Below are 115343 nucleotides of genomic sequence, written 5' to 3'. Positions count from 1 at the left end.
GGCGATCAAGATTCTGAGTGGTCCATGCCGCCATTGATCGACGCTCACATTTGTCAAAATCAATTAACCAGACTTTCCCTGTGCCATCCAGCAGGATGTTCCGGCAGTTTAGATCAGAGTGATACACCCCCAATTGATGCATCTGGGCTATTGCAGCACCCACCGCCTGCCACTCAGACCCGCTTAAAGCCCGCTGTTGCAAAATCGCAGCAAGATCCTTGCTGTCAGGGATCAGTTCAATCAGTAAGTCTGCCCGATAAATCAGGCCACTGCGCTGATAAGAAGCCGCTACTGGCCTGGGTACAGCCAACCCTTGTTGCCGCATCCAACTTAGCAGTTGATATTCCTGCATGGCACGACTGGTCTGTACCGGCTGCATCAGGAACTGATCATGCAGTACTTTTCCCACCAAGCCACCACGATAATAGTGCCGCAGAACCAAGTTGTGCTGCTGATGCCGGACAAAATAGGCGGTATTACGACCAGCGGAGCTGCCAATCACAGCCTGCTGCTGTTGCCACCAATGGCTTTGAAAGTGTTCTGCGGATATATCCTGGAAAAAGGCCGGCTCAAACCAGTAGATGGCATTGCCCTGTTGCTTGACCTGATAGTCCTGCTCCTGTTGCATGGATGATTGCATCATAGTTCCCATCACCAGTGTGTCTATTGCCCGCACGGTGCGACTCATCGCCCCCTGCTGTTGCAAGAAAAAAGTATGGCCACGCTTTCCTTGCGCCTGCCGTCCGGCTGTATCCGTAAGCAACCGGCGGGTACTCTCTGCCAGTTCATTGCTGTCGGCTACCAGGGTCACCGCCTGCTGCTGCTGCAGCTGCCGGTACACATCGTTAAAATTAAAAAACCAGGGGCCACTCTGCACCGCCTTGCCAAAGCAAATGGCTTCCAACGGGTTATGACCACCGCGTTTAATCAAACTTCCGCCAATAAAAACTAAGTCTGCCAGTTGATACCAGGCCAACAATTCCCCCATCGAATCACCCAGGACAATATCACTTTTTAAAACCGGCACGGGGGTCGAGGTATCAGACAAGGCAATGCTGCTGCGCCGCCATAAACTAAGGCCTGCTTGTGCTACCAAGCCCGCCACCTGCTCAAAGCGCTCTGGATGGCGCGGTACCAGCAGCAGTAAAAGTTCAGGGAATTGTTGCTTTAACCGGGGATACATTGCCAGCAGTTGCTCATCTTCGCCAGCATGGGTGCTGGCTGCGACCCAAACTATCCGGCCGGCAAAAGCCGGTTTAAAGCGAGCAAGCAGGTCACCGGTAGTAGCAGGCACTGCCAGCTCAAACTTCAGATTACCTGTAACCTGTAAATCTCCCTGATACCCTAAAGCCCGAAACCGTCTGGCACTGGCACGATCCTGAGCCAGCAGCAGCTTGATATGCTGCAATAAAGGCCGTGTAAATGCAGCGAAACGGCGATAGCCTCTGGCAGAGCGTGCCGATAAACGGGCATTTACCACCACCACAGGAATAGCCCGCCTGGCACAGCTCTGCAACAAATTAGGCCATAACTCCGTCTCCAGAATAACCAGCAGTTCAGGTTGCAGTGCCTTTAAGAAGCGCCGGACAGCACCAGGGTAATCTAACGGCAAATAACAATGCTGCACACCTGAGCCTAGGCGGCTTTGAATTGTGGCAGAGCCGGTGGGCGTAGTGCAGGTAACCGTAATAGGTTTATCAGGATACTGCTGCTGCAACTGGTGAATCATGGGGATGGCGGCTATCACCTCGCCCACCGATACTGCATGCACCACGATGCCACCAGAGCGTTGCAGCTGCCGGGCCAGCCCAAAGCCAAAGCGCTCCGCCAATCGCTGCCGATATGCCGGGTCCTTGCGTGACCGCCACCAGAAATAGAGCAGCAACAGTGGTAGCAATACATAGAGTGACAGTGAGTAAAGGTGCCTTAACAACAAGAGTCCCTTTTCATTCGCCGATGCTGCCTTACCTGCAGCACCCGGGCTTTAGCCAAATTGATCATGAGTATACCATGCCCTGATAAGCCCATTGGACGCCTGCGTGCAAGCCCCAGCCGCACAAGGTAAAGCCCAACAACCCTGACTACCGCTTATTTGGACAAATGAGTACGGCCAGTAGGATTCGGCCACTTGCGGGCAGTAAAAGCCTTAACTACCCCATACAGCTTGATATTATTCCAGACATTGCACAACAGAAAGCGTAGCCGTTGCCAATAGAAAATCCGGCGATTAACCACTTCCGTGCTTTTAGTATTGATATTGCTTTCAAAAGACAAATCAGGTTTAAAAATCAATGGCCACATCGCTTCAGCCCGGATCCCAAGCTCCCAGGTATGTTGCAAAGCAACATCCACCGGCCGGTAAAAAGGCACTGCAGCGGCCAACAATTGCCTGGCACCATCTGCACTTACCAACTGAGCAACCGTCGATACCGGGTTTTTGGCAAAAAATACCCGCTTAAATTGCCCAGCAGACTCAGCGGCTATAATTTTTTGCTGCTTATTCGGCATCGCCAGCTTCAACAACTGCCAACCGGCTGGCAGCTTAGCCACATCCTGCAATAAGGCGGCTAGATCACCATTGACAAGGAAATCATCTTCTAAGATCAGTGCAAAATCCAGTTGTTGCTCGACAATCCGCTGCCAACAGCGGATATGGCTGATAAAGCAGCCTTTTTCACCAGCTTTCAGTAGTTTATGGTAGCGCTGCTGATTAAGGCTTAACGAATAATAGTGATCGATCTCAGCCTCAGTCATCACACGCCCATCGGCAGCACTCACCCGCTCAATTGGTAAATCTGGCCACTTTGCCAATTGAGCAAGCGCACTCTGGTACCGCTCGACCGAGCGGTCCAGATTAATAATAAAGATTTTAAAGGTCATAGCCGCCTTACTGCCACATATCCTTCACCCAGGTTACGGGCAATACCCGGCGATACCATTTACCACTGATACCGGCAATAGCATCCGGTGGATTGGGCTTGCCATGAAAAGCGACTATTTTAGCACCGGCAGGAATAGTCGCTGGTTTAAACCAGTTCATAATACCTTTGGGCAGGCAGTGCCGTTTAAAGCTAACACACCAGCCTTCCGGCCAGTACTGCAACTTGCCTTGGGCTGACAGGTTTTGGGTAACGAACTCCTGTTCATTACGTACCTTGGCCAACTCACGCTCTTTATGATTTTTCAGTAATTCAATCAAATCACTGTGGGCCCCAATCTGGTAGCGATACACGGACGTATTGCCAGTGTCGTCCGATTTATCCCATTCTTTGATCACGAAGAACTCACCTGCCGGCTCAAAGAAACAGTCGATATTATCGACAATAACCACGTCCAGATCGATAAACAGAGTCGGGCCAGTCAAATCATACAAGGGATCGGCAAAGCTGGTCACTTTCAACCAACCATGGCCGAACGACCAGGGGGCACGCTCATCAAAATCTTTAAAACCCACCGCAGGGATCGGCTTCACTTCAATATGGCTATCAATCCCAACAGTATCGTCTGTTAGACAAACAAAGCGAAAGGGCAAGGTCAAATTACGGCTGACCATTGAATGCAGCTTATTGACGTACTCGGGGCCGTATTTTTTGCCCCACTTGATACACAGAATATTGACCGTTTGCATAAGGTCCCCATCGTTAGAATAAATAAGCCGGCGGCAAGTATATCCCATCTGCTAAACATATGAAAAGCAAGCCCCCATTGCCGGCGCAATGCGGACGGGTGCTATCACTTTGTGTATTTAGCATGAAACAGTCAAGCTGCCGCGGTTCTAAGCACGTGAAACTGCATAGCTATTAACAGCCTATGTCGCTTTATTGATCAAAGCCAAATAGGCATTGGCACTGTGCACATGCGAAAACAACTCTGCATCTGGCCACTGAAAAGCTTGAGGCGGCTGCTGTAAAAGCTGTGCCAACTTGCGCGCCAAATCATCTGCACTTCCGGTCTCAGCCAACCATTCAGGCCGCCAGTGCCCTAATACCTCTTTGGCGCCATGCGGGTAATCGTTGGCGATAAATGGCGTCCCTATCAATAAAGACTCAACCATCACATTGCCAAGGCCTTCATAATCGGATGACAACACCACACAGCGGGCATGTTTCATAAATCGATACGGATTAGCCTGAAACCCAGCCACAATGACTCGATCCTCCAGGCCATACCGCTTGATCAACTTGGTGAGCTTGCTGCTCTGTTTGGTCAGCAAAACCAACACCTCAGGGCCTGTTAATTGAGCGAACGCTTCAAACAGCCGATCATGCCGTTTGGCCCGGCCAAAACGCCCTACGTGCAGCAGATAGGGACGATCCGGGTAAGGGTTGCCACCTTCTTGACTCCCGGCAATAATTTCTTCCGCATCAAACGGATTGTAAATCACCTGACAACTTTTCACCGGCAACCATGGCAGCGTGAACTCAGACGCAGAGCCTTTGGATACACAGATAACATCTTTGTTTTTTAAGGCTTTTAAACGTTGTTTCATTTTAAAGTACTTAAAAGGTCCCCGCTCTTTTGCGCATAACAACTCCTGTTGTATAGAGTTGTGATGCACATAGAAAACCGGGCAATGAAAGTTCGCTGCAGCAACAATGACGTTTGTTACCTCCAAGTGGGAGAAGATCACATCAAAAGCACCCTGCTCTTGCTCCAACCGGGCAACTTCCTGTTGCAGCAACTGAATCACTTTGCCGCGCTTAAAAAAACTATCCAAGGATTTGCTGTTGGCAATAGGCAGCATAGTTACCATCTCAGGATCTACATCCTGGTAGTCATTTTTCTGGCTTAATGAAATTAAGTGAGCAGAGGTATCTGGGACTGCATTGAAGGCTTTTAACATCCGCAGCACAGCCATTTCTGCCCCGCCACCATTGAGCGAAGTGATGACAAGTAGAATTCGTTTAGACATGGTTAACGCTTACCTGAGAAGTTGTTTTATTTAAATGTGTGGGCATGCGCATAATATGAACACGCATGCTCCATAGTGCTTTTACCAGACGATTGCGGCTCCAGCAGCCATTACTGGCTGGGAGCCTCCCTTGTGAACCAGTGCAGCAAGGCAGTATCAGAGCAAAGCTAAAATGGTTTCCGCTTTACTGACCTCAAATGACTTGGGTGGCTCTACATGAAGCAGGGTCACTTTGCCATCATCCACAACCATGGCATATCGCTGGGAACGCAGGCCGCCAAAATCGCCGGTATCCATCGTCAGGCCGGTAGCTTTATGAAAAGCTCCGCCGCCATCCGCCAGAAAGGTGATTTCTTCGGCATTTTGCGTCTCGGCCCAGGCTGCCATCACAAACGCATCATTCATCGAGGTACAAACAATACTGTCGACCCCTTTGGCTTTGATTTCATCAGCCAGCGCAATGTACCCTGGCAGGTGGGCTTCGGAGCAGGTTGGTGTAAAAGCGCCGGGGACGGCAAAAAGTACCACTTTCTTGCCTTTAAAAATATCCGAGGTACTTGGGTTCTTCATGCCATCGCTGGTGAGTTGCGAAAAACTGACTTCGGGTAAGGTATCGCCTGTTTTGATCATGGTTAATTCCTATAGAAGCTAATGAGGTTGAATGAGTGTAGCTGCAAAAACCGGCTTTGGCAGCAAAGCTTTAGAAGGCAGCTTTGACATAAACATCAAAACGGTTGTTCTTGCCTTTAACCTCGTGGCTGGCTTTAGCGCCAGCCAGAGTCGGTGCATAAGCCGGGCGCTTGACCACCACCCGCTTGCTTGCCAGTGCCAGTGCCGCGGGCAATAGAGCATCAGCATCCGGGTCTTCTCCTACCACCTGATGAAAAGCCCGCATTTCTTTTTTGACCAAGGCCGATTTTTGCCGTTCCGGAAACATCGGATCCAGATACACCACCTCGACCACACCCAACTCGCTAAGTGCCTGCTGCGCAGGTGCAAAATGCAGCTGCATCCGCTCTGGTAGCCAATCCGATAACTCCGGATGCTCACCAGCCCGGCGCAATCCATCGGCCAGTAAAGCAGCCACCATCGCATTGCGCTCAACCAAGGTCACTCTGGCGCCCAGGCTGGCCAGTACAAAAGCATCCCGACCAAGACCAGCCGTTGCATCCAGTACGCTCAGATCGCGCTTTTTATTCAGACCAACCGCCCTGGCAATGGCTTCGCCCATACCACCGCCATGCTGACGACGATAGCTGGCACTGCCACTGGCAAAATCCACCAGAATATCACTTTGCTTGGGTAAGTCAGTATGACGTAGCACCAACGCCTGTTGCTGCCAAGCCAAATGCCAATCGTTGGCTTGTTCCGTCAGGGGCAGGCCAAAGCGTTGGCTTAACGCCTCAAGGTGCGTTTGCTCAGCAGCTGTCAAAGCGCTGGTTGGCAACAAAATCATCTTAGCCCCTGCTCTACAAAAGCGCACAGTGTAACCCGCTGTAAGCCTTTGTACCAGAGACCTGCCACCTTACATAACGTCTTGCTTATCTGGGCCGGTTAATCTGCACTGGCCATCCACCAGGCTGACTGCTGGCTCAGGCACTATGGCACAATCCGACATCCGCCCCAACCGCATATTTTCAGCTTCAGCCGCCTTGTTGTAACTAGCGATCCTTTGCTGCAACACAGTCTCATTCACCCCTTTGGTGGAATAAGCAATGTACTCGGCCGGACCACCGCAAGGTTTATGGCCAAAGCCAATCACACGACACTGCTGTACATTATCGGCTTCCGCATTACCGATCATGGCAAAAATATCAGTTCGCATCTTCTGTAAATCAGGATATTCCTGCATTTGTCGCTCCCGCTCTTTCACAGCTGCTATAGGATTGGTTACCGGATCAATCGGCTCAATCAATGGCTCAGGAGCCAACCGCTCCCCCCCAGCCTGTCCCTGCTGACAAGCACCCAGCAAGGCCACAGCAACAGCCGCCATTAGCCAATGATGTGTTCGCATTCAAATCTCCTGTTGATTTCTTGCTCTTTCTACTAAAATTAAGGCCCCGTTAAGCTTAGCAGATTAAGCTTGCAGTTGTTGAGCTTAAGTTACTACAGGACACCACAATGAAACATGCTCTATGGCTGATCACCGTTATTGTCAGCTTGTCGCTGAGTGGCTGCGGCGCCATTCATACTTCGGTTGCCAAGCGCAATCTGGATGTGCAAACTCAGATGAGCTCTACCATCTTTCTCGATCCGGTCGAACCGGAGCAGCGCACCATTTTTGTGGATATCCGCAATACTTCCGACAAACCAGAATTTGATATTCGCCCCATGGTGATCCAATCGCTACAGCAGCGGGGTTATCGGGTCATTGATAGCCCATCACAGGCGACCTATTGGCTGCAGGCCAATGTACTGCAAGTTGGCCGTACCAATGCCAGGGCCGCCAACAGTGCAATGAATGCGGGGTATGGCGCTGCCGGCGGTGCTGTACTTGGCCATACCGTGCACAGAGCAACCGGTGGCTCCTCCGGCAGTGCTGCAACTGGTGCAGCCATTGCCGGTGCGGTAGCAGGTACGGTATTTGATGCACTGATTGAGGATGTTTATTACAGCGTGATTACCGACATTCAAATTATGGAGCGTTTTGATGGCACTGTGCGTGAGCGCTCAGAGCATGTGTTGGTGCAGGGCGATAGCGGCAGCACCACCTCCAGCTACCAGCGCCAAAGTGACCAACGCCGTTATCAAAGCAGAGTCATCAGCTATGCCAATCAATCCAATCTAAAATGGGAAGATGCGGCGCCTGATCTGCAAATGGGTCTGGTACGAGCGTTAGCAGGCTTGTTTTGATGCAGCAAGCGGGTATTCGTTTCTGCCTGTTGCTGCTGTTAGTTCAATTGGCAGGCTGCACAGCCATTCACCGCTCCATTGCTAAGGGCGAGCTGGATGTACAAACCCGGATGAGCCAAACCATCTATCTTGATCCGGTCGAGCCGGAGTTACGCACCGTCTTTCTGGATTTTCGCAGCACCGCCGCTGAATTCCAGCAACCACTGGATCGGGCCGTAATCGAATTTCTGCAGCAGCGTGGCTATCAGGTCACGAATAGCCCATCTTTGGCACAGTACTGGCTGCAGGTGAATGTGCGTACCGTACTTAAACAAGCACCTGAGAAAGTACTGGCTCAGGCTGAGTTTGGTATGAGCGAGGCCGAAATTGCTCAACTGATGAATCCGGCGCTGCTGGCTTTGCCGGTGTTATTACCGGAAGACGCTACTGAAGAGCCTGTCCATACCCGCGGCTCCAGCCGTTCATCTGGCGGTGGTGTTTATGTTGGGTATGCGGATGGAGTGGATGTGAGTAGTCGGGACCTGCGTAATGCAGCCATCGCACTGGCCATTATTGCCGGGACTGAATACGCTGGCCGTCAATTGGTCAAAGATGTCTACTACACCATGGTGACTGACTTGCAGGTGGCAGAGCGTATTGCCGCCGACAGCGATGAACTGGTGCTGGAGTACAGCCAGCATCTATTGTTGCAAGGCGATAGCGGCAGCACGGATACCCTGTGGGAGCGGGCAACGGATCGTCGCAAATACCAGGCCCGGGTGATCAGCTTCGCCAATCAGGCCAACTTGAAATGGGAAGATGCTGAACCAGGCCTGCAGTCAGGCCTGATCCGTTCTTTGGCCGGTATTTTCTAAACCGCCAGCCCTATTCCCTTAGCTTGCAATCCCCATATGCCGCAACAAAGCTTCATTGGATGGCTCCCGTCCGCGGAAGCCTTTAAACAACTCCATCGGCTCAGCGCTGCCACCACGCTCTAAAATCCATTGCAGGAAGTCACGCCCGGTTTGCGGATTAAAGACCCCTTCTTCTTCAAAGCGGCCAAAGGCATCGGAGGACAGCACCTCAGCCCACAGATAGCTGTAGTAACCAGCGGCATAGCCACCGGCAAAGATATGGCTAAAACCATGCTGAAAGCGATTAAAGCGTGGCGGAATAATTACCGACACCTGCTGCCGCACTTCATCGAGCAAGGCCTGTACCCGGCCACCCAGCTCTGGCTGGTACTCGGCGTGCAGCCTGAAATCGAACAGCGCAAATTCCAACTGACGCACCAAAAACATGGCCGACTGAAAGTTTTTCGCCGCCAGCATTTTATCCAGCAAGTCCTGCGGCAAGGCTTCGCCAGTTTGGTAATGGCCCGAGATCAGCTGCAAGGCTTCCGGCTGCCAGCACCAGTTTTCCAGAAACTGGCTCGGTAGCTCGACCGCATCCCAGGCCACGCCATTGATACCTGCCACCGCAGCCGCATCCACCTGCGTCAGCATATGATGCAAACCGTGGCCAAACTCATGGAACAAGGTCACCACTTCATCGTGGGTGAAGAGCGCTGGCTTGCCGCCAACCGGCTTGTTGAAGTTGCAGGTTAAATAGGCCACAGGGTTTTGCAACTCGCCAGTAGACAGGATACGCCGGCCGCGGCAGTCGTCCATCCAGGCTCCACCGCGCTTTTTCGATCGGGCGTATAAATCGAGGTAAAAGCTGCCACGCAGCGCACCTGAGCTGTCAAAAATATCGTAAAAGCGCACATCCGGATGCCAGACATCGACGCCCTCACGCTCGCGCACCGTCATGCCAAACAGCTTTTCAATCACGGCAAATAAACCCGGCACCACCTTGGTTTCCGGGAAATAAGGCCGCAGCTGCTCGTCGGAAATGGCATAACGGGCTTGCTTCAGTTTTTCCGCGTAATAAGCCACATCCCAGGCTTGCAAATCGCTGTGCTGGTACTCGCTTTGGGCAAAGGCTTTCAGCTCAGCCAGCTCTTTTTCGGCCTGCGGCTTAGCGCGGCGCGCTAGGTCCTGCAAGAAGTCCAGCACCTGGGCCGGGGACTCGGCCATCTTGGTGGCCAGCGACTCTTCGGCGGCATTGGCAAAATCCAGTAGCTGCGCCAATTCATGCTTTAACGCCAGGGTTTCTTCGATAATGGCGCTGTTGTCAAACTGGCCGGCATGTGGTCCCTGATCGGACGCCCGGGTGCAATAGGCCTGATAGACTTCTTCACGCAAACTGCGGTCATCGGCATAGGTCATCACCGGCAAATAACTTGGGAACTCCAGCGTCAGTACCCAGCCATCCAGCTCGCGGTTTTTGGCCTCCTCGGCTGCGGCTGCCTTGGCATCATCCGGCAAACCGGCCAATTGCGATTCATCGGTCAGGTGCTTGTGCCAGGCCTGGGTGGCGTCCAGGGTATGGTTAGAGAATGTGGACGACAACTCCGACAGACGGCTTTGGATCTCGCCATAACGCTGTTTTTTCTCGGACGGCAAACCAATGCCGGATAATTTGAAATCACGCAGCGCGTTTGCAATGACTTTTTGCTGCGCGGTACTTAAGCTGGCAAAATCCGCACTATCAGCCAGTTGACGATAGGCCTGATACAGACCTTCGTGCTGTCCCAGCCAGGTGCTGAACTCCGACAGCAGTGGCAAACAGCTTTCATAGGCCTCGCGCAGCTCTTGGCTATTGAGCACCGAGTTCAGATGCGAGACCGGTGACCACAGCTTGCCCAGCCGGTCACTGCCCTCTTCCAGCGCCACCACCAGATTCTCCCAGCTAAAACTGCTTTGCTGCAGCACCTGCTCCACGCTGTCACGGGCTTTGGCGATGGCCGTTTCCACGGCAGGCTTTACCTGCTCTGGCTTAATGGCAGAAAAAGGCGGTAAATCGGTAAATTCCAGCAAGGGGTTGTGCGCTGTGGTCATAAGGCATCCTGATCAACGGTACGTATCACTGTTATGTTGGGGCAAAGAGTGGACAAGTCAAGGCGTTGGTTTCAACGATCCTGATGCAAAGGCTCTTGTGATTCCAGCAGCTGTGCCCTATATAGAAGATAATTCGATGCAATCAATAGGACCTTGTATGACCCGACATTACGACTACCTCGCCATCGGTGCCGGCAGCGGCGGCATTGCCTCAGCCAACCGGGCCGCTATCCGGGGTGCCAAAGCTGCGGTGATTGAAGCCAAAGCCGTAGGCGGTACCTGCGTGAATGTCGGTTGTGTGCCGAAAAAAGTGATGTGGTACGGCGCTCATATAGCCGAAGCCATCAAGTACAGCCCGGCCTATGGCTTTGATTTGCAGCAGCAAGGCTTTGATTGGGCCACTTTAGTGCGCAACCGCGAGGCCTACATTGAGCGCATTCATGGTGCTTACCAGCGCGGCTTTGCCAGCAATGGCGTGGACTTAATTGAAGGCTTTGCTACTTTTGTTGATAAAAACACGGTGGAAGTGAATGGCGAGCGCATCACCGCCGATCACATCACCATCGCCGTTGGCGGCCGGCCCAGCCGGCCCGATATTCCCGGCGCAGAGCTTGGCATCGACTCGGATGGCTTTTTCGCTTTAACCGAGCAACCGAAAAAAGCCGTGGTGGTGGGTGCCGGCTACATCGCCGTCGAAATCGCCGGTGTGCTGCACGCCCTGGGTAGCGATACCCATCTGCTGGTGCGTAAAGACCGGCCGCTGCGCAACTTTGATGCCGATATCACCGATGCCCTGCTGCAGCGGATGAGGCAGGATGAACTGCAACTGCATCCCCATACCGAAGTGAGCAAAGTCGAAGCCGCCAGCGATGGCCGCCTGACGGTGTATTTAACCGATGGCGGCATGCTGCTGAACGTCGATTGCCTGATTTGGGCCATCGGCCGCGAACCTGCCACCGATACTATTAAGCTGGACGCTGCCGGTGTCAGCACCGATGCGCACGGCTTTATCCGTACCGATGCCTTTCAGAACACCAATGTGCCGGGTATTTATGCCGTCGGCGACATCACCGGCGAAGCCCAGCTCACGCCAGTGGCAGTGAAAGCCGGCCGCATGCTGGCCGAGCGGCTGTTTAACCCGGCCATGCCGGAGGCCAAAATGGACTACCGGCTGATCCCTACCGTGGTGTTCAGCCACCCCCCCATAGGTACCATCGGCCTGACCGAAGCCGAGGCCAAAGCCGAGTATGGCGACGCCAATATCAAAGTATACCGCTCCAGTTTTGCTGCCATGTATAACGCCATAACCCCACACCGGGCACTTAGCACCTTTAAACTGGTGTGTGCCGGCAAAGAGGAAAAAGTAGTCGGCCTGCATGGCATTGGCGAAGGCATGGACGAAGTGCTGCAAGGCTTTGCCGTCGCGATGAAAATGGGGGCTACCAAAGCCGATTTCGACGCCACTGTAGCGCTGCACCCTACCAGTGCGGAAGAGTTTGTGACGATGCGCTGAGTGCTAAAACCAATCAGCCAGTTGAAGCCCTGGAACTTTACAAAACTCACGTTGATTGTGGGTCACCAGAATGGCTTGATTGGCTCTAGCAGTTGCCGCTATCAGCAGATCGTATGGGCCTATCGGTTGGCCCTGCTGTTCCAGCGTAACCCGGATGTCAGCTGCCTGCCTGGCTGCATCGTCGTCAAAAGGCAGTATGCGTACAACCCGCAGCAGTTGATTCAGCTGCTGTTGCCTTTTTTGCGGGGCGCTGGATTTTAACACCCCAACTTCCAGCTCAAACTGCACGATAGCCGGAATTGCAATGTGCTGTGGTGGTTGTGCCAGCAAATGCCTGGCCACATCGCCCTGACCTTTGAAAAAATAGATCAGCGTATTGGTATCCAGCGCAAACATTACCAATCTTCTCTTGGCGTATCGGCCGTTTTATCCTGACGTAACTCTTGCTCACTGGGAAAATCTGGCCAGGCACCTGCCAGTTCACGCACTTCACCAGGCCAGTGCTCCGACAGCTCTTGCTGTATTAAGGCCGCGACCCACTTGCTGGTGGATACCTGACTGGCTTTGGCAGCAGCTTTCATCTTCGCTTCACTGTCATCATCCAGGTAAATAGTGACTTGGCCCATAGCTCACCTCAACAAACACTTATAATTGCAAGTATAGGTGGATAAATTTTGACCGTCAATGCAAGCTCAATTAAGCTAACTACATCTGAAACAAGGAATGGATGCAATGCGCACACTGCTAAGTTTAGCAAGCTACCTGCTAGCCGGTTATGGGCTTCTGTGCCTGCTGCTGTATCTGATGCAGCGCCAGCTGATTTATTTCCCGGTGCCGGCGGCCTTGCCGCCAGAGCAGTCGCTGGTGTTGCAGCAAGGTGGGGTTCAGGTGCTGGTAAGCCAGCAGCCTCGAGCCAGTGACAAGGCTTTGTTGTATTTTGGCGGCAATGCTGAGGATGTGAGTGTTAGCCTGGCGGAGTTTGCTGCAGCATTTTCGGAGCACGCTATCTATCTGATGCATTACCGTGGTTATGGCGGCAGTGAAGGCAGGCCATCGGAACCCGCCTTGATCAGCGATGCGCTGGCTTTGTTTGATCAGGTAAGTCAGCAGCACAGCGACATCACGGTGATTGGCCGCAGCCTGGGTTCGGGCGTGGCGGTGCAGCTGGCAGCGCAGCGATCGGTGCAGCAACTGGTGCTGATCACCCCCTTTGATAGCCTGACCAAACTGGCCCGACAACAGTTTACGGTGGTGCCGGTGCGCTGGTTATTAAAAGATCGCTACGAATCCGCCCACTACGCCAGCAGTATCAACACCCCTACCCTGTTGCTGGTGGCGGAGCAGGATGAAATCATTGGCCGGGCGCGCAGTGAGGCGCTGTATCAGGCTTTTGCCCCCGGTAGTGCCCGGATGCAGTTCTATCCTGGCGGGCACAACAGCTATTTGCCCGCCAGTCAGATTGCAGCCTGGCTTTAGCCAGCACCCGGGTAATCAAACACCCAGTTAATAAACAGATTGGTGCCTACCTTAAGCGCCCGCTCATCGGCGTAGAAAAATGGCGAATGGTTGGCTGGCATGCTGGCCGGATCTTTATCCGGCGGCGCTACACCCAGAAACACGAACATACCGGGTACTTCCAGCGCGTAATAGGAAAAGTCTTCCGCCCCAGTGACCAGCGGGCTTTCATGCACCATCTGCTCACCTGCCACATCTTTGGTCGTAGGTAGCATTTTTGCTACCAGTTCCGGGCTATTGATGGTGACCGGATAGCCTTCGATAATACTGACCTCAGCAGTTGCGCCAGTGACATGAGCAGAGGCCTCTGCCGCCTGAGTCAGTTGGCGGAAGATCTGCTGACGGATGTCCATATCGAAGTTACGAATGGTGCCTTCCAGATACACCTCATCCGGAATAATGTTGTTGCGTACTCCACCTTCCACAATGCCAAAGCTCACCACCGCTGGTGCCCGGGTAATATTGATTTGCCGGCTGACGATGGTTTGCACATTGTTGATAATTTGCGCTGCCGCAACAATGGGATCAACGCCGGCCCAGGGAGAAGAACCATGCGTCTGCTGCCCTTGAACCCGGATCTCAAAGCGATCCGACGATGCCATCAGGGGACCCTTGCGATAGCCAATCACCCCCACTGGGGCCTGACCCCAGACATGAATACCAAAAATCGCATCCGGTTTCAGCTCAGCAAACAGGCCTTCGCGCAGCATCAGCTCGGCGCCACCTTCTTCACCAGGTGGTGCTCCTTCTTCTGCTGGCTGGAAAATAAACATCACGGTACCGGCTACTTGTTGCTTGTGCTCTGCCAGATACTCGGCCGCCCCCATCAGCATGGCGACATGCAAATCATGGCCACAGGCATGCATCACTCCGACTTCATTGCCACGGTACTCACCAATGACGGTAGAACGAAAAGGCACATCGGTTTGCTCGGTGACCGGCAGAGCATCCATATCGGCCCGCAGGGCTATCACTGGCCCAGGCTTGCCTCCGCGCAATATTCCCACCACACCGGTATGGGCAATTTCGGTTTGCACCTCCATGCCCAAAGCCAACAAATGCTCTGCAACTAAGGCAGCCGTTCGAAACTCGCGGTTACTAAGCTCCGGATGCTGGTGAATATCGCGCCGCCAGGCAATCACTTTTTGTTCCAATTCAGGGCTGATAGCTGGCCGGGCGACCGGCTCAGCCTGCAGTGTGGCCGGCAGACACAGAACAATGGCCATCAATGAGATCCGAAGCATACTTTTCTCCTGTAGCAATAATGGCTTTGAGCTTAGCCGCAATCTTGAGCCTAAGCAATGCTCTTAGTCCTAATGCTCTTAGTCCTGCGGGTCCTGTTGTTTTTCCAGGCCTTCTTTGATCATGCTTTCGGAGGACTGGGTGGGTAACATCACCGTAGCACTGGCACGCCGCTGCCGCTGGCGGCGGTCAAAAAAGCGTAAGTACAGCGCCATGGTGCCCACAATGACCGGCAAACTGGCAATAAACCAGAAAAACACCTGGGTACCGACAAAGTGCATTAACAGGCCGGATATCAGCAAGCCACAGATCGCGCCCTGGCCATTGGCCCGTACCAGGGCACTGCTGGCTCCAACCATCTGCTCTTTACTGAGATAGTCATTGGTGTAAGCCACCACCATCGAGAAAATCGGCAGCATCACAGCACCAAACACAAAGTAGCTGACATAGAGCAGCAGAATTTGCGAACTCTCTAAGCTGGAAATCCATAATGCCATAGCGCAGGAGGCGAAAGCACAGCAGGCAATCACCAGCCGCCGGTCGAAACGATCAGATAGCTTGCCGAGTTGGAACTGGAAGCACAAAGAACCAAAAATAAGGCAAGCCACCAGATTGGCAATTTGCGTTAACTCCAAGCCGAGGCGGGAAAAATACACCGGCCCAAGACCGAATAAAGACGCATAAGCAAACTGCATTAAAAAACAGCCAATGATGCCCAATGGAGCGACCCGCATCAGCTCGCTGGCCCGCATTTTTTGCGGTGGCCCAAAAGAAGGTGTGGTGGTGGGTGTAATCAGCAGCGGGATCACGGCAGCACTGATTAAAATAGACACCAAAGTAAACTGAATAAAGTCGCGGGGGTCGCCGATGTAAAGCAAAAATTGTCCCAGACCGATGCCACCAAACAGCATCATCACGTACAGCGACATCAGTTTGCCACGATTTTGATTGGTCGCCCCAGCATTGATCCAGCTTTCTGCGATGACAAAAATAGCGGAAAAACAAAAGCCCGATACCATCCGCAGCACAAACCAAACCCCGGTATTGACCCAGATGGCATGCACCAGAATACTAATGGATGCCAATGCCGCCAGGGCGGCAAAGGCCCGGATATGGCCGACCCGGTGGATCATCTTGGGTGCCCGAATGGCTCCGAGCAAAAAACCAATAAAATAGCCAGCCAGAATCATGCCGGTACTGGCACTGCTAAAGCCTTCCATTTCTGCCCGAATGGACAGCAAGGTATTTTGCAAGCCGGTAGTCATGCCAACAATCAGCATACCCAGCAGCAATGGCCAGATGGTTCGAATCATCGAAAACAAAGCAAAGTCCTTGTAGTAAATGCCGGAACTTGAAATAAAGCACTGAAGTTCAATAAGATTAGCAAAGCCAGGTTACGCAGACCAGTGCTAGTGTTAACCGGAGCACTAAGCCAAACAGGGTACACCCAAAGCAAACTGGTGTTCTGTGCCAGTCTGTGGCAGGCTGCCAAAAAACCAGGGAGTAAAGCATAGCATGAATCACCTTATCCGCCTTTTGATCTTCGTCAGTATTGGCGTATTGGCAGCCGCCTGCTCTGAACCGGGCAGTGTGACCGAACCTGCCCAACCAGATCCATTGGCAGCCCTAACCGATAGCGAACGCGAACTGCTGCGCCAGGGCGAAGCCAGAGCCCGCAGCTGTGCAGCCTGCCATGGCCCGCAGGGTATTTCCCGTAACCGCATGTACCCCAGTATTGCCGGTATGAGCAGCCAGGATATGATCACCGCCTTGCACGCCTATCAAAGCGGTGAACGCAGCAACCCGTTAATGTCACCGCAGGCGCGGGGCTTATCGGAGCAAGATATTGAGTTGCTGGCGGCCTACTTTGCCATGTTACCAGCTGCCACACCCTCACCTTAAGCGGCATGGATTCGGTCGCCAACCTGCTCTGTCAGCTCAGTGGCTTTGACAGAGCCCATCAGCTTTGCCAAGATAACGGCACTTTCACCCACCCGCTCTACGGGAATCTGGATTATGTTGCATAAAATGACCCGACCTATCTTGCTGCTAGCACTTAGCCTGATGCTTAGCGCCTGCTCTCCCGAGCCCGTTGTTTCTGTTAGCCAGCTTGGGCAAGATCACGGTGATAGTTTTCAACAGGCACAGCAACAAGGACGAGCCAATCTGACGGTGCTTTATGTGCCTGCTGAAGGATTTGCCTACACCAATGCGGCCGGCGAACTGACCGGTGTCAGTGTTGAAATTATGCGGGATTTTGTCCGCTGGGCCGAGCGGCATCACCGTATCCGGCTTGAACTCGACTTTGTCGCCGAAACCAACTGGCAACACTTTTACCAGCGTGTGATGCAGGGCGAAGGTGGCGTATTTGGCCTTGGCAATGTCACTATCACAGACGCTCGTAAACAAGAACTGCAATTCTCTCCTCCTTACATGAATAATGTCGCTGCACTGATCACACATCAAGATATTGCTGAATTGCAGGATTGGGCTGACTTTGCTAACCAGTTTGCTGAGCTTGAGCCATTGGCGTTTTCCGGTACCTTGCATGAAGTACGGATCCGGCGCCTTCGGGACAGCTATCAACCAGACTTAGCCATTCAGCGTGTGACGTCCAACCCGGATTTACTGGAACTGGTCGCATCTGGCACCTTCTACAGTTATGTTGATGCCTACAATTACTGGCGCGCCCGTCAGGCTGGCATGCCACTGCGGGATCATCCTCTGGCGGCTGAAACCGATGAGACCTTTGGCTTTATTATGCCGCTCAACAGTGACTGGACACAGTTTATGCAAGCTTTTTTTGCCGCCGAAGGTGGCTACCGTAACAGTGCCAGCTACCGTCAGATCATGCAGCAATATCTGGGGCATGAATTGGCAGAGCTATTACTTGGCCATCCATAAGTACGACCGGAGTCAATCAGAATGATGTCGATGAAAACAGCTATTTATCAATGGCTTGGGCTACTTTTGTTATGCTGCTGGCTACCACTGGCACACGCTGAACTGGCCCACCCCCAAGCCCAATTGGCACACTTTAGCGCCGAAGATATTTTCGAGCTGGAGTTTGCCAGTGATGTGCAAATTTCGCCGGATGGCCAGTACATTGTGTATGTGCGTAACAGCAACAACATTCAGCAGGACAATACGCAGCAGCGTTTGTGGATCCTGGATACCAGCACCGGTCAACACTGGCCACTGCTGGATGATGAGTTTCAGTACAGCCAGCCACGCTGGGCTCCCGATAGCAACCGCATTGCCTTTATTTCCAATCGCAGTGGCAACCATCAAATTCATGTGCACTGGCTGGCACAACGCCGCACAGCGCGTATCAGTAATCTGACACAGCGCCCCGAGCACCTGAGCTGGTCGCCAGATGGCCAGCAACTGGCATTTTTGATGGAGGTTGCTGCGGAACCAACAGACTTTGCCCGCAGTGTTTACCGCCCCAAAGCACCGAAAGGCGCAGAATGGGCCGATACTCCCACCATCATTGAACGCACTTATTATCAGCAAGATGGTCAAGGCCTGCTGGTGTCGGGCTATCGGCAAGTCTTTGTGCTGCCAGCCTCGGGCGGAAGTGCCCGTCAGTTAACCGAAGGTCCTTATATGCACCAGGGGCCTTTGGCCTGGGCGCCTGATAGTCAGCACATTGTCTTTGCCGCAAATCGCAACAGCGATTGGGAATACCACCCACGCCAGAGCGACCTGTATCAGCTTCAGTTGAAAGATGGCAAGGTGCAACCCCTGCTGACTGGAGATGGACAACACCACCATCCGGTATTTTCACCGGATGGCTTGCAGCTGGCGTTCTTGCATGCATCGGCAGAGCCGGTGGCTTATCGCAACAGCAAGTTGCAACTGCTGGACATGCGTAGCAGACAAGTAGAGCCCTTGCTGAAAGAGCTGGATCGCTCGATCAGCAACCCAGTGTGGCAGGACAACCAGCAATTGGTGTTTCAGTACGAAGACCGCGGCCTGACCAAAGTAGCACGAGTGACACTGCGTAACCGCATGGCTGATCTGGTGAATGATGTATCCGGCGCCAACTCTGGCCGGCCCTATTTAAGCGGCATGTTCAGCGTATCAGATAAAGGTCAGCTGGCTTATACCCGGGGCTCATCACAACGACTGGCCGATGTCGCCATCTGGCAGCATGGTCAGGTGCGTAACCTAACCCGGCTGAATGAGGATCTGCTGGGCCAGCGCCAGCTCGGCAAGGTGCACGAATTTACTTACCGCTCCACACTGGATGATGAAGAAATTCATGCCTGGTACATCACTCCACCGGGTTTTGATCCCAGCCAGAAATACCCACTGATCCTGGAAATCCATGGTGGCCCACACCTGCCATATGGCCCGCACTTTTCCGCCGAGCTGCAGCGCTATGCCGCCGAAGGTTATGTAGTGCTGTACAACAATTACCGTGGCAGCACATCCTATGGTGAGCGCTTTGCGCTTTTACTGCAAAACAAATACGCTTCAACCGATGATTTTACCGATCATATGTCTGGCGTCGATGCGATGATTGCCAAAGGCTTTATTGATCAAAACAATTTATTTATTGCCGGCGGTTCAGCCGGTGGTATTGCCACTGCTTATGCGATTGGCCTGACCGATCGTTTTAATGCCGCCGCTGCCACCAACCCGGTGATCAACTGGGTCAGCAAGGTGCTGACAGCCGACAGCTATATGGCACAGATCCAGAATCAGTTCCCCGGCATGCCCTGGGAGCAGCATGAGCATTACTGGCAACGCTCGCCGCTATCGCTGGTGGGCAATGTGACAACCCCCACCCTGCTGTTTACCGGAGAACTGGATCGCCGCACCCCGATGGCCGAAACCGAGCAGTTTTATCAGGCCTTACGCTTGCGGCAAATCGATACCGCTATGGTGCGGGTACCTGGTGCTTATCATGGCGTTTCCAACCGCCCCAGCCGGATGATTGCCAAAGTCGAGCACACCCTGGCCTGGTTTGCCCGCTATCGGAAAGATTAATCAAGACAGCATCAGTCCCGGTTGGTCTAAGCCGGGACTTATCTCCCCTTACCTGAAAAGCCCTACCAAAACTTATTCCAGAACAATAAAATCATCGTCAGTCTGGTCTAGACTTAACGCCATCTATCCTATTGCATAAATCAGGGAGTCTTTATATGGCGTCGCACAACCCGCATCGCGTTTACATTCCAACCAATGCCCATTCCAACCAGTATCTGTTGGCCGAAATCAAACTGGACGATGGCTTTTACAGCCATTATGCCAGCGCGGATGACTGCTATCAGGGGTTGTCTCAGCAGCTGTTTCAGTTGGCCGATGCTTTGGAGCTGCGCAATGTGCACTTGATTGCCAACGATAAGCTGCCGGTGGTGCGCTTTCATACCGAGTCCTACACCTTTCAAACCGAGAAGCAAATTCTGTTTTTCTACAATCCCAAATACCATGAAGGCCAAAATCTCTTTGCCACCCCTGGCTACCAGGCACGGAAAATCCGCTTGCTGTTTCTTGCCACCGGTGAAGAACTGCGCAGCCAGGCCGCCAACTTCCACGGCAAGGTGGTACAACTGCTAAAGCAACTGAAAGAACAGCTGGCCGAGCCTTGTGCCATCAAGCTGCGCGATCATCAACACCTGTCGTACGATCTCTTTGCCAAAACCAAAGGCCATAAAGAAAGCTACGGTTACAAACTGCGTGGCTTATATCCACGCTATCAGGCCAGGCAGTGTGAGCTGCCGGCCGAGCACAGTGAAATTACTTATGTCACCGTCACGCTACCGCTAAGCCGGACGCTGAAACAACAGCTGCTGCATGAACGCAGCAACGACTTCAGCCCGCTGTATCAAAGCTTGCAGGATAAATTTCAGCAAGCCTGCGCTGGCAAAAAACTGGACCGACTGGCAATGGTCGCCAACGGCCTTACCCCGCTGGTGCGCAACAGCAAATGGGATCAGCACGATAAAAACCGTGAGCTGCAAAAAATCAGCTTTAACCCGGATTGTACCGAGCCGCAGTACCTGACCTTCTGGCAGGCCGATAATCTGGTAGAAAGCGCGCATTTTGTGCTGGTGGCAAGCAAGGAAGACCACACTGAAATGGGCTATGGCCGTTTTATGAACCAGGTGGAAGAAGCACTGCGCAGCTTCAGCAAAAGCATCGGCTTTGATGGCAACCACCAAAACCTGACGGTGCGGTTCTTCCAGCACATCAGTTACGTACTATAAAAAATAGCGTGACGGCTTCAACAAGAGGGCACAGACGATGGCCCTCTTTTTCGTTATACTAGCGCCGCCATGAATACTCCCAACAACAAAACACAAACTTACACCATCCTTGCCACCCCGGTTGAACACCGGCTATCGGAAAAAAACAGCGACTTCCTAACCTTTTTGCAGCCGGTGCAAAACCGCGATGAAGCCATGCTGTGGGTTGAGCAGTACCGTAGCCGTTACCGCGATGCCAGCCATGTCTGCTGGGCTTATAGCATCGGCAATACCCGCCAGCCCGAGGCGCAGGCCTGCAGCGACGATGGAGAGCCGAGCGGCACGGCTGGCCGGCCGATGCTGCATGTGTTGACCGAGCGTGAGCTCGGCAATTGCCTGGCGGTGGTGGTGCGTTATTTTGGCGGTGTGAAGCTGGGTGCCGGAGGTCTGGTACGGGCTTATTCGGCCGCGGTGTCGCAAGCGGCTAACCTGGCTGAGCTAGCCCCCGTCAGCCCACAAACCGAGCTTAGTATTCAACTTGGTTTTGCCGATGAAAGCAAAGTACGGCAGTTGCTGAGCCAACATCAGGGCGAGTTATTAAGCAGCGATTACAGCCACCAGGTCACCCTGACCATCCGGCTGCCACAAAGCGCTGAAGCCGTCTTTTGCCAGCAGTTAAGCAACCTGACTGCAGGCAGCGCCGTTATTGACAGCAACCGCTGATTTCCTCTTTGGCATTTACGGCCAATCTGTGGATAATAGCCGTTATGCCCAAGTATACAACACGACAAAAAATGACCCCATGGCAGCGAGCCGAAGCTGTCGACAGGATGCGCTATGTCTCAATTACTTCGTATTGTGCTGATCCACACCCACCTGCCCGGTGTGGTGGAGTTGCAGCTGGATCAACACACCAATATTTGCGGTACCAATGCCTCGGGCAAAACCACCCTGCAGCGGCTGGTACCGGTATTTTATGGCGAGCAGCCAAACCGGGTGGTACCCAAAACCCGCAAAAAGTTTGATGAGTTCTACCTGCCTTATTCCAACAGCTACCTGGTGTACGAATACCAGCGCGACAATGGCGAGATCTGCCAGGTGGTGCTGACCAAAAAAAGCGATGGCGGCGTCGAGTACCGCTTTGTCGGCGCGCCCTATCAGAGTGACTTCTACCTGCAGCAAAGCGATGACGGTGTCAAAGCTCTGAGCTACAACGACTGGGCCAGCGCCATGCGCGCCCGGCCCGATGTGCAGGTGTCCGCCAAAATAAGCGCCACCAGCGAGTACCGCAGCATTATCCAGAACGATGCCGCTGCGCTGCGTGGTAACAATGCCGACAGCGTCAAACTACGCCGGTTGGCCGCCAGTTTTAGCCTGGTCGCCAGTGGTCATAAGCTGCGTCATATCGAAAAACTGGTCAGCGCCGTCCATGCCAAAGAAGGCAAGATGGACACCTTAAAAGCGATGCTGGCAGCTATTTTTGAAGAAGATGGCGTCACCCTGCCGACCACCAAGGTAAAAAACACCAAGGCACGGGACTGGATCCAGCAAATGCGCCAATCGATGCGACTGGACCGCTTGCAGCAGGATTTCGAGCGGCTGCAGCAACTGGCACTGCAACTGGATGGGGCTGAAGCCCAGTTGGCGGCTTTGCTGCCCCTGTTGGAGCAGGATGAGCAGCAGTTAAAGCAACAACGCGCCGATGCCGAGCAGCAGGTGCAAAGCCTGCGCCAGCAGCTGCAAAGCGCCAAAGAGCAGTACCAGCAGCAACAGCTGGAGCAGAGCAGCCAGTTGGCCAAAGTCGAAGCCAGCCTGCATGAAACCTCGGCCCGGCTCGATCGCTTGCAGCAACAGTTTGATGATTTTGACAGCAAAGACATGCCGAAGCTGCAGCGCGATACCGATGCGCTGCCACTGTGGCGCGAGACCCTGCAGGAGCTGGCTGAACAGTACCAGTTGATGGTGGAGCAGCATGGCGATATGGAGCGGCAGCTGGAGCAGCGTAAAGCCAAGCTGGCCGAGTCCTTTAACCGCTTAAGCGAGCAGCACAGAGCCAAAGCCAAGCAACTGCAGCAGCAAAAAGATCAGACCCGCGAGCAGCAGGACACCAAACTGGCCACGCTGGAGCAGGCCTTTCAAAGCCGCTTGCAGCAGCAACAACAAACCTTCGCCACTCAGCTCAGCGACTGCCAAAGCGCCATCGCTGTGCTGCAAAGCCAGCTCAGCGCCTCGCCGCTGACCGAAGCAGAGCACGACGAGCTGCGCGCCGCCGAACTGCGGTTGGAGCAAGCCCAGCAGCAAGCGCAACAGCAAGCGCGGCAGCTGCAGCAATTGCAGAAGCTGCACCAGCAAGCGCAGCAGCAACGCGAGCAGGCCGACCAGCAACTGGAAGCGAGCCGCAAAGCACAGCACAGCGCCGAGCGGCAACTGCACCACCTGCAGCGCCAGTTAAGCCCCGAGCAAGGCAGTTTGCGCCATTTCCTGCGGCTGCATTACCACGGCTGGGAGCAGAAACTGGGCAAGGTACTGGACGAGCGTCTGCTGGAACGGCACGACTTGCAGCCGCATCTGCTCGATTTGACCGACAGCCTCTATGGCTTGCAGCTGGATTTAGCCGCCATCGACACACCGGATTACGCCCAGGACGAAGCGGCTATTCGCCACCGGCTGCACAGTGCCGAACAACAGCTGGAGCAGGCCAACGCCAGCAAAGCAGCGGCTGAAAAAGCGTTAAAAGACAAGTACGAACAGGCCGAGCTGGCCCGTGCTCAACTGGAGCAGGCCGAGTGGCAACTGACCCAGTACGAACAAAACATCGACTACGCCCGCGATGCCCGCAATCGCCTGGAAGCCCAGCAACGCGAGCTGGTGAAACAGCGCCAGGCCAATGTGCGCTCGGAGCTAAGCGCCCGTCAGCAGCAGTTGGACAAACTGCAACAGCAGCAGCAACAGGATCTGGCCGCGTTAAAGGACGATCACAACAGCCAGAAAATGGAGCTGAAAGCCGACTGGCAGGCCGAGCTGCAGGTGTTCGACGAACAGATGGACGAGCTGGAGCGCCAGCTGGAGCGTAAGCGCGAAGACAACAAAAGCCAGCTGCGCGAACTGCAACAGGCTTTTGCCGAAGAGCTCTCCGCCAAGGGCATTGATCCGCGCCGCCTGGCCGAGCTGCGGCAAAAGCAGGAGCAACTAAAAACCGAGATCCAGCGCGTGACCGAGCGGCAGAACGAGCTGAGTGCCTGGCAAAGCTTTATGCAACTGGACTGGCAACAACTGCGGCCGCAGTTGCTGGAGCAGGAAACCTCACTGAAGCAGCAACAGCGCAGCAGCCGTCAGGCGCTGGAGCAATTAAAAGCCGATTACAGCCAGCAGCAAAAGCAGCTGGATGCACAAAAGCAACAGCATCAGGAGCAGATGCAACACGCCGAGCAACGACTAGCGCAATTAAAGCCCTGCTTAAGCAAGCTGGCCGAGCTGCATCTGAGTACCGTCAAACCAGCCAGTCTGGCGGCCTGTGCCGATGTGATTGAGCGATTGTCCCGCAGCAACGAAGCACTGGAGCAGCGCAGTAAACTCGATAGCGCACTCAAGCAGGCGATGGAGCAGTTTGAAAGCATGCTGAGCAAAGATGCCGGCCCCGAGTTCCTGGACAGGCTGGAGCATGAAAAACGCAAACTGCCCGACTACGCCGGTAAGCGCGAGCAGTTGCCGATCCTGTCCGATTTGCTGCGTATTCTAAAAGATGCCCAGCAGCAGTTGCTGGAGATGGGCGAGAACATCGGCGGCGATCTGAAAAAGTTCTTTACCGTCTTTAGCGATATCAACCGCCGTATTGCGCTGCAAAGCCGCCGCTTAAGCGAAGCCGTGGCCGATGATCTGGTGCTGGAAGGCATCAGCCGCTCGGAAGTACGGATTTTATCCACCATCGACGAGCTGGGTTTCTGGCAGCCGCTAAAACACTTCGCCAAACTGTACGATGACTGGGGTTCCTCCGGCAAAGCCCTGCCGTCGGAGCAGTACCTGAATGCCCTGGCCGATGTGGTCGAGCTGCTGCGCGCCGACGAGCAGTACAGCATTGAGTCCTTGCTGCGACTGGAGCTGCATTTAAGCGAAGGCGGCTCTGAGCTGGTGATTAAGAACGACCGCCAGCTGCTGGAGTCCTCCAGCCATGGTATGGCCTACCTGATCCTGTGCAAATACCTGCTGGCCTTTACCCGTTTGCTGCGAGGCGATGCCAAGGTCAGCATTCACTGGCCAATTGATGAAATCGGTACCCTGGCCTACCACAACGTGGAAAAGCTGTTCCAGGCCTGCAGCAGCAACGACATCGTGATTGTTGGTGCCTTCCCGAATCCGGAGTCCGATGTATTGATGCTGTTCCAGCACCGCTATCTGATTGAGCCCAGCCAGCAGGATCCGAGTAAACGGCAGCTCAAGCGCATTCAACCCAAAGTCAGCCGCCTTGCTGAGCGACTGGCGCAGAAACAGCAGGAGGCCAGCTGATGCTGCAACACGGCCTTTTATTGGAACGGCTGCTGGCCGGTGACTTTATCTGTCAAATCAGCGACGAAGATGCCTTCCGTCATCTCAGCCAGGAGCAAACCCAGCAGGAGATCAACCACTACCTGCGGCCACTGAACCGCCGGCTGGTCAGCAACGACGATGGCTCGGTGTTTTACCTCGGTTACCACGAGCTGACCAAGGAAGCCCGTGAGCATTTAAGCAGCCAGTTTGCGCTAACGGTGCAATCCTTGCTGCCACTGCTGGAATGGCTGCAACTGGTGCAGGAAACCCTGGGCCGCGACAGCGCCCTGACAGCTGGTGATACCATCAAGCTGCAGGAGTTTGTGCTGCGCACCGAAGACAACCAGAGCCTGCGCCAGCGGCTGAATGCGCTGGCCAGTGACCGTTTTTTCAACAGCCAGAGCGAGCAGCTCGACAGTCAGGTGAAACTGATTTTCCGCCGTTTAAAAGAGCACGGCTATCTGCTGCAACCGCACAGCGAGCGTCAGTACTACATCGTCACCGGCAAAATTGATTATCTGCTGGATGTGATCCGCTTTATCCGCGATGAAGAGCAGCTGCCGGTGGACGATACTCCCAGTCAGGAGGCGCTGCTCTGATGGCCCCGCTCGACTCACAGCTGGCCTCGAATTTATTCAGCATCGGTGCCGAGCGCCTGGCTTTGCTGGGCAAACACCACAAGGCGCTGATGCAGGGTTATCTGGATGGCCATATCGATGAAACGGTTTTTAGCGAAAGCGCGCTGAAAAAGCTGATTGCTGCCCGTATTTTATGGCGGCCGGATGAGCAGCAACCGCTGGCACTCAGGCCTTTGGTCAGCGAACTGATCGCCAGTATGGTGGCCGATGAAAACCGCCGCCAGATCAATGCCGATGTGGCCGAGAAGTTGGAGCAAATCCGCAACCGGGTACAGGCCTACCGCGATGCGCAGTTCAAAGGCGATTACAGCGTGGCCGAGCTGCAACTTCAGCGCCTGACCGAGCATGTGCACGATTTAAGCGGCCAGTTTGAAGAGGCCATCGACAGCCTCTGGCACCGGCTGAACAGCGACTTTGGCTTTGTCAGTAGCCTGGACGATAAAATCCGCGAAAACGAACGGGCGCAAAAGCAGCTGCGCCGTTTGCTCGACGGCCTGGATTTGCTCGATTTCAACGAGCTGATTGAGCTATCGGAAGGCAACAACCACCTGCGTAAACTGCTGGTCAGCCAGCTGCAAAACCAGCTCAGCTCGCACCACAGCAGCTTGCTGGAAGTGCAAAAACGGCTGGTGCAGTTGCTGGCCAAGTTCCGTCAGCAGCAGGCCCGTTCGCTGTTAATTGCCAATATGGCGGCCTTTTTGCGCCAGCATCCGAAATACCAGCCAGCCGATTACCCCAATCGCTCCGAGTTACCGGCGTTGTTCAATCAGGCTGCAGCGATTCGGCCACAGGCCGCCATTGCGCTGGATAAAGCCAGCGAGCGGTCGGTGCTGGCCGAGTTGGTACGCTCCCTGCCAAGGCCCAGCAGCATTGAACTGCCGGAGCAGCACAGCGCCAGCTTTGCAGAGCTACTGGCCGATGAAGAAATCGCCGCCCGTCAACAGGCACTGAAAACCGATGTCGAAAACTTCTACCTGCGGGTGATTGATCAGGGCGGCAAACTCAGCGCGCTGGATTATTTAGAGCAACAAAAGCTGGCATGGGACAGCGAGATTTGGCTCTATCAAATCATCGCCGAGTACCAGGCGCTGCCGGTAGAAGAAAAGCAGATGTTTGCCATCCGCCGCGATGAAGCACCTGCCAGTACTGTCAACCAGTTGCTGCTGATCCGCGATATTCAGATCGCGCTCAAGGCAGCCTGATGCAGTCAGCCTTGGGGCTGCAGGCCCTGAGCTGGCTGCGCCAGTTGGAGCAACGCCTTAAGGGTAGTGGCAGCGAAGCCGTAAACCCTGGTAAAAAAGCGGCTGCGCAGGTGGTTCACTGGTGCATTGAGCAGGAGCTTTTACCAGCTCACAGCGCCAACTTACCTAAAGTTCGCTTTGATCTGGCGCTGCTGACCGCTATTGCCACAGCCCAGCACCAGCTTGGCCAGGCCTGTTTTCGCGATAATCTGGCAGCGCAAAGCCGGCTGGCAGCGGCCAAAGTCAGTCAACAGGAATTAAAAAGCGCTGGCTTAAAACCGCGCCAGCAGCGGGTACTGCTGCGTTTAAATCAACCAACGCAGCAAGCAGGCCTTCATACGGAGTTCATCGACACCGACTGGCAACAATTACCACTGGACCAATTCGACACCCTGCTGGTAGTGGAAAACCTCGATTGTTTTTACCAACTGGCACAATTCACAATAGAGCTACCCTACCAACAGCCGTTGGTGATTTATCGTGGCGACCGCCTGTACAGCCAAGGCTGCAAAGCACTCAAAACCGCCTGGCTTAACCTGCAAAAACCAACCATCTACTTTGGTGATTTTGATGGCAAAGGCGTTAGCATTGCACTCAACGAAGGCTATCAAGCCATGTTGCTGCCAGCCTTTGTCGAGCTGCAACAACAGGCCAGTGCAGCCATGCTGCCCGATGCACAGCTCAAGTACCTGGCCGCCATCGAACAACGCCCGACTTGCCCCGCCTTTCAACCCTACCAACAGCTGCTTTGCCAGCAGCTCAAAGGACTACGACAACAACAGATGCAGGGGATGGTGCTTGACCCCATACGTTTAATCGGAGCTTGACTCCCTTCTCACCCCAACCTTAGTGGTGCACACCAATACAATCCCCAACCAGCTAAACCAAATAATCTGCAACAGGCCAAAGGCGTCTTTTAAATAAGGCACGGTATGCAGCACGGTGAGGATGCCCAGAGTGCCTATCAGTAGCCCCAAAAGATGCAGGGCTTTCGGTAGCCATTGCTGTTTAAGGCCGGTGATACTGAGCAGCAAAACCCATAGCCCCCCGACCAGTTCAATGCCGCCCCCCAGCGCATGGGTTATCAACCAGAAGCTATGGTACAGCGCTTCAGCCTGTACCGGATCCGTATTGGCCAGCTGTATAAGCCGATCTAGTCCAATCAGATAGGTCATGCCGCTGGCCATCATCAGCGTGACCCAGATCCAGCCAAAGCGATCCGCTAACCCCGCCAGGGCAGATTGTTTATCCGGTATCGCCTGCTGCAAAGCCTGCAAGCTGATGGCTAACAAAATCCCAAACAGCAGATAACCCATGCTGTAACTGATGGCAAACAGCAACCGACCTTGCTGCAAAAACTCGATCCGCCCCAGGGTATCCAGCCCGAGAGGGGCTGATACCAGCCCAAAGAAAATCGCAAACATCGACACATAACACAGGGCCATACCGATGGTGGCCATGCCCCCGAGCCGTACAATGCTGGTTGAAGGAGCTGGGCTGGTTGAAGGTGCCAAATTGCCTGATGATGCTAATGAAGTCGCTTGCATAGATTACTCCTGCGGTTACAAGTAAAGTGTCATCAGGGCGAACTATCCACGATTAAAGCGCTGTCTGTCGTCCGGGACGATAAGCGCGGACAGTTTTTTACTAGGGGCGTCCCAGAAAAAGCCGTACACTAAGTCTCAAATACCACGAAGAGAGTGCACGCCTTGCTTGATAAGCTAAACATGGTTGAGCCAAGTCTGGCTGAGTTAAATCTGGCTGAATTAAGTCTGGGCACCGCAGCACTGGCCGTGCTGGGGTTTAGCCTGCACCTGCTGTTGCTGCGTGTAGCGCAGCAGCCTTACGTATCGCCCTTGCTGCTTGCCTTAGTGGCACTGGCGCTGATTGTCACTGGCCCGCTGGTTTTTCAGCTGGCACCAAGCTTGATCTTCCTGTACATCGCAGCCTTGCCGGTGGCTTTTTTTGCCTTGCCACCCAGCCTGTACCTGTATGCCAAGGCGCTATGCACGCGTACCGAATGGCGCTGGCAGTGGCGGGATAGCGCCAGCTACTGGACTCAGCTGCTGGCCTTACCGCTGGCCGTGCTGATTTATACCCTGCCCGAAGCGGAGCAACAGGCGCTGTTTTTCTCGGAGTCTGCCCCGCTGCAGGGCCAAGCGCTGATCACCGCTGTGCTGTTTTTGCTGGCGACCCTGCTCTGGCTGGCAATTAGCCTCTGGTATTTGCTTCGCATTAGCCGGCGGTTACGGCGTTATCGCCAGCAACTAAGGCAAGTGTTTGCGGCCGATAGCGGCAAAAGGCTGTACTGGCTCGATGGGCTGATGGCTGCCCTGCTGCTTAATTGGGGCTATGCGGTGCTGGTATTGCTGACTGGCGAGCAGCTGGCATCGCCCTGGTTCAGCGATACCGGCGTGCTACTGTTGGCACTGCTGCTGGTATGGCTGCTCTGTTACTGTGGTTTGCAGCAGCAGCCGGGTTTTGCCGAGGTATTCAGTAAGGCCGATAGCCAAGCACCAGCAGCGGCAGAAGTGAAAGAGGTAGAGGAAGTAAAGCCAGCCGGTGCCGACAAATACCAGCGCTCGGCGTTAGGAGAAGCGCAAACAGAGCGGATAGCGAACAAGCTGCAGCAAGCAGTGTACCAGCAACAACTGTACCTGGATCCGGCGCTGACCTTGTACAAACTGGCCGAGCAGCTTGGGGTATCACCACAGTATTTGTCGCAGACTTTAAACCAACGGTTGCAGCAATCCTTCTACGACTACATCAATGAAGCACGGGTCGCAGCTGCCAGGCAGCTATTGCAACACAGCCAGGACAGCGTACTCAGCATCGCCATGGCGGTTGGCTTTAACGCCCGTTCGTCTTTTTACAAAGCCTTTAAAGCCAGTACTGGCCTGACCCCGGCACAGTATCGGGCACAAAATCAGACTCAGGCTGCCAAAGCAATGGATTAAACGCTGGCCGGATAAAACCAGGCGTTTTTAATGAGGCCAGCATCAACCTCGTACACCACCGCCACTTCGGATGGCGTCTCGCTCATACCATGCACCCGCTCGTGATCGATCACCTTGTTGCCAACCACCATCCGGCTTAGCACTTCGGCGCGAAGCGCAGGTAAGGTAAAGCGCTCACTGGCATAGAACTGCCGCAGTGCGTCTAGCCCCTGCAGCGCCGGGGCGCTTGCCGGCATGCGGTAAATGGCAATATCCGGGTGATAACAGCGGCAAAATGCGGCTAAGTCTTTGGCATTGTACGCATCGAGCTGGCGCTGCACCGGCTCGGCCATATCTGCGGCCACCTGCAGGTTTTTGTGCATAAAGCAGCTGTTCTCATCGTCCTGGTAATCGGCAAAAGGGCCACAGAACACAAAGCCGGCGCTTTGGTACAAAGAACGGGCTGGCTGGAAGAAATCCATCGAGCCGGTTTCCAAATAGAGATCGGTGATGCCGCTGGCCGCAGCTTCGGCCAACACATGCTGCAGCAAAGCCCGGCCAATCCCTTTGCCTCGCACCTTGGGATCGGTACGCATCGATTTTATTTCACCCATGCTGGCACTGTGCTGCTTTAGTGCGACACAACCCAGCAATGCTTCGTTTTCCCAGGCGGTCCAAAAGCGGATAGCCGGCGCTTTCAATTTGCTTAAATCCAGCGCATGCACACTCTCGGGCGGCGAGGTGGCGTACATATCGGCCAGATGGCCCTGCAGCAGCTCGATGACGGCGGCAGATTCGAGCGGGTCCAGCTGAATGGTGATCATGGCTTGCTTATCCTTTTGCCGGTCGTCCGACACCGTTCCAGCACCTGCTCCACCGACATACACAGCGTTTGCTCGGTAAAAACAGCACTTTGCAGTGCCAACAAACGCTGACACAGCGCGTCGTCATCCAGCAGCAACCTGGGCCGCAATTTTTTGTGCTGAAGTTTTTGCAGCATGTCTTCAATGGCAAACACCGCCGTTAGGTCCATGTAATCGACCCCGCGGCAATCCAGCACGATGTCGTGGGTATCCAGTACCTGGTCGACCTTGTCCATCCGATCCAGCATCTCGGCCATTGAGCCAAAAAACAACGGGCCGCTTAAACGCACCAGTCGTACCCCAGGGTGCTTAGGATCATCCGGTACATCCAGCAGTTCGTCGTCTTCCAGATGAATATGCGCCGTTTTGGCCATACGCCAGGTCACCAGGCCCATCGCCAGCACCACGCCAACACCGACGGCGATCACCAGATCCACCAATACCGTCAGGGCAAAGACGCTGAGCATAATGATCACTTCCGGCTTAGGGGTACCGGAAATGCGTTTCAGCAAGCGGTAATCGAGGATATCGAGCCCGACTTTGACCAAAATACCGGCCAACACCGCCAGCGGAATCTGCGCTGCCAAAGGGCCCAGCCCCAGTAATAAGGCCAGCAAAAACAGCGCATGCACCATGCCGCTTAACCGGGTGCGGCCACCGGCATTGACATTGACCACAGTACGCATGGTCGCGCCAGCCCCCGGCAGGCCACCGATAAAGGAGCACAGAATATTGCCAAGCCCCTGCCCTATCAGCTCTTTATTCGGTTTATGCCGAGTACGGGTGATGGAGTCGGCCACCAGCGAAGTGAGCAGGCTATCGATGGTGCCAAGCAGCGCCAAGGTAAGCCCCAAAGTGAAAATCAGGCTCCACTGCGCCAGGCTAAACTGCGGCAGATGAAACTCCGGCAGGCCGGTTGGGATATCACCAATTACCGGCACCTGCCACTTCAGCAGCACCGCGGCCAGGGTACATAAACAAAGCGCCAGTAAAGGCGATGGCAGGTAACGGCTGATGCGCATCGGGGTAAACCAGACAATGGCGAAGGTCATTAGCCCAAGTGCTAAAGCCTGCAGGTTCAGCTCTGCCAGCGTATCCGGTAATTTTGCCAAGGCTTGCAGCGGCGAGGGTGACGGCGCTGCCCCCATTAAGGGCGCCAGTTGCAGCAAAATAATGATCACCCCAATGCCGCTCATAAAGCCGGAAATAACCGGATAAGGTATGTAGCGCACCAGGCCGCCTACTTTGAGCAAACCCAGCGCAATTTGCAGCACCCCACCCACCAGCACCACCGCCAGCGCCATTTGAAAGCTGCCACCTAAAGCCGCAATAGCCGAGGCAAACACCACCGTCATCGGGCCGGTTGGGCCGGAAATCTGTACCCGGGTGCCACCAAACAATGCGGCTACCAAGCCCAGCGCTATAGCACCATAGAGACCGGCGGCAGCACCTGCGCCTGAAGCTACGCCAAAAGCCAGCGCCAAAGGCAAAGCAACGATGCCGGCGGTTAAACCACCAAACAGATCGCCACGTAAGGTTGCGGCAGAATAGGAAGAGTGTATTGCCATGAGCTCGTCTTTTATCGATGTTATCTGTAAATTTTGCCGATAATTGCAGCAAATCCACGCTGAAGTGTCGCTAAGTTACCGGTTAAAGGCCGTTAAAACAAGGCGGATCAGTTGGTTTGAGCCTGCCAGTGCAAGGGTACGCCAGGCCGGGCCATAAGCTCCGGCTGGAAACCTTGCTGCCAGCACAGCCAATCTGGCTATAACAAAACGACATCATCACTGCAGAAGTAAAAATGACGCAGTTTTATATTCTGGCTTGTAAAGCGCTTTCTATTAGCATAAATTCACAGATAGCTTACTTAGCTCTGGTGAGGTAAGATAAGCCTTTAACAAAGCCCTGATAAAGGGTTTGTATATAATAAAGCATGGAGTTATAGGATGAATTATTTTCTTGATGCACTGAAAAGATATGCTGACTTTACCGGCCGCGCCCGCCGTAAAGAGTATTGGATGTTTATTTTGTTTTACCTGATTTTTTACATCGCTGCTATGGTCGTGGATATCGTGCTTGGCACCTTCTTTATCGCCTTAATTTTTGCTCTGGCTATGATTATCCCGAGCATTGCGATTGCAGCACGGCGCCTGCATGATACTGGCCGCAGCGGCTGGTGGCAGCTAATCGCTCTGGTCCCTTTTATTGGCGGCATTATTTTGCTGGTTTTCCTGGTACTGGACAGTACTGAAGATAATCAATACGGGCCAAATCCCAAAGCGATGCCAGTAGCGGCTTAAACGCTTATTTCGTTCCAAGTCAGCGGTGCCTTTCAGGCGCCGTTTTTTATGCGACTACATCAGAACAATTTCACTTAAGTGGTCCTGCAGATGCAACCAGTGAGCATTGTAATACTGTGCCTTGCTTAAGCGGCCATAGGCAAAGTGGGGTGCAAGCGCACCCTGCCAGTGTATAAACTGCTCCAGCTCCATGATCAATTCGGCCTGAGCCACATCCACCGGTACTGCTTGATGCAGCTCTGGTGCCCCCGGCAAGGGTTCATTCAATGGGTGCTGCATCTTACCAACCGCACTAAAAGCTGCCAGGGCCGTTGAACCAACCGTCAGTTGAAACAAGCGAGAGCGCTGCTCAGGGTAGCCCAAACGTGAATAACGGACACTCTGGGCACAGTGCTGAAAAATTTGGCTGACGCTCCAGTCCCCAAGTGACGCCAGATGCTCAGACGGCAATTGCCGTAACTGACTGGTTAATTCCTGCAATGAGGGCCGCCGTAACAAAGCACCGACCTGGGTGCCCGTCCAAAGCACAACAGGTGTGGCAACAACCAAACCTAAAAAGGCTCTGCGTTTCATCGATCATTTACTCTGTTTCGTTGTGTTGCGTTTATCTTAACGTTATTGGCCAGTCAGGTCGAATAGTGGCTGCAACAGGGGTTCCCCAGCCAATACCAACAGATTTTTTAACGAAATAAAGGTACACTGCCCACACCAATGATCAGGTGAACCCCGAGACAGTTTGTGCTAACCACAGTCCCCTTCAAAGCAGCCTGGTGGCTACCTGGCGGTCACTTGCAGACCCTGGCAGCCAAGTACCTGCACCCCAGATACCATGGTGCTCTGATCACAGAATGGCTGCCACTCACCGATGGTGATGAGCTGGAGCTGTGTTGGAGTCAAACCCTGACAGCAGATTATCAGGGCCCGCTGGTGGTACTGCTGCATGGCCTGGCAGGAAGCAAACATAGTCATTATGTGCAAGGCATGTTTGCGGCTTTTGCCCATCTGGACTGGCCGGTGGTACTGATGCATTTTCGCGGCTGTGGCAGCAGGCCTAATCAGTTACCGCGAGCTTATCATTCTGGCGACACCGAGGATTTGCGTTACTTACTGGCACAAATACAACAGCGCCATCCTGGTGCCAGGCTGCTGGCAGCCGGCTTTTCATTAGGCGGCAATGTCCTGATGAAGTACTGTGGTGAGCAGCAACAGCAAAACCCGCTACGCGCGGCCGTCGCAGTCTGTGCCCCACTGGCACTCGCCAGCAGCGCTAAACGAATCAATCAAGGCTTTAGCAAGCTGTATCAACGCTATTTACTGCGCCAGCTGAAGCAAAGCGCCTTACACAAGCTACAGCACTTTGCTGACTTCCCTATTCCACTTACCCATCAAGCCGTAAAACGTATGCGCAGCATTGAAGCTTTCGACGATGGCTTTACCGCTCCACTGCATGGCTTTTTAAATGCCGCCGATTACTATCAGCGGGCCAGTGGCCGGCAGTTTTTACCTGCCATTCAAGTGCCAAGCCTGATTATTCATGCGGCGAACGATCCTTTCTTAGCCGCAGACGTAGTACCCAGTCAAGATGAGCTGTCTGACCTGGTGCTGCATGAGCAGTGGCCATCGGGAGGACATGTTGGGTTTGTCGCCGGGCGCAACCCTTTCAAACCATTGTTTTGGTTAAACGAGCGAATCCCGCTATTTTTTCAAGAGGTACTGCAACGGTGATTATTCCCTGGCAACAGCTGGAAGCAGCAACACTGAACAATCTGATTGAATACTACGTACTGCGTGAAGGCACCGATTATGGTGAACAGGAAATATCATTAGCGGAAAAAGTAACCCAGGTGCGGGCCCAACTGCAGGCCGGTGAGGTCGTGCTGGTATTTTCGGAGCTGCATGAGACGGTCAACTTAATGTCAAAGCAGCAGTTCAACGAACAGTAAGGGTAGCTGACTACCCCTACTGCATTGAGTACCGTTAAGGCACCAACTTACGTGCCGTGTCCAGATATACCTGACCACGAGCTTTGACCTTAGCACCATCACTGTGCTCTGATGCCACATGCACTTCTTCCAACACCTCGGCCAGCTCAGCCAGTTCGGCCTGCATTTTTTCCAAGGCATTCTCCAGCGTGTAGGTCAATTGATGCACTTCATGCAATTGATGCGGAGTCAGGCTGTCCAATGCCACCAGCTCGGCCAGCTTGGCGTTGTAGGCAGAAAAGTTTTGCACGGCTTCAGTCAGCGTATTGGCTGGCAAGCCTTCAAAATGGTCTGGCCGGTCGGAGTGGGCCAAAACCGCCGTAGACAAGCTAAGTAGTGCGGTGCACACAAATATTTTGAGTCGCATTCTCAATCCTCATTGCTATCGATTCAGTTGGTTGAGGTCGCTGACGTTGTCTTGCAGGTGAGCGCTGTTTGCCACTCATCGAAATACAGTCACTCTGTCGGTGCTGTTGGCAGACAGTATAAACCCAAGTGGCCTTAAGATCATCAAGGCGACTAAAAAGAAACAGACCAGCCGCATTGCTGGTCTGTGTTGACAAGGTTCAGGCCAGGCTGCGTGATGAACGACTACTCACCAGCCACACCAGGGCCAGCAACAGCAGCAGGGGCCAAAGCACACTAAAGCCTACCACCAACAGCACAGCACCAGCCAGCACTACACCAAGCAATATGCTTTTCAGCAGTACAGCCCCCAACACATAGGCCAATCCCGCCAGGCAGAGTACCACTATGGCCGACACCAGTACATCGACCAGCAAAACCACGCCACCTACCAGAATCGTCCCCACAAAAGCCAATAACGCCGGCCCAAGCCAAACAATCGCTACCAGCAATGCAAAAACAATCAATACATTACGCATGGCTTGCCTCCTTATGCGGCTGTTTTTGTTTCAATGTCAGCAGCGCCTGCTCAATGGCCTCTTGCTGTTCCAGGCTCTGAAATTGTTGTTTTAACGACGTGCTGCTGGCCGAACGCCCGAGATCCATCGCTTCTAACTGCGCTTCCAAGCCATCGATTTTTTGCTCGTAACGCTCGAACTTGTGCAGCGCTTCGTTCACTTTGTGCTGATGCTGCTTACTATGCACCTGCAACCGTACCTCGGTGCAATCTGCCCGGCGTTGTGTTTGGTAATAACGCTGCCGCGCTTCATTCAACTTGTTTTGTAAACGGCTGATATCGCTTTCAATATCGGCCAGCAGCGACTGACTTTGCGCTTCTTCCTGCTGCACGCTGCTGCGTTTTGTTTCAGCAGCCAACCGCTCGGCCAGCGCAGCCCGGGCTAAATCTTCTTTATCGTGTGCTAATGCCCGCTCGGCTTTTTGCTGCCAATCCGTCACCGCTGCATCCAACTGCTGCAGCTGGCGTTGCAACTGTTTGCGGGCCGCGATGTGTTCCGCCGCCAGGGTACGCAACTCGGCCAGGGAATCTTCCATTTGCTGTACCAGCAAACGCAGCATTTTTTCCGGCTGCTCGGCTTTATCCAGCAGGGCGTGCAGATTGGCATGGATGATATCGGTAAAACGGTTCAGTGCATTCATGGGATTTTCCTTTTTCTACCTGGAGTAAGTGATGTCCCAATAGCGTTTTCAAGAGCCGTGCCACATCTGCCGAAAACTAATTTTTCATTTTAAATCAATAACATTAAAGCCAGAAAACTCATCTTTGGACCTGCCTTGCCACGAAGAGAAAAATAGGAGGTTGGTGAATTTCACCAATTAGTGCGGATTTTATGCAGGTGCCAATCCGCGTTGGCACCTGCAGGCAGAGTTAAATTTTAAAACGCTTGCCATAAGCCAGCAGGTCTTGTGCCATCCGCTCCAGCTCGGTGGAAGTGGCATCCGCTTGCTGCGAACGGGTTTTGGTTTGAACCGTCAGGCTATTAACCTTGAGCAGATTTTGATCCATCTCCTGCACCACAGTACTCTGCTGCTCGGTGGCACTGGCGATTTGCAATGTCATATCGGTGATAGAGCTGACAGAGCTCATAATGTCGGTCAGTGCACTGCCAGCCTGATCGGCCAGAGCGACACCGCCTTTGGCTTTCTCAACGCCGGTTTGCATGGTGGCCACCGCGGCACCGGAGCTTTGCTGCAGGCGGTCAATCAAGGTTTTAATTTCGGTTGTCGATTGCTGCGTTCTGGCAGCTAAGGTCCGTACTTCATCGGCCACCACCGCAAAGCCCCTACCCTGCTCGCCGGCGCGGGCTGCCTCGATAGCCGCATTCAATGCCAGTAAGTTGGTTTGCTCGGCAATCGCCTGAATCGTATCCAGGATCCCGCCGATGTTGGTGCTTTCCTGCTGCACCGTTGTAATGGTCCCTGACGCCTGCTCCACCTCAGCGGCGATGTCGCTGATGGCAGTAATCACACGCCGGACAATGGTTTGCCCTTGTTCAGCATGTTGCTCTGAATCGTGCGTCGCTGTCGAGGTATTCTGTGCGTGCTTGGCGACCTCGGCAATGGTCGCCGCCATTTCATTCATGGCGGTTGCCAACTGATCGATTTCAGCGGCCTGGCGTTGCAAATCCTGATCGGTTTCGCTGGTAATCACCGCCACATGCGCCGCATGCTCGGCCACTTTGTTGGCATTGCCGATTAAACCTGCCATCAAATCATGCAGTTGCTGTTGCATCTCATTAAATGCCAGCGCAGCCATCCCCACTTCATCGTTACTGGCAACCTGCAAAGGCTCACCGGTTAAATCACCAGCAGCAATTTGCTGGGCACGGTTCTTCAGCGTTTTCATCGGCTCAGAAATCAAGCGACGTAACAGGAAAATTAAGGCAATGGCAATCACAATCGTAAGTGCCATAGCAGTCCAGACCAAGCCCATGGAACGACGGTCGGAGCGCTCCGCTTTGGCAATAATGGCATCACGCTCGGCCTGAAAGAGCTGAGCAACCTCATTCAGATAACTGCGCATATCGCTTAAATGTTGCAGGGTTTGCTGCTGATAAATGCGAATTTGTTCTTGTGGGCTGGCTGCTACGATGGCTTTGGCAGTGGCATGCAGCTCACGATGAGGCCGGTCCATCGCATCCAGGGCACGTTTTAGTTCAGGACTTGCCGTGTGATAAGCTTCCGATGCGCGAAAAGCATCGTACCAGCGGCCAAAGTTGCACTGGGTGGGCTCGAGCTGCCCACGAAAAGGTTGTTGCAGCAGCATGCTGCTGGCCAGCTCATTGGCCCAGTTCAGGTGATCAATTTCCCGTTGCATTTGCAAGATGGACAGCTCACGCTTTTCTGCTGCAGCACTGCGGGCAGCATTCATGGTGTTTTGTGCCAGCTGCACGACCACCGCGACCACCACCATCAGAACCGCCAGCAAGCTAAAACTCAGGGTTAATTTTTTTCCAACCGAGAACGCCTTTGTTGCCATGCCCACCTCGTACATTCATCTTCACTTAAAAAGATAGCTTACCCTATAGAACAGGGCTTTGCTTTGTGCTTGCGCAAAAAAACGGCCCGAAGACCGTTGTCCTGAGCCCGGCCAGGCCGTTAAAAGCTAAAAACTTTTACCGCCGGATTCAGCATCTTTTCGGCAATCCGCGGCGGCTGCGCTGGCGTTACGCCATCGAGCAGCGCGTCGGCAGTGGCCGGCTTGTTTGGCAAGTAGAGCGCGCACACCTCGACACTGGCGCCACCAGACATTAATTGCTGCAGCAACTGAGCTGGAGTGACGTCTCTTGGCTTTAACGTCGGGCTTTCATGGTCTTTTAATGCCAAGTCTCCGGCCCCATCACACAGCAGTACCGAGACATTGGCACCTTGCTGTTGCATCTGGCCGGCCAGTACCATCGCCATGCCCTGGGTTTGCAAGGACGAGCTGGTCAGGTAGACAAAGACATCGTTATCGGCGTGAGCGGCTGTGCTGACAACAGCGGCACAAGCCAGGGTTTGCCATAGTTTCATCGGTGGTTCTCCTTCGTGGTTTTCATCGTAATTTGCATTGTAATTTTCACAGCGGCTTTCGTAGTGGTTTGCAAGCAGTGGTTTGCAATCGGATGCGCTGTATCGTTGTCATTTAATGCTGTGCCGTTTCGGATGTTGGGGCTGTCCAGGCGACATCCGCTGGCACCCGGTAGCTCCAGGGCAAGCCGGAATTGCGCCAGCCATCCAAAGCGCGTACGCCTTTGGATGGCCCATCTTCTAAGGTATTGCCTTCAAAGCCATCGGTCACCGACCAGACATTGTGGAAACCATAACCTGCCAGCCGGTCCACCGCCGGCGCACTGCGGGTCGCACCGCTGCGGCAGATGAGGATAATGGCATCGTCTTTTTGCACACCGAGTGCTTGCAAGCGGCTCAGTAACTGCTGATCAAACTGCGGGTTCGGCTGCATCGGCCAGGTTTGCTGATCCGCATTCAGCCGACTGGTATCGGTTAGCAACCAGGGCACATGAATTTTGGTTGGGGTGGCAAAACCGGTAAACTTTATTTCCACCGGATCGCGTACATCCACCAGCACCGCCTTCGGGTCTTGCTCCAGCATCGCATAGGCTTCTTTGGCCGTCACATAGAGCCCAAGACTGCTTTGGCTGGGATCCTTGCTGCTCGCAACAGGGTTGCCAATGGCTGCGAAAACCGCACCACTTACTAAGCAAGCCAGCATGGCAAGGCTTTGAAAGAACTTCATGATATCGTCTCCTGCGTGGTTGTATCCAAATTTAAAGAAAGCTCTGGCCAGCCATCAGCCAAAAAATCTGGCCGGTGATGAAGCAGCAATAACACCAGGCGGCCTTGCATCCAGGGCTGGATGGCTTGCCAGATCCGTGCTGCCTGCGCCTGATCCAGGCCATAGAAAGGTTCATCCAGAATCACCAGTCGAGGTGAGCGAAGCAGCCAGCGCGCCAGGTTAATGCGCCGGGCCTGGCCGCCCGACACTTGCTGGCCACTATCGCCCAACCAGGTGTCCAGTTGCTTCGGCAGCGATTGTGCCCACTGCTCCAACTCGACCTGGGTCAGCACTTGCCACAATCGCTGTTCGGTCACATCGGTCAGGCCCACCATCAGATTGGTACGAAGTGTATCGGCCAGCATGCCACTTTGCTGGCTTAACAGCGCCACCTGCTGGTGAAGCCCCGCTTGTTGCCATGCCGAGCGCCCCCTGCCATTCCAGCGAAGCTCTGCAGCCCCGGGCAAGGTGTCACGAACCAATAGCTCTGCCAGGCTGCTTTTGCCGGTGCCGGATGCACCACTGACCAACAACACCGGTCGCTCTGTCGATAGGTGAAGGGCTAATGGCCGCTGCAAGCTTGCCGCAACACGACCATACCGATGCAGTTGCAACTGCACGGTGTTCAGCGCTTCGTCGCCCGTTGCTGCCGCAGGCTCCGGCTGGGTAGCCAGCGGATACAACCGCTTGGCCGCAAACCAGCTACGACCGGCACTGGCCAGTTGCCCGGGTAAAGGTTGCAGCAGCTCACCAAGCGCCAGCACGGGCAACACCAGCATCACCGCCACCGGCCCTGAGAACCAGCCATGCTGGTAACCAGCAACCGCCAGCAGCGCCACAAAGAGCACCAGACCACCGTGCAGTAATTGCAGCAGCAACTGACTAAGCGCCTGCTGCTGGCTAACACGATGTTGTTTTCCATCGATCAGCGCAAGCAACCGCACAACAGCCTGCTGCTCTGCCTGCAATTGCCCGGCTACCCGCAGCTCGTCCAGTCCTTCCAGCTGTGTAATCACCTGCTGCCGGCTCTCATTAAGCAGAGCGCTGAGTTGATAATTTAAAGCCACACTTTGCCGGATAAACAGGGCCAGGATCAGCAACAGCAGCGGCAAGCCAACCAGCAAGAACCCCAGCGCCAGTGCTACCGACCAAACGGCAAAAAAACCACCCAGCAGCAGCCAAACCAGCAGCAAACTGGCCGGTGGCAGTAACAAGCGCAGCAAAACGGTATCCAGTTGTTCCAGATCCGTGGTCAGGCGATTCAGCCAGTCGGCATCTTGCGCCTGCTGCAGCGCGCTATCAGGCAAACGTGCCAGCCCCTGAAATAACTGAACCCGTACTCTCGCCAGTTGCTCCAGTACCAGCTGATGACTGAATACCCTTTCTGCGTAGCGGCTAATCGTACGACCCAGCGCAAAAAAACGAATGCCACTTCCTGGCATGTACAGCTCCAGAAAAGCACTGCCGCCGGCCAGCAGGATGGCCCCCACCACGGCCGTGGCGGTAATAAACCAGCCAGATAAACCCAATAAGGCCAGGCCAAACAGTGCGGTCAGCAAGGTCAAAGCAGCAGCCAGCAGCAAGCGTCCCCGGTGTTGCCACACCAGCAATTGCAGCCAATACTGCAGCATGGTGCGATCATTGCTCATACCAGCGCCTCACTGAGCCCAGTGCCTGCATCTGTGGCAGCAAAAAACCAGTAGTGATCAGCCAGTTGTTGCATGGCCGGATCATGGCTGGCAATCAGCAACCATTGGCAGCTTTTGCGCTGCGCCAACACTGCCATCACCAGCGCTTTACTCTGCTGATCCAACCTGGCAGTGGGCTCATCCAACAGCAGCACTGAAGCTGGAGCCAGCAAAGCACGAGCTAGCATCAGCCGCTGCAGCTGACCACCTGAAAGCGCCGTGTCGGCTGGGTTCAGTGGCGTCGCCAGCCCATTCGTTTGCTCGGCCAACAGCGGGGCTAGCCCCAACTGCTCCAACACGCTCATCATGTCGGATTCACTGGCATCCGGCGCATAGAGCCGCAGATTGTCAGCCCAGCTGCCAGGCTTTATCCAGGGTTGCTGTGGCAGATACACCATGCGGTCGTGTTTATTCGGCCAATGAAAAGCCCCTGCTTTGGCAGGGATTAAGCCAGCGAGTGTTTTTAGTGCGGTGGTTTTACCGCTACCGGAAGGGCCACTCAACAGCAGGCAATGATGCTCAGGCACCGTCAGTGTCACCGGCGGCGGCCTGAGCGCTTGTGTCGGATAGGCGCTGACCAGCTCAGTCAGTTGCAGAGCACGGCTGTCGGATGGCTGCGGTTCAGACCTATCAGGCTCAGTCGCTTTGGCTAGCCAGGGCGCCAGCTGCATCGCAGCGGCAAGGGCTGCGGCTTTGTCATGATAGGTCTGCGCAAACTGACGAATGGGCTGAAAGTACTCTGGTGCCAGCAACAGGATGGTTAACCCACTGAATAAACTGATGCTGGCAGCAGGTCCCCAGTCAATGGCCCCGAACAGCACAAAGCCAATGTAGATAGCCACCGAGGCAACCGCGACACTGGCGAAGAACTCCAGCACAGCAGAGGATAAGAAGGCAACCTTTAAGGTCGCCATCAGCAGATCGCGGTAGCGGCCGCTTTGGCGGGCAATCTGCTGACTGCTCTCTGCGATAGCGCCCAGCTGGCGCAATAACCGCAACTGCTTCACTCGATTTAAAAAGTGTCCGGCCAGTCGCTGACGCTCCAACTGGTGGCGTCGGTTAATTTGTTCCGCGCCGAGTCCAACCAACACCATAAACAGTGGGATCAAGGGAGCTGCCAGCAACAAAATCAGCGCCATCAGCCAGTTCAACCAGGCTATCAGAGCCAGCATCAGCAAAGGCGATAACAGCGCCAGATACTGCTGTGACCAGTAGCGGGCAACATAGCCATCCATCGTCTCAATGTTATCGCCCCACTGACTGGCCCAATCGGCAGCTGACAGCTCACCCAGGCGCCAGGCTGGCCCCTCCCACCACAACTGCAGCAATTGCAGTCGCAGCGATTGGCGCACCGCAATGCTGGCCCGGCTGGCGCAATACTCCTGCCCCCAGGCTGCGCCAGCACGCACTACCAGCGCCAGCAAAAACAGCAACACACTGGGATAGGCCATACTCCACTGCCAACGCTCTGCAGGCAAAATAACCTCCCCCAGCAACCAGGCCAGAGCCAGCCACTGACCGATCAAGCCCAGGGTCGATAACAGTCCCAACAGCACAGCGCCGGTCAGCAATGGCCGTTGCTGCTTAATCACAGCGTGCAACAAAGCCTTCCCGGCCTGCACATCTGCCGCATCGCCCCGCAAGCCTTGCACCTTAGTGGTAACCCGTTGCTTTCACTTTGCCGCGAAATACCCAGTAGGTCCAGGCGGTATAGGCCAGTACAATCGGGATAACAAACAAGAAGCCCAGCAACAGGAAGAGTTGCGACTCATAGGCAGAAGCGGCATCCCACAAGGTGTAGTCCGGTGGCACCATGTAAGGCCATTTACTGGCCAGCAAGCCCAGGTAAGTAAAGAGGAACAAGCCCATAGTGGCAACAAAAGGCAAGCCTTCCTGCTGCTTTTGGACCGAGCGGTAGATAGCCCAGGCACAGTACAGCGCCAGCACAGGCAGCAACCAGATGGCGCTAAAACCACTAAACCAGCGCTCCATCACCTTGGGATCGACAAAGGGGGTATAGACACTGATGACGGCAAAGACCACCAGCACCGCTACCAATAAACGCGGTGTTAGTTTATAGGCCCATTGCTGTACTTCGCCTTCAGATTTCATAATCAGCCAGGTCGCGCCCAGTAAGGCATAGCCTGCCACCAGCCCAAGGCCGGTAATGACGGTAAAAGGAGTTAACCAGTCAAAAGCCCCGCCCACATAGCGGAAGTTTTCCGTGGCAAACCCCTGGATATAAGCCCCCACAACGGCACCCTGTGCAAATGCTGCCACCGTAGAGCCGCCGGCAAAGGCCCAGTTCCACAGGTACTTGGAGGTTTTGGCTTTAAAACGAAATTCGAAAGCCACGCCGCGGAAAATCAAGCCAGCCAGCAGCAGGAACACCCCGATATAAAGCGCCGGCAAAAACACCGAGTACACCAAAGGGAATGCTGCCAGCAGGCCAGCTCCGCCCAGCACCAGCCAGGTTTCATTGCCATCCCACACCGGTGCTACCGAGTTCATCATCACATCGCGGTAATGCTCATCCGGCGCAAAGGGAAACAAGATGCCCTGCCCCAGATCGAATCCATCCATCAGCACATACATCATCACCCCAAAAGCAATGATCACCGCCCAAATTAAAGTCAAATCAAAAGGCTGGTCCATTAGTTTTCTCCTTCCAGACTGGCGTGAGCAGCTGAGAATGGCCGCTTGGCGCGCTCCACCTCTTCTTGTTCATGCGGCCGATTGGCCTTTTCCAGGCCACCACGGAATACTTTCAGCAAGTAATACACCCCGGCACTGAACACCAGGCTGTACACCACCACATAGCCAATCAGGGTAAAGAGTGCCATACCGCCGGTAAGTGAAGGGGTCAGACCTTCGGCGTGGGTCATTTGCTCGTAAATCAACCAGGGCGCCCGACCGGCTTCTGTCACAACCCAACCGGCCAGCACCGCAATAAAGGGGGAAAGGCTCATCCAGCGCAGGCTTTGCAAAAACCAGCGGCTTTGATGGTAGCGCTGCCGGTAACGCAGCACCCAACCGGCCAGGCCAAAAAACACCATCAGTAAGCCCATCGCCACCATAATCCGGAACGACCAGAACACCAAAAACACCGGCGGCTGCATCTCTGGCGCGACTTCATTCAGGCCGGGTACCTCCCCCTGCCAATCGTGCGTCAGAATAAAGCTCGCCATATTCGGAATGCCAATAGCAAAGTGATTGGTTTGCGCGGCCTGATCCGGGATGGCAAAGAGCAGCAAAGGCACACCGGTATCGGTTTGCCAGTTGCCTTCCATCGCAGCCACCTTCATCGGTTGGTGCTCCAGGGTGTTCAAACCATGAAAATCGCCAACCACCACCTGCATCGGTGCCAGAATTAACAGCATCCACAGCGCAATGGATAAGGCTTTGCGGTTGCTCTCAAACTCCCGCTTTTGCAGGATAAACCAGGCGCTCACGCCGGCTACCACCAGGGCGGCGGTTAAAAAGGAAGCCAGCGCCATATGGAGGAAACGGTACCCGAAGGATGGGGTAAACAGCGCCTGAGACCAGGACACCACATGGTACATGCCATCACGCAGCTCCAGACCTCCGGGTGTTTGCATCAGGGAGTTGGCCGATAAAATCCAGAAGGAAGAAATAAAGGTGCCAAGTGCCACCATAATGGCTGCGAACAGGTGCACCCCTTGCGGTACTTTATCCCGCCCGAACAACAAAACCCCTAAAAAGGCGGCCTCGAGGAAAAAGGCGGTGACCACTTCGTAGCTCAGTACCGGCCCGAGGAAGTTGGCAGTGGCGTACGAGAAGTTACTCCAGTTGGTGCCAAACTGGAACGACATCACAATGCCGGATACCACCCCCATGCCAAACACCACCGCAAACACCTGGATCCAAAACTTCGACAAGCGCTGCCACACTGGCTGGCCGGTTTTGAACGACAACGCCTCCAGCACAGCAATAAAGCTGGCCAGACCTATGGTAAAGACGGGAAAAATCGCATGAAAGCACACCACAAACGCGAACTGGATACGCGATAGCAGCAGAGGATCTAACTCCATAACCGTTCTCCTGATCTGGGCTCACTCCAGCCGGAGCTTGCTCAAATTTGTCTAGCAAAAATACAACTCTGGACTAAAGTTATAGCATACACCAACTATATTAATTTTTTCTTATTGAAGCGTGCGACATAGTGTCGCAGATCAAAAAAAGTGCGATTTCACACTGGTGAAATCATCCATTCCAAGGTATTTTTAATTTAAGAGACTTCTTAACTACAAGGTGATACTGCGATGAAAACCAATGTAGGTGGGCTGGATAAAACACTGCGGATGATAGTGGGCATTGTGCTGATTGTTTTGGCCGCAACAGGCATGGTCGGTGTCTGGGGCTGGATTGGTGTTGTGCCATTATTGACGGGTTTATTCAAAACCTGTCCGGTATACAGCTTGCTCGGCATCTCAACCTGCAAGTCCAAAGCATGACCAATCAGACTCTGCAGCTATTTGATTCTTTGGTGTTACTGGCTGTGCGCTACGCCATGGCGGACACAGGGAGCGCCAGCTTGGCTCTGGTACAACAAGCCATGGCGTATCTGCAACCCCCCGGCGCAGAGCCAGCCGAGATCAGCACCGCTCTGCAGCGTTTGCAAGACGCAAACTTAATCACGGCTTGTGATCAGCAGTATCGGTTCAACGAACTGGCCGAGCGTTTTTGGCAACAAAGTGGCGCTGATAAAGTCTGCGGTGTACGAGTGCAGTGGCAACGTTTGCACCAGCAATTGCAGGGGTTTGAACTTGGATCCCAGGAGGCTTTATGAGTACATCACCAACCCAGCCACTGCGGCGCAAGTTGCTGCTTGGACTGGCCGCCGGAGCGACCGCGGCTTCGCCAGTCGCCTTGCTGGCTAAACCCCTGCAAAGCCAGGCCCATATTGTCATCCTTGGTGCGGGCGCAGCCGGCATCGCTATGGCGAACCGTTTGCGCCGCAGCATCACCGGTGCCCGTATTACGCTGGTCGGTGCCAGGGCCCAGCACCATTATCAACCAGGCTACACCATGATAGCCTCTGGTTTATGGCAGCCGGAGCGGGTGCTCTCCAGCACCGGCCAATGGCTTGGCAACGGCATCGATTGGCTGACGCAGGATGTGACCGCTATCGATGCCCGTCAGCAGCGGGTCGAGCTCAGTAACCAGCAGCAACTGACTTATGATCTCTTGGTGGTGGCCACCGGCTGTCAGCTCAATTATCACGAAATTGAAGGCTTTGATGTCAGCATGATTGGTCAGCATGGCATTGGCAGCGTCTATGCCAGCCCTGCAGCTGCCCAGGCAACCAGTGCGCAAATCGATGCCTTAGTCAGCAAAGGCGAAGGCCGGGCTTTGTTTACTTTAAGCAATACCCCGCTCAAGTGCGCCGGTGCACCCTTGAAGATGACCTTTACTACCCTGTCGCGGCTGGAGAAAACCGGCCAGCGAGAGCGCTTTCAGGTTGATTTTTTCAGCCCCTACCCAAACCGGGTGTTTGCGGTGCCCACCTACAACGACTTTGTGCTTAGACGCTGGCAGGAGCAAAAGGTCGGATTCTTTGATCAGCGTGTCCTGACTGGTTTGGACGCGCCAAACCGCACAGCCTTTTTTACCCATAGTGATGGTTCACAGAGCCGTGAGTTGTATGATTTTATTCATCTGGTGCCTCCGATGAGTGCACCGGATGTGGTTCGGGCATCGGATTTGGTATGGCGCGAGGGACCTTTTGCCAACGATTGGCTGGAAGTGGATCAATACAGCCTGCAACATCGTCGCTATCCGAATGTCTTTGGGGTTGGCGATGTGATTGGCACACCTTTTGGCAAAACTGCCGCAAGTGTCAAAATGCAGGCCCCGGTGGCCGAGCACAACATCCTGGCTTTTTTGAGTGGCCAGCCACTGACCGCCCGTTACAATGGGTATACCTCCTGCCCACTGATCACCAGCATTGGCCGCGCTATCTTGTCGGAGTTTGGCTACGAAGGAAAACTGCTGCCATCCTTTGGTTTTATCAGCCCCACAGAAGAGTCCTGGCTGGTGTGGATGATGAAAGAACAAATGCTGCAACCGGCCTACAATGCCATGCTGCATGGCAAAGTCTGAGGAGTAAACGAATGAGCCTGGATGGTATTCTGATAATCCTGTGGTACGCCGCTAAACCCTGGCTTTGGCTGATAGCACTGCTGCTGATAGCACTAGTGGCTAGCCTCTGGTTTGGTCGCAACCCAAAAGGAAAACCTCATGCACTGCTCTGGCCGGTTGTGATTGCTGTAGGCATTCTGGCCATGCTGCTGGCCCCAACCCTAACCCAATCGCAACTTAGTTATGTCGCCACCTGGCCTGATCGACTGATGCTGCTGGCAATGGGTGTCGGCTCTATGCTGTTTTGCTGGTTATTGCTGAAAAGTTGGTTCAGATCGGGCTAGCCTGGCTTGTCCTTCCATTCACAGAGACTACACTGAAACAAGCACAATGCAGTAAGGAGTCTGTCCTTGTACGCTTACATCGCCCGCCAACCAATTTACGATACCCAAAAGCAACTTTATGGCTATGAATTATTGTTTCGTGACGGTGAGGCCAATTGTTTTCCTGACATCGACAGCGATCAAGCCACATCCCGTGTATTAACCGAGCATCATTTACTGGTGGGAGTCGAACAAATTGCTGCCGGCAAGCTGGCTTTTATCAATTTCTCGGCCGAGACACTGATTCATCATTTCCCAACATCCATTGCTCCGGCTACCACGGTGATAGAAATTCTGGAAACGGTGCCAATTAGCAGTGAGTTGCTGCAAGCTTGTAAAACCTTACACGGTCTCGGCTATGCGCTGGCTTTGGATGATCATGACTTTGATCCAAAGTGGGATATTTTTTTTCCTTACATTCGCTACCTGAAAATCGATGTGCAGCAATTTAACCTGCTGCAAATCAGTAAATTTATGCAACGCATCAAGCACCATCCCATCATACTGCTGGCTGAGCGGGTAGAAACAGCAGAGCAATTTGAAAAATTAAAACTGATGGGCTTTACTTTATTTCAGGGCTACTTATTTGCCCGCCCGGAAATGATGAAACACCGGCAGTTGAACAGCAACCAAATAAATTTGCTGCAACTGATTGCGGAGGCCAGTGCCGCACACTGCGATTTCAACCGGTTGAGCCAGGTGATTGAACGTGATGTCGCTTTGTCTTACAAACTGCTGCGATTCATCAATAACTCAGCCTATGCCAAAGAACAGAAAATCGACTCTTTAAAGCTTGCTATGGTGTATATGGGAGAAACAGAGTTGAAAAAGTTTATCGCGTTGCTGGCACTGGCGAACCTTGGTACGGGTGAAAATGATGAGCGTATTGTTCAGTCTCTGGTACGGGCTCGCTTTTGCGATGAACTGGCCAAACACAATAACCAGAGCAAAGACCCGCTCAGTGCTTTCTTAACCGGGCTATTTTCAAAGGTAGATGATTTGCTCGAAATGCCAATGGCCCAGGTATTGACCCAGCTACCATTACAGCAAGGCATCCAAAATGCACTGCTGAAGCGCGAAGGTGAGAGCGGGCATTTACTGCGTTTGATAGAAGCCTACGAGCGCGCAGACTGGCAGTTGGCAGATAGTCTGTACCGACCGCTTAAAGGCAGACACTCCCTTGCAAGTCTTTATCACGATGCCGTGCTCTGGACCAAAAATTTATTGCACCATCCAGGTTAACAACGCATACCAACTGCGGCCACATGGCTACTGGTTGCTGTTGTATAGCGCGGTAGTATTCACCAGAAAAATAATACGAGTAACCACTTGTGCCAGATAAAATAAAACCCAGTCAATTGCGTCTTGGACTCGCCATCAAACTGCCACTGAGTTGGATGAAGCACCCTTTTATGTCGAGTAAAATGGTGCTGGAAAATAGCCATCAAATCCGCATTATCCAGTCCCTTAAACTGGATTTCGTCTACGTCTATCCAGAAAAAAGCCTGCCGGCACCGCAGGAAACGGTGGAAACATCGAACGACGAAGTACTCAGGCAGATTGACGAAGCTGCTGAGTATCGAGCCACGCTGCAACAACAAAAAACGGCCCGTATCGAAGCTTCCAAGGTACGACGGCGGAATATTCAAAAAACCGAAAAAGCCTTTAGTCATTCTTTTAATCAGTTACACAGCTTGATGAAAAAGTTAAGCAGCCAACCAGTGACGGCTATCGAAGAGGCCACCCAACTGACGACACAGATGGCCGAGCTTATCGCCCGGCCTGATGCGCTATCTTTGCATATGATAGCCACAGCCCAGAAAGATCAGGAGAACCTGTATTACCACGCACTGAATGTTTCCACGCTATCAATGATGCTGGCCAAAAACCTTGCGCTAAGCGAGCAGCAGATCCAATGGGTGGGCTTTGGCGCTTTGTTTCATGATATTGGTAAATTACGCCTGCCAAGCCAGATCGTGCGTAAAAAAACGCCGCTGACCGCACCCGAACAAAACCTGCTGAACATGCATACCCAGTACGGCGCAGAGCTGGCTGAAAAATTGCCGGAGTTTCCACCAGAAGCCATCCCTATCTTACTGCAGCATCATGAGTTGGCCGATGGCAGTGGTTATCCAAAAGGATTGCAAGCCGCAGACATTGACCCACTTGCGAGAATTGTCTTGGTTGTGAACACCTTCGATAACCTGTGTCACCCTGGCCCTGGCCAGGCCACCCGTTCGCCGCACACCGCCCTGTCGTACATGTACCGAAATATGCGCCAACAATTGCCGGACACCGAGCTGAAGGTCTTGATCAAGCAAATGGGCGTGTACCCGCCAGGCACTCTGGTGCAATTAAGCGATGATCGTATCGGCATGGTGATCACGGTAAACAGTGATGCTTTGTTGCAACCGGATATTATGGTGTATGAGCCGGATATTCCTCGGCTGGAAGCCCCCATTCTAACCTTAGCTGAGGATGGACTGGTCATTGGAAAAGTACTTAAACCTCAACAACTGCCGACCGAAGTACTGGATTACCTGAATCCTTGTGCTCAAATCAGCTACCATGTGCAAGGCAAAAAATAGGGGCGCCTATTTTGCGCCCCTGCACTATTAAGTGTCAGCTTTCATCCAGTGCTCGACTGCCGCTGCCAGCTCATCCGGGTGAAACTTGGCAATAAACTGATCGGCACCGACTTTTTTCACCATGGCCTCATTAAAAACACCACTTAGTGACGAATGCAATACTACATGCATTCTGGCCAGATCAGGATCAGCTTTGACCTGAGCCGTCAGGGTGTAACCATCCATTTCTGGCATTTCAATGTCAGAAATTAGCAGCGGCACCTTCTTGGAGATATCGCCCCCTAATTCTTCGGCTTTTTTCTTAAGCCACTGCAAGGCTTGCTTACCATCGTTGACCAGCTCAATGTTCACCCCAATCGAGGTGAGCGCACGTTTCACCTGGCCACGCGCTACCGCCGAGTCATCTGCTACCAGCACAATCATATCGGCCAGATTCATCTGTGCCGCTTCTTTTTTCAGGCTCTCGCTAACTTCTTCATCTGGCGGGGATATTTCAGCAAATACTTTCTCAACATCTAATACCTGCACCAGGCGATCATCCACTTTGGTCACAGCTGTGAGGTAATGATTAGCCCCAGAGCCTTTAGGTGGAGGACTGATTTGTTCCCAGTTGATGTTGACAATGCGATCAACACCACCTACCAGGAACCCCTGGGTGGTTCTATTGTATTCAGTGACCAGAATAAAGGCTTTCTTCAAGTCCTGAATCCCTTTGCCCCCGGTAGCCTGACTGAGATCAATGACAGTAATAGCTTCACCGCGCAAGTGGGCTATGCCACGCACATGAGGCGAGGATCCAGGCATTTCTGTCAATTCAGGGCACTGCAACACTTCTCGAACTTTAAAAACGTTGATGCCATAAGGCTGTGGACCATTCAAGCGAAAAATCAATAGTTCCAGGCGATTATGACCAACCAGATTGGTTCTCTGATCGACCGATGCCATAAATTTACTCATAGAGGCTCCAAAATACGATGGGCATGCAACCAGTATAACCGAACATTTGATGGTTATCCTGTTTCAGATCTTGCTTAAGTGTAGCAGTGATTGAAGTATCTACGCGGAATTTTCATCCGAAGCGGCCTGAAATGTCTGGATGTTCAAAAAATCACCGGACAATGCATTCTTAACAATGAACTTTAGCGCGATTAATCAAAAAAAACGATGGACTCATTCGGGAAAAGTTACTTTCGGGACAGTAGTTTGCTGTCTATAGTTGATACAGCTAAAGCGTGAGTACTTGCAGTGCGCTCAGTAAAACCAACCTGAACAAGGAGTGATGCATGGACAAGACCAATCAAAGCACCGGTAAATGCCCGGTGATGCATGGCGCCAATACGGCCGCCACTGATAATGTCATGAGCTGGTGGCCTAAAGCCCTCAACCTCGATATTTTGCACCAACACGACAGTAAAACCGACCCACTCGGCACCGACTTTAACTACGCCGAAGCCTTTAAATCACTGGATCTTGAAGCGGTAAAAAATGACCTCAAAGCCCTGATGACCGACAGCCAGGACTGGTGGCCAGCCGACTGGGGCCACTACGGCGGCTTGTTTATCCGTATGACCTGGCACAGTGCCGGTAGTTACCGGATTGCCGATGGCCGGGGCGGCGGAGGTACCGGTAACCTGCGCTTTGCACCGTTAAACAGCTGGCCGGATAACGGCAACCTGGACAAAGCCCGGCGTTTGCTATGGCCAATTAAGAAAAAATACGGCAATAAGCTGTCCTGGGCTGATCTGATTATTTTAGCCGGCACCATGGCTTATGAATCAATGGGCCTGAAAACCTTTGGGTTTGGTGGTGGCCGCAAGGACATCTGGCACCCGGAAAAAGATACGTACTGGGGCTCGGAAAAAGAATGGCTGGCACCATCCGGCAGTGAAGGCAGCCGTTACTCAGGCGAGCGCGACCTGGAAAACCCACTGGCCGCTGTGATGATGGGCCTGATTTACGTCAACCCGGAAGGGGTGGATGGCAAACCCGACCCACTGAAAACAGCGCATGACGTGCGGGTCACCTTCCAGCGTATGGCGATGAACGATGAAGAAACCGTGGCGCTGACCGCCGGTGGCCATACCGTCGGTAAAGCCCATGGCAATGGCGATGCCGCCAATTTGGGCCCGGCCCCGGAAGGCGCCGATATTCACGAGCAAGGTTTTGGCTGGATGAACCACAAAACCCGGGGTGTTGGCCGGGATGCAGTGACCAGCGGCCTGGAAGGTGCCTGGACCAGCAACCCAACCCAATGGGATAACGGCTATTTTGAGCTGCTGCTGAACTACGACTGGGAGCTGAAAAAGAGCCCGGCCGGTGCCTGGCAGTGGGAGCCGGTGAATATCAAAGAAGAGCACAAGGTGCCGGATGTGGAGGATCCATCCATTCGCCACAACCCCATCATGACCGATGCCGATATGGCGATGAAGATGGACCCGGACTACCGCAAAATCTCCGAGCGCTTTTACAAAGATCCGGAGTACTTTGCCGAGACCTTCCGCCGCGCCTGGTTCAAGCTGACCCACCGCGACCTGGGACCGAAAAGCCGTTATTTAGGGCCGGATGTACCAAAAGAAGATTTGATTTGGCAAGATCCGATCCCGAAAGTGGATTACACCCTGACCGAAGCCGAAATCAGCGAACTGAAAGCCAAGATCCTGGCCAGTGGCTTGTCGGTGTCCGAGCTGGTTGCGACCGCCTGGGACAGCGCCCGTACTTTCCGGGGCTCTGACTACCGTGGTGGTGCCAATGGTGCCCGCATCCGACTAGCACCGCAAAAAGACTGGGTCGGCAACGAACCAGAGCGGTTGCAAAAAGTACTGAAGGTGTTGCAAGCCATTCAGGCATCGCTAGGCAAAAAAGTCAGCATCGCCGACTTGATTGTGCTTGGCGGCAGTGCGGCGGTAGAAAAGGCAGCCAAAGACGCGGGCGTCAACATTACAGTGCCGTTCGCACCGGGCCGTGGCGATGCCACGCAGGACATGACCGATGCCGAATCGTTCGATGTGCTGGAACCACTGCACGATGCCTACCGTAACTGGCTTAAAGCCGATTACAGTGTGCAACCAGAAGAGATGATGCTGGACAAAACCCAGCTGCTGGGCCTGAGTGCCCATGAAATGACAGCTCTGCTCGGTGGTATGCGGGTATTGGGAGCCAATTACGGCGGTAGCAAGCATGGCGTGTTCACCGATAAGGTTGGTGTGCTTAGTAACGACTTCTTTGTCAACCTGACCGATATGAGCTACAAGTGGGAGCCAACCGGCAAGAACCAGTACAACATCGTTGATCGGAAAACCGGCGCCACCAAGTGGACGGCAACCCGGGTCGACCTGGTGTTTGGTTCCAACTCCATCCTGCGCTCCTACGCCGAGGTCTACGCTCAGGACGACAACAAAGCCAAGTTTGTGCAGGACTTTGTCAAAGCCTGGGTCAAGGTGATGAACAACGACCGCTTTGATCTGAAGTAAGACGATCCAAACAAAAGCCCCGCCGGTTGACTGGCGGGGCTTTTTTTATGCTGTTAATGCGCGCTGTTTACTCTTTCGGGCCTGGGCCTAAGTAGCGGTCCAGCCAGCCGGTAAATTCATTGAACCAGAACACCGAGTTATTCGGCTTTAAGATCCAATGATTTTCATCCGGGAAGTACACCAGCCGCGCATCCAGCCCCATGCCTTTGTAAACACCATAGATTTCAAAGCCCTGAGTCACTGGTACCCGGTAATCCAACTCACCGTGAATAATCAGCATCGGTGTTTTAAAGTTGGCGGCATGCATGGAAGGACTGACTTGCAGCACTTGTTCCATACCATCCCAGGGGGCACCACCATAAGCATGCACCCGCTGTGAGGTGGTATCGGAAGCAAACTGACCTTTTAGGTTGTAGACCCCAGCGTGGTTTATCAATGCCTGATAGCGATCGGTATGGCCCGCTATCCAACTGACCAGATAGCCACCGTAGCTGCCACCGGCCGCCGCCAGGCGATTGCCGTCAACATAGGGGCGCTCTAACATAAAATCGATAGCCCGCTCCGAGTCAATAAAGGGCTTGGTTGGGTGATCGCCATGAATAGAAATGGCAAAGTCCTGACCGAAGCTGGTCGAGCCGTGGAAGTTCGGTAGAATGGTAATGTAACCGGCTGCAGCAAACACCTGCGCGTTCCAGCGAAAATGAAAGGTATCGCCAAAGAAGCCATGCGGCCCACCATGCAGCAGGTTCAGCACCGGCCACTTCTTGCTGGCATCAAAGTTTGGCGGGTACACCACAAACATTTGCACCGGGACATCATTGGCACCAGCATAGGTCACATTCTCCACCTTGCCCCAGTCGATGCTGTCTTGCAGCGCCTGATTCAGTTGGGTAATTTGACGAAGATCGCGGCCATTGGCCCGCACACTAAACAGCTCTGGCATCTGGGTCATACCATGGTGCACAAAGAGCAAACGGCCATCGGCGGTTTCAGCCAGGCCAGTATTGGTGCCGCCACGCAGCACTTCGCGAATGGCGCCGCCCCGCGCCGGCATGGCAAACAAGGAGGTCATGGCCCTGTCATCGGCCTGGAAGAAAATCTGCCGGCCATTGCGCGAATACTGCCAGTTGACCGGAGTGTGATCAAAGTCGCTGGTTAAAATGCGGCTCTGGCCGCTGCGTAAATCGTACTGCAGCAGATTGATCTGATCGGCGTAAAAGTCATTGCGCAAGCTACGGCCCCACAGCAGGTAGCGACCATCCGGGCTAAATACCGGATTGATATCCCGGCCGGTATTGTCGGGGCTTAGATTGACGTAGCTGCCACTGCCATCAGTTTGCAGCAACAGCACATCGGCTTTAAAGTCATCAAAAGGGGGCTCTGTGGTATTGGCCGATAGCGCAATTTGCCGGCCATCGGGCGAGATGTCATAGCTGATACCACCGCCAATGTTGAAATAGCGCTGCCAGCCCGGCGTTAGCTCAGTGACTTCGCCGCTGGCCAGTTGCACCCGGAACAAGCGCGGATAGGCATCTTGCTCTAAGAAGCGATCCCAATGCCGGTACAAACGGTTCTCGGTGACAAAGGCCGAGACTTTGGAGTTGGCCTTTTCAGCTTGCTGCGCTTTCAATGCCGCAAAGTCGCCGTCAAAATCGGCTGGCACCTGGGCCATAAACACCAGGCTCTGACCATCCGGCATCCACTGCACGGCCGAGACGGCCACCGGCAAATCGGTCAGCTGGCGTGGCTCACCACCATCCATCCGCATTACAAAAATCTGGTTGCGCTCAGCCTGACGGCGCGACACAAAAGCAATCTTGCTGCCATCGGGCCGCCACACCGCCCCACTGTCGCTGCCACTGGCCGGGAAGGTCAGCTGCTGGCTTTGGCCATTTTGCAGGTTCAGCCAATGCAGGGCTGTGGTGCCGCGGTCGGTCTCCATGCTGTAGCTGCTAACACCATACAGCGCACTTTTACCATCCGGCGCCATCACCGGTGCCGATGGCCGTTGCACCGCCCACAGATCTTCAGGCGTAAGTGGCCTTGGTGCCTCGGCCTGGGCCAGGCCCGCCCACAGCAGGCTGGCCGATAAAGTCAAAACCGCCGTCAGGCGGCCGGAGAAGCGAGCGATCATGAGCTATCCTCTGTCGTTATACCGCCGGCTACTTTAGCACAGGCACAACGACAGCGGAAAAAGGCTCGGCTAATGGCAGGCTACAGGCGTTAATTGACCACCTGCAATATCGTCGCTAGCGCAGCACCGATACCAGACCATCACTGGCTTGATAGTGAATTTGGCAGCGGCCTTGTGCCTTGGCCTGATACAACAAGGCATCGGCTTGTTGCAGTGCTTGCTGCATGGCTTGTCCTTCCTGCAGCAACACCGCACCACCGCTGGCGGTTACTTCCAGATCGGCGATAGGCTCAAAGCGTAGGGCATTGCATAATTTGATCAGGTTGTCTTCAACGGCATGCTCTCCTACCCCACGCAAAATCAGCAGAAACTCCTCGCCGCCCCAGCGCAAGACCTGGTCGTCTTTGCGCACCGCCGTTATCAGACGCTCGGCCAACGCTGTCAAAACAGCATCACCCTTTTCATGCCCATATCGATCATTGATTTGCTTAAAGTGATCCACATCCAGTAACACCAACAAATCGCCTTTGGCGTGCCCCATGGCCGATAAAGCCCTGCGATTTAACAGCTGAGTCAGCGGATCCCGTTTCGACAAGTCATCCAACTGGGCATTCAAGCGTCGTACCTTCCGAATCGCTAGCAAGGCACCGGTCAGTCCCAGCAACAAGATGGTCACCAGGCCTATGTACAAAGTACGTTCACGCTGCGCCCTTGTCAGGCGTTCATCCCGTAGTGCATTGGCCTGCTCCAGCAACTGAATACGCAACCCCTGCTCCTGGGCTTCAAATTGCACCTGCAACTCGCTGAATACACGGTCACGCTCAACCGCCAACACCTGATCCCGAATTTGGCGCTGTTGGCGCAATGCTTCATTCTCTTGAACCAATAACCCAGCTTCATGGTAGGCATCTGCCAGATGTCCCAACATAATGCCCTGCATACCAGGCGTGGCCAGGTCCGAGAAAGCGGCATAGGCCTGCTCCATCATGGGCAAGCCCTGCTCTACCAGATCTTGCAGCACCAGCACATAGCCAATGTTAAAACGCATCACATGGATTTCGCGGTCATTGCCTAATCTTTCTGCAATAGCAATCCCTTGGTCTAAATAAGTCAGCGCCTGCTCAAACTCTCTACGATGCAAGTGCACCGCGCCCAAATTGTTAAAGCCCAGCATCTGCACCCGACCCAAAGCCTGTGGATCCTTTACGGCTGTAGCCGCTTTAAAATCAGCCATAACCTGCTCTGTGGTGCCCTCGGCCAGTTGAGCCGCTGCTCCACGTACCAGATAGAGTTCTGGCAGCAACAGATCCAGCCCATGCTCGTAAGAGGCTTGCAATGCTTGCGAGGCAATTTGAATGGCATAATGGTAATTCTGCAACCGGCTCTGAATACGGGCCAATTGCAACTGCAAATACTGCCGCCGGTAGTCAGTGCCCCGCATATCCAGCAACAAAATTTCATGGTGCGCTTTTAGAAAAAAATGCAGTGCTTGCTCCAGCTCACCATTGGCTTTCAATACCCGACCAAGCTGTAAATGCAACTGGAACTGCAAACGTGGCGTTAGATCGTGTGCCAACAAGGCAACCACTTGTGGCTGCAATGCCAAGGCGTCTTTGTAATGTTGCTGCTGCAGTTGCAGCTCCAGCAAAGCATTCAATACTTCCAACTGCGCTTCCACCGAAACCTGCCCGGCCTGCAACAGCAGCGCCTGCAAAGCCTCCCTGCTTATCTCAGCCTGTGCAGGCTCCAGGCCTTGTGTCAGTAAACGCATGGCTTGCACCCGATACCAGGTGTCTGAGTTTGTCTGTTTTTGAAGGTCATGCAACCAGGCATCCAACTGCTGGCTGGAAGGGAAGCGAAGCGGCCACTGGATGTCAGCATCCATCTGCTGCTCAATACGGGGAATACGCTCGGCAAGGCTGTGCCAGGACAACACAGTAAGGGCAATAAACAGCAACAATCGATACATAGCAGATCCTTCTATCAACCAACCAGTAATGGCAGCAGCGACTTTGGCAAAGCGCCAACCGCAGCAACCACCCACTACAACATAGACTCCTTCCTCCAATTCATGGGGCACTTTTCAATAATCTAGCCAGCTCCGTACTGGATTTGCAAGCATTAAAGCAAGAAATTGCTAATTTAAACTGCCAGGCTTCAGGCTCGGCCCCCATAAACGATAAAAGCCGCTGACAGCGGCTTTTGAAAAGACAGTTTGTAAGTTTCAACGGTGGGTGAATCGACGCCCTGCCCCCAGCAGCAACAAACCAAGAGCCATCACACCCATGGTCGCAGGTGCCGGCACTGCCGCCACACCTTGCTGCGCCACCACGCTCACACCATCCAGAAAGTTGCCGATGGTGCCGCTGTTGTGCGAAGTAAACCGCAAGGTTGTATTGGTATCGGTCGCAACAAAGCTGCTGCTAAAAAAGCTCCAGCCTTGGTTGGTGTGATCGTTTAGCGTTTGGCTTAAATCCGCCACCGTCACTTCAAACTGCTCATTGCTACCGTTACGGGCACGGTAATAAAAACTCAGTTCATAGCTCTGACCAATATCTGTGGCAAAGCTCTGGAAAATCGACCAGGCACCCTGATTGCTGCCATGCGCATTCAGCTCAATAAAATGATTGCCAGTCACCGCCTGCACGCCATTCATCGAGTTCCAGATTTCGATATTGCTGCCCTGCCAGCCAGGCACTTGGCTGGATGACATCCAGGTCCAGGAGTTGGGGTTAATCGGGTTGGCTTCAAAATCGCCGTTTACAATCAACGACGCCTGACTGCTAAAACTGGCGATTGCCAATACAGCAGCACCTACTACAGAACGAACAAGTGCAAATGACATTTTTGGTCCCTCAAATACTGGTTAAACTACCCGCTCATTGTACCAGTTAACAAATGACTACGGAACAAAAATTAATCAGCTTTGTTAATCAGTGGGTTGGAGATCTTTTGGATCGATGATGGTTTTGAGCCGTGCAAAAGTGCGCATAGATTCACTAGCCTCCAAATCACTGTAATTTGGATTCGTGGCTTTTAGTAAATAACGACCATCGGCTTGCTTTTTAACTTCACGCAGCAAGTAGTGGGCATCTCCAGCAGCATCGACCTGCTCTATTGCCATAGTGTTGTTGCTAATCGAACCGGCACTGCTTGGCGTGACCCACTCAAACAGCAGCAGATCACCATCCTGGACAGGCTGCTTACCGCCATTCATCGAATTCCCTTTTGCCGGCGCTATAAAATGCCGCTCTGGGTTCAGGTTGCCATAGTGCAGGGGTAGACTTTGCATCTCAGCGCCGTCTGGTGAGCCTTGCCCAAAATGGCCACAGGCAATTTTCAAGTCTGGATAAAATGGCAGCACGTTTGCATTTGCAGATGATCCCTTGGCTTTTTCCGCAAATTGAGGCACTGATAAAACGTTATCCGAGTGAGCCGCTTGCTGATTTTTGCGGCCCTGCTTACTTTTTGCATATTGCGCCAACCTGAGATCGATCAGCTCATCAACAAGTGCTACCAACGGCTCAATATCATCAACGTTCAGTTCAAAGTTAATCTGAAAGAAATCACCTTCGCGCCGGAACCAAGCATGTGGATCTTTCTGATCTTTGGCGCAATAAAAATTAATGGGGTTATCCAACCAATATTTAAGCCATTTCGGGCTTTTGGCACCTTCCGATTGAAGGTCGGTTTTAATATCCTGCTGCGCCCAGTCAGGGCGACGCCAGATAATGTGCCAGCTTCGCTCAGCCAGTGCCTGCACAGTAATCTTCTTACGAAAGCCGTCCAGCTCCAGAAAAGCCCGGAGTAAAATCATTTTAAAGCTTTTATTCATTGAGGTCGTTTCCACCCCCCGCAGCAAAAACTCCTTATTTCGCGCTACGAGCTGAGTGAAACTGGTGTTTTCTTCATAAAGAGCAATCAACTCAAACCAACTTTTGTGAGCTTTGCGTACTTTCGCAAAATCGTATCCCGCCTCAAAGAATTCTACCGCAGACGGCCGGTGACCTAATTCATCGGCTAGTTGCTGCAAGTCCTCTAAAGCGGTATTTCGGATGCTCCTTGCAAGTTGCTGCATGTAATCAATAACTTCAGGGGCAAAGTTGATGTAACAGCCATCGGCCAGAGTCGGTGGCTTTTTCATCCATGCGGCCAGCTTTTTGGTCGCAGTATCCTGAAAAAGGGTGGCAGGTTTGAGTAAAAATGAGCGGTGATTGCCAATAAAGTCCACCACCACCAGGTGCTGCTTGCCGGTATCGGGGCTTTGCCGAAGACCTCGGCCAAGTTGCTGCAAAAACAAAATTTTCGACTCAGTGGGCCGAAGCATTAGTACCGTATCAATCGCTGGCAAGTCGGTGCCTTCATTAAACAGATCGACCGAAAAAACCACTTCAAGCTTGCCAGCTTTAAGTTGCTGCAAAGCCTCGTTTCGCCGCAGCGCGCTCCCCTGATAAACAGCAGCAGCTTTAACACCATGGCGACCAAAATACTCAGCCATGAAATCAGCATGTCGACGCGAAATGCAAAAAGCCAAAGTCCGGCTTTGTCGCAAACTTTGCCAATGCCGAAAAATATGCTTTGCTCTTTGTTGGGTCGCAAAAGCAGAGTCCAGTGCGGTGGGATCGAACCGCCCATGACGCCAGGGGATTTCCTGATAATTCACATAAGGGTCATTCAGCCCGTGATAATGAAAGGGAACCAAAATCCCCTCTTCAATACCATGCACCACATTGCGTTGGTAAACCAGATTATGATCACAAAGGGCCAGAATATCGGCTTGATCCGTTCGTTCAGGTGTAGCAGTTAATCCAAGTAAAAACTTAGCGCGAAAGTGCGACAATATTGCCTGATAGCTACGACCTGCAGCATGATGAAACTCATCTATCACAATGTAGTCGAAATGATCAGCCGCAAATTTCTGCAGGTTGTCTGTTTGAGACAGTGTTTGTACCGAACCAAACACCATATCCGCAGTGGCATTTTTTTCACTCCCGACATACAAGCCACTGCTTTTGGCTGGCAACAACCAACTAAAAGTGCGCTGAGCCTGGTGTAAAATCTCTTCCCGGTGTGCCACAAACAATACCCGAGCACCCCCCATTTGCATGACATCAAAGGCAGCCAACCAGGTTTTCCCCATGCCAGTTGCCAGTACCACCAAGCCGCGTTGATACCCTTTAGCTCGGGTCTTAGCCAGCAACTCAAGTGCATCTTGTTGGGCGCTGTTGGGAATGATTTCAGGCTCTTTTTCCGCCCCCACCATACTTAGTTGCTTCGTGGGTAGTTGCTGCGCTTTGTAACGACGGGTGTAATCAGCGAGCAGTGCTTCGTTCAGCGGTAGACTTTGTGGATAGCTGAAAATAGCTAAAAATTGTTCACGAATATGGCTGTAATCAGCAGGTATGGTCTCCCCATGAAACTGATAACGCAACGACCATTCGTGACTGAGGGTCAAAGCAGCTTTGCTGATATTGCTGGAACCGATGTATGCACACCCGCTGATCTCTTCATCATGGACGCTACGGGTAAAAATGTAGGCTTTCATATGAAAACCGGTATCGGGCTTGCAGCAGAACAATCGCACCCGAGCCCCACACTCTGCCAACAACAATAACTGGCGCAAGGCCATTGGAGAAGTAATCAGTAAGTAATCTGAAGTCAAAATCGAGAGTTGCGCTCCATTTGCCAGGGCGTCTTCAAGCGCAGGAAGCAATAACTCCAGACCAGATGGTTGAATGAAAGCCACGCTGATTTCAATTTCAGTGGCGTGGTTGATGGCTTGAACCAACTTTGGCAGCAGTGGATCCGAGGCTCCACCAGATGTCAGCAAGGGGCCTTGCCAAAGTAGCGCACTCATCCGCTGCTTTTCTCCAGCAAAGCATTGAGCCAAAGCTCATTTTCACGCCCGGGACGAAGATCACTGGTCGACCAGCATTTCTGGATTTGCAAGGTTGTGTTGTTAAGCATGTTACCCAGCCGCTGTTCAGTCATGTTGGTAAAGTGGCGGCCATCCCGTGAAGTATCCACTTCAGCCTGCTTAAACGAGCAGTAAAAAATGCCTTCTGGCTTTAGCTGATTGGCTAAGTGGCGAAAAGTTTCTGTGAGAGCTGCAACAGGCACATGCAATAAAGAAGCACATGCCCAGATAGCATCGACCAATTCCGGCGCAGAAAAGGCATTGAAGTCAGTCAGCAGCACCTTTCTACCGGTTAACTCCTGCGCAGCTGCGACCATCGCCTCGCTTGCATCAAATGCAGTTACCTGAAAACCTTGTTGCAGGAAAAAAAGCGTATCACGGCCACTGCCACAGCCTGCATCAACAATATGGGCCCCAGCTTTTAAGTGGGGCAGGAACTCATCGTACAGTGCAGCCATCTCAACCGTGACGGTATCTCGAACGAAACGTGCAGCATTTTGGTTGTAAAAATCGACAGACATAAGCATCCAATGCACTTTTTCCTGTTGTACCAACAAAGCCATTCAGCCACAAGTGCTGAATGGCTTCAGGGGGTAACAACAATGCTCACCCCAAAAACTCAGCCAATCCCTCCGGCAACCGAGCAGGCTCAAAAATCTCAATCCAATAACCATCCGGGTCGCGGATAAAGGCGATGTCTTTCATTTTGCCATCGGCTGGTTTTTTCACGAAAGGCACGCCCAGATCTTCAAAGCGCTGGCAGGCGGCAGTCAGGTCGGGGACGGCGAAGCCGATGTGGCCGAAACCTTTGGGTTCGTCGTTGCCGTTGTGGTACTGGCAGTTGTCGTCGTTTTCGCTGCCCCAATTCCAGGTAAGCTCCAGCATGGCCGGGCGGCTGAAGGTTTGGATGGTGCGCTCGTCGGTATCCTTGGACCACTGCTGTGTTTCTTGCTCGCTGAGTGCGGCCAGGAAGAACAGTGAAAAGGTCATTTCGGGGAAATCCAGCTTGCGCACCAGTGTCATGCCGAGCACCCGGGTGTAGAAGTCCAGGCTGACGGCTGGGTCTTTAATGCGCAGCATGGTTTGGTTAAAGACAAAGTCGTTGGTGGCCGGGTCGCGCTGCTCGCACAGGCCGGGGGCGCTTTCAAAATGACGGCTCATAGCTGGCTCCTTATGGGTAACTAACAACAAAATCGAAGAAGTCACCAGCTTAGCAGATTCTGCCCCTATTGTTGTGATCTTAGGGATGTCCGGTTGGCACTCTTTTAAATTAGAAAAATATCATTTAAAGGTCTGAAGTTTGATCTGCCGCATGCCACCCTTCGCTGCAACCGATATGCTAGGGCCTTTGTAACCAAGGCTAAGGATAACTTTATGAGCAATAAAACCGTAACCGTACAGGCCAATATGGCAGATGGCTTTGCAATCGCCGCAGACATTGATGGCCACAAAGTGATGATTGACCAGCCGGTAGCGGCCAAGGGCAGTGGCACCGGGCCAACGCCGTTGCAAATGATGTTGTTTGCGGTAGGTGGCTGCATTGGTACCATTGGCCGGATTGCGGCTTTTCAGCAAAAAATTACCTTACGCAGCATGCAAATCACGGTGGAAGGCGATTACAACCCGGCCGGCCTGATGGGCAAGCCGAGCGATGACCGGGTAGGTTTTTCACAAATCCGTATTAGCGCCAGCATTGATGCCGATTTAACGGATGCAGAAAAGCAGCAGTTTTTGGATGAAGTCTGCGCCCGCTGTCCGCTGCACGACAACCTGCTGCATGGCACCGAGGTACTGCACTCTCTGGCGCCCTGACAGCAAGCTGTTCTCAGGGAGTGGCGCTAACGTAACTGAAGCTTGCGCCTGACATGATGTGAAGGCGCATCTTCCTGCTGCATACACCTATGGTGCCCAAAGTTGTAACAACCTGTTGCAATTTCTGGGTGAAAAGTTGTTATTTTGCCTGAAAATCCCGTTATGATAGCCGTTCAGGTTTTTTGAAGGAGCGAGCTATGGGATTTGGATTATCACTCATTGGCTTTTTTGTTGTGTTAGTTCTGGTGATTCTGGGCTCGATTAAGGCCTATGAAATCATTAGTGGTAAGTCAAAGAGGAAGGACGATTAATAATGGCAAAAAATAAAAACATTTTTACCGCAGCTGCTGCGGCATTAGGGATTCTTATCCTGCTGTTTGCAGTCGGCAGTTTCTACACCGTGGATGAAGGTGAGCGTGGTGTGGTCATCCGCTACGGTAGCCTGATTAACGTGGCCGAACCAGGCTTGCATTTTAAACTGCCCATTATCGACAGCGTACGTAAAATTTCAGTGCAAGAGCAGGTAGAGCTGTACCGCAATATGGAAGCGTACAGTAATGACCAGCAACCGGCGGTAATGAACCTGTCAGTGCGCTACCAGATTGACAGCAGCCGGGTGGATGAAGTCTACCGTAACTTCGGTACCCGTCAGGCGCTGATTGACCGTCAGGTCACCCGTATTGTGCTGGAAGAAGCCAAAACGGTGTTGGGCCAGTTTAATGCGGCTACCTCTATCCGTGAGCGTGGCCGGTTGAATTTGGAAATGGCGCAAGCAGTGCAGCAGTCGGTGACTGGGCCAGTGATTATTCTGGGCGTGCAGGTGGAGGATGTGTCTTTCAGTGCTGCCTATGAAGAAAGCGTCGAGCAGCGCATGCTGGCAGAAGTGGCCGTTGAGCGTGAGCGGCAAAACCTGGAGCGTGAACGGGTGGAAGCTGATATCGTGCGGACCCGGGCTGCGGCAGAAGCGGATCGGGTGCGGGCACAAGCCCAGGCAGAAGCCGACAGCATCCGGTTACGGGGTAACGCCGAGGCGGAAGCCATTCGGGAGCGGGCGGCGTCGCTTGCTAATAACCCATTGCTGGTCGAGCTGGTGAAAGCAGAGCGCTGGGATGGCAAACTGCCAAGCACCATGCTGCCAAACTCTACCGTGCCTTTTATTGAAGCCAATAAGTAATGAATGCGAACCGCGCGGCCCTGCCGCGCGGACAATGCAGCTCCCCACACACACCCTCTACAGTTTCTGTCACCCGCCAAATAGTTTCATATTTCTATCAACAAAGTATCACCCAATTGTCATTTAGAGCAACTACTCTATCCGGCCAGACTATTTACTTGGGTTTAATTTCATGGCGTCATTGACTACCACACCATTTCAAAAATCGTTAGTTAGTACCATTGTTATCACCTGCCTGGCCGGTCTGTCGGCTACAGCCGTTGCAGAGACCGATGATGGCGTCGAGCGCATCACCGTCACTACGCAAAAGCGGGTACAAGCCATCCAGGATGTGCCAGTTACGGTGAGCGCTTTTAATGGCGAGATGCTGGAGCAGTTGGGTATTGTGGATTTGGATGTGCTGTCTGAAATTACCCCCGGGCTCATCATTCAGGAGCAAAGCCCGAATAACCCGGGGTTTGTGATTCGTGGCATTACCTCGGACAGCGGCTCGTCGCAGGCCTCCCCCCGGGTTTCGGTGTACTACAACGGCACTGATATCTCCCGCTCACGCGGTTCTTACTTTGAGCTGTTCGACATTGAACGGGTAGAAGTGGTGAAAGGCCCACAAGCCACCTTGTTTGGAACTGCAGCCTCGGTTGGGGCCTTAAGTGTCACCACCCGTAAGCCACAAGAAGACTTTGAAGCGGGCATCACGGCCGGTTTGGGGAATTATTCCGCCAGAAATGTTCAGGGCTACATCACCGGTGGGCAACCGACAGTGCAGGGACGCCTGGCCTTTACCTACCGGGAACGCGCCGGGTACATCGAGAACATAGCAGCCAACCAGCCCGATCTGAATGGCATCGAGCGCTTTGGCATCCGGCCATCGCTGCGGTTTACACCAAGCGATGATCTCACCATCGATCTGGTGTACAACTACGAAAAAAATTCGGATAGCGGCACCTCGTTTAAAAGTCGCCGCTTTGCACCGACCGGTGGCGACACCAGTCCATACAGCTTTGTGGAAGCCAGCGGTAGCCCGGTGGCAGCCGGGGTGTTTGGTAAGGATGATTTGGGCATCGACCGCACGGTAAAAGATCTAAACCTGACCCTGAACTGGGATATCAACGACCAGTGGCAGTTGACCAGCATCAGTGCCAAGCGTCGTTTTGACTCCCTCGAAGTTTTTGATGCCGACGGTACTCAGGCCTGGTTTTTAGAATTTGCTGAGGATGCCACTGGCAAACAATTCAGCCAGGAGCTGCGTTTGGCCTACAGCGGGCAAAAACTCAATGGTTTTGTTGGCGTCAGTTATTTTGATGAAGACGGCAATCAACGGGTGCCTTTTAGCACCGAAGAATCCATTTTCTTAAATTGCATGGGCATGCTTCCGTCTGGTGTGCCCTGCATCAATGCCGATGGCTCCGTCACCATCCTGACCCCGATACTCACCGAGGGTGCTTTCGACGTCTTACCCTATCAGGGCTATTTCCAGAACTTTGGTGAACACAGCGCGTACTCGGCTTTTTTTGATCTGAGTTATGCCCTGACCCACCGGCTGGAGCTAACCGCTGGCCTGCGTTATGTGCGTGAAGACAAAACCAGCCGCTACGCCTCAAACTTTGGCAATTCGGTGCTGGCTGGCGTGCCTTTGTTGCCGGTGGCATCGACGGATGATGAGATTTTTAGTGCGGATGGCCGTTTCTCCAGCTGGTTGCCTCGCTTTAATGCACTGTATCGCTTAAACGACAATCTGAACTTTTACGCCACTGTGTCTAAAGGCCGGCGCTCTGAAGTGGTGGATGTGGGCTCGGTCCACAGCGCAGCTGGCGTGGTGCCGCGGGTGGATATTATCCCGGCCGAGACAGTCTGGAACTACGAGCTTGGCTTGAAAGGCAGTACCGCTTCGAATCGACTGCGCTATGCTGTATCGGCTTTTTATCAGGATTACAGCAATTTCCAGGTGACGCTGCAGGATGATGCCGGTAATTTTTACGTGGATAACGCCGGCAATGCCAACAACATTGGGGTGGAAGCCGAGCTAAAAGCGGCCATTACACCGGATCTGGAGTGGTTCGCCAACCTGGCCTGGATTGATGCCAAAATAGATGAAAACAGCAGCAATGGAGACCTGGCCGGCAATCGCTTCCGTTTGCAGCCCGAGTATACGCTTGGTACCGGCTTGCTGTACGGCCATGACCTGAATCGCCACTACCGCATGACCGGTTCCTTGCTCTATACCTTCCGCAGCGATATCTTCTTCGAAGAAGACAATGCGCCGGTGGCCGGTTTTAATATTAGCCAAGCGGCTGTGCAACAAACCAGCCTGCGGCTGGGCCTGGAAAACAGCCAGCACAACTGGGCCATCACCCTGTTTGCCAACAACCTGTTCAATAAAGAATACCTGGTGGATGCAGGCAATACCGGTGCTGCTTTTGGCTACCCCAGCTTTATTGCAGGCCCGCCACGCATGGTGGGGCTGGAGCTGCGTAAAACCTTTATGTAACGCCCTGAATGCTGGTGCAGGCATCTGCCTGCACCAGCTTAGTTGCCTCTTTTATGTCAGGAAGTCTCACCCCATGACCTTAGCGTTTCTTTCAGGCTTGCTGTTCGCAGCCATGACACCTAACACGGATCTTGCCGCCGAGCAGTTGTACCCGATCCGCCCTGCTGCTTTGCAACCCAGTCTTTCACAACCGGGTCCCTATGCAGTGGGGGTAACGACCATTCAGGCCGTGCATCCTCATCAATGGGAGCCGGCAAGCCAACAATACGAAGATCGCACCTTGCTACTGGAAGTTTGGTATCCAGCGACTGTCGCTACAACCTCTGCACTTGCCATCTACGACAATGTGACCAAAAGCGGCCTCCCCTTCCGACTGCAAGGCCATGCCTGGCGGGATGCCGATGCTCTTCAGGAACAGCGCTTCCCCCTGGTGGTGCTGTCGCATGGCTATACCGGCTACCGCACCCTAATGTTCTATCTGGGTGAGCATCTGGCATCGCATGGCTATGTGGTGGCTGCACTGGATCATCCTCATTCAACCAACGCCGAAATCGATGCCTTGCAGGCGCCTTTTCAGGGGTTTTTGAACACCTTGTATCATCGCTCGCGCGATCAGCAGTTTGTGCTTGAGCACTTTCGGCAACCACAGAGTCCACTGCAAAATCTTATTGATACCAACAGCGCGGCTGTGGTTGGCTATTCGATGGGCGGCTATGGCGCCATCAATACGGTGGGAGGCTGTTTTGACTTTCCTGCAGCGAGCATTCAGGCCTTGACCGACAGCTCCGATCCCGAGCAAACAGCGGCACTGCAGCAATTACTGAACAGCTGTGCCGGAGGGCAGATGACGGATATCCAGGTTGATCCTGCCTGGCGAGCGGCTATCGCCATCGCTCCCTGGGGCGGACAGCACCGCCTGTTTTCTGCCAGTGCCTTGCAGCAGGTACAGGTTCCGATCATGTACTGGGCAGGCGATCAAGACGATGTATCGGATTACGCTGGCATGCAATGGTTGTATGACCAAAGCGGCAGCCCCAGCAAGTACCTGCTAACGTATCATCATGCCCGCCACAACATCGCACCACACCCTGCTCCCGCCGTAGCGCGGCAAAATGCGATGGACTTTGCACATTATCATGAACCAAGCTGGTCGATAGCCAGCATCAATGCCATCAATCAACACTTTGCTCTGGCGATGCTTGATTGCCATTTGAAACAAATCCAACATCATTGTACGTATTTGCAGCTAAGCCCAACCCCCACAGCAGGGCAGGCCACCAGCCCGGAACAAAGTGGCTGGCCAGGTTTTCCCGCCCGTTTCGATACTGGCCTGTCCTGGCAGTTCCAACACAAGACACCCTAGTGTATGCGACAACCCCTGCTGTGCAGGGGCTCTTCATCTCCTGACAACCTAACCCGTAAAGCTGGCCTGATGCGTTGCGCCAGGCTGGTAGTCCGGGGTTACAATGCTATCAATAAACTGCCAGTGGCACTGCACCTCTGCTGCGGTAATGTCCAGTACCATAAAGCCGCGTTGATGCACATTGCACCACTGCAAATCCGGCATCAGCAGTTGAAAAGCAGCCGCCAGCCCGGCGGCCTGCTCTGGTGCAATTGACAGGTACTTTTCGATGCCCGGCGAGCTGACACTGGCGGTGGCAAACTCTACTCCAACCACTTCCCCATGCTGATCGCTCAGCACGCTGTGCCAGGCATTGTGGGTGTCTCCTGCCAGTACAACCAAAGGTTTATTCAGCATTTTGGCGGTCGCAAACAGCTGTTCGCGCTCACGCGGGTAGCCATCCCAGGCATCCAGGTTGTAAGGCATAAGCTGCGAGACTCTGGCCAGATCGGTTGGCTCGGGATCCCGCCCCTGCTGCTGTGCCAACAACACCCGCTGTTTGGCAGCGGTTAAGTCCTGCAGTTTCGCCGGTAAAGTGCTGTAATCGGTCACAGCCAGCAACTCTGCCGGCAAATGCATTTTCGCCATCAGCACCTGTTGACCCAGTAGCTGCCATTTGGCTTTGGATCCACGCAACTGCCCGCTCAGCCACTGCAACTGCTCTGCCCCCAATAAAGCCCGCTCCGCTCCCATAGCCTGGCGAAATGCATCTGTGGCAAAGGCTCCACTTTGTGGATCGATAAAATCTTTGTAATCCAGCTGTTGATCGCGGGCAATCAAACGGGTATCCAGCAAATACAAACTGGCCAGGTCACCGCATTGAAAACTGCGGTAGATCTGAATGCTCTCTTCCCCCATCGGTGGACGAATAGGCAACCACTCGTAGTAGGCCTGCACCGCTGCCGCCCGACGGACGAAGAAATCCCCCTCGGTCTCTGGCTGATGATTTTCGGCGCCGCTGTACCAGGTATCGTTGCTGATTTCATGATCATCCCACACCAGGTACCAGGGCAAGGTGGCATGCAGTTCTTGCAAGTCAGGATCGGTCCGGTACAGCGCATACCGTTTGCGGTAATCTGTCAAGCTAATGGTTTCAGTGGTGTTATCAGGTGCCAGGGTTCGCCCGAGCTGCTCAGCATACTCGCTGGCATAGCCATCAGCCGGGTACTCGTAAATGTAGTCCCCTAAGTGCACCACAGCATCCAGGTCCTGCCGTTTGCACGCTTCCCGGTATACATGAAAATAACCGGCCGGATAATTGGAGCAGGAAAAGACCGCCAGCTTCCAGGGCGCCAATCCTTCTGCTGGCAGAGTCCGTGTCTGGCCCACCCGGCTTTCACCATTGGCTGCGATAAAGCGGTAGTAATAGCGCTGGCCTGCAACCAACTGCTGCACATCAATTTTCACGGTAAAGTCTTTCTCCGCAGAGGTGCTGGCCTGGCCACTACGCACCAGTTCACTAAACTCAGCATCTGTTGCCAACTGCCAGGCCAGAGTAATGGTGTTTTCAGTAGCCAGGGTTGGAATAGCTCTGGTCCACAGGATGATAGCGCTCTGGCTGGCATCACCACTGGCCACACCATGACTGAACACCACAGCGCTTAATTGCTGCTGTGAACCAAGCGGGTTGCAACCAGTCAGCAGGGTTGACACGCCTGCCACAGCCAGGCAGGAGGCTGAAAATTTTAAAAAATCCCGGCGGGATACATAAGACATGCTATCTACTCCAGAGAAAAACTTTAGAGTAAAAGCTTTATGTTTCCGCAGAATGACAATACCAAACGCCTGCTGGGTGCTTAGCCATCCAACAAAGTTGCCCCTTTAAAAACTCAGCTGCATGCCGGCATAGGCAGAGCGCCCCATACCCGGCACGCCAATGCCAAAGGGGATCCCGTTCAGCGACATGGTGGTGCCCTGGCCAACATAACTACCACCTGCCGGTAAGGTGTAAAATTTGTTCAGTAAGTTTTCTACCCCAAGATCCAGCCGTAACCTCTGCCAGCTGTGGCTAAGCCGAAGGTTGAGCAGGCCATAACCGGCGGTATCCACTTCATTGCGAATACTTGATAAGCGCTGCTTGCCCGAGACGACCTGCCACTCCAGGCTATTGTCCCAACCAGCCAGTTGCTGCTGCAGACTAAAGCGGGCCTGCCATGGCAGCGTTTGGTATAGGCCATCTTGCGTATCGGTATTTTTGGCATCCAGATAGCTGATGTTGCCATGCAGTTGCCATAGACCACTGGCATTGGCTGCCAACTGAGTGGCCGCGGTGAAATCCAACCCCTGCAGGCGTGCTGCCTGGTTTTGGTACTGCAGCACATTGAACTGGCCAGCTTGCCAGTTGGCGTTGGCTGCCGCCGCATCGATAAAGTCTTTCACCCGGGTATGGTAGGCATTCAGACTGACTTGATGCAGCTGATTGTCGCTCAGCCAGCTCAGGCTGGCTGAGACGGTCTGTGCTTTCTCCGGTTTTAGCGCCAGGTTACCCACATAACCGTTGCCATCGCCCACCAAATTGTTCATCGAAGCGGCCATCGGCCAGAACGACCAGGGATAGGTTTCATACAAGTTAGGGCTGCGTACTTTTTGGGCGGCTCCCAGCTCCAGTTGCCAGTTCCGGTTGACCGCATAGCGGCTTAGCACCGTAAGATCCAGATTGTTGTCGGTGATTCGGCGTTCAGCCTGATTAAAGGCCGCGGCATTCATCAGCTGCATGCCTGGCGCATTCATCGCCGTGGAATAGCCTTGCACCGGGCTGGCATCCCGCAATACCGACTCCAACCGCACACCATACAGCAGCACCCAAGCGGCAGAAGCTTGCAGCTCATGCTCGGCAAACAGGGCCCGGCGATCACGTTTGCCATCATGGATATTTAAGAAGGTGCCCGGGCCCATACCCCCACCGGAGGCCGTCCAGTAGTCGTCCAGCCGGAACTGCTGGTACTCTACCCCCAGGCGAATGCTATCGGTCGCGGAGCGCTCCAACTCGGCACTAAGCCGAAAGCCCAGGGTGTCGGCATCAGAGTGCATCGGCATACCGGCGGCACAAGTCCCGTTGGGATCTCCATGAAAACGGATGGGGTCGCAAGGCTGCCCGCCCATCGCATTGCTGCCGTACCAGAACTGTTTGTCTGGCCCAAAATCCATAAAGTGCTCGACACTTTCATGATAGATACGGCTGTGAACCTGGCCCCAAGTCGTGCTGCGATCCCAGCTCAGATTAATACGCCGCTGTTGGTTATCCAGCAGATCCATCCGCTGGTTGGGATACAGTTGGCTGGGCATGTTCTGGTAGCCCAGTTGCAGATCGACGACATCCTGCCGGGTAGTAAGCGCCAGCCGCAGACTGTGATTTTGCGTTTCATAGGCGCTGGAGCCAACTTCGTCCAGCGGCAGGCTATGGTTTGGCCGACCAGTGGCTTCGAGGGTTTTAAAATCCGCTGCAGCACGGTAATTATTGCCGCGACTCCAGTTACCGCTATAACTGGCAAAGAGCGCGGCGCTGCTGTAATCCAGCTTAATGTTGGCCCCACGAGCCTGATTGTTACTGCGGTAAAAGGATCCGATTTCTCCGGCAAAGCTGGCTTCAGAGCTAAATACCGGGGCTTTGGACTCACTGATGATGCTACCGCCAATGCTGTCACCGCCCAGACTGACCGGACTGATGCCGGCAAAGACAGTGATGCGCCCCACATCGGTAGGAGCCATGTAGGACAGCGGCGGGTTCATGTGATTTGGGCAGGCCGAAATCAGATCCATGCCATCCACTTTGACCCTGAGCCTGTCATCAGCCAGGCCGCGGATCACCGGCAAACCGGAGACCGCCCCCGCTTGCTGCACACTAACCCCGGCCAGCATGGCCAGTAAACTGGCGGTATCGCTGGTCGCGGCAAGCTGTTTTTGAATGGCAGCTTCATCCAGTTGTTGCTGCTGCGTGCCGCGCAGCGGCTGCTGGCCTTCAATACGAATTCGTTCAACGCCCCGGTCAGAAGCCGCAGCCGGATGGGCCGCAAGGCAACCAAGACAGATAGCCACCGTCAGCGGGGCCAGCGCAAAGTGATGCGAGGAAATAATTGTGGGCATAGTAGGTTCACCGAAAAAATAGCGCCAGCAAAGCCGGTTCGCTGCGCAGCAACAAGAGATAGCGGCTATGGTAGGTGCTTTGAAGCCAAAAGGTAATGCGACAAAGTGTCGCACTGCGGTGCCTGGGTCAGCCTCAAGCGTGTTGCGATATCCCGATTAATACTTACTGCACCCGCAGTCGCTGGCTGGCAACCCCGCCTAAATCATCCACCACCCGCAATTGAAACTCGCCGGCTTCGCCTTGCCAGAACAAGGTTTCTCCCGGTGAAACGGAGCCAAGGTAGCGGTTATCCAAAAACCAGTGGGCTTTGCTGACGGCGCCGTCGAAGCTGGCCTGCAGGGCGATTTGTTGCTGCTCGGCCCGGTTGCCTAACTGGTAAGTAAGCGCCGGTTGCGGCGAGCGGATTTGCGGCGCTTGCTGCGACAAGGCCGGCTGGCCGCTACAGGCCTGCTGATAAGGCGGCGGTGCGGTCAGCATCAACCCCGACATCTGATAGGCAAAGGCGATATCCGATGGCCAAAACTCAAACACCTTCAGCTCCGTGGCCGGAGGCTGATGGCGGCAGGCGCGTAACCCGGTGGCGATATCAATCGGCACAGCGCGGTGGACATCCGATACCTTAATCGGCGACACGCCGGGAATAAACCAACCCGGCTGGCTATGCGGGCAGTAGCGGTTGGGCAGCTCGCCACTGCGGCTGCAAAGCGCCACCTGCTTTAGATTGAGCGACGCGGCCGGGTTAAATAAACGCTGCTCTTGCGCGGGCTGGCGGGGTAATTTTGCCAACAGTTCAAACAACAAGGGGCCGGCGGCACTGCGGCCAACAAGGTTGGGGTTGCCCCGGCCATCGAAATTGCCCAGCCAGACGGCCAATAGGTAATCGCCGCTCAGCGCAACCGACCAGGCATCCCGAAACGCATAGGAGGTACCGGTTTTCCAGGCCACAGGCGCGCCTTCCAGCAATTCGTGTAATAAGCCATGCTGCGGTTTTGGGTGCTGGCGCAGCATATCCAGCGTTAAAAAAGCAGCTTCCGGGGTGAGCAGTTGCGGTGCTGCTGTGGGCGAAGCCTGCACCTCCGCTTGCCAGCGAAGTGGCTGCCAGCGGCCCTGATTGCCCAGCATCCCATACAGCTGCACCAGTTGCTGCATGCTCAGCTCCATCCCCCCCAGCACCAGCGCCAGGCCATAATGCTCGGCGGCTTGCGGCAGCCCAACACCGGCCTGCTGCAACCATTGATAAAAATCCGGTTGCTTAAGGCCGGCCTGCAGCTGCACCGCCGGCACATTGCGGCTGTTAATCAGTGCTTCGGTTGCGCTGATTGGCCCAACAAACTGTCGATCGAAATTTTCCGGATTAAAATGGCCATAACGGCGCGGCAAGTCGGTGAGCAGGCTTTGCGGGTGGATCAAACCTTGTTGCAGTGCCAACGCATAGACAAAAGGCTTTAAAGCTGAGCCGGGTGAGCGCCTGGCGCTGACGCCATCGACCTGCCCGAAAATCGCCTCGTTGTAAAAATCGGCCGAGCCAAGCCAGGCCTGTACCTGCATGGTGCTACGCTGTACCAGCAATACACTGGCATTGTGAAAACCCTGGTCGGCATGCCGCCGCAAATAAGAGGCCACCCCTTGCTCCAACTGCTGCTGCCACTGAGGGTGTAGACTGGTGTAAAAACGCCCTTCGCTCTGGCCCTGCGCCTGCAATTGATTGATAAAATGCGGTGCCTGGTAAGGCAAGTCCGAGCGATGATAAAAACGCAGCGGTAAACGCAAGCGTTCAGCGCTAGCTGACTCGGCTGCCCCGGGTTCTGCCAGCCAGAGTGCCACTAAGCGCTGGCGCGCCAGCTCGAGCTGCTGTTGGCCTGCCATGGTATGCGGGCTGCGCTGATTCGGGTTTTGCGGGATCACACTCAGGGCTAAAGCTTCCGCCACCGTCAGCCGGTGCGCTTCTTTGCCAAAGTAAATCAGGCTGGCCGCCGCCACTCCCTCGATATTGCCGCCGTAAGGGGCGTAATTAAAGTAGGCTTCCAGCAGTTCGTCTTTGCTAAAATGCCGCTCCAGATAAAGCGCATAACCGAGTTGCCTGAGCTTACCGCCAAGGCTACGACTATCCAGCTGAAAGCGCAGCCGCGCCAGCTGCATGCTCAGCGTTGAAGCCCCCTGACGCCGCCCCCCTTGCAGCACACTGTGCCAAAAAGCACGGCCAACAGCACGTACATCAAGGCCATAGTGCTGGTAAAAGCGCCGATCTTCGTACAACAGCGTGGCTTGCTGCAGCGCCGGGGCGATATCGTCCAAAGGTACGCGCAGCCGGTAACGCTGATCAGCGGCTAAGCGCAGACTCAGTAAGTCGCCATTGGCAGCAAAGTAAGCGCTGCTTTGTGGGTAGTGCCGATACAAATCCGGCTTTGGCGAAGACAGCAGCAAGAGCAGCGGTAGCAGCACCAGTAGCAACAGGCTGCCAAGGGCCAGCGCCAGCAGGGCCTTTCGCCGTGAGCACCCTGGCATTCGTCGCGCACTCACTCGCTCCTTCACCCGCGTCCTCACCCGCTTCTTCACCATAGCCCTCTGCCCCTTAGCGGGTTGCATCGGCCTGCGTCACCACAAAGCGACCAGGGGCTGTACTGGCCTGCACCGACAGATCGTACATCGACTGAGCCAGCACGGCAGGCACGGCAAAGTCGCCCGCAGCCGTTACCTTCACCTGATAACGCAGCTCGGTCATCTGGGGGCCAAAGCTGGCGTAATACACCAGCCGGTCTTCACGGATATCAACATAATCAGCGCGCCAGCGCCCGCTGTCACGCGGTACTGAGCTACGTACCACGCTAAAACCTGCCGGCAGCAAATCGACCACCGCCACATTGCTGTGCCAGCCACCCGACACACTGCGTAGCCGCAACCGAACCGTCAACTCATCGCCCTGGCTGGCGCTGCTGACCTGCTGGCCGTTTGCATCCAGATAATCGCGCACTACCTCGAGTTGGTTGGCAACCGCTTGCGTCGGAGGCTCTTGGGCAAAACCGCTTTCACTTAGCGCATAAAACAGTGGCTGCTGGCTTTCCAATACGATGTGCGCCGCCGCTGTGCTCACAGCAGCGCGCGGTATGACACTGGCATCCTCCAGCAGCGGCAATGCACTGCGCTCACCGCTTAGGTCCAGCTGGTAAAAATCAGGCACTGTCGCAGCAGCGTCGCTCTGCAGCTGGCCATAGGCCGACAGCGCCAGTACCGTATAGGCCGATGCGATGGTGTTGTACTGCCCCTGAAACACTGGCTGCAACAAAGCCAGCAGATCCTGACCATCGAGCGCCCTGGCCCGCTCGGCAAAATGGCTGGACAGCAAGTAGACATACTGCGCATCCAGGCTCAGTTGCGACTGAAAGGCCGGGTTAGCAAAAGGCGGCAGGGCCGTGGTGGTGCGCGCCAGATAAGCGCTTTGCAAGGCGGATTCGTTGCCTAAGCGGTAGCCGGATAACAAAGGCCGCGCCAACTCTGGTTGCTGCAGCAATTGGTAGCTGGCCGCCATATAGATGGCGGTGATATCGCTTTTCCAGGCCTGCTTGTGCTGTTGCTCCAGTCGCTCGTGCAACTCGACCAGGTAATTGGTGGTAACTTCGCCGCTGCGAGTTAACAGGTAAATGGCATTGGCACGTAACCGGGCCTGATACAGGTTACCACCGGCCTGGCGCGCCAGCTGCCGCAAATACCCCAGCCCCGACTGGTACAGATAATCCGGCACCACCAAGCCCTGCTCACGCGCGGCCAGTAAGAAGTGCATCGCATAGATGCTGGGGAAATCAGCACTGTGGTACCCATCCGGCCAGAAGCTAAAGCCGCCATCGCTTTGCTGGCGCTCAGCCAGCTTTTGGATCAGCACGGCAAACTTCTCGTTTAGCTGCGGCCATTGCGCCTGATACGACGGCTGCTGTACCAGACCCAGCCAGGGGAACACCTGCGACACCACCTGCTCGGTGCAGCCGTGCGGGTACTGCTCCAGGTAATGGGTAAAGCTCTCTGCCAACACCAGGGGATTGGCCGAAGCAATCACCTGCTGCTTGGCGAAAGCATCGTACAAGGGGTAACGGGTGGCAAGACGCACCGGGCCTTTGGCGGCATAACCGGCCTTCAGGCTGCTTTGATAATGGCTGGCCGGACGAATGCTCAGGCTAACACTGCGGCTGGCCTGCTCCGTCAGCTCCCCTTGCTGATAGGTCGCGCTGAAGCTCAGGCTGGCCTCGCCCGGCAGCGTCCCGGCCTGAACCCGAAAACGGGCGCTTTGCTCGCTGTTTTCACTGATGAAGAGCAGCTGCTCGGTAGCGCCGATGGCCGTTAAGTTGTCGGGCAAACTAAGCGCCACCCGAATGGGCGCATCCTGGCCCGAGCCTTTCACGCCATTGGCCACCGACAGATTGATATCAAACGCATCGCCCGGTGCGGCACTGGTCAGTACTTCCGGGGTGAGCACAAAGGGACCGCGCACCCGCAGATCCTGACTGACCGCGGCGAAGGCTTCATCGCCCACAGCCACCGCCATCAGTTTCAGATTGCCGCTAAAACTGGCCGGTACTGTCACTTGCCGGCTGGCCAGTTCGGTATCGGCTTTCACCACACCCAGCCAAAACACACCGGGTTGCTCGGCCCTGCGGGCAAAGGGATTCAGATTGCTGTCCAGCATTAGGCGGCTGCCTGTCACCATCAGCCTTTCTGCATCACCGCCAACCCCGGCTAACTGTCGCTGCAAAGCACTGAATTCCGGCAGGATCAGATCCAGCATTTGCAGGCTGCGTACTTGCAGCGCACGCTTTTGCAGGTAATGGCCCAGCGGATCGGGCAACTGATAGCCGGCTACCTGCAAAATCCCTTCATCCACACCATACAGCAGCAAGTCCGCCGGCCGGTCGGTTTTATAATCAAGGCGAAAGGCCTGGCCCGGCCGCACTTCTTCCGGCGCCTGCAGCTGAATGGCCAGCTCACGCTTGCTGCGATCGATGTCAAAGGGCACCACGGCGTAACTCAGCGGGCTGACAAAGAGCGCATCCGAGTCGGCGCCGCGCACAAAACTGACATTGATGTAAGCATTGCCTTCTATCCCTTCAGGCACTTCAATCGACTGGATGCTGCTGGTGGTATCGGCGGTAAACCAGCGAAATGCATGCACTTTGTCGCTTTCGATGCTGATTAAACCACTGCCGGTATAAGGCGCGGTGATATTCAGTTCAATCCGCTCACCGGCCTGATACGCCGGCTTATTCAGCCGTACCTGCAGGGCGGCATTTTTCTCCAGCATGGCGCTGATATTGCCTGCCCCCACCACACTGAAGGCGACTTTGCCCAGCAACTGGTCATCTTTTACCAGCTGCAACTCAAAGTCTCCGGCCGTATCGGTGGGCAGGGCATAGTCGCTGCCTGTGGCTTCGATGCGAAAGGGACTTTCACTGACCGTCAGTTGCTGCACAATGCTCTGATACTGATAGGTACCATCCCGTTGTTTCACCAAACTCGACAGCGGGCGCTGCTCCACCAGCTTCAGCGTGATGCCATCCAGCTCGATTTGCTGCAGCTCTGGGTTGATGGCAATAAACTGCAGGTTACGGCTTTGCTGGCGGTTCAGGTAATTCAGTGCACCATCACTTTTTACCCCCACCAGCTCGGTGAGCGGTGACACCAGGGCACTGCGTCTGCTTTGCACACTGCGGCCACCGCCGCCGTCAAAGCCGGCGCTGGTCAGTACCAACTGGTAGGTACCGCCACTGTACTGCTGCAATGGCAGCGCAAAGCGGGCTGTGCCATCGGCATCGGTTTCCTGCTCATCCAGGCTTTGACGCACCCGGCTCCGGCTGAGTTGCTCATGCTGTGGGGCGATAAACTTGTGCTCCGGGTACTGGCTAAAATGGAAATTGGTCGGGATCAATTCCATGTTGGCAGTGACCCGCCGTTGCTGCGCCGGGGTGCCAAACAAATTATCCAACTGAATGTGCAGTGCCAGATCCTCTGGCGATAACCAGCCCGAATCGTTGGCCGCGGCCTGGTGTTGATAAAAGCGGCTGCTGATTTTCAGCGTATCCGGCTGAAACTCCTCCACACTAAAACGAACCGAACCCAGGTGTTGCCGGGTCTGACCATGCTGATCCAGCAGGCTGATGCTGGCATGGTAGTTGCCCGTCTCACTGTGCGGCTGGGTATCAAGGCTAAAGGTGTGCAACCCACGGCCTGATAAACTGAAATTCTGCTGCCAAAACACAGGGCCACGCGGCCCCTGCACCTGTATTTTTAACGGCAATTGCGCGGCGGCGGCCGATAAATCGTTGTGGCGGATAATGGCAGCCAGCTGCACCTGTTCACCGGGCCGGTAAATGCCCCGGTCGCTGAACAGATACGCATTCAGTGCCCTGGCACTCTGTTCATCCTGGTAGCGACCATCGGTGGCAAATTTCGAGTAATCCAGTTGGCGGCTGTAACGGTCGTACGGAATAAAGCTGCTGTCGGTGACGCGACCCCGGCTGCGACTGACCAGGTACACCACCGGCTGACGCTCGCGCTGAAAATCACTGGTTTTGCCAAAACGGACGCTGCCTTCAGCATTGGTCGTGCCTCTGAGCAGGGCAAGACCATTGCGGCCCAACAGCTCCACTTTAGCCCCAACTACCGGCTTGCCATCCGCCACCGACATCACAAAAACGTGCTGGCTGCTATCGGCATGATGCTTGACCAGCACCCCTAAATCACTGACCAGCACCACCCGCTTATCCAGTTGCCGGCCCTGGCGCTCTGGCCGCGCCGGATCGTATTCAGACAGCTCAATAAAAAACAACCCCATGCCGGCCTCCGCCAGGTAAGGCGCTAAGGCTAACGACAGGTAATTGGCTTGCCTGGCATGCGAGCCAGCCAGGGCAAAGGTATGCTCAAAACTGCTGCTGATATTGCTTTCATTAAAGCTGCGGTTGTAAAAGTATGGCTGGCTGATGTCGCCACCCGTCTGGCTGATAAAGTGGTTCAACTCGCCCGGCAGCAATTTATGCAGCCGCACCCGCACGCCCGGAAGGCCACGGCTCAGTAGATGCAACCGCTGCTCACCACTTAGGGTAAGCAGCGCACCCTCGCCCACTATGTGGGCTTCTTTGGGATAGGCCGGGGCCTGCACCACAGCACGGTACTCATTGGCCAGGGTAAAATCACTGGTCGACTGCAGGCCCTGGGGTACACTGACAAACAGACTTTGGCCTGGCGGCAGATCCAGCCGGATGCTAAAGGCGTGGTCGTGCGATTCGGCCGTTGGCATCAGTTCAAAAGTAAGCGGGCTGGCCTGTTGCAACACGCTGCTGGTCACTTCGCCCGGTGCCCAGCGGTAGTTATTGCGCTGTGGGTGACGGGGCAAGGCATAGAGTTTTAGGTGCTGTTGCAGCTCTGTACGGCTAATGCGGTCGGTAAAGCTGAGCAGCAGCATTTGCTCCGGCTCCTGCTCCGGGGTGCGAATAATATCGGTGCGCAGCTCTTCCACTTTTAAGAAGCTGCTTGTATCCGGCACCAGCAACTGCTGCGCGTATTCCTGCTGCGTTTTGCCCGAACCGTTTTGCGCGCTGACGCCAGCTTTTAACAACAGGTTCAGGTATTGTTCGCGCTCAGGCAAGCGGATGGCGGCAGATTGCAGGTAGAATTCACGGCCGCTTTCATCGGCACTCAGGCTAAAGCTCAGTGGCTCGGCCCGGCGCTGACTATCGGCACCATCGGGTCGCATCATCATGGAAAGCTGCGCTTTGACGCTGTCGGGGTCCACCGGGTGGCTAAAACGCAGTGTTGCTACGATTTGCCGGGTGTTTTGCTCGGTTGGATGCTGGTAAAAGCGTAACTGGTTGATGCTGGCGGTAAGCGGGACTGTCTCAAAGCTGTAGCGATCGGTTGCCAGTAAGGTACCGGGCGCAAAGATGCTGCGGTTCAGCCGTAGCTGATAGCGCTGGCCAGCCGGCCAGGCCTGCTCAGGGGTAAAGGTAAGGGTGTTGTCGTCCTGCCACAGCCATTGCCCCTCGATGTGCGGGCTCAAACTGGCGCCTTCGGTGAGTACTTCGCCAATCAAATCCAGCCGGGCGGCCGAAAGTTCTGGCACAGCGCCCTCTTGCCCGGTCTGATCGTAGTGAAACTGCAGCTGCAGCATGCTGGGTTGCTCGACATCATCCAGATAATGCCCAAGGGCTGGGCTTTGCACCGTTGCCTTTACTTGCAGTGGCTTGGGAAGCTGTTGCCAGTAGGCATAGCCCGCTACCAAGGCACTCAGCAGTACCAGCACGGCCAGCACCGCGCCCCAAAAACGCCCCGGCTGCTGCCTGGCTAGCTGGCACAGCCGCTGCACCCAACCAGGAGCTGTCCAGTGGACCGAGCCAAAAATCGTACGAAGCAATGAAGCCGAGCCAGACATAACGGATCCTTGTTTATGGTTAGGGAGTAGTGGGGCTTGTGGGGCCGCTCAACCGGAGTTCTGCCAGTATAGGCCAATAAGCTTAATCCGTGATGAACTTTCGTTGTGGCGCACCCGTCAGGATGACTCGGGCTATCCCTGCCCTCGCCCTGAAGGGCCCGCTGAAGCGGTTCAAAAACGCTCCCGGCGTTTTTGTATCTCGGGCTGTCCTGCCCTCGCCCTAAAGGGCCCGCTGAAGCGGTTCAAAAACGCTCCCGGCGTTTTTGTCGAAGAAGGTTCTCATCCGGCGAGGTACTGTAAATGAAAAAACCGCCGAAGTGGCGGTTTATTCATTTATGGCGCACCCGTCAGGATTCGAACCTGAGACCTCTGCCTCCGGAGGGCAGCGCTCTATCCAGCTGAGCTACGGGTGCTTTGCAACGCTGGGTTACAAGCTGCGCATTATAGACAGGCTTTGGGGCGAAGTCTATCGCTAGGCTGCGCATTTTTCAGGCGATCAGTTTTTTCAGGCTTTTACCGTGATTTTCCCGATGGCTGCAGAGCTTTACTTTGCGAAGCTGCGATCAAACGTTATGCTATACAGACAATAGTGTCGGAGCCTTCATGCATACCCCTGTCAAACTGCTGTCTGTATGGCAATGGTGCTTGCTATTGTTGTCTTTAGTATCCTGCGTGCTGATTACTGAAAATCTGGTACAACAGGATGTGGCCTATGCCAAAGGCCAGCAACTGGAGCAGCAAGTCGCCAATGCAGGCCATATCCGTTCTTTTTTAGAGACCGAATTAAACCGGGCGCTGTATTTAAGCTTTGGTTTGTCTGCGTATGTACAGGCCAATAAAGGCAAGGTGACCGCAGAAGAGTTCAATGTGCTGCTACCGGAACTGGTGCAGCTGGGCTTATATATCCGCAATATTGGTGTGGCACCAAACAATCGCATTAGCTATATCTACCCATTGGAAGGCAATGAAGCAGCGCTTGGCCTGTATTACCCGGATGTCCCAGAGCAATGGCCGGCTGTACAGCAAGTTATTGAAAGTCAGCAAGGCCGTTTAGTTGGCCCGGTGCAATTGCGCCAGGGTGGGCTTGGCTTTATTCACCGTTTGCCGGTGTATATCGACAATACCTATTGGGGCATCATCAGCATCGTGGTAGAGCCTTCCAAGTTGTGGCAAGAGCTGCAACTGATTATGGACAGATACGGCATTGAAGCCGGGCTGCGCAGCCAGTTGGAAGATGGCAGCTTTAGTGAAAGCTTTGTCGGCAACAATGCCCTGTTTTATGACGACAGTCTGCGGTTAGCTTTAACCATACGGGGGGCTGAGTGGCAATTAGCCATTCGCTCGACCGATCCACTGAAAGGCCGCACGAGCGAAATTCGTCTGGTCGGCTACTCGGTCACCTTGCTGCTGCTGATGCTGATCAGTTGGTTGACCGCTTCACGTCACCAGTTGCAACAATCCAGCCATCAGCTTAATTTGCAGCAGCAGTACCTTAGCACCGTGATGGACAATGTTGCCGATGCCATTATTACCACCGACGCCAATGGCCATATTGAACGCATTAACCAGGCGGCAGCCACAATTTTTGGCCTGAGTATGAATCAACTGGAAGGGGTGCACTGGTCATCTTTGCTGGATGATCCGCAAGAGCAATATGCGCTGCTGCAGGCAACCACGGACCCAACCAAAGTCGCAAAAACGCAAGGGCGAAACCACTTTGATCAAGCCTTCCCATTGGAGCTGTCACGCTCTGAAGTTGAGTTTAACCAACTGAAAAAAAATGTGATCCTGCTGCGTGATATGACTGAACGCCATAAAGTGGATCGCTTAAAAAATGAGTTTGTCTCCACGGTCAGCCATGAACTACGTACCCCGCTTACCGCCATCAATGGCAGTATTGGCCTGGTGCTGGGCGGTGTGATGGGTTCCGTCAGCCCGCAGGTTCAGCAACTGCTGCAAACTGCCTACGACAATTGCGCTCATTTAACACACTTAATTAATGATCTGCTGGATATGGAAAAACTGGAAGCTGGTAAGATGCGCTTTCAGCTGCAACCTGTGGTGCTGGACCAACTGCTGCAGCAGTGCATCGAACAAAATCAGCCGCTGGCGGCACAGGCACACTTAAAATTAGAGCTGCAAACCCAGCCAACCCCCAGCCTGGTTCGGGTCGATCCGGTACGTTTGCAGCAAGTCGTTACCAATTTACTCTCCAATGCCATCAAGTATGCGCCTATCAACAGTACCGTGGAGATCCGGCTTCAGACCGAAGCCACTCAGGCCAAAGTCATGATTCTGGATCACGGCAGCGGGGTGCCGGAGCATTTCCAGCCGTTGCTGTTCCAAAAGTTTGCACAGGCCGACAGCTCCGACCGCAAACAGCAATCAGGATCAGGGCTTGGCCTGGCTATAGCCCGCTCGCTGATCCTGGCAATGCATGGCGATATAGGCTACCAGCCATTACAGCCACATGGCAGCTGTTTTTACTTTACTCTACCGGTTGCCAACCCTGATCCTGGCCAGGCAAACAGCAATTGAGCCTCCCCAGCCTGCCAGTCAGCGGTAAAACATGATTTCTACTTTTTTTTTTGGCATACTCGACCAGTTAAGCTGCTTGTCTGTGCGTGAATTTGCCGGCAGCTGACTCAAAAATAGAATAATGCATTCGCACACTTCGCCTCGAAGGAGAAAAACTATGCGCAAAACTCTGATTGCTACCGCAATTGGTGCAGCACTCACTTTAAGTGCTTGCTCTGAACAACCAAGTACCCCAGCCGATTTATCTGCCGATACCACCGTTGAAGCCATGGTAGACGTAGCCAGTGAGAATCCTTTTTTCCAGCCCTTTGCTTTGCAGTACGAAGCGCCGGATTTCCGTCTGATTGACGACGCACACTTTTTGCCAGCCTTTGAAGAGGGTATGGCACGGCATATGGCCGAAATTAACGCTATCGCGAACAATCCTGAGCCTGCAACCTTTGAGAATACCATCGTCGCGATGGAACGTAGTGGCGATATGCTGACACGGGTGTCACGGGTATTTTTTAACTTGTCTGGTACCGACAGCAACGAAAAGCGCCGCGGAATTGCACGTGAGTTGTCGCCTAAGCTGTCTGCTCATTCGGACAATATCAACCTGAACCCTGCGCTGTTCGCCCGGGTAGAAGCCATTTACAACCAGCGTGAAGCATTGGGTTTGGATGCTGAGTCTGCCCGTCTGCTGGATGTGTACTACGATCGCTTCGTCCGCTCCGGAGCTACTCTGACCGAAGAGCAGCAAGTGAAAATCCGCGCTCTGAATGAAGAGCACTCCAATCTTACTACCCAGTTCTCACAGAACCAGCTGGCCATTACCCGTGATATCGCGGTAGTTGTGGACAATGTGGAAGAGCTGGATGGCTTGTCCGACAGCCAGATCCGGGCCGCAGCCACTGCCGCCGAGGCCGCCGGGCATGAAGGCAAGTACCTGCTAAGCATCACCAATACCACCCGTCAGCCAATTTTAACTTCGCTGAATAATCGCGAACTGCGTCAACGGGTATGGGAAGCATCTGCTTTCCGTGGTACTTCTGGCGAGGTGGATGTGCGCCCTATCGTATCGCGTTTAGCGCAGATCCGTGCCGAGCGTGCTCAGTTACTGGGGTATAACAACTGGGCCGAGTACCAGTTGGAAAACACCATGGCAGAAACACCACAAAATGTACTGGATATGCTGACCAGTATGGTGCCGGCTGTCGTCGCCAATACCAAACAGGAGCAGGCTGATATTCAGGAAATGATCCGTCGTCATGGTGGGGATTTCGAAGTCCAGCCATGGGACTGGGAATATTACGCTGAACTGGTGCGTCAGGAAAAATACGATCTGGATGAAAACGAAGTAAAACAATACTTCGAGTTTAACCGTGTCTTACACGATGGCGTGTTCTACACCATGAACCGCTTGTATGGCATCCGCTTTGAACCACGGCCTGATCTGCCAGTGTACCACCCGGATGTAGAAGCCTACGAGGTGTTTGATCACGACGGCACCAGCCTGGCTATTTTCTACGCCGATTACTTTGCCCGTGAAGGCAAACGCGGTGGTGCCTGGATGAGTTCCTTTGTTGGCCAGTCGCACCTACTGGGTAAAAAGCCTGTGGTAGTGAATGTGATGAACATTCCTAAAGCGCCTGAAGGTGAGCCAACGCTGATCAGCTATGATCATACCACCACCATCTTCCACGAGCTGGGTCACGGCATTCACGGCATGTTCTCCAATGTGAAGTACCCAAGCCTGGCCGGTACCGCCGTATCACGCGACTTCGTTGAGTTCCCGTCTACTTTCGAAGAAGACTGGGCCGCTCACCCCGAAGTATTGGCGAACTACGCCAAGCACCATGAAAGCGGTGAGCCAATCCCGTCTGAGCTGCTGGAAAAAATCATGCAATCGCGCAGCTTCAACCAGGGCTTCGATACGCTGGAATACATTGCGGCCTCTTTCCTGGATATGGAATGGCACACCCTAAGCGCAGATGCATCACTGCAGAATGTCGAGCAGTTTGAAGCCGCTGCACTGGCCAAATACGGGGTTGATTTACCAGCGGTACCTCCGCGTTACAAATCAACCTTCTTCAATCACTCCATTGGTGGTGGCTATTCAGCCGGCTACTATGCCTATATGTGGAGTGAGATTCTGGCAGCGGATGCTTTTGCCTATGTGCAAAGCCGGGGCGGTCTGACCCGTGAGAACGGCGATCATTACCGCAAAAACATCCTGGAAGTGGGTAACTCACGGCCACCGATGGAATCCTACATCAAGTTCCGTGGCCAGGAGCCAACCACCGATGCGCTGTTGATCCGCCGCGGTTTGAAAACCCAACTGGATTAATAGCACGACACGTTCAAACGGCGCCTGATGGCGCCGTTTTTTTAGCCAAAAACAACTTCAACAAAAAACGCAGCCACTGGCTGCGTTTTTTCAAACTGCGTTCACACTTACAACTGCGGGCCAGCGGCAACCAGAGCTTTGCCTTCGTCGTTGTCGGTGAATTTTTCAAAGTTGTTGATAAAGCGCTGAGCTAAATCTTTGGCCTTGATCTCCCACTGGGCTGCATCTGCGTAGGTATTACGCGGATCCAGAATACCATCCTCCACATCATGCAGATGCGTCGGTACCGCCAGGTTGAAATACGGCAGCTGCATAAATTCCGCATTCTCAATGCTGCCATCCAGGATAGCATCAATGATGGCACGGGTTGCTTTGATGGAAATACGCTTGCCGGTACCATTCCAGCCGGTATTCACCAGGTAAGCTTCGGCACCAGACGCTTCCATCCGCTTTACCAGCACTTCAGCATACTTGGTGGGGTGCAGGCTTAAGAAAGCTGCACCAAAACAGCTGGAGAAAGTTGGAGTTGGCTCAGTGATGCCCCGCTCAGTACCAGCCAGTTTGGCGGTAAAGCCAGACAGGAAGTGGTACTTGGTTTGCTCTTTGGTCAGCTTAGCAACTGGCGGCAACACACCAAAGGCATCGGCGGTCAGGAAGATCACCTTTTTGGCATGGCCGGCTTTCGATACTGGCTTAACGATGTTGTCGATATGGTATATCGGGTAAGACACACGGGTGTTCTCGGTTTTGGAACCATCGTCAAAATCAACACTACCATCGTCACGCACCGTGACGTTTTCCAGCAGAGCATCACGGCGAATAGCGTGGTAAATATCCGGTTCGTTTTCTTGCGACAGGTTGATGGTTTTGGCGTAGCAACCACCTTCAAAATTGAAAATACCGTCGTCGTCCCAGCCGTGCTCGTCATCACCAATCAGTTGACGCTTCGGATCGGTCGACAGCGTGGTTTTGCCGGTGCCGGACAAACCAAAGAAAATCGCCACATCGCCTTCGCTACCTACGTTAGCGGAGCAATGCATCGACGCAATGCCTTGCAGCGGCAGATAGTAATTCATCAGTGAGAACATGCCTTTTTTCATCTCACCGCCGTACCAGGTACCGCCAATCAGCTGAATACGCTCGGTCAGGTTAAAGGCAACAAAATTCTCGGAATTCAGGCCATGTTGCTGCCAGTTGGCATTGGTGCATTTGGCACCGTTCATCACCACAAAGTCTGGCTGGTAGCTTTTCAGCTCCTCGTCGCTTGGGCGAATAAACATGTTTTTGACAAAATGAGCCTGCCAGGCCACTTCAGTGATAAAGCGCACGGATAAACGGGTATCCGGGTTGGCACCACAAAAAGTGTCCACCACGAACAAGCGCTTGCCAGACAGTTGACTGGTCACCAGGCCCTTTAAATCGGCCCAGACTTCCGGCGAAATCGGCTTGTTGTCATTTTTGCCCTGATCAGCCCACCACAGCGTATCGCGGGTGGTGTCATCGCGCACTATGTACTTATCTTTCGGGGAACGGCCGGTAAAAATGCCGGTATCCACGGCTACGGCGCCCAGGGTAGTGACTTTTCCCCGCTCATAACCTTCGAGATCTGCACGAGTCTCTTCCGTGAATAATTGATCATAACTGGGGTTATAAACGACTTCCGTGACATCGGTGATGCCGTATTGGCTCAAATCCAAATCGGACATGATGTAGGCTCCTAAGGGTACTGTAGGTGTAGGGTGCAGTCTCTAGGCGGACTTCAACGTTCATCTTTCAAGGTGCCGGCAGCAACGCTGCCTAAAAAACACCCGCGCATAATACCGTTTTTGCCGCTAAAAAGATAGGTTTTGATCACAGTCAAATCAGCGCGAACCAAGGCAGGCCGCGGCCTATGCGATTTTACTGCATAACAATAGGTGTTTTTTTGTAAGCCAGGCTGAAAGTTTACTGGGGTTGTATCAGTTTTGGCCAGGGTAAAGCGGCCTGCCCCAGCACAATAAAATCTGGATTGGCCAGACTTTCCCGCTGGTTGTAACTAAGCGGTGCAAAACTGCTGTCGAGGATTTTGCCGCCAGCTTCTTCCACAATAATATGCACAGCACCGGTATCCCATTCACCGGTTGGGCCAAGCCGGACATAACAATCCGCACCGCCCTCCGCCACCAGACAGCTTTTTAACGAGCAACTGCCAAGCGGTATGTACTGCACTTGCTGCCCCTCCGGCAACAACTGCTCAATAGGCTCACGCGCCTGACGCCGGCTAACCGCGACCCGTAGTGGCTCCTGCAACTGATGCTGATGCACCTGAATGCGGCGAATTTTAGAGCCCAACTGCTTAAAAGCCCCATGGCCACGGGTGGCGTAATACAAAATTTGCTCTTTGGGCCAGTAAATGACACCAAGCGCTGGCCAGCCGTGTTCTACCAGAGCAATACTGACCGCAAAGTCACCGCTTCTGGCGATAAACTCCTGGGTACCATCCATCGGATCAATCAACCAGTAACGCGGCCAGTGCTGGCGCTGCGCCAGCGGCAACAGCTGCACTTCTTCGGATATAATGGGAATGTCAGGTGTCAGTTCCTGCAAATGCTGCATGATGATGTCGTTGGCAGCCAGATCGGCCGTAGTCACGGGGCTCTGATCGTCTTTGGTATTTTGCTGGAAATCACCACTTTGATACAGCTGCCAAAGCCGATCGCCGGCTTGCTTGGCGGCTGTTTTTATCGGTTCAAGCAGTGTGCTTAAAAACATCAGGATTCCTTGCCAGGTATGCATCCGCCAGAAAAAGAGCCGCTACACTGCGCGCTTCGGTAAAGTCGGCTTGTTGCAGCAACTCATCCAGATGGTGCCGGGACCAGCGTGTTAACTCAAGCGGCTCAGGCTCATCACCCTCCAACAGCTCGGGAAACAAATCCAGCGCCAGCACTATATGCATTGTAGCATTAAAATAGCCAGGAGCCAGTGCCAGGGACTTCAGTGGGATCAAGCGCCTGGCGCCAAAACCAATCTCTTCCTTCAGTTCACGATTGGCTGCGGTCAAAGCTTCTTCCCCCGGATCGATCAAACCTTTGGGGAAACCCAGCTGATAATCGTGGGTGCCGGCGCAGTACTCACGCACCAGATAAAAATGATCCGGATCTGGCATCGCCACCACCATCACGGCCCCGCGACCACTTCCACGCATGCGCTCGTACAACCGCTCTTCGCCATTACTAAAACGCAGCTGCAACTGCTCAATTTTGAACAGTTTGCTTTGTGCCACTATATCCTGGCCAAGGATCTCTGGGGGTTGTTTTGTCAGCTTTGATTCTGCCATCCGTCTCCCTCTGCTACAATAGCACCGCCAGGCGGCTGATGTGCATACAACAATACACTTAGCCCCATGATAAAACGAATGACAGGAAAAAACGATGCTGAACTGGGATCAAATTGATACCGTCTTACTGGATATGGATGGCACCCTGCTGGATCTGCACTTTGACAACTATTTCTGGTTAGAGCACCTGCCCCAGCGCTGGGCTGAGCTCAGTGGCCGTACCCTTGCTCAAGCCAAGGCCGAGTTGCAGGCAGAGTACGCGGAACTGACCGGCAAGCTGGAGTGGTACTGTCTGGACTACTGGGGCAAACGGCTGCAACTGCCCATCACCGAGCTAAAACGTGAAGTCATGGACAAAATCCGTATGCGTGAGGATGTGCCGGCCTTTTTATCGGCGTTAAAAGACAGCGGCCGTCACATCGTTTTGGTCACCAATGCCCACCCGGATAGCCTGTCATTAAAAATAGAGCGAACCGACTTAGCCAAATACATCGAAAACCTCATCTCCACCCATGAATTTGGTGTCACCAAAGAAAGTTGGGCCTTATGGCAAAAGCTGCAAGACCGGCTGGGTTTTGACCCTGCCCGTACCTTGTTTGTCGATGATAGCCTGCCAATTTTGCAAGCCGCCGATGAATTTGGCATCCGCCATTTGCTGGCCGTCGCTAACCCGGATAGCCAGCAGGCATTGCGTACCATTGAACAATACCCGGCCATTAGCGATTATCATCAATTGCTGGCTGCGATTGCCGCCACACCGCGTCATCAGGCGTAACTGTCTGGCGATTGACCGATTTTGACTGGTCTTTCGCCGTCTTGCTGCGTATAAAACCGCGATCACTCAAACAGAGTCCGTAGTTATGAATTATTTTAGTGTTGTTGTTGCTGCCAGCCTGTTGCTGCTTGGCTGTAGTTCGCTATCCACCACGGAGCGCTCCGAGCCGCAAGCCAGCGCCGCTGCTATTGAAGGCCATATGCTGTTTCTGGCATCGGATGAGCTGGAAGGCCGGGATACCGGCAGCCGTGGCCATGAAATCGCCGCTTTGTACATTGCCACCCAATTGCAGGCGCTGGGCCTGGAACCGGCCGGTGATAACGGCAGCTTCTTCCAGCGGGTGCCGCTGCGTAGCAGTCGCTTAGTACCGAACAGTGCCCGCATGGTGCTGCATACTGCCGATGGCGATCAGGAACTGGCCTACCCGAAAGCTTTTTTCAGCAGTGCCGATCCGGTAGCCACTGAATCCAGCATCACAGCACCGCTGGTGTTTGTCGGCTATGGCCTGATTTCCGAAGAGTTTGGTATTAACGATTACCAGGGACTGGATCTGAGCGGTAAAATTGCCGTGATGCTGCCGGGCCTGCCAGAACATATTCCAAGCGAAGAAGCCGCGCATTTAGGCCGCGAACGCAGCCGCTTTGCCGCTGAGCAAGGCGCAATTGGCATTATTACCATTCACACACCACAGCGTGAAGCGGTGCGACCTTATGCCAACAGCATTTTGTACCTGAACACTCCTTCCATGCGCTGGTTGGATAGCGATGGCCAGCCAGGTGGGGTACAACGACAGCTTCGCGGTGGCGCTTATGTGCACCATGAAGCAGCTGAAGCCTTGTTTGCCGAGGCAAGCACGTCGCTAAGCAGTGTGTATGCCATGCTGGATGAGAAGAAAATGCCACAAGGCTTTGCACTCAATATCAGTGCAACCTTAAGCCGGCAGTCCACGCACGATGACATCAGCAGCCCCAATGTAGTAGCAGTGCTGCCAGGCTCAGACCCAAGCCTACGTGATGAATACGTGGTGCTGACCGCGCATTCGGATCACATTGGCATGATCCAGGATGTACGCAGCGACAACAGAGTCAACAACGGTGCTATGGACAATGCCGCCGGCGTCGCCATTTTGCTGGAAACCGCCCGCATGTTTACCGAGCTTCAGCAGGCTCCAAAACGTTCCATTTTGTTTCTGGTCGTGACCGGTGAAGAAAAGGGTCTGCTGGGGGCTGATTACTATGCCCACAACCCAACCCGGCCGATTGAAAACCTGATTGCCAACGTCAATATGGACATGCCGGTATTGCTGTATCCGTTTGCCGATCTGATTGCCTTTGGTGCCAATCACTCCTCGCTTGGCCCAGTGGTAGAGCGCGCAGCCGCCCGGGAAGGCATTCGCTTGAGTCCGGATCCGATGCCGGAACAAGCAATTTTCACCCGCTCCGATCACTACACGCTGGTACGTCAGGGCATTCCGGCGGTGTTTTTAATGACCGGCTTCGAATCGCAGGATCCAAAGCAGGATGCTGCCGCTATCTGGGGTAGCTTTTTTAGTAAGCATTACCATAAACCGACCGACTCCATAGCCGATTTAACCCGGGAATATGGGCCTATTCGTTACGATTTCGGCGCTATTTTCACTCAGATTAACTTTAACATTGCGCTGGATTTAGCCAACGACCCGGCACGGCCTTTCTGGCTGCAACAAAGCTACTTCCATGATGTGGTCGGGCAGCCACATACCCAACAAAACAGCAGAACTACGGCCGACTAAACTGCAGCGTGAACGGGTGGCTGCATTCCGTTTTTTTGTGTAAACAGCACAGTATCATTTGATATTGATGACCGTTACAGGATAGAGTTAATTTTTGATTGAAAATTAACTCTATGCCTTTTTCATTACGCTACCTTCTATTTTTTGGCTGGATACTGGGTGTCGGTTGGCACCCAGCCAGCTATTCTGCCCAACCCGAGCCGGCCCGCATTGCCGGTCATATGCTGTTTCTGGCCGATGACCTGCTGGAAGGGCGCGAAACCGGTAGCCGGGGTCATCAAATTGCCGCCCGTTACCTGGCCAGTCAATTGCAAGCTTTTGGTTTAGAGCCTTTGCCGGGCTACGAGGACTTCCAACAACAGGTCCCTATTCGCCAAAGCAGTCTGCTGCAGCCATACAATCGAATGGTGCTGCATCTGCCGGACGGTGACCATGTATTCAAAACACCACAGCATTATTTCTTACTGCCTGATCTCTGGGCCGAGCAATCAGCAGTCACTGCCGAGGTAGTCTTTGTTGGCTATGGCCTGGTTTCGGCCCACTATGGACTGGATGACTACGCCGGTCTGGATATTAACGGCAAACTGGTGATGATGCTCACTGGCTTACCCGAGCACTTGCCCGCCGATGAGATAGCCCACCTGCGCCAACAACGGCTGCAAGAGGCCAAAGCTCGGGGGGCTATCGGTGTGATTTATTTGTATACCCCAAAGCAGCAACAGGTTCAGCCCTACCAGCTGTTTTTGCATCATTTTAGTCTGGCTCCGATGATGAGCTGGTTAACCGAACAGCAAGTCCCGGGAACCAATACCCACGCATTTTCGGCAGAAGCCTATCTGCATCACGATGCAGCAGCCCCCTTTTTCCAGCAGGCTCCACTTAGTGCCAGTGAGGTGTTTGCATTGGTCGAGCAGCAACAACTGCCTGGCGGTTTTGCGCTAAATAATAGTGTAACCCTGGAGCGACGCAGCCGGCACCAAAGCTTTGAAAGCCCGAATGTACTGGCGGTATTGCCAGGCAGTGATCCAGAGCTGAGAAATGACTATCTGGTGGTCACAGCCCATAGTGATCATGTTGGGATAAACCAGAACCTGCGCTATCCGCAGCAAGCTGCCATTCACAATGGTGCCATCGACAATGCTGCCGGCGTTGCCATCGTGCTGGAAGCGGCCCGGGTGCTGGCAGCGGGACCTGCACCAGCTCGCTCCGTATTGTTTTTATTTCCAACCGCGGAAGAGCGGGGCTTGCTTGGTGCCGATTACTTTGTACAGAATCCACCGGTGCCACTTGAGCGGGTGATTGCAACCCTGAATATTGATGCGCCGCTACTGCTGTTTCCACTCGCCGATTTGCTGGCCTATGGTGCCGACCATTCCAGCTTAGGCGATGCCGTCACCAGAGCGGCTGCACTGGAGGCTTTAACCATCAGCCCAGATCCGCTGCCGGAGCAAGCACTCTTTACCCGCTCTGATCACTACCGCTTTGTTGAGCAGGGCATCCCGGCATTGTTTTTGATGGTAGGTCAGCAATCCCGTGATCCCAACATCGATGGTCGTGCCATCTGGCAACGCTACCTCAGCCAGCATTACCACCAGCCCAGTGATTCCATCGCCGGACTGACCGCTGCGTTTGGCGGTATTTATTACGATGAAGGAGCCCGGTTAAGCCGGGTGCTGCTGCATTTGATTGCTGAGCTGGCCAATGACCGACAGCAACCCGACTGGCACAGAGAGAGCTTTTTTCACCCTTCAGGTCCGAACCAGCACGCACCCAGCCAACACGACCAGGTCTTGGATGAAAATAGCCGCTAGCCAGGGTTATCGATCATGCCACCAGCTTATGCTGTGGCCGGTAAGGCCTGCTGCAAATATTCAATCAGCAGCTGCACCCGGGCCGTTAAGTGGCGGTTTTTTGGATACAGCGCCCAAATCCCTTCCGGCTCTGGCTGCAACTCAGGTAATAACTCCAGCAAACTGCCCTGTTGCAAGGGACTATCTACGTAGTAGTCCGGTAGTTGCACCAGACCTAGCCCCCGCTGTGCGGCATCCAGCAGTGCTAAACCACTGTTGCACTGCACCCGGCCTCGCGGACGAAAGCTGATCGTTTTCCCTGCCTCCCTAAAGCGCCAATGCTCTAAAGTACCGGGTAAACACTGATGTTGGCTAAGTTCCGCCAATGACTCAGGCCAACCATACTGTTGCAGATAATCTGGTGCAGCCACCAGACGCAACTGCCGCCGGGTCAGCCGCCGGGCAATCAGACTGGAATCCTCCAACTGGCCTAAACGGATCGCTAAATCATAACTGCCCTGAATCAGATCCAGCCGTTCGTTACTTAGCTGCAACTGCAACTCCAATTCAGGGTACTGCAGAAGAAACTGGTGCAACAAAGGCGCAATGCGGTACTCGCCATAATAGACCGGAGCCGTGATCCGTAAACGCCCCCGCGGGGTCTGACTAAAATCGGCCAACAATTGATTCGCTTCCTGCAAACCCGTCACCAGGTGCCGGCAATGCTGCAGATACAACTCGCCCTCTTTGGTCAGGGTCACGCTGCGGGTAGAGCGAAACAGTAACTTTAACCCCAACCGCTGCTCCAGCGCCGCTACATTGCGACTGACTTGCGCGACCGAGCAATCCAGTTGCCTGGCTGCTGCGGTAAAGCTATGCCGCTCCGCTACAGCGACAAACTCACTAATGCCCTGCCAATCATTCATACAGCACCATTTATTGCATAAATGCAAAACTGATTTGATAAACTACCGGATTATCCTGCAATCAGGAAAAATTACAATGCGCTAGACTTACAACACAACAAAAAAGTAATCATTACAGGAACAGAGTATGCAACCGATTAAAACCCGCGCGGCGGTGGCCTGGGGCCCGGGCCAGCCACTTTCCATCGAAGAAGTTGATTTAATGCCACCACAAGCCGGTGAAGTCTTGGTGCGCATCATCGCCACCGGCGTTTGCCATACCGATGCCTACACCTTGTCGGGTGATGATCCGGAAGGCATTTTCCCGGTGATTTTGGGCCATGAAGGCGGCGGTATTGTGGAGGCCGTTGGTGAGGGCGTTACCTCGGTAGCAGTGGGCGACCATGTCATTCCGCTGTACACCCCAGAGTGCGGCAAATGCAAATTCTGCTTATCCGGTAAAACCAACTTGTGCCAGGCCATCCGGGCTACTCAGGGCCAGGGCCTGATGCCGGATGGCACCAGCCGCTTCTCCAAAGACGGCAAGCCGATTTACCATTACATGGGCACCTCGACTTTTTCCGAGTACACCGTGCTGCCCGAGATCTCGCTGGCCAAAATCAACAAAACAGCGCCGCTGGAAAAAGTCTGCCTGCTGGGCTGTGGCGTCACCACCGGTATGGGTGCCGTAATGAATACCGCCAAAGTACAGCCGGGTGATACCGTGGCGGTGTTTGGTTTAGGTGGTATTGGCCTGTCGGCTATTATCGGTGCAGTGATGGCCAAAGCCAGCCGCATCATTGCCATCGATATCAATGAAAGCAAGTTTGCCATCGCTAAGCAACTGGGCGCGACCGATGTGGTCAACCCGAAGGATTACGACAAGCCGATTCAGGAGGTGATCGTGGAGATGACCGATGGCGGCGTCGACTTCTCCTTTGAGTGCATCGGCAATGTGCAGGTGATGCGCTCGGCGCTGGAGTGCTGTCACAAAGGCTGGGGGGAGTCGGTGATCATCGGGGTAGCCGGTGCCGGCCAGGAAATTTCAACCCGCCCCTTCCAGTTGGTGACCGGCCGGGTTTGGCGCGGCACTGCCTTTGGCGGGGTGAAAGGCCGCTCTGAGCTGCCGGATTACGTGGAGCGCTATCTGGCCGGTGAGTTCGAGCTGGATACCTTTATCACCCATACGCTGCCACTGGAGCGGATCAACGAAGCCTTTGATTTGATGCATGAAGGCAAGTCGATTCGTACCGTGATCCACTTTTAAGGAGCTGCGCATGCCAGCTTTAGAAAAAATCAGCGATCAGCGGCTGTTTGGCGGCCGCCAGATGCGCTTTGCCCACGACTCCAAGGCGCTGAATTGCCGGATGCAGTTTTCTGTCTATTTGCCACCACAGGCCGGGCAAAAGGACGTCCCAGCGCTGTACTGGCTATCCGGGCTCACCTGCACCGATGAAAACTTCTCCGCCAAAGCCGGTGCTCAGCGGGTTGCCGCTGAGCTTGGCATTGCCCTGGTGATCCCGGATACCAGCCCACGCGGCGAGCAGGTACCGGATGACCCGGAAGGAGCCTATGACTTTGGCCTGGGCGCAGGCTTTTACGTCAATGCCACCGAAGCGCCTTTTGCCAGCCACTACCAGATGTACGATTACATCGCCAAAGAGCTGCCTGCACTGGTTGAGGCCGAATTGCCACTGAGTCCCAAGCGCTCCATTTCCGGCCACTCGATGGGGGGGCATGGTGCCCTGGTGATCGCTCTTCGGGAAAGCGGCCGGTATTGCTCGGTCTCGGCTTTTGCGCCTATTAGCAACCCCATCCATTGCCCCTGGGGCCAAAAGGCGCTGACGGGTTATCTTGGCAAGGATGAAAGCCACTGGCAAAACTACGATGCCTCGGTCTTACTGGCAAGGAGAAAAGCTGAACTCCCGATCCTGGTCGATCAAGGCGATGCCGATCAGTTTCTGGCCGAGCAGCTAAAGCCCGAAGCGCTGCAAACAGCAAGCCAAAGCAGCGGCTCCGAACTCGAACTGCGTATTCAGCCCGGCTACGATCACAGCTACTATTTTATTGCCAGCTTTATTGAAGACCACCTGCGTTTTCATGGCCGTTATTTGTTGCCTCAATCCTGAGGCAGCAAATCGAGCGAACCGTGATAAATGCTGTCAGCAAGGATGCTGACAGCAGCAGGCACTCATGGAGCCTGAGTAAAAAGAGCCCCGATATCTGTTCGGCTTTTATTTGAAGATATAAACGACCTCCCCAATAATACTGTCACTGGCCACATAGCCCCAAAATCGACTGTCTGTTGAGTTATCTCTATTATCACCCATGAAGAAATAGCTTTCTTCAGGAACCACTATTCCCGCCATATCTCTGGCCGGGCGCATTTTCATTCGTTGAATTAAATACGTGATGCCATCCAGCTGCTGTTCATAGACCTCTAGTTGATCTTTTTCATACAGTAGATTAGTGGCTAAGACAGCGCCATTAATAGTGATGTCATTGCCTTTGACAACAACTCTATCGCCAGGAAGAGCGATTAATCTCTGAACGAAAGGAACCTCTTTATCAGGAGGGTAAAATGCATACAATTTCCCTCTTTGCATGAGATCCGTTGAAGCTATTTTCCCACCCGCCAAGGACACGCCGTAGGTGCCATATGTTCTGTAGCCTGGCTTTTTGACAATGAGATGGTTTCCCTTTTCTATTGTTGGCTGCATTGATGCAGAGGGAAAAAGAAAAGGCTCGTAAAGAAACGAGCGAAACAGAAAGACTGCTGAGAAAAACACTGCATAGATAACAGGGATGCCCCACCACCTGGAGTACCAACCTCGCTCACTTGCCCCCTTAAAATTCTTAACAACAATATACGCATGCAGTGGGCAGATTATTGAAAAAATGGCTGCAAATAGCGTTTGATACTTCCAGTCAATGAATGAAACAACGCAAGAGAGAAGAAAATAGAGCCAAAATAACCTTGGCCTATTTAAATATAGAAATGTGAACGCCTGCAGGATTACACCTAAAAGTATTGCAATCCATGCCTTCGGCTTCCAGTTGATACTCAAATTACCACCTTAATCTCGTACACCAACCATGCAGCAGGTTGACGTCGCAGCCAGCGCTTTTTGCTGGCGATAATTTTTGTTTGTTATGCTTTTGACCAAAAAGTCCTTCCAGATGTTATTTGGAATGGTATTTTGCCAGAAAGCACTATTGCGCTTGTCAGAGCATGATATGGTGCAACAATCTATTGAACCTGAATGCCGTCATTCACTAGTTCAATATCAAACTCATAGTCAACTGGCGCTAGCTTTCCTCTGTACCAAATTTCTATAGTTTCTGGCTTCCCATAAAAATAGTAAACATCTACTGGTGTTCGCTTGGGTTGATGATGAAAGTAGGTTTGTTTAACCATTTCTACCAGGTAACCATGCTCGTCTTTAGCAAACACCTGATTTCTGCGCTCTGTCCGGTTATCGCTTACCTCTGCTACTTCAAGTGGTGTAAACACAGCGTAGTCGATCACCAACTGGTTACTCGTTAACCGAATGCCCTTAGGCAAGTTGTCTGTGGTGTAGCTTTGTTTGTTTAAATTAGGTGCAACAAGAACGGGTAAAGACCCTTTCACCCGTACTGGTGTATTAGTAAAGCGCTCGGGGCTATACTCCAGCCGCCCGAACATGCGTGAATACACCGAGCTTAGCCCCTTATCTGCCGGTTTATATTCAAAAGCAACCAGCTCGCTTTCTTGCTCGTTTGCTTCACGCGCTACAACCTGTTTACCCTGGGCATCGTAAAAATCGAATGTCGCCAACACATAAATTGAACCAGCACGATCTTGTTGTGACATAAAGATATCGGTTTGCACTGGTGGGTAAAACCAGCCAATCTGACCAGAGTGCTCCCGCTCCGGATCCAACCCTTCGCCTGCTTCATGCCACTGCACCATGCTAACCCGCTGTTGCATCGCCGCTTTATCCAACTCAACAATAGGCAGCCGGTGTTCGGCCAGAGTGCTATACACCGGTGCAGTAAGGGGGATCTTGGGTAATAACTGTAAATTACCATCGTCAACCCGTTGCGGATGCGGAAAGTTGTGTACCGGTAATTCCAACTTATGGCTTACTGGCTGGCTATCGCTGGCATAAACCATCAAGGTAATATGAGCCTGCTCAACAACACCATTAAACGCCCGCCCCAAAAATAACTTACGCCCCTGCTCGGCCCGCAATGTATCACGCAACGCTGTCAGTTCGTTACGGGCTTCGGTTTCATCCAACGTTCCCTGCTCTGCTCGTTGGTATAGGCTTTCTAACAAGGCATCTATACGCTGGGGGTTGCGGGTTGACGTGCGCTCCGTGGCCCGCCAGGCAAGATATTGACCATGCGAATCAACGGCTTCGGCAAGGATATCTCTATTACCAAAATTCAGCGGTACGTTTTCTTTAGCATCCACTTCTATCACGTAGCGTCCATTTTCAAACTCGAGTAAAGTGACCAAATAGCCATCCTGCTCAGCAGTTTTACCAACATCAGCAGCGGTAAACTTAAACTCAAGCAGTGCGGTTGGCAATTCAATATCCAGTTCACCCTGCACGGTAGCCGGTTGAGGGCTTTCTGCAGTTACCGGTGATGTAAAGCAATACCCACTGCTAACCTGAGCGATATCAGCCGTAGCCCGCTCGTTGTTTGCCGCATCGGGCAGCGCTAAAGTGCGGCCATCTTCAAATGTAATTTGCGAAAAGTGCAAATAATGGCGAAAAGGAAAAGCAAAGCCTTCATGTAATTTAAACCCCTTGCCCCCGGCGTAATTCATACACTCTGAGTTTTCATAGTCACTCATTGCCAGCAAGCTTTGCTTGTAGGTATCGGTAAGTTTAGCGAAATCGGCATAGTCTGGCAGGCGCAGTAGCCACGGCTGAGTATACTGAAACTCACCAGGCCCCATATGAAAAGGAATAAGATTCAACATAGTAAAGTAATTGGCATGCTGCTCTTGCCACAACAGACGGGCTAATGCCTGGTCTTCAAGCCCAGCTAATAGCGCTTTACGGCTTTCATTCACCGCAGCCAGTTGTTCAAACTGCGCCTTTACACTCTGCTGTTCCTGTTTCATATCTTTTCCTCCTACACAGCTGGCTAACAGCAACACACTGCTTAACGTACTGCAAAGTGCAACCAGCTTAAACTTAGTCATCGCTCAACATCCTCATTAAGTAATTGAATATCAAATTTATAATCAACGTATTCCCGCTTACCCCGGTACCAAATTTCAACGGTCTCTGGCTTACCGTAAAAATAGTAAATGTCTACCGCCTTATGCTCAGCGTCTTGGTGATACCAGGTTTCCTGCTTAATTTCGGCTAAATAACCGTGGTTATCCCGCACCAAAACCACATGCTGGCGCTCAACGGTTTCATCGATATCATCGGCCATTTCACGCGGTTCAAACACGCTGTAATCCACAACTAAACGATTACCCACCAAGGTTATACCGGCTGGAAGTGCTTCTGGAGCAAAACGATCTATAAGCGGATTTAACAGCACAGCGATAGGCAATACTCCTTTTAACCGCGCAGGCCTGCGTAAAAATATCTCTGGCCGATACTGTACGCGCCCAACCATAAACGGCAGCGCCGCAATGCCAGCCCGAACCTCAAAGCCAAAAATATCGTTCTGATAATCAATTAGCTTTGGATCGATACCCAGCGTTGGATCTTTAACCAACTTGTCGTCTTTATCGTAAAAATCAAGTTTAGTTAACACAAAAAGGCCAGAACGCATGCGCCTTGGAAAGAACAGATCGCTCTGCACAGGTGGGAAAAACCAGGATACTTCGGCCGGATACTGTTTTTCGGCGGCGTCATTTTCTGCAGGGGCTATCATCTGAGCATTTGTGGTAGCTCGCAGCAGCTGCAAGGTTTCAATGCGCTCCTCCAGCTTTGCCGCATCCAGCTCAACCAACGTAGTTCTAAGCTCAGCCCGGTCATCATAAATGGGCGCAGTAACCGCCATCTCAGGCAATGCTTGCAAGCGTTCATCCATCGTTGCATCGCCTGCCGCAGGCACATTAGCAAAATTATAAACCGGCAGCGCTAACTCACGCACAACCCCGCGATTATCATCGTTGTATACCAACAGGGTTAACTCCGCTTTGTCGATAACACCAAAAAAACCACGAAACAAATACAGCTTACCTTCCTCTTCGGCAAGCATACGGTTATCCAGGGCTTGCAGTTCATGCTCCGCCGTTGCTTTATCTAGTGTTCCCTGTATGCCGCGGGCAATTAAATCACCCAGCAACACCTCTAGCTTTTGCTCGCGGATAGATGGCCGTCGCTCAATCAACGCATCCGCAATATACTCACCATGCCGATCAGTCGCCTCGGCTAACAAATCTACCTGGTCAATGTTTCGGCGCTTGTCGTCTGCAGCGCTAACCACAACGGTGTAGTAGTTTTGTCCAAAAGCTTGCAAAGTTACCAGATAACCACCTTTTTCAACGGTTTTACCAATATCCGCTGCGGTGAACGTTAACTTCAGCACATCATCAGGCAACTGCCCCCGAAACTCAGCAGAAACACTTACCGGTTGCGGTGCGTTCGCCATTGCCGGTTGCTGATAACAATACACATCGCCTTGTCGAACGATAGGGCCGCTTGGTTTTTGCTCATCAGCAACCGCCGGGATCTGCCAGGTATCGCCATTGCTGAGTGTCATATGGCGATAAGCCAAACGATAACGAAATGGAAACTCGAATCCTTGGTTAAACACAAAACCCAGTTTACCCGCCTCGTTGGCACATAGCGTAAGATCGCGGCTATTCACCACATTAAGGCTTGCCAGATAAGCCTCGGTCATCTCTGCCATATCGCTATAATCATGCAAATGCAGCAACCTGGGCTGGGTATACTCAAACGCCCTAAAGCCAGATAGCCTGGGATGCCACTGCCGCAACCGGGTTAAATAGTTACCTCGCTGGTAGTCCCATAACATTTGGGCCAGCTCAGTATCTTCTATTTGTCTTATCAACTGCGTTCGGGCTACATAGCTTGCTCTTATCTGCGCCAAATGCGCCTGCATCACTCGCTGATCCATCATCGCCGGCTCCTGTTTTACTTGCTGAACACGGCTGACACACCCAGTAACAAGCATAACGCTAACCAGTATCCCAAGCAGAGCGCTCTGTTTCACCTCTCGCATACCGCAAAATCCTAAAAGAAATCGGGCTTACAATTGCTATACTGCTTAGCTATTTCGGTGTACGTACGTTTAATTTTTTCGTATTCCGCAGTCCACTTAGCGTTATTAGTGCTGTACTTTTTAATAGCAGCAATTTCATCATTAATTTCATCAACCAGCGTTTGGCACTTAGCCTGCTCTTGCTCACGAGCTTGCCTTTCGGCTTCACGCGCTAACCGTTCTTGCTCTTGCAAATCCAGCGCCTGTTGTCTGGCTCTTTGCCGCTCCAGCGCTTGCTGCGCCAGCTCAGCTTTAATTTCCGCTACCCTGTCTGGCGTTATACGCTTAAAGCGCTGATCGGCAATAATCATGGTATCAGCGTCGATAAGCGCAAAAGTAATACTGCCAAAACCGGTACTAACCGTTAGCTGCCCCTCAGCTTTTGTTAATACTGTTACCTTGCTGTTTGAATTACTCTGGTCATCGGCGTTTAACACCCCATCGTTTAGCAAAAACGTGTCGCCTTGCTGGGTAATTTCAATAACCTCAACACGCTGACCAACTTGCTGTTCCCAAAGGCCAGGAAAATTTTCATAAGGATTTTTAGAACAGGCTGACAACAACAGCAGAGCAAACAGCGATAACATTAAAAAATACGGCTTAAGCATAGAAAAAATTCCTTTAAGGTTAAAAAGCATCAATGCCAATTTTAAGTAGTACGCTTTGTTAAGGCACAAACTCTCGGATAAGCGGAAAACATAATATCGCCACCAAACTAAACATACCAAATGCTAGTAGAAGAACGCCTATCGCTAATAGCGGCTTCGCATATTGACGCCCACGAATGCTGTAATGCAGCTTAGATAAGAAAGCATGCGCAAATATTGCTATTCCACCGCCCGTATAAATATTACTCAATAGTCTTGCTTCTAGACCGTGGAAAGTAACTATCGTACCAATGGGTGGATTACCTCTCCCGCCGACATGACATATTCCAGAAACCATAGCCCACACTCCGTAAGAGAACAGTACTGCGGACAATATTAGGGAGCCAGCCAGAACCAATTTTTCGTAGTTGGTGAGTCGTTCCTGGAAAATGTTTGACCACATGTGTTGCCTTAACGATTAAGCTAAAAGACGGGCTTTAGCCAGTCCCAGTGAGCGAAGCGAACGATTTGAACGCATTGTTAGTGTTTTATAAGCCGCTCAATAATTAGGGTAAGTTCACTAATTACTAATTCCGGCTCGTCAAACTGCACAAAATGACCACTCATCTCTGTTAACACAGCCCGCCCTTGTGGAAAAGCTTCAGCCCATTGTTTCCATGTCTCACCCCACTTGAATACACCTTGATCACTAGCAAGTAAGTGCGGAGGATTGGGATTTTTTTTGATCGAGGCAATAACAGTAACAGGCATGTCTTTGATCTGTGGGTAATTCGGTAAAGGTCTCTTACTCCAAAAATCCAAGTAGTTGTTTGACATGCCATTTTCCATATCAGCAAGCTTTACCGCAGCAATTTCTCTGTTAGCCTGCTCTAAATCAATAGATCGCATAATATCCACATCATGCTCCGAAGACGGATCAAGCATCAGTAGTGCTTGTATTTGAGCAGGGTAAGCCGCGGCAAAATCCCTAGCCACATTGCCGCCATAAGAGTGAGCAATTACGATGACAGGCTGCGTTATCCCTAAACTTAGTAACAGGTTGCTGGCATAGTGAGCATACTCGTCAGAAGTAAAATGACGCCTTATTGCAGTTGACTTGCCATTGCCTACCCTTGAGTAGCGAAGAACTGTCGCTTTTTCAGCAATTTTATGAAAAACAGGATCCCAGTCAGATAAACCAGCACCTGCACCGCCTTCAAGAAGGACTGTGAACTCACCACTACCAGCGATCTCATATTCCAGCTCAAAGTCCCCAATCTGTATAAACTTTGGCTCTGCGAACACTGAAAAGGACAGTAAAAAGAACGATAACAAAATGAATTTCAAAAAAACTCCTTAAAACACTAACGCTTTGCTAATGGGAAGCCGAAACGCAGTGTAGGCTGTCCCGTGGAGGCCACGCTGTTTGTGGCCGGAACGAAATTAAGCAACTTGTTATAGGGCCGATTATTCACTAATTAATGTACCGTTTTCCCAGAACTCGTTTACTTTGTCCCACCACTTCTTGCTCTCTGGCAGTAGATAGGGCTCTATTGATGCCGCATTACTCTGGCCTTGAAGTCCTTCAAACAAACCAATTGTAGCGGCCTCTTTCACATAGGGACTTCCCTCTATGTGCCAACGCTCTACAACCTCAAACAATTCCTTAAGTTCAGAATCTTGCGCAGTTTCTACAAGCGAAGAAATGTGCCTAGAAAGGTCTCCAAGTGCTAAATATAAGGGCAAATCCTTTTCATCTATCCAATCGTCCAGGAATTCGTCCCACACTGGCTTAAAGCTAGGGCAAGCTTTAACTGCTAGTTCTAACATTTCATCTTTTTCTATCATGATGCGCTTAGGCCCTATAACACTTATTCGACAGGTCGACCCTTAGTTAAACATGGATCAACCTGCCTTTGCCAATTTTCTATACAGAACACTACACCGTTATCTTAAGGGTTACAACAACTTATAGGTACTATTGATGTCAGTGCGAGCGGCAAATACGGGTCAACCCCTCTAACAAAGAACTGGTAGCTTTATCAACGTATTGGCTAAATAAACACAGTGATTAAGTCTCGGATAAGATACTAAAAATGTCCGCTTTTGGCACAGGGTCAATCAGCGCTATGAGCGAACAACAGATGTTCAAACGTCTGCCCGGCATTAACTTAACCGCAACCGAAAGCAGGCACCTTCTGACCTGGGCAGGTAGCGCAATTCGGCGCCCTGTGCCTGCATCAGGGCCCGGGCCAGGCTCAGGCCGATGCCGGAGCCGCTGGCCTTGGTGGTAAAAAAGGGCACAAACAACTGCTCGGCGGCAGTCGCGGTAATACCAGGGCCGTTATCGGTGATATCCAGCAACCAGTGGGGATGCTGGTAATGAGCCCGGCATTCAATCCGCGGCTTCATAGGCGGCTTCGAGATTTCCTGCAGCGCTTCGGCGGCATTTTTCAGCAGATTAATCAGCACCTGCTCCAGCAGCGCCGGGTCCAGCCAAAGTGGCGGCAGCTCCGCCGGCAGCACAGTGCAAAGCTCGATACCGGCAAGCTGCTGCTGCAGCAAACGCTGCACCCGCGCCAGGCTGTCGGCCAGGCTAACAGCACTCAACTCTGCCTGCACAGGGGTACTCAAGGTTTTAAAGGCAGCAATAAACTGGCTTAAGTGCTCACCACGCCGGGCAATGGTGCTGCTGGCCAGGTGCAAGTCGGCATGGCGCTCGGCATCCAGCACGCTATCCGGCGCTGGCAACAGCGCCAGACTGCTTTGCGCCAGCGACACCATCGGATTGATGGAATTGGCGATTTCATGGGTCAAAATACGGGTCAGTTGCTGGTAGGCGCGCACTTCCTGCGCCAGCAATTGCTGCTGAATGCTTTGCAGGGTCAAGAGTTTACGCGGTTGGCCCAGCAGCTGGCTTTGCACCAAACTATAGGCCAGCCGGTCCTGGCCCCCTTCGCTTTGCCACAGCAGCTCGCCTTGTTGCAGCGCTTGTGGTTGCTGCAGCTTTTGCCACAACAGCGGCAAGGAGCCAGGGCTATCCTCACTAAGCCCCTGCCGGGCTTGCTCCAGCAGCGGGCTGCCCAGCAAGCGCTCGGCAGCCGGGTTGGCTTGCTGCAACACATTGTGCTGATCGAACTCCAGCACCGCCACTTCCAACTGGGTCAGCAAGGCATTGAGGTACTGCGCCCTGGCCTCGGCCTGCTGGCGGCTCTGCATCAGTTGCTGTTGTACCTGCTGCCACAACGCCTGCAATTCAGGCTGCTGCGGCAAGCGGAAACTGACATCCTGGTTGGCCAGCGCCTTTAACAAAAACGAAGTTTGCCGCTGCAGGTGCCGGCTGTGTTGCAGCAACAACCAGCAAGCCAGTCCCAGCAACAACAGCAGCAGTAGGGTGACCGCATTGAACGCCAGCCCCAACCAGCCAAGCAGCAAGGCGCTGCCCAACAGCAAACTCAGCGGCAGCAACAGGCGCGTCATAACTGGTATTTTTCCATGCGCCGGTACAAAGCTGCCCGGGTCAGGCCCAGCGCCTTTGCCGCCTGGCTGATGTTGCCCTGATAATACTGCAGCGCCTGGGCAATGGTTTTTTGCTCAACGTAATCGAGCGTAGAGCCCAGCATAAAATCTTCACCCGCCGGGCTTTGAACAGCAGCGGCAGGTGCGGAGCTGGCGGTGCTTTCCAGTTGGCTAAAATCCAGCTCGCCCTGCTCGGCCAGTACCACAGCCCGCTCAACCGCATGCGCCAACTGACGCACATTGCCAGGCCAGCGGTAACGGCAGAGCTGACGTTGATCGCTTGGCCGAATACGCAGGCCGCTTTGCTGGTATTTGTCGCTGTAAAACGTCAGGTACCAGTCCAGCAACAGCGGGATATCCCCCTCGCGCTCGCGCAGTGGTGGCAAACAAATTTCCACCGTATTGATGCGGTACAACAAATCCTGCCGGAACTCACCCCGCCCTACTTTTGCCAGCAAATCCTCGTTGGTCGCGGCGATCAGCCGGGCATCAAACGGCTGGCCCTGACTGCTGCCAACCGGCACCACCACCCGGCTTTGCAGCGCTGTCAGCAATTTGGCCTGCAGCGACAGCGGTACATTGCCCAGCTCATCCAGCAGCAAGGTGCCGCCACTGGCCTGGCGCAAACGGCCGCTATAATCGCTTTTGGCATCGGTAAAGGCGCCTTTTTTATGGCCAAACAGCTCACTTTCAAACAAATTGCTGTGCACCGCGCCAAGATCCACTGTGACTAAAGGCCCCTGCCGGCGGGGAGATGCCTGGTGAATGGCTTCAGCCGCCAGCGCCTTGCCAGTACCGCTTTCCCCCAGCAGCAGGATATTGGCCTCGGTGGCAGCGGCTTTTTCAATCAGCCGCTGTACCTGCTGCATGGCAGCACTTTGGCCCAGCATCGGCACGGTGGGCTGTGATAAAACCGCTGGTGCCGGGGCGGCACCCTGCTTGGTGTTGCTTGATTGCGCGCCACTGTGCTTTTGCAAGGTACGCAGCAACTGCTCGTTGCTCCAGGGCTTGGCAATAAAATCGCAGGCACCCAACTGCATGGCCCGCACCGCCAGTGGCAGCTCGGCGTAGGCAGTCATCATCACCACTTTCAGATCCGGCTGGCATTTGAGCGCCATCTGCAGGTAGTAAATGCCCTCTTCGCCACTGCTGACATCCCGCTGAAAATTCATATCCAGCAGCAACAACTGCACCGGCTGTTGTTGCAGGCAGGATTGCAGCTGGCTGGGATCCTGCAGTGTCAGCACCTTGGCAAAATAAGGTTTCAGGCAAAGCCTGGCCGCCGTCAGTAAGTCGGTATTGTCGTCCAGCACGAGCACTGTGGCTGCATTGTTCATCGTCTTTGAGTCGCATCAGGGTGTTAGCAAAACGTAATCGTCACCCTAAACAAAACGGCTGGCCCATGCAAGAGGCGGATACCGTCCAACCGGGTCACAGCACAACCCTGCAACACGAAAGTGTTCATTTTCGGACAGTCGGCTGTACCAGTAGCGGACACTTCTCCGTGACAGCAAATATTAAGCATATGTTTTTATTAAGTATTTAATTTGGCATGGCCTTTGTATTTATCCAGCCAATGCAATTGAACGGAGTGTGACCATGGATAAAAAAATTAGCCGCCGCTCGAAACGCCCTTACTGGTTGCTGGCTGTCGCTGTGGTGCTTGCCGCTGGCTTATGGTGGTTCAGCAAGAGCCAGGCCAATGCCTCGGTGCAGCTGCAGCTGCCAATGAGTTCTGTCAGTACCGCTGTGGTACAGCCGCAGCCACTGCAGGAAAGCATTGCACTGCGTGCGACCGTGCTGCCACAGTACAGTGTGTTTTTGGATGTGATTGAAGGCGGCCGGGTCGAGCAACGCCTGGTGGAGCAAGGCAGCTATGTTGAACAAGGCCAGCCACTGGTGCAACTGACCAATACCCAGCTGCAGCTTGATTTAATCAGCCGCGAAGCGCAGGTCACCGAGCAGATGAACTTTCTGCGCAATACCCAGATGACCATTGAAACCAACCGCCTCAACCTGCAGCGCGATGTGCTGGATATTGAGTTTCGCATTGCCACCTTAACACGGCATTTGCAGCAAAGTGAGCCCCTGGTGGCAACGGGCGTGCTGGCTCAGGAGCATCTGAACAACCTGACCGAAGAGCTGCATTATCAACAAAGCCGCTTGCAGCTGACGCACGAGCGCCAGCAGCAGGAAGAAGCCATTCGTCAGTTGCAGTTGCAGCAGTTATCGGAAAGCGTCGAAATGCTGAGCCGCAATCTGGATTTTGCCCGGCAAAATGTGCAGAACCTGCTGGTCCGGGCGCCGATCAGCGGCTATCTGAGTGAATTTAATGTCGAAGTGGGCGAGTCCCGATCGCCAGGCAGCCGACTGGGCCAAATCGACCAACCCGATCAGTACAAGCTGGTGGCCAGTGTCGATGAGTTTTATCTGGGCCGCATTCAACTGGGCATGACCGCCCGGGTTACCTTGCAGCAGCAACCACTGGAGCTTCAGGTAAGCCGCATCGATAGTCGGGTGGTGAACAACCAGTTCCAGTTGGAGTTTGTCCTGCCCGAGCAGCTGCAGGCCAAACGCGGCCAGTCGGTCAACCTGACGCTGCAGCTGGACGATCAGCAAAGCCCGGTGCTGGCCCTTGCCCGGGGCCCTTTTTTAAGCGATGGCGGTGGTCACTTTGTCTATGTGCTGGACCCAACCACGGCCACAGCCCGCAAACAAGCCGTGCAACTGGGCCGGCAAAGTGCCCAACTGGTGGAAGTACGCCAGGGGCTGCGTGAAGGCGACATAGTTATTACTTCCGGCTATCGCGAATTTCAACAAGCCGATATCATTCAATTACAACGCTAAGGACCATCCGATGATTCAGTTACAAAAAATCCAACGGGTATTTCGCACTGCAGAGCTGGAAACCACAGCCCTGAACACCATCAACCTGACCATTGAAGCCGGCGAGTTTGTTGCCATTATGGGGCCGTCTGGCTGTGGCAAGTCTACCCTGTTAAGCATTCTGGGCATGCTGGACAGCCCAAGCGACGGCGTGTACAACTTTAAAGGCCAGGACATTGCCCGCTTCCGTGAAAAGCAATTGGCGGAGCTGCGCAAAAACCAGCTAGGTTTTGTCTTTCAAAGCTTCAACCTGATTGATGAGCTGACGGTTTTTCAAAACGTTGAGCTGCCGCTGCAGTATCAGGGCATCGCCGCCGGCGAGCGCAAACAACGGGTCGAAGCCATTTTAAAACGGATGCAGCTGGATCACCGTGCCGATCATCTGCCCTTACAGCTGTCCGGGGGCCAGCAACAGCGGGTGGCAGTGGCCCGGGCTTTGGTGATCAATCCGGCGCTGATCCTGGCCGATGAGCCCACCGGCAATCTGGATTCAAAAAACAGCGAAGAAGTGATGCAGATGCTGCGCCAGCTGAATCAGGAAGGCACCACCATCGTGATGGTGACGCACTCGGAGCACGAAGCCCGTTACGCCAGTCGCATGGTGCAAATGCTGGATGGCCAGATTGTCAGCGAGCGGGCTCTGGCCCCGGCAGCGGAGGTGAAGTATGCGTAACGCCCTTTCCATGCTGGGTAATTACCTGACCACCGGCGTCCGGGCCGTGCTGCGGCATAAAACCCACCTGGCACTGAATTTAGGTGGTCTGGCCATTGGCCTGGCCGCCGCCTTGCTGATTTTGCTCTATGTACAACACGAGCAAGGCTTTGACCGGATGCACCCCGATGCCGGCAGTACCTTCCGGCTGGAGCAAACCTTTATTCCGCTGGAGCAACGTTTCCCGGTGACCAGCCCAGCCATGAAAGCTTTGCTGCAGGATTTCGATGCCCGCATTGAGGTCACCCGGCTGGCTGGGGTTGGCGAAGAGGTGTTGATCCAACTGGAAGGCTCGCCGCTGCAAATCGCCATGACGCATGCTTTCCAGGCAGATGCCAACCTGACCGACTTCTTCCAGTTGGAAGTGCTAAGCGGCGATCTGCAGGCTGCACTCAGCCAACCCAATCGACTGGCACTGGCCGAGCACGAGGCGATTCGCTTGTTTGGCCACAGCGAGGTGCTGGGCAAGCAGCTGCAGCTTGATGGCAGCAACCATCAAATAACCGCCGTTTACCGGCTGCCGGCCCAGAGCCATCTGCAGCTGAATTCGCTGCGCCGCCTGAGTGATGAAGTCAATGCGCAGCCTCTGCCAATGAACACCGTGTACAATTACGTCAAGCTGCCCGATGGGCTGGATCTTGATGCCTTTTTGGCGCATTTTACTGAACTGGTGAATGCTCAGGCCTATCAGGGCCAGGCCATGATGGCGCTGGAACTGCAACCATTAACGGCCATTCACCTACACTCGGATTTAAGTTTTGAGATGAAAGTCAATGGCTCGGCCAGCACCGTCGGCATTGGCCTGCTGTTGGCGGCCTTATTGCTGCTGGTGGCTGGCATTAACTTCATCAATATGAGCACCGCCCGCGCCGGTCAGCGCGCCAAAGAGGTTGGGGTACGGAAAACCCTGGGCGCCAGCCGCTGGCAGCTGTTTGCCCAGTTTATGCTGGAATCCCTGCTGATTGCAGCCGCTGCCGGCCTGCTGGCACTGGTCCTGGTCGAACTGCTGCTGCCCTGGTTTAGTGCCCTGGTCAATCGCCCGCTGGCACTGAGCTATCTGGGTGCTTTTGGTGGTCTGGCTTTTACGACCGTGCTGACCACAGGCCTGCTGGCCGGTGTTTACCCGGCGCTTTTTATCTCGGCCTTTGATGCCAAAAAAGTGCTGAGCGGCGATTTTCAGCGGGGTAGCACCGCCATCTGGCTGCGCAAAGGGCTGCTGGTGCTGCAAGGCGCTATCGCCATTGGCCTGCTGGTGGCTACCGCCGTGTTGCAGCAACAGCTGCAACTGCTGCAGCAACAAGATACCGGCTATCAACGCGACGCTCGCCTGCTGGTGCACAGCATTGCCAACGAGCACTTGTTTTGGGCCGAGCAACAAAGCCTGCTAAGCAGCCTGCAACGCATTGAGGGGGTGCAAAGTACCAGCCTGCTGGATATGCAGCTGACCGACACCATTTCGCAAGCGATGTCGATTCAGTTACCTGGCCAGACCGCGGATACCAGTTTGCCGCCCATTCCCCAGCTGGGCACCGGTTTTAATATCGTGCAAACTGCCGGCTTTACGCTGCTGGCAGGACGGGATTTTAGCAGCGACTACCAAAGCGATTGGTACCAGCAACACGACGACCAGGCCACCGCTGCCGGTATCATTACCGAGACCCTGGCCCGCCGGGCCGGCTTTAACAACCCTGCCGATGCCATTGGCCAGCAGTGGCTGTTGCAGAACCATCTGGCACTCACCGTTACAGTCGTCGGCGTTATTGCCGATGTCCAGGTGGGTGCAGCCACCCGCCAGCCCGAACCCTTGTTGCTGATATGTGGCCGCTCGCCGATGCACATCGGCCATATTCTGCTGCAACTGGACCCACTGCAGGCCATGCAAAGCCGGCTGCAGATTGAGCAGCTGCTGACCGAGCGCTTGCAGCGCCAGGATATCCGCTTAAGCTGGCTGGATGATGATTACACGGCGTTATACCAAAACCAGCAGCGCCAGGGCACCGTCATCGCTATCTTCGCTGCCTTGGCCATAGCACTGACCTGCGTTGGCTTGTTTGGCCTGGCTGCCTTTAGCGCCGAGCAGCGCTCACGTGAAGTGGCCATGCGCAAAGTGCTGGGTGCAGGCCCCTTCAATCTGGTCAATCTGCTGGCCAATGAATACCTGAAGCTAATGGCCATCAGCGCTATGCTGGCCATCCCGGCCACCTATCTGGCACTGGATGCCTGGCTGGCCGGTTTTAGTGTGCGGGTAACCCAAAGCCCCTGGCTTTACCTGCTGGCAGCAGCCATTACCTTCGCCATTTGTTGGTGCACAGTGGCGACTTTGGCCTGGCAGGTTGCCAGCCGCAAGCCTGCCATGGTATTACGACAGTACTAAACGGAACCTATGCCCCGATGAAAATGAACTTAAAAGGACGATGGATGAAACTGACACTCGGCTCACTGGGGTTGCTGCTTGGCAGCGCCCTGCTCCTCCAGGCCTGCAGCACCCCCAATACCGTGCAGCAACTGATCAGCGAACAAGCGGTGATTGTGCAGGTGCAAGAAGGCAAATACCAGGGGCGTTACCGCAACCAGTATCGCATACGCCTGGGTGAGCGAGAGTATCCGGTGAGCTGCGAGGAAGATTGCTACCCGGCCCATCCGGCGGTTGCCTGCCAAAGCCATGGTGAAAACTGCCAGTACAACGGCGAGCAACCTGTGCCTGAGCTTGGCAGTGGTTTTGCGGTGCACTGGCTGGGCCATGCCAGCTTTCTGGTGAAAACACCGGACGGCCAGCAACTGCTGTTTGACCCTGTATTCGGCCAGTTCGATTGGCCGGTTAATTGGGCCTCGCATTTGGTCGGCATTATCAAAAGGCCTTATACGCCAAGCCTTTCTGCCGAGCAGTTGGCCGCCACCGATGCTGTGCTCTACTCGCATTTGCACTACGACCATTTTAGCCATGCTGCCATTCGCCAGATTGGCACAGAGGCGCGCTACTATGTGCCGCTGGGTATGGCCGATTACCTACCAAAAGGTGGCTATCAGGTGCTGGAAAAAGCCTGGTACACCGGCAGCGAGCTGGGTGAGCTAACTCTGCATCTGGTGCCGGCGCATCACTTTAACAGCCGTAGGCTCTTTAATGATGACGACCGGGCTAAATGGGGTGGCTGGGTGGTGGAGCATCAGGGCCATACCTTGTTTTTTGCCGGCGATACCGGCTACTCCGAGCATTTTCGCGACATTCAGCAGCGCTATGGCGATATCGATATCTGCCTGCTGCCGATAGCCTCTTACCATCACGAGGAGCACAGCGACTGGTATCGCAATGTCCATACTACGCCGGAAGACGCGCTGGTCGCTGCCGAAGAGCTGGGGTGCAAGGTGATGATCCCCTGGGGTTATGGCAATGCCAGCTGGCAGATGGGCGATATCAGCTCGCACTCGCCGCTGCTACGCCTGCTGCATATGCAGCAGCAGATGCAAAGCACGGTGCCACTGCATATTCTTAATGAAGGGGAAAGCGTTGCTTTGTAGCTAAGTGCTTCCCTGGCCCTACCTTATCCCGGCTGAACGCTTCGCTCCGCCGGGATAGTTGTTAAGCAACTGGCTTGAAGCGGGCCTTGGCAGCCAGCTTGTCGCCAAGTTTACCGGTAACGGCCCAAACGCAAAGGGCTACCCAGGCAATCCAGGAGAAACCGGCCGGGATATTCAGCAAAGCGATTTTTCCAGCATGCTGGCGGTTAAATAGCAAGGCCAGCAGGCTGGGTAAAAACCACACCAGCAGAAAAAATAAGCCAAACAGTAGCAAGGTAACAGCATTCATTTGTTGGATGGTCGCAAAAAAGTTTTCAATCGTACCCATGGGTCTCTCCTCGTTTCATTGCAGTGCATTGCCAGATTTATAAATAGTTATCCAATAGCGTTCAGTGTTCACAACTCAAGGCTGCTCAAGGTGGTTAGTTTTTCTTTCAATGCCTCCACCTGCCAGCGCTTGCCTTGTTGCACCACAGTGTGCACTGTACTCAATGCGTTCAGATCGGTGACAGGGTTGGCACTAACCACAATAAAATCGGCCAGATACCCTTCAGCCAGCTGACCGGTATCAGCAAGACCCAAGTGGTGAGCACCACCAACGGTAGCAAGCTGCAAAACCTGCCAGTTGCTCAGGCCGGCAGCCTGGCTGAGTTGCAATTCACGCAGGAAGAAAGGACCGCTGCTGACGCTGTCGCTGCCAATGGCCAGCGGCACACCAGCATCGTACAAGCGTTTAAAAAACTCTTTTACTTTAGGCAGTTGTTGCTGTGCAATGGCAAAGTCTGCTGCGCTCCAGTCATAGCTGGGTCCCGCCATCAAAGCTCGCCAGCGTCGGCGGGTTTCGGGGTGGAACACCCACATCGCATCCTCAGGGTAGAGCGCGTCCAGCTCACGGGCAAAGTAAAACAGCTCATTCACCACCAGAGTTAAATCGACCCGGGTTTGCTGCTGTGCCAGCGTCTGGATCAAACGCTGCATCGGCTCACTGTCGTAGTCGACATGCTGGAACCAGCTGTAGATAAATCGTTGGTTAAACGGATTTTTCCGCTCAGCCAGATACGCCGCCCTGCCTGCGCCGGTTAATAACTCTGCACTGGTGGGCAGGGCATGCGTTAATACATCAATTCCGAGATCTGCCGCATATTGCCAACTGACACCATCCAGGTGCGCCACTGTTTTTAACCCGGCCTCGCGCGCCAGCCGTACCCCCATGGCTACTTCACCCGGCGTCAGTCCGGTATACAGCTTGATGTAATCCACTCCCATGGCTTGTTGGCTGGCAATCTCCGCCCGCCAACTGGCCTCATCGGTTGGGTGAACCGAGCCTCCCAGAATAGGCGTTGGCTCAAACACATAGCCAGCGTAATGCAGCCTCGGCCCAGGCCAATACCCCGCTTGCTGCTGCTGGACATAGTCGGCATTGGCGACAGGATCACCGGCCGGGCTAAAGGCTGTGGTTACTCCGG

General features: G+C 53.7%; 90 protein-coding genes, 1 tRNA gene and 1 pseudogene (2 of these 92 running past the window's edge). 39 read left to right on the top strand and 53 right to left on the bottom strand.

Annotation, left to right across the window (positions count from 1 at the left end; all coding sequences use genetic code 11):
* The 7 genes from waaA to ABC502_RS12665 form a co-directional block, all read right to left on the bottom strand.
* Positions 1–1933 carry the 5' portion of a lipid IV(A) 3-deoxy-D-manno-octulosonic acid transferase gene (waaA, locus tag ABC502_RS12695; RefSeq protein WP_345916128.1) on the bottom strand. The gene continues 122 nt to the left of window position 1, outside the view, so the window shows 1933 of its 2055 coding nt (coding positions 1–1933); its start codon is at positions 1931–1933; its stop codon lies beyond the left edge, outside the window.
* 155 nt (positions 1934–2088) lie between these two features.
* Positions 2089–2880 (bottom strand): glycosyltransferase family 25 protein, encoded by a 792-nt coding sequence (locus tag ABC502_RS12690; protein ID WP_345916127.1) that lies wholly within the window; start codon positions 2878–2880, stop codon positions 2089–2091.
* A gap of 7 nt (positions 2881–2887) precedes the next feature.
* A complete protein-coding gene (locus ABC502_RS12685) occupies positions 2888–3628 on the bottom strand; it encodes a glycosyltransferase (protein WP_330089335.1) in 741 nt (246 codons plus the stop codon).
* Positions 3629–3808: 180 nt separating this feature from the next.
* The gene (locus ABC502_RS12680) at positions 3809–4912 is read right to left on the bottom strand and encodes a glycosyltransferase (RefSeq protein WP_330089336.1); all 1104 of its coding nucleotides are present in this window, start codon (positions 4910–4912) and stop codon (positions 3809–3811) included.
* A gap of 156 nt (positions 4913–5068) precedes the next feature.
* Complete coding sequence (locus tag ABC502_RS12675) at positions 5069–5542, bottom strand: peroxiredoxin (protein WP_330089337.1); 474 nt, start codon at positions 5540–5542, stop codon at positions 5069–5071.
* 70 nt (positions 5543–5612) lie between these two features.
* Positions 5613–6368 (bottom strand): class I SAM-dependent methyltransferase, encoded by a 756-nt coding sequence (locus ABC502_RS12670; protein WP_330089338.1) that lies wholly within the window; start codon positions 6366–6368, stop codon positions 5613–5615.
* Between the two features lie 69 nt (positions 6369–6437).
* A complete protein-coding gene (locus ABC502_RS12665; protein ID WP_345916126.1) occupies positions 6438–6926 on the bottom strand; it encodes a hypothetical protein in 489 nt (162 codons plus the stop codon).
* A gap of 107 nt (positions 6927–7033) precedes the next feature.
* Between ABC502_RS12665 and ABC502_RS12660 the strand changes: the two genes are divergently transcribed.
* Positions 7034–7765: a complement resistance protein TraT gene (locus ABC502_RS12660; RefSeq protein WP_330089340.1), complete on the top strand. Its 732-nt coding sequence runs from the start codon at positions 7034–7036 to the stop codon at positions 7763–7765.
* Positions 7765–8619 (top strand): complement resistance protein TraT, encoded by an 855-nt coding sequence (traT, locus tag ABC502_RS12655; protein WP_345916151.1) that lies wholly within the window; start codon positions 7765–7767, stop codon positions 8617–8619. Before ABC502_RS12660 ends, traT begins: the two co-directional genes overlap by 1 nt.
* Positions 8620–8637: 18 nt before the next feature.
* Here the strand turns inward: traT and prlC are convergent, their stop codons facing one another.
* A complete protein-coding gene (gene prlC / locus ABC502_RS12650) occupies positions 8638–10686 on the bottom strand; it encodes an oligopeptidase A (RefSeq protein ID WP_345916125.1) in 2049 nt (682 codons plus the stop codon).
* Between the two features lie 157 nt (positions 10687–10843).
* Between prlC and gorA the strand changes: the two genes are divergently transcribed.
* The gene (gene gorA / locus ABC502_RS12645) at positions 10844–12199 is read left to right on the top strand and encodes a glutathione-disulfide reductase (protein WP_345916124.1); all 1356 of its coding nucleotides are present in this window, start codon (positions 10844–10846) and stop codon (positions 12197–12199) included.
* A 3-nt stretch (positions 12200–12202) separates the two neighbouring features.
* On the opposite strand, the gene ABC502_RS12640 is transcribed toward gorA, so the two are convergent.
* A complete protein-coding gene (locus tag ABC502_RS12640; protein ID WP_345916123.1) occupies positions 12203–12595 on the bottom strand; it encodes a type II toxin-antitoxin system VapC family toxin in 393 nt (130 codons plus the stop codon).
* A complete protein-coding gene (locus tag ABC502_RS12635; protein ID WP_345916122.1) occupies positions 12595–12825 on the bottom strand; it encodes a CopG family transcriptional regulator in 231 nt (76 codons plus the stop codon). The genes ABC502_RS12640 and ABC502_RS12635 overlap by 1 nt, the downstream gene beginning before the upstream one ends.
* A 106-nt stretch (positions 12826–12931) precedes the next feature.
* On the opposite strand from ABC502_RS12635, the gene ABC502_RS12630 reads away from it, so the two are divergent.
* Entirely contained in the window at positions 12932–13675 is a 744-nt protein-coding gene (locus tag ABC502_RS12630) for an alpha/beta fold hydrolase (protein WP_345916121.1), read from the top strand.
* Here the strand turns inward: ABC502_RS12630 and ABC502_RS12625 are convergent.
* Together ABC502_RS12625 and ABC502_RS12620 are read right to left on the bottom strand one after the other, a co-directional pair.
* Positions 13672–14940 carry an amidohydrolase gene (locus tag ABC502_RS12625; RefSeq protein WP_345916150.1) on the bottom strand — a complete coding sequence of 423 codons (1269 nt, stop codon included), beginning with the start codon at positions 14938–14940 and terminating at the stop codon, positions 13672–13674. The two genes, ABC502_RS12630 and ABC502_RS12625, sit on opposite strands and share 4 nt — an antisense overlap.
* Positions 14941–15036: 96 nt before the next feature.
* Positions 15037–16269: an MFS transporter gene (locus tag ABC502_RS12620; RefSeq protein ID WP_330089290.1), complete on the bottom strand. Its 1233-nt coding sequence runs from the start codon at positions 16267–16269 to the stop codon at positions 15037–15039.
* A gap of 202 nt (positions 16270–16471) precedes the next feature.
* Here ABC502_RS12620 and ABC502_RS12615 point away from each other — a divergent pair, with 202 nt between their 5' ends.
* The 9 genes from ABC502_RS12615 (at position 16472) to ABC502_RS12575 (ending at position 28383) form a co-directional block, all read left to right on the top strand.
* Positions 16472–16858 (top strand): cytochrome c, encoded by a 387-nt coding sequence (locus tag ABC502_RS12615; protein ID WP_330089251.1) that lies wholly within the window; start codon positions 16472–16474, stop codon positions 16856–16858.
* A 114-nt stretch (positions 16859–16972) separates the two neighbouring features.
* Positions 16973–17860, top strand: coding sequence for a transporter substrate-binding domain-containing protein (locus tag ABC502_RS12610; RefSeq protein ID WP_345916120.1), 888 nt, complete (start codon positions 16973–16975; stop codon positions 17858–17860).
* A 30-nt stretch (positions 17861–17890) separates the two neighbouring features.
* A complete protein-coding gene (locus ABC502_RS12605) occupies positions 17891–19954 on the top strand; it encodes a S9 family peptidase (protein WP_345916119.1) in 2064 nt (687 codons plus the stop codon).
* A gap of 155 nt (positions 19955–20109) precedes the next feature.
* Positions 20110–21174, top strand: a complete 1065-nt coding sequence (locus ABC502_RS12600) for a DUF3083 family protein (RefSeq protein WP_330089254.1) — start codon at positions 20110–20112, stop codon at positions 21172–21174.
* A 69-nt stretch (positions 21175–21243) separates the two neighbouring features.
* Entirely contained in the window at positions 21244–21876 is a 633-nt protein-coding gene (locus ABC502_RS12595) for a YigZ family protein (RefSeq protein ID WP_345916118.1), read from the top strand.
* A gap of 114 nt (positions 21877–21990) precedes the next feature.
* On the top strand, positions 21991–25656 hold the full coding sequence (locus ABC502_RS12590) for an ATP-binding protein (RefSeq protein ID WP_345916117.1): 3666 nt from the start codon (positions 21991–21993) through the stop codon (positions 25654–25656).
* Positions 25656–26276, top strand: coding sequence for a hypothetical protein (locus tag ABC502_RS12585; protein WP_345916116.1), 621 nt, complete (start codon positions 25656–25658; stop codon positions 26274–26276). Before ABC502_RS12590 ends, ABC502_RS12585 begins: the two co-directional genes overlap by 1 nt.
* A complete protein-coding gene (locus tag ABC502_RS12580) occupies positions 26276–27517 on the top strand; it encodes a hypothetical protein (protein WP_330089260.1) in 1242 nt (413 codons plus the stop codon). The genes ABC502_RS12585 and ABC502_RS12580 overlap by 1 nt, the downstream gene beginning before the upstream one ends.
* Entirely contained in the window at positions 27517–28383 is an 867-nt protein-coding gene (locus tag ABC502_RS12575; RefSeq protein ID WP_345916115.1) for a Wadjet anti-phage system protein JetD domain-containing protein, read from the top strand. Before ABC502_RS12580 ends, ABC502_RS12575 begins: the two co-directional genes overlap by 1 nt.
* On the opposite strand, the gene ABC502_RS12570 is transcribed toward ABC502_RS12575, so the two are convergent.
* A complete protein-coding gene (locus ABC502_RS12570; RefSeq protein WP_345916114.1) occupies positions 28369–29103 on the bottom strand; it encodes a hypothetical protein in 735 nt (244 codons plus the stop codon). The two genes, ABC502_RS12575 and ABC502_RS12570, sit on opposite strands and share 15 nt — an antisense overlap.
* Positions 29104–29283: 180 nt before the next feature.
* Between ABC502_RS12570 and ABC502_RS12565 the strand changes: the two genes are divergently transcribed.
* Positions 29284–30513 carry an AraC family transcriptional regulator gene (locus tag ABC502_RS12565; protein ID WP_345916113.1) on the top strand — a complete coding sequence of 410 codons (1230 nt, stop codon included), beginning with the start codon at positions 29284–29286 and terminating at the stop codon, positions 30511–30513.
* Here ABC502_RS12565 and ABC502_RS12560 read toward each other — a convergent pair.
* The 3 genes and pseudogenes from ABC502_RS12560 to ABC502_RS12550 form a co-directional block, all read right to left on the bottom strand.
* On the bottom strand, positions 30510–30845 hold the full coding sequence (locus ABC502_RS12560) for a nuclear transport factor 2 family protein (protein ID WP_345916148.1): 336 nt from the start codon (positions 30843–30845) through the stop codon (positions 30510–30512). The genes ABC502_RS12565 and ABC502_RS12560 overlap by 4 nt on opposite strands.
* A 27-nt stretch (positions 30846–30872) precedes the next feature.
* Positions 30873–31313: pseudogene (locus ABC502_RS12555) on the bottom strand (GNAT family N-acetyltransferase); the annotation flags it as partial.
* Positions 31313–32923, bottom strand: coding sequence for a SulP family inorganic anion transporter (locus ABC502_RS12550; protein ID WP_345916112.1), 1611 nt, complete (start codon positions 32921–32923; stop codon positions 31313–31315). The pseudogene ABC502_RS12555 and the gene ABC502_RS12550, both read right to left, overlap by 1 nt.
* Before the next feature lie 378 nt (positions 32924–33301).
* On the opposite strand from ABC502_RS12550, the gene ABC502_RS12545 reads away from it, so the two are divergent.
* Entirely contained in the window at positions 33302–33655 is a 354-nt protein-coding gene (locus ABC502_RS12545) for a DUF805 domain-containing protein (RefSeq protein WP_330089265.1), read from the top strand.
* 54 nt (positions 33656–33709) lie between these two features.
* On the opposite strand, the gene ABC502_RS12540 is transcribed toward ABC502_RS12545, so the two are convergent.
* A complete protein-coding gene (locus tag ABC502_RS12540; protein WP_330089266.1) occupies positions 33710–34228 on the bottom strand; it encodes a DUF1569 domain-containing protein in 519 nt (172 codons plus the stop codon).
* 165 nt (positions 34229–34393) lie between these two features.
* Between ABC502_RS12540 and ABC502_RS12535 the strand changes: the two genes are divergently transcribed.
* A complete protein-coding gene (locus ABC502_RS12535) occupies positions 34394–35380 on the top strand; it encodes a hydrolase (protein WP_345916111.1) in 987 nt (328 codons plus the stop codon).
* Positions 35377–35598, top strand: a complete 222-nt coding sequence (locus ABC502_RS12530) for a YheU family protein (RefSeq protein ID WP_330089268.1) — start codon at positions 35377–35379, stop codon at positions 35596–35598. The genes ABC502_RS12535 and ABC502_RS12530 overlap by 4 nt, the downstream gene beginning before the upstream one ends.
* A 34-nt stretch (positions 35599–35632) precedes the next feature.
* Here the strand turns inward: ABC502_RS12530 and ABC502_RS12525 are convergent, their stop codons facing one another.
* The 10 genes from ABC502_RS12525 to ABC502_RS12480 form a co-directional block, all read right to left on the bottom strand.
* Positions 35633–36004 carry a DUF6746 family protein gene (locus ABC502_RS12525; RefSeq protein WP_345916110.1) on the bottom strand — a complete coding sequence of 124 codons (372 nt, stop codon included), beginning with the start codon at positions 36002–36004 and terminating at the stop codon, positions 35633–35635.
* A 199-nt stretch (positions 36005–36203) separates the two neighbouring features.
* Complete coding sequence (locus ABC502_RS12520; protein WP_330089270.1) at positions 36204–36521, bottom strand: hypothetical protein; 318 nt, start codon at positions 36519–36521, stop codon at positions 36204–36206.
* Positions 36514–37200, bottom strand: coding sequence for a PspA/IM30 family protein (locus ABC502_RS12515; RefSeq protein ID WP_345916109.1), 687 nt, complete (start codon positions 37198–37200; stop codon positions 36514–36516). Before ABC502_RS12515 ends, ABC502_RS12520 begins: the two co-directional genes overlap by 8 nt.
* A gap of 229 nt (positions 37201–37429) precedes the next feature.
* On the bottom strand, positions 37430–39040 hold the full coding sequence (locus ABC502_RS12510; protein WP_330089272.1) for a methyl-accepting chemotaxis protein: 1611 nt from the start codon (positions 39038–39040) through the stop codon (positions 37430–37432).
* 119 nt (positions 39041–39159) lie between these two features.
* On the bottom strand, positions 39160–39573 hold the full coding sequence (locus ABC502_RS12505) for a hypothetical protein (protein WP_345916108.1): 414 nt from the start codon (positions 39571–39573) through the stop codon (positions 39160–39162).
* 112 nt (positions 39574–39685) lie between these two features.
* Positions 39686–40297, bottom strand: a complete 612-nt coding sequence (locus ABC502_RS12500; protein ID WP_345916107.1) for a rhodanese-like domain-containing protein — start codon at positions 40295–40297, stop codon at positions 39686–39688.
* Positions 40294–41985 carry an ATP-binding cassette domain-containing protein gene (locus tag ABC502_RS12495; protein ID WP_345916106.1) on the bottom strand — a complete coding sequence of 564 codons (1692 nt, stop codon included), beginning with the start codon at positions 41983–41985 and terminating at the stop codon, positions 40294–40296. Before ABC502_RS12495 ends, ABC502_RS12500 begins: the two co-directional genes overlap by 4 nt.
* Complete coding sequence (gene cydD, locus ABC502_RS12490) at positions 41982–43667, bottom strand: thiol reductant ABC exporter subunit CydD (RefSeq protein WP_345916105.1); 1686 nt, start codon at positions 43665–43667, stop codon at positions 41982–41984. The genes ABC502_RS12495 and cydD overlap by 4 nt, the downstream gene beginning before the upstream one ends.
* A 10-nt stretch (positions 43668–43677) precedes the next feature.
* The gene (cydB, locus tag ABC502_RS12485; protein ID WP_345916104.1) at positions 43678–44679 is read right to left on the bottom strand and encodes a cytochrome d ubiquinol oxidase subunit II; all 1002 of its coding nucleotides are present in this window, start codon (positions 44677–44679) and stop codon (positions 43678–43680) included.
* Positions 44679–46076: a cytochrome ubiquinol oxidase subunit I gene (locus ABC502_RS12480; protein ID WP_345916103.1), complete on the bottom strand. Its 1398-nt coding sequence runs from the start codon at positions 46074–46076 to the stop codon at positions 44679–44681. Before ABC502_RS12480 ends, cydB begins: the two co-directional genes overlap by 1 nt.
* A 231-nt stretch (positions 46077–46307) precedes the next feature.
* Between ABC502_RS12480 and ABC502_RS12475 the strand changes: the two genes are divergently transcribed.
* The 6 genes from ABC502_RS12475 to ABC502_RS12450 all read left to right on the top strand — a co-directional run bounded on the left by ABC502_RS12475 (position 46308) and on the right by ABC502_RS12450 (position 51097).
* The gene (locus tag ABC502_RS12475; RefSeq protein ID WP_345916102.1) at positions 46308–46499 is read left to right on the top strand and encodes a DUF2892 domain-containing protein; all 192 of its coding nucleotides are present in this window, start codon (positions 46308–46310) and stop codon (positions 46497–46499) included.
* The gene (locus tag ABC502_RS12470) at positions 46496–46834 is read left to right on the top strand and encodes a hypothetical protein (protein WP_345916101.1); all 339 of its coding nucleotides are present in this window, start codon (positions 46496–46498) and stop codon (positions 46832–46834) included. The genes ABC502_RS12475 and ABC502_RS12470 overlap by 4 nt, the downstream gene beginning before the upstream one ends.
* On the top strand, positions 46831–48147 hold the full coding sequence (locus tag ABC502_RS12465) for an FAD-dependent oxidoreductase (RefSeq protein WP_345916100.1): 1317 nt from the start codon (positions 46831–46833) through the stop codon (positions 48145–48147). The genes ABC502_RS12470 and ABC502_RS12465 overlap by 4 nt, the downstream gene beginning before the upstream one ends.
* 11 nt (positions 48148–48158) lie before the next feature.
* Complete coding sequence (locus ABC502_RS12460) at positions 48159–48470, top strand: oxidoreductase (RefSeq protein WP_330089281.1); 312 nt, start codon at positions 48159–48161, stop codon at positions 48468–48470.
* 66 nt (positions 48471–48536) lie between these two features.
* Positions 48537–49751 carry an HDOD domain-containing protein gene (locus ABC502_RS12455; RefSeq protein WP_330089282.1) on the top strand — a complete coding sequence of 405 codons (1215 nt, stop codon included), beginning with the start codon at positions 48537–48539 and terminating at the stop codon, positions 49749–49751.
* A gap of 89 nt (positions 49752–49840) precedes the next feature.
* Entirely contained in the window at positions 49841–51097 is a 1257-nt protein-coding gene (locus ABC502_RS12450) for an HD-GYP domain-containing protein (protein WP_330089283.1), read from the top strand.
* A 27-nt stretch (positions 51098–51124) separates the two neighbouring features.
* Here the strand turns inward: ABC502_RS12450 and ABC502_RS12445 are convergent, their stop codons facing one another.
* Positions 51125–52054: a chemotaxis protein CheV gene (locus ABC502_RS12445; RefSeq protein ID WP_330089284.1), complete on the bottom strand. Its 930-nt coding sequence runs from the start codon at positions 52052–52054 to the stop codon at positions 51125–51127.
* 326 nt (positions 52055–52380) lie between these two features.
* Between ABC502_RS12445 and katG the strand changes: the two genes are divergently transcribed.
* The gene (gene katG, locus ABC502_RS12440) at positions 52381–54567 is read left to right on the top strand and encodes a catalase/peroxidase HPI (protein ID WP_345916099.1); all 2187 of its coding nucleotides are present in this window, start codon (positions 52381–52383) and stop codon (positions 54565–54567) included.
* 67 nt (positions 54568–54634) lie between these two features.
* Here katG and ABC502_RS12435 read toward each other — a convergent pair whose 3' ends face one another.
* The 6 genes from ABC502_RS12435 to gloA all read right to left on the bottom strand — a co-directional run bounded on the left by ABC502_RS12435 (position 54635) and on the right by gloA (position 63779).
* Complete coding sequence (locus ABC502_RS12435) at positions 54635–56701, bottom strand: S9 family peptidase (protein WP_345916098.1); 2067 nt, start codon at positions 56699–56701, stop codon at positions 54635–54637.
* Between the two features lie 115 nt (positions 56702–56816).
* On the bottom strand, positions 56817–58670 hold the full coding sequence (locus ABC502_RS12430; RefSeq protein ID WP_345916097.1) for a GGDEF domain-containing protein: 1854 nt from the start codon (positions 58668–58670) through the stop codon (positions 56817–56819).
* Positions 58671–58925: 255 nt separating this feature from the next.
* On the bottom strand, positions 58926–59546 hold the full coding sequence (locus ABC502_RS12425; protein WP_345916096.1) for a DUF642 domain-containing protein: 621 nt from the start codon (positions 59544–59546) through the stop codon (positions 58926–58928).
* Positions 59547–59630: 84 nt separating this feature from the next.
* The gene (locus ABC502_RS12420) at positions 59631–62558 is read right to left on the bottom strand and encodes a DEAD/DEAH box helicase family protein (RefSeq protein WP_345916095.1); all 2928 of its coding nucleotides are present in this window, start codon (positions 62556–62558) and stop codon (positions 59631–59633) included.
* The gene (locus ABC502_RS12415; RefSeq protein ID WP_345916147.1) at positions 62555–63139 is read right to left on the bottom strand and encodes a class I SAM-dependent methyltransferase; all 585 of its coding nucleotides are present in this window, start codon (positions 63137–63139) and stop codon (positions 62555–62557) included. Before ABC502_RS12415 ends, ABC502_RS12420 begins: the two co-directional genes overlap by 4 nt.
* A gap of 85 nt (positions 63140–63224) precedes the next feature.
* Entirely contained in the window at positions 63225–63779 is a 555-nt protein-coding gene (gene gloA, locus ABC502_RS12410; protein WP_345916094.1) for a lactoylglutathione lyase, read from the bottom strand.
* A gap of 213 nt (positions 63780–63992) precedes the next feature.
* On the opposite strand from gloA, the gene ABC502_RS12405 reads away from it, so the two are divergent.
* The 4 genes from ABC502_RS12405 to ABC502_RS12390 all read left to right on the top strand — a co-directional run bounded on the left by ABC502_RS12405 (position 63993) and on the right by ABC502_RS12390 (position 69455).
* Positions 63993–64430 carry an OsmC family protein gene (locus ABC502_RS12405; protein WP_345916093.1) on the top strand — a complete coding sequence of 146 codons (438 nt, stop codon included), beginning with the start codon at positions 63993–63995 and terminating at the stop codon, positions 64428–64430.
* Between the two features lie 313 nt (positions 64431–64743).
* A complete protein-coding gene (locus ABC502_RS12400) occupies positions 64744–65604 on the top strand; it encodes an SPFH domain-containing protein (protein ID WP_345916092.1) in 861 nt (286 codons plus the stop codon).
* 172 nt (positions 65605–65776) lie between these two features.
* Positions 65777–68092, top strand: a complete 2316-nt coding sequence (locus ABC502_RS12395; RefSeq protein ID WP_345916091.1) for a TonB-dependent receptor — start codon at positions 65777–65779, stop codon at positions 68090–68092.
* A 73-nt stretch (positions 68093–68165) separates the two neighbouring features.
* Positions 68166–69455, top strand: coding sequence for an acetylhydrolase (locus ABC502_RS12390; RefSeq protein WP_345916090.1), 1290 nt, complete (start codon positions 68166–68168; stop codon positions 69453–69455).
* A gap of 48 nt (positions 69456–69503) precedes the next feature.
* Here ABC502_RS12390 and ABC502_RS12385 read toward each other — a convergent pair whose 3' ends face one another.
* The 5 genes from ABC502_RS12385 to ABC502_RS12365 form a co-directional block, all read right to left on the bottom strand.
* Positions 69504–71210, bottom strand: coding sequence for an alkaline phosphatase D family protein (locus ABC502_RS12385; RefSeq protein ID WP_345916089.1), 1707 nt, complete (start codon positions 71208–71210; stop codon positions 69504–69506).
* 105 nt (positions 71211–71315) lie between these two features.
* Complete coding sequence (locus ABC502_RS12380; protein WP_345916088.1) at positions 71316–73577, bottom strand: TonB-dependent receptor; 2262 nt, start codon at positions 73575–73577, stop codon at positions 71316–71318.
* A gap of 163 nt (positions 73578–73740) precedes the next feature.
* The gene (gene pbpC, locus ABC502_RS12375; RefSeq protein WP_345916087.1) at positions 73741–76098 is read right to left on the bottom strand and encodes a penicillin-binding protein 1C; all 2358 of its coding nucleotides are present in this window, start codon (positions 76096–76098) and stop codon (positions 73741–73743) included.
* A 52-nt stretch (positions 76099–76150) separates the two neighbouring features.
* Complete coding sequence (locus tag ABC502_RS12370) at positions 76151–81988, bottom strand: alpha-2-macroglobulin (RefSeq protein ID WP_345916086.1); 5838 nt, start codon at positions 81986–81988, stop codon at positions 76151–76153.
* Positions 81989–82324: 336 nt separating this feature from the next.
* Positions 82325–82401: transfer RNA gene (locus ABC502_RS12365), tRNA-Arg, on the bottom strand.
* A gap of 190 nt (positions 82402–82591) precedes the next feature.
* On the opposite strand from ABC502_RS12365, the gene ABC502_RS12360 reads away from it, so the two are divergent.
* Positions 82592–84526 (top strand): ATP-binding protein, encoded by a 1935-nt coding sequence (locus tag ABC502_RS12360; protein WP_345916085.1) that lies wholly within the window; start codon positions 82592–82594, stop codon positions 84524–84526.
* 157 nt (positions 84527–84683) lie between these two features.
* Positions 84684–86855 carry a M3 family metallopeptidase gene (locus ABC502_RS12355; protein ID WP_345916084.1) on the top strand — a complete coding sequence of 724 codons (2172 nt, stop codon included), beginning with the start codon at positions 84684–84686 and terminating at the stop codon, positions 86853–86855.
* Positions 86856–86962: 107 nt separating this feature from the next.
* On the opposite strand, the gene pckA is transcribed toward ABC502_RS12355, so the two are convergent.
* The 3 genes from pckA to nudE all read right to left on the bottom strand — a co-directional run bounded on the left by pckA (position 86963) and on the right by nudE (position 90171).
* Positions 86963–88561, bottom strand: coding sequence for a phosphoenolpyruvate carboxykinase (ATP) (gene pckA / locus ABC502_RS12350; protein WP_345916083.1), 1599 nt, complete (start codon positions 88559–88561; stop codon positions 86963–86965).
* A gap of 238 nt (positions 88562–88799) precedes the next feature.
* Positions 88800–89606 (bottom strand): 3'(2'),5'-bisphosphate nucleotidase CysQ, encoded by an 807-nt coding sequence (gene cysQ / locus ABC502_RS12345; RefSeq protein WP_330088693.1) that lies wholly within the window; start codon positions 89604–89606, stop codon positions 88800–88802.
* Complete coding sequence (gene nudE / locus ABC502_RS12340; RefSeq protein WP_330088694.1) at positions 89584–90171, bottom strand: ADP compounds hydrolase NudE; 588 nt, start codon at positions 90169–90171, stop codon at positions 89584–89586. The genes cysQ and nudE overlap by 23 nt, the downstream gene beginning before the upstream one ends.
* Before the next feature lie 94 nt (positions 90172–90265).
* Between nudE and yrfG the strand changes: the two genes are divergently transcribed.
* The 3 genes from yrfG (at position 90266) to ABC502_RS12325 (ending at position 94528) form a co-directional block, all read left to right on the top strand.
* Positions 90266–90946 (top strand): GMP/IMP nucleotidase, encoded by a 681-nt coding sequence (yrfG, locus tag ABC502_RS12335; protein ID WP_330088695.1) that lies wholly within the window; start codon positions 90266–90268, stop codon positions 90944–90946.
* An 85-nt stretch (positions 90947–91031) separates the two neighbouring features.
* On the top strand, positions 91032–92717 hold the full coding sequence (locus ABC502_RS12330) for a M28 family metallopeptidase (RefSeq protein WP_345916082.1): 1686 nt from the start codon (positions 91032–91034) through the stop codon (positions 92715–92717).
* A gap of 113 nt (positions 92718–92830) precedes the next feature.
* The gene (locus ABC502_RS12325; protein ID WP_345916081.1) at positions 92831–94528 is read left to right on the top strand and encodes a M28 family peptidase; all 1698 of its coding nucleotides are present in this window, start codon (positions 92831–92833) and stop codon (positions 94526–94528) included.
* Positions 94529–94554: 26 nt separating this feature from the next.
* Here the strand turns inward: ABC502_RS12325 and ABC502_RS12320 are convergent, their stop codons facing one another.
* Positions 94555–95433 carry a LysR substrate-binding domain-containing protein gene (locus ABC502_RS12320; RefSeq protein ID WP_330088698.1) on the bottom strand — a complete coding sequence of 293 codons (879 nt, stop codon included), beginning with the start codon at positions 95431–95433 and terminating at the stop codon, positions 94555–94557.
* A gap of 127 nt (positions 95434–95560) precedes the next feature.
* Here ABC502_RS12320 and ABC502_RS12315 point away from each other — a divergent pair, with 127 nt between their 5' ends.
* Complete coding sequence (locus tag ABC502_RS12315) at positions 95561–96679, top strand: S-(hydroxymethyl)glutathione dehydrogenase/class III alcohol dehydrogenase (protein ID WP_330088699.1); 1119 nt, start codon at positions 95561–95563, stop codon at positions 96677–96679.
* A gap of 10 nt (positions 96680–96689) precedes the next feature.
* On the top strand, positions 96690–97541 hold the full coding sequence (fghA, locus tag ABC502_RS12310; RefSeq protein WP_345916080.1) for an S-formylglutathione hydrolase: 852 nt from the start codon (positions 96690–96692) through the stop codon (positions 97539–97541).
* 105 nt (positions 97542–97646) lie between these two features.
* On the opposite strand, the gene lepB is transcribed toward fghA, so the two are convergent.
* The 8 genes from lepB to ABC502_RS12270 all read right to left on the bottom strand — a co-directional run bounded on the left by lepB (position 97647) and on the right by ABC502_RS12270 (position 108100).
* Positions 97647–98480: a signal peptidase I gene (lepB, locus tag ABC502_RS12305; RefSeq protein WP_345916079.1), complete on the bottom strand. Its 834-nt coding sequence runs from the start codon at positions 98478–98480 to the stop codon at positions 97647–97649.
* A 182-nt stretch (positions 98481–98662) separates the two neighbouring features.
* On the bottom strand, positions 98663–100612 hold the full coding sequence (locus tag ABC502_RS12300; protein ID WP_345916078.1) for a hypothetical protein: 1950 nt from the start codon (positions 100610–100612) through the stop codon (positions 98663–98665).
* Positions 100609–102516, bottom strand: coding sequence for a hypothetical protein (locus tag ABC502_RS12295; RefSeq protein WP_345916077.1), 1908 nt, complete (start codon positions 102514–102516; stop codon positions 100609–100611). The genes ABC502_RS12300 and ABC502_RS12295 overlap by 4 nt, the downstream gene beginning before the upstream one ends.
* Positions 102517–102629: 113 nt before the next feature.
* Positions 102630–103385, bottom strand: a complete 756-nt coding sequence (locus tag ABC502_RS12290; RefSeq protein ID WP_345916076.1) for a hypothetical protein — start codon at positions 103383–103385, stop codon at positions 102630–102632.
* Positions 103386–103784: 399 nt separating this feature from the next.
* Complete coding sequence (locus ABC502_RS12285) at positions 103785–104591, bottom strand: alpha/beta hydrolase (protein WP_345916075.1); 807 nt, start codon at positions 104589–104591, stop codon at positions 103785–103787.
* A gap of 120 nt (positions 104592–104711) precedes the next feature.
* Positions 104712–105092: a hypothetical protein gene (locus ABC502_RS12280; protein WP_345916074.1), complete on the bottom strand. Its 381-nt coding sequence runs from the start codon at positions 105090–105092 to the stop codon at positions 104712–104714.
* 318 nt (positions 105093–105410) lie between these two features.
* The gene (locus ABC502_RS12275) at positions 105411–106724 is read right to left on the bottom strand and encodes an ATP-binding protein (protein WP_345916073.1); all 1314 of its coding nucleotides are present in this window, start codon (positions 106722–106724) and stop codon (positions 105411–105413) included.
* Positions 106721–108100: a sigma-54 dependent transcriptional regulator gene (locus tag ABC502_RS12270; protein WP_345916072.1), complete on the bottom strand. Its 1380-nt coding sequence runs from the start codon at positions 108098–108100 to the stop codon at positions 106721–106723. The genes ABC502_RS12275 and ABC502_RS12270 overlap by 4 nt, the downstream gene beginning before the upstream one ends.
* Before the next feature lie 262 nt (positions 108101–108362).
* On the opposite strand from ABC502_RS12270, the gene ABC502_RS12265 reads away from it, so the two are divergent.
* The 4 genes from ABC502_RS12265 to ABC502_RS12250 are packed head-to-tail and all read left to right on the top strand — an operon-like array spanning position 108363 to position 113877.
* Positions 108363–109610 (top strand): HlyD family efflux transporter periplasmic adaptor subunit, encoded by a 1248-nt coding sequence (locus ABC502_RS12265; RefSeq protein WP_345916071.1) that lies wholly within the window; start codon positions 108363–108365, stop codon positions 109608–109610.
* A 10-nt stretch (positions 109611–109620) separates the two neighbouring features.
* Positions 109621–110322, top strand: a complete 702-nt coding sequence (locus ABC502_RS12260; protein ID WP_330088710.1) for an ABC transporter ATP-binding protein — start codon at positions 109621–109623, stop codon at positions 110320–110322.
* Positions 110315–112735 (top strand): FtsX-like permease family protein, encoded by a 2421-nt coding sequence (locus tag ABC502_RS12255; RefSeq protein ID WP_345916070.1) that lies wholly within the window; start codon positions 110315–110317, stop codon positions 112733–112735. The genes ABC502_RS12260 and ABC502_RS12255 overlap by 8 nt, the downstream gene beginning before the upstream one ends.
* A 44-nt stretch (positions 112736–112779) precedes the next feature.
* Positions 112780–113877 (top strand): MBL fold metallo-hydrolase, encoded by a 1098-nt coding sequence (locus ABC502_RS12250; protein ID WP_345916069.1) that lies wholly within the window; start codon positions 112780–112782, stop codon positions 113875–113877.
* Between the two features lie 61 nt (positions 113878–113938).
* Here ABC502_RS12250 and ABC502_RS12245 read toward each other — a convergent pair whose 3' ends face one another.
* Positions 113939–114205, bottom strand: a complete 267-nt coding sequence (locus ABC502_RS12245) for a superinfection immunity protein (protein ID WP_330088713.1) — start codon at positions 114203–114205, stop codon at positions 113939–113941.
* A gap of 68 nt (positions 114206–114273) precedes the next feature.
* On the bottom strand, positions 114274–115343 hold the 3' portion of the coding sequence (locus tag ABC502_RS12240; RefSeq protein WP_345916068.1) for an amidohydrolase family protein. The gene runs 364 nt beyond the window's last position; only the last 1070 of its 1434 coding nucleotides appear in the window; the start codon falls outside the window, past its right edge — the gene reads right to left on this strand; its stop codon occupies positions 114274–114276.

This window comes from Alkalimonas sp. NCh-2 (assembly GCF_039631345.1).
Taxonomy (GTDB): Bacteria; Pseudomonadota; Gammaproteobacteria; order Enterobacterales; family Alteromonadaceae; genus Alkalimonas; species Alkalimonas mucilaginosa.
The sequence above is the reverse complement of the archived record's forward strand: the minus strand, read 5'-3'. Positions and strand labels throughout refer to the sequence as shown.

Bases quoted from the DNA above. Each gene is read 5' to 3' on its own strand.
- ABC502_RS12690 (WP_345916127.1), bottom strand. From the start codon at position 2,880: ATGACCTTTAAAATCTTTATTATTAATCTGGACCGCTCGGTCGAGCGG.
- ABC502_RS12685 (WP_330089335.1), bottom strand. From the start codon at position 3,628: ATGCAAACGGTCAATATTCTGTGTATCAAGTGGGGCAAAAAATACGGC.
- ABC502_RS12680 (WP_330089336.1), bottom strand. From the start codon at position 4,912: ATGTCTAAACGAATTCTACTTGTCATCACTTCGCTCAATGGTGGCGGG.
- ABC502_RS12675 (WP_330089337.1), bottom strand. From the start codon at position 5,542: ATGATCAAAACAGGCGATACCTTACCCGAAGTCAGTTTTTCGCAACTC.
- ABC502_RS12670 (WP_330089338.1), bottom strand. From the start codon at position 6,368: ATGATTTTGTTGCCAACCAGCGCTTTGACAGCTGCTGAGCAAACGCAC.
- ABC502_RS12665 (WP_345916126.1), bottom strand. From the start codon at position 6,926: ATGCGAACACATCATTGGCTAATGGCGGCTGTTGCTGTGGCCTTGCTG.
- ABC502_RS12660 (WP_330089340.1), top strand. From the start codon at position 7,034: ATGAAACATGCTCTATGGCTGATCACCGTTATTGTCAGCTTGTCGCTG.
- traT (WP_345916151.1), top strand. From the start codon at position 7,765: ATGCAGCAAGCGGGTATTCGTTTCTGCCTGTTGCTGCTGTTAGTTCAA.
- prlC (WP_345916125.1), bottom strand. From the start codon at position 10,686: ATGACCACAGCGCACAACCCCTTGCTGGAATTTACCGATTTACCGCCT.
- gorA (WP_345916124.1), top strand. From the start codon at position 10,844: ATGACCCGACATTACGACTACCTCGCCATCGGTGCCGGCAGCGGCGGC.
- ABC502_RS12640 (WP_345916123.1), bottom strand. From the start codon at position 12,595: ATGTTTGCGCTGGATACCAATACGCTGATCTATTTTTTCAAAGGTCAG.
- ABC502_RS12635 (WP_345916122.1), bottom strand. From the start codon at position 12,825: ATGGGCCAAGTCACTATTTACCTGGATGATGACAGTGAAGCGAAGATG.
- ABC502_RS12630 (WP_345916121.1), top strand. From the start codon at position 12,932: ATGCGCACACTGCTAAGTTTAGCAAGCTACCTGCTAGCCGGTTATGGG.
- ABC502_RS12625 (WP_345916150.1), bottom strand. From the start codon at position 14,940: ATGGCCATTGTTCTGTGTCTGCCGGCCACACTGCAGGCTGAGCCGGTC.
- ABC502_RS12620 (WP_330089290.1), bottom strand. From the start codon at position 16,269: ATGATTCGAACCATCTGGCCATTGCTGCTGGGTATGCTGATTGTTGGC.
- ABC502_RS12615 (WP_330089251.1), top strand. From the start codon at position 16,472: ATGAATCACCTTATCCGCCTTTTGATCTTCGTCAGTATTGGCGTATTG.
- ABC502_RS12610 (WP_345916120.1), top strand. From the start codon at position 16,973: ATGTTGCATAAAATGACCCGACCTATCTTGCTGCTAGCACTTAGCCTG.
- ABC502_RS12605 (WP_345916119.1), top strand. From the start codon at position 17,891: ATGAAAACAGCTATTTATCAATGGCTTGGGCTACTTTTGTTATGCTGC.
- ABC502_RS12600 (WP_330089254.1), top strand. From the start codon at position 20,110: ATGGCGTCGCACAACCCGCATCGCGTTTACATTCCAACCAATGCCCAT.
- ABC502_RS12595 (WP_345916118.1), top strand. From the start codon at position 21,244: ATGAATACTCCCAACAACAAAACACAAACTTACACCATCCTTGCCACC.
- ABC502_RS12590 (WP_345916117.1), top strand. From the start codon at position 21,991: ATGTCTCAATTACTTCGTATTGTGCTGATCCACACCCACCTGCCCGGT.
- ABC502_RS12585 (WP_345916116.1), top strand. From the start codon at position 25,656: ATGCTGCAACACGGCCTTTTATTGGAACGGCTGCTGGCCGGTGACTTT.
- ABC502_RS12580 (WP_330089260.1), top strand. From the start codon at position 26,276: ATGGCCCCGCTCGACTCACAGCTGGCCTCGAATTTATTCAGCATCGGT.
- ABC502_RS12575 (WP_345916115.1), top strand. From the start codon at position 27,517: ATGCAGTCAGCCTTGGGGCTGCAGGCCCTGAGCTGGCTGCGCCAGTTG.
- ABC502_RS12570 (WP_345916114.1), bottom strand. From the start codon at position 29,103: ATGCAAGCGACTTCATTAGCATCATCAGGCAATTTGGCACCTTCAACC.
- ABC502_RS12565 (WP_345916113.1), top strand. From the start codon at position 29,284: ATGGTTGAGCCAAGTCTGGCTGAGTTAAATCTGGCTGAATTAAGTCTG.
- ABC502_RS12560 (WP_345916148.1), bottom strand. From the start codon at position 30,845: ATGGCCGAGCCGGTGCAGCGCCAGCTCGATGCGTACAATGCCAAAGAC.
- ABC502_RS12550 (WP_345916112.1), bottom strand. From the start codon at position 32,923: ATGGCAATACACTCTTCCTATTCTGCCGCAACCTTACGTGGCGATCTG.
- ABC502_RS12545 (WP_330089265.1), top strand. From the start codon at position 33,302: ATGAATTATTTTCTTGATGCACTGAAAAGATATGCTGACTTTACCGGC.
- ABC502_RS12540 (WP_330089266.1), bottom strand. From the start codon at position 34,228: ATGAAACGCAGAGCCTTTTTAGGTTTGGTTGTTGCCACACCTGTTGTG.
- ABC502_RS12525 (WP_345916110.1), bottom strand. From the start codon at position 36,004: ATGCGACTCAAAATATTTGTGTGCACCGCACTACTTAGCTTGTCTACG.
- ABC502_RS12520 (WP_330089270.1), bottom strand. From the start codon at position 36,521: ATGCGTAATGTATTGATTGTTTTTGCATTGCTGGTAGCGATTGTTTGG.
- ABC502_RS12515 (WP_345916109.1), bottom strand. From the start codon at position 37,200: ATGAATGCACTGAACCGTTTTACCGATATCATCCATGCCAATCTGCAC.
- ABC502_RS12510 (WP_330089272.1), bottom strand. From the start codon at position 39,040: ATGGCAACAAAGGCGTTCTCGGTTGGAAAAAAATTAACCCTGAGTTTT.
- ABC502_RS12505 (WP_345916108.1), bottom strand. From the start codon at position 39,573: ATGAAACTATGGCAAACCCTGGCTTGTGCCGCTGTTGTCAGCACAGCC.
- ABC502_RS12500 (WP_345916107.1), bottom strand. From the start codon at position 40,297: ATGAAGTTCTTTCAAAGCCTTGCCATGCTGGCTTGCTTAGTAAGTGGT.
- ABC502_RS12495 (WP_345916106.1), bottom strand. From the start codon at position 41,985: ATGAGCAATGATCGCACCATGCTGCAGTATTGGCTGCAATTGCTGGTG.
- cydB (WP_345916104.1), bottom strand. From the start codon at position 44,679: ATGGACCAGCCTTTTGATTTGACTTTAATTTGGGCGGTGATCATTGCT.
- ABC502_RS12480 (WP_345916103.1), bottom strand. From the start codon at position 46,076: ATGGAGTTAGATCCTCTGCTGCTATCGCGTATCCAGTTCGCGTTTGTG.
- ABC502_RS12475 (WP_345916102.1), top strand. From the start codon at position 46,308: ATGAAAACCAATGTAGGTGGGCTGGATAAAACACTGCGGATGATAGTG.
- ABC502_RS12470 (WP_345916101.1), top strand. From the start codon at position 46,496: ATGACCAATCAGACTCTGCAGCTATTTGATTCTTTGGTGTTACTGGCT.
- ABC502_RS12465 (WP_345916100.1), top strand. From the start codon at position 46,831: ATGAGTACATCACCAACCCAGCCACTGCGGCGCAAGTTGCTGCTTGGA.
- ABC502_RS12460 (WP_330089281.1), top strand. From the start codon at position 48,159: ATGAGCCTGGATGGTATTCTGATAATCCTGTGGTACGCCGCTAAACCC.
- ABC502_RS12445 (WP_330089284.1), bottom strand. From the start codon at position 52,054: ATGAGTAAATTTATGGCATCGGTCGATCAGAGAACCAATCTGGTTGGT.
- katG (WP_345916099.1), top strand. From the start codon at position 52,381: ATGGACAAGACCAATCAAAGCACCGGTAAATGCCCGGTGATGCATGGC.
- ABC502_RS12435 (WP_345916098.1), bottom strand. From the start codon at position 56,701: ATGATCGCTCGCTTCTCCGGCCGCCTGACGGCGGTTTTGACTTTATCG.
- ABC502_RS12430 (WP_345916097.1), bottom strand. From the start codon at position 58,670: ATGTATCGATTGTTGCTGTTTATTGCCCTTACTGTGTTGTCCTGGCAC.
- ABC502_RS12425 (WP_345916096.1), bottom strand. From the start codon at position 59,546: ATGTCATTTGCACTTGTTCGTTCTGTAGTAGGTGCTGCTGTATTGGCA.
- ABC502_RS12420 (WP_345916095.1), bottom strand. From the start codon at position 62,558: ATGAGTGCGCTACTTTGGCAAGGCCCCTTGCTGACATCTGGTGGAGCC.
- ABC502_RS12415 (WP_345916147.1), bottom strand. From the start codon at position 63,139: ATGTCTGTCGATTTTTACAACCAAAATGCTGCACGTTTCGTTCGAGAT.
- gloA (WP_345916094.1), bottom strand. From the start codon at position 63,779: ATGAGCCGTCATTTTGAAAGCGCCCCCGGCCTGTGCGAGCAGCGCGAC.
- ABC502_RS12405 (WP_345916093.1), top strand. From the start codon at position 63,993: ATGAGCAATAAAACCGTAACCGTACAGGCCAATATGGCAGATGGCTTT.
- ABC502_RS12400 (WP_345916092.1), top strand. From the start codon at position 64,744: ATGGCAAAAAATAAAAACATTTTTACCGCAGCTGCTGCGGCATTAGGG.
- ABC502_RS12395 (WP_345916091.1), top strand. From the start codon at position 65,777: ATGGCGTCATTGACTACCACACCATTTCAAAAATCGTTAGTTAGTACC.
- ABC502_RS12390 (WP_345916090.1), top strand. From the start codon at position 68,166: ATGACCTTAGCGTTTCTTTCAGGCTTGCTGTTCGCAGCCATGACACCT.
- ABC502_RS12385 (WP_345916089.1), bottom strand. From the start codon at position 71,210: ATGTCTTATGTATCCCGCCGGGATTTTTTAAAATTTTCAGCCTCCTGC.
- ABC502_RS12380 (WP_345916088.1), bottom strand. From the start codon at position 73,577: ATGCCCACAATTATTTCCTCGCATCACTTTGCGCTGGCCCCGCTGACG.
- ABC502_RS12370 (WP_345916086.1), bottom strand. From the start codon at position 81,988: ATGTCTGGCTCGGCTTCATTGCTTCGTACGATTTTTGGCTCGGTCCAC.
- ABC502_RS12360 (WP_345916085.1), top strand. From the start codon at position 82,592: ATGCATACCCCTGTCAAACTGCTGTCTGTATGGCAATGGTGCTTGCTA.
- ABC502_RS12355 (WP_345916084.1), top strand. From the start codon at position 84,684: ATGCGCAAAACTCTGATTGCTACCGCAATTGGTGCAGCACTCACTTTA.
- pckA (WP_345916083.1), bottom strand. From the start codon at position 88,561: ATGTCCGATTTGGATTTGAGCCAATACGGCATCACCGATGTCACGGAA.
- cysQ (WP_330088693.1), bottom strand. From the start codon at position 89,606: ATGTTTTTAAGCACACTGCTTGAACCGATAAAAACAGCCGCCAAGCAA.
- nudE (WP_330088694.1), bottom strand. From the start codon at position 90,171: ATGGCAGAATCAAAGCTGACAAAACAACCCCCAGAGATCCTTGGCCAG.
- yrfG (WP_330088695.1), top strand. From the start codon at position 90,266: ATGCTGAACTGGGATCAAATTGATACCGTCTTACTGGATATGGATGGC.
- ABC502_RS12330 (WP_345916082.1), top strand. From the start codon at position 91,032: ATGAATTATTTTAGTGTTGTTGTTGCTGCCAGCCTGTTGCTGCTTGGC.
- ABC502_RS12325 (WP_345916081.1), top strand. From the start codon at position 92,831: ATGCCTTTTTCATTACGCTACCTTCTATTTTTTGGCTGGATACTGGGT.
- ABC502_RS12320 (WP_330088698.1), bottom strand. From the start codon at position 95,433: ATGAATGATTGGCAGGGCATTAGTGAGTTTGTCGCTGTAGCGGAGCGG.
- ABC502_RS12315 (WP_330088699.1), top strand. From the start codon at position 95,561: ATGCAACCGATTAAAACCCGCGCGGCGGTGGCCTGGGGCCCGGGCCAG.
- fghA (WP_345916080.1), top strand. From the start codon at position 96,690: ATGCCAGCTTTAGAAAAAATCAGCGATCAGCGGCTGTTTGGCGGCCGC.
- ABC502_RS12300 (WP_345916078.1), bottom strand. From the start codon at position 100,612: ATGACTAAGTTTAAGCTGGTTGCACTTTGCAGTACGTTAAGCAGTGTG.
- ABC502_RS12295 (WP_345916077.1), bottom strand. From the start codon at position 102,516: ATGATGGATCAGCGAGTGATGCAGGCGCATTTGGCGCAGATAAGAGCA.
- ABC502_RS12280 (WP_345916074.1), bottom strand. From the start codon at position 105,092: ATGATAGAAAAAGATGAAATGTTAGAACTAGCAGTTAAAGCTTGCCCT.
- ABC502_RS12275 (WP_345916073.1), bottom strand. From the start codon at position 106,724: ATGACGCGCCTGTTGCTGCCGCTGAGTTTGCTGTTGGGCAGCGCCTTG.
- ABC502_RS12270 (WP_345916072.1), bottom strand. From the start codon at position 108,100: ATGAACAATGCAGCCACAGTGCTCGTGCTGGACGACAATACCGACTTA.
- ABC502_RS12265 (WP_345916071.1), top strand. From the start codon at position 108,363: ATGGATAAAAAAATTAGCCGCCGCTCGAAACGCCCTTACTGGTTGCTG.
- ABC502_RS12260 (WP_330088710.1), top strand. From the start codon at position 109,621: ATGATTCAGTTACAAAAAATCCAACGGGTATTTCGCACTGCAGAGCTG.
- ABC502_RS12255 (WP_345916070.1), top strand. From the start codon at position 110,315: ATGCGTAACGCCCTTTCCATGCTGGGTAATTACCTGACCACCGGCGTC.
- ABC502_RS12250 (WP_345916069.1), top strand. From the start codon at position 112,780: ATGAAACTGACACTCGGCTCACTGGGGTTGCTGCTTGGCAGCGCCCTG.
- ABC502_RS12245 (WP_330088713.1), bottom strand. From the start codon at position 114,205: ATGGGTACGATTGAAAACTTTTTTGCGACCATCCAACAAATGAATGCT.